Annotated in this window: 88 protein-coding genes, 1 tRNA gene, 2 rRNA genes and 3 pseudogenes (1 of these 94 only partly in view); 28 read left to right on the forward strand and 66 right to left on the reverse strand. The window is 62.3% G+C overall.

The window, feature by feature from the left end:
* A protein-coding gene (locus AC3WVQ_RS13835; protein WP_090298225.1) for an efflux RND transporter permease subunit crosses the window boundary here: on the forward strand, positions 1 to 829 show its 3' end. Its footprint begins 2,489 nt before the window's first position; only the last 829 of its 3,318 coding nucleotides appear in the window; its start codon lies off the left edge, out of view; the stop codon is at positions 827 to 829.
* A gap of 159 nt (positions 830 to 988) precedes the next feature.
* On the forward strand, positions 989 to 1,669 hold the full coding sequence (locus tag AC3WVQ_RS13840; protein WP_034794150.1) for a Crp/Fnr family transcriptional regulator: 681 nt from the start codon (positions 989 to 991) through the stop codon (positions 1,667 to 1,669).
* Between the two features lie 47 nt (positions 1,670 to 1,716).
* On the opposite strand, the gene ureG is transcribed toward AC3WVQ_RS13840, so the two are convergent.
* The 25 genes and pseudogenes from ureG to AC3WVQ_RS13965 form a co-directional block, all read right to left on the reverse strand.
* Positions 1,717 to 2,328: an urease accessory protein UreG gene (ureG, locus tag AC3WVQ_RS13845; RefSeq protein WP_110819510.1), complete on the reverse strand. Its 612-nt coding sequence runs from the start codon at positions 2,326 to 2,328 to the stop codon at positions 1,717 to 1,719.
* Between the two features lie 78 nt (positions 2,329 to 2,406).
* Complete coding sequence (locus AC3WVQ_RS13850) at positions 2,407 to 3,078, reverse strand: urease accessory protein UreF (RefSeq protein WP_060518926.1); 672 nt, start codon at positions 3,076 to 3,078, stop codon at positions 2,407 to 2,409.
* Positions 3,071 to 3,544 carry an urease accessory protein UreE gene (gene ureE, locus AC3WVQ_RS13855; protein ID WP_060582411.1) on the reverse strand — a complete coding sequence of 158 codons (474 nt, stop codon included), beginning with the start codon at positions 3,542 to 3,544 and terminating at the stop codon, positions 3,071 to 3,073. Before ureE ends, AC3WVQ_RS13850 begins: the two co-directional genes overlap by 8 nt.
* A gap of 2 nt (positions 3,545 to 3,546) precedes the next feature.
* Complete coding sequence (locus AC3WVQ_RS13860; protein ID WP_034794161.1) at positions 3,547 to 3,843, reverse strand: putative quinol monooxygenase; 297 nt, start codon at positions 3,841 to 3,843, stop codon at positions 3,547 to 3,549.
* A gap of 166 nt (positions 3,844 to 4,009) precedes the next feature.
* Positions 4,010 to 4,549 carry a peroxiredoxin gene (locus AC3WVQ_RS13865; RefSeq protein ID WP_034794163.1) on the reverse strand — a complete coding sequence of 180 codons (540 nt, stop codon included), beginning with the start codon at positions 4,547 to 4,549 and terminating at the stop codon, positions 4,010 to 4,012.
* Positions 4,550 to 4,840: 291 nt separating this feature from the next.
* On the reverse strand, positions 4,841 to 5,512 hold the full coding sequence (locus AC3WVQ_RS13870) for a TIGR02117 family protein (RefSeq protein WP_060582410.1): 672 nt from the start codon (positions 5,510 to 5,512) through the stop codon (positions 4,841 to 4,843).
* Between the two features lie 17 nt (positions 5,513 to 5,529).
* A complete protein-coding gene (gene ureC, locus AC3WVQ_RS13875; protein WP_492382799.1) occupies positions 5,530 to 7,242 on the reverse strand; it encodes an urease subunit alpha in 1,713 nt (570 codons plus the stop codon).
* Positions 7,243 to 7,245: 3 nt separating this feature from the next.
* Complete coding sequence (locus AC3WVQ_RS13880; RefSeq protein ID WP_083523655.1) at positions 7,246 to 7,890, reverse strand: Urease operon accessory protein; 645 nt, start codon at positions 7,888 to 7,890, stop codon at positions 7,246 to 7,248.
* Between the two features lie 3 nt (positions 7,891 to 7,893).
* Positions 7,894 to 8,304 (reverse strand): lysozyme inhibitor LprI family protein, encoded by a 411-nt coding sequence (locus AC3WVQ_RS13885; protein ID WP_090298228.1) that lies wholly within the window; start codon positions 8,302 to 8,304, stop codon positions 7,894 to 7,896.
* A complete protein-coding gene (locus tag AC3WVQ_RS13890) occupies positions 8,301 to 8,606 on the reverse strand; it encodes an urease subunit beta (protein WP_034794182.1) in 306 nt (101 codons plus the stop codon). Before AC3WVQ_RS13890 ends, AC3WVQ_RS13885 begins: the two co-directional genes overlap by 4 nt.
* A 98-nt stretch (positions 8,607 to 8,704) precedes the next feature.
* Complete coding sequence (locus AC3WVQ_RS13895) at positions 8,705 to 9,007, reverse strand: urease subunit gamma (protein ID WP_034794185.1); 303 nt, start codon at positions 9,005 to 9,007, stop codon at positions 8,705 to 8,707.
* 123 nt (positions 9,008 to 9,130) lie between these two features.
* A complete protein-coding gene (locus AC3WVQ_RS13900) occupies positions 9,131 to 9,964 on the reverse strand; it encodes an urease accessory protein UreD (RefSeq protein WP_492382800.1) in 834 nt (277 codons plus the stop codon).
* Between the two features lie 174 nt (positions 9,965 to 10,138).
* Positions 10,139 to 11,113 carry a 2-hydroxyacid dehydrogenase gene (locus AC3WVQ_RS13905; protein ID WP_090298234.1) on the reverse strand — a complete coding sequence of 325 codons (975 nt, stop codon included), beginning with the start codon at positions 11,111 to 11,113 and terminating at the stop codon, positions 10,139 to 10,141.
* A gap of 140 nt (positions 11,114 to 11,253) precedes the next feature.
* A pseudogene (locus AC3WVQ_RS13910) lies at positions 11,254 to 11,511 on the reverse strand (alpha/beta fold hydrolase); the annotation flags it as partial.
* Between the two features lie 258 nt (positions 11,512 to 11,769).
* A complete protein-coding gene (locus AC3WVQ_RS13915) occupies positions 11,770 to 12,888 on the reverse strand; it encodes a branched-chain amino acid ABC transporter substrate-binding protein (protein WP_034798823.1) in 1,119 nt (372 codons plus the stop codon).
* A 114-nt stretch (positions 12,889 to 13,002) separates the two neighbouring features.
* A complete protein-coding gene (locus tag AC3WVQ_RS13920; RefSeq protein ID WP_034798825.1) occupies positions 13,003 to 13,347 on the reverse strand; it encodes a DUF6867 family protein in 345 nt (114 codons plus the stop codon).
* 24 nt (positions 13,348 to 13,371) lie between these two features.
* Entirely contained in the window at positions 13,372 to 14,097 is a 726-nt protein-coding gene (locus AC3WVQ_RS13925) for an ABC transporter ATP-binding protein (RefSeq protein ID WP_034798827.1), read from the reverse strand.
* The gene (locus AC3WVQ_RS13930) at positions 14,097 to 14,981 is read right to left on the reverse strand and encodes an ABC transporter ATP-binding protein (RefSeq protein WP_090298237.1); all 885 of its coding nucleotides are present in this window, start codon (positions 14,979 to 14,981) and stop codon (positions 14,097 to 14,099) included. The genes AC3WVQ_RS13925 and AC3WVQ_RS13930 overlap by 1 nt, the downstream gene beginning before the upstream one ends.
* Positions 14,981 to 16,366 carry a high-affinity branched-chain amino acid ABC transporter permease LivM gene (gene livM / locus AC3WVQ_RS13935; RefSeq protein WP_060520354.1) on the reverse strand — a complete coding sequence of 462 codons (1,386 nt, stop codon included), beginning with the start codon at positions 16,364 to 16,366 and terminating at the stop codon, positions 14,981 to 14,983. The genes AC3WVQ_RS13930 and livM overlap by 1 nt, the downstream gene beginning before the upstream one ends.
* Positions 16,367 to 16,370: 4 nt before the next feature.
* Positions 16,371 to 17,273 (reverse strand): branched-chain amino acid ABC transporter permease, encoded by a 903-nt coding sequence (locus AC3WVQ_RS13940; RefSeq protein ID WP_034798833.1) that lies wholly within the window; start codon positions 17,271 to 17,273, stop codon positions 16,371 to 16,373.
* Positions 17,274 to 17,560: 287 nt separating this feature from the next.
* A complete protein-coding gene (locus AC3WVQ_RS13945) occupies positions 17,561 to 19,987 on the reverse strand; it encodes a GcvT family protein (RefSeq protein ID WP_090298242.1) in 2,427 nt (808 codons plus the stop codon).
* Between the two features lie 253 nt (positions 19,988 to 20,240).
* Complete coding sequence (locus AC3WVQ_RS13950; protein WP_060605195.1) at positions 20,241 to 20,795, reverse strand: sarcosine oxidase subunit gamma; 555 nt, start codon at positions 20,793 to 20,795, stop codon at positions 20,241 to 20,243.
* 10 nt (positions 20,796 to 20,805) lie between these two features.
* Positions 20,806 to 23,763: a sarcosine oxidase subunit alpha family protein gene (locus AC3WVQ_RS13955; RefSeq protein WP_090298245.1), complete on the reverse strand. Its 2,958-nt coding sequence runs from the start codon at positions 23,761 to 23,763 to the stop codon at positions 20,806 to 20,808.
* Positions 23,760 to 24,038, reverse strand: a complete 279-nt coding sequence (locus tag AC3WVQ_RS13960) for a sarcosine oxidase subunit delta (protein ID WP_090298248.1) — start codon at positions 24,036 to 24,038, stop codon at positions 23,760 to 23,762. The genes AC3WVQ_RS13955 and AC3WVQ_RS13960 overlap by 4 nt, the downstream gene beginning before the upstream one ends.
* A 74-nt stretch (positions 24,039 to 24,112) precedes the next feature.
* Entirely contained in the window at positions 24,113 to 25,363 is a 1,251-nt protein-coding gene (locus AC3WVQ_RS13965) for a sarcosine oxidase subunit beta family protein (protein ID WP_034798844.1), read from the reverse strand.
* A 215-nt stretch (positions 25,364 to 25,578) separates the two neighbouring features.
* Between AC3WVQ_RS13965 and cysQ the strand changes: the two genes are divergently transcribed.
* Entirely contained in the window at positions 25,579 to 26,355 is a 777-nt protein-coding gene (gene cysQ, locus AC3WVQ_RS13970; RefSeq protein ID WP_034798846.1) for a 3'(2'),5'-bisphosphate nucleotidase CysQ, read from the forward strand.
* A gap of 28 nt (positions 26,356 to 26,383) precedes the next feature.
* Here cysQ and AC3WVQ_RS13975 read toward each other — a convergent pair whose 3' ends face one another.
* On the reverse strand, positions 26,384 to 26,770 hold the full coding sequence (locus AC3WVQ_RS13975) for a response regulator (RefSeq protein ID WP_034798951.1): 387 nt from the start codon (positions 26,768 to 26,770) through the stop codon (positions 26,384 to 26,386).
* Between the two features lie 265 nt (positions 26,771 to 27,035).
* Here AC3WVQ_RS13975 and AC3WVQ_RS13980 point away from each other — a divergent pair, with 265 nt between their 5' ends.
* On the forward strand, positions 27,036 to 27,548 hold the full coding sequence (locus tag AC3WVQ_RS13980; RefSeq protein WP_060583003.1) for a Dps family protein: 513 nt from the start codon (positions 27,036 to 27,038) through the stop codon (positions 27,546 to 27,548).
* 62 nt (positions 27,549 to 27,610) lie between these two features.
* Here AC3WVQ_RS13980 and AC3WVQ_RS13985 read toward each other — a convergent pair whose 3' ends face one another.
* Positions 27,611 to 28,366, reverse strand: coding sequence for a Crp/Fnr family transcriptional regulator (locus AC3WVQ_RS13985; RefSeq protein WP_034798848.1), 756 nt, complete (start codon positions 28,364 to 28,366; stop codon positions 27,611 to 27,613).
* Between the two features lie 189 nt (positions 28,367 to 28,555).
* Between AC3WVQ_RS13985 and AC3WVQ_RS13990 the strand changes: the two genes are divergently transcribed.
* Together AC3WVQ_RS13990 and AC3WVQ_RS13995 are read left to right on the forward strand one after the other, a co-directional pair.
* Entirely contained in the window at positions 28,556 to 29,413 is an 858-nt protein-coding gene (locus AC3WVQ_RS13990; RefSeq protein ID WP_090298253.1) for an SDR family NAD(P)-dependent oxidoreductase, read from the forward strand.
* Between the two features lie 92 nt (positions 29,414 to 29,505).
* Positions 29,506 to 31,062, forward strand: a complete 1,557-nt coding sequence (locus AC3WVQ_RS13995) for a VOC family protein (protein WP_060583001.1) — start codon at positions 29,506 to 29,508, stop codon at positions 31,060 to 31,062.
* A gap of 148 nt (positions 31,063 to 31,210) precedes the next feature.
* Here the strand turns inward: AC3WVQ_RS13995 and AC3WVQ_RS14000 are convergent, their stop codons facing one another.
* The 11 genes from AC3WVQ_RS14000 to speB all read right to left on the reverse strand — a co-directional run bounded on the left by AC3WVQ_RS14000 (position 31,211) and on the right by speB (position 41,126).
* Complete coding sequence (locus AC3WVQ_RS14000; protein WP_060520347.1) at positions 31,211 to 31,774, reverse strand: NADPH-dependent FMN reductase; 564 nt, start codon at positions 31,772 to 31,774, stop codon at positions 31,211 to 31,213.
* A 182-nt stretch (positions 31,775 to 31,956) separates the two neighbouring features.
* Entirely contained in the window at positions 31,957 to 32,910 is a 954-nt protein-coding gene (locus AC3WVQ_RS14005; protein WP_060583000.1) for a ring-cleaving dioxygenase, read from the reverse strand.
* A gap of 158 nt (positions 32,911 to 33,068) precedes the next feature.
* Complete coding sequence (locus tag AC3WVQ_RS14010; protein WP_090298259.1) at positions 33,069 to 33,848, reverse strand: carbon-nitrogen hydrolase family protein; 780 nt, start codon at positions 33,846 to 33,848, stop codon at positions 33,069 to 33,071.
* Positions 33,845 to 34,645 carry an ABC transporter permease gene (locus AC3WVQ_RS14015; protein WP_034798857.1) on the reverse strand — a complete coding sequence of 267 codons (801 nt, stop codon included), beginning with the start codon at positions 34,643 to 34,645 and terminating at the stop codon, positions 33,845 to 33,847. The genes AC3WVQ_RS14010 and AC3WVQ_RS14015 overlap by 4 nt, the downstream gene beginning before the upstream one ends.
* On the reverse strand, positions 34,642 to 35,496 hold the full coding sequence (locus AC3WVQ_RS14020) for an ABC transporter permease (protein WP_060605215.1): 855 nt from the start codon (positions 35,494 to 35,496) through the stop codon (positions 34,642 to 34,644). The genes AC3WVQ_RS14015 and AC3WVQ_RS14020 overlap by 4 nt, the downstream gene beginning before the upstream one ends.
* A complete protein-coding gene (locus tag AC3WVQ_RS14025; protein WP_492382801.1) occupies positions 35,493 to 36,530 on the reverse strand; it encodes an ABC transporter ATP-binding protein in 1,038 nt (345 codons plus the stop codon). Before AC3WVQ_RS14025 ends, AC3WVQ_RS14020 begins: the two co-directional genes overlap by 4 nt.
* 121 nt (positions 36,531 to 36,651) lie before the next feature.
* A complete protein-coding gene (locus tag AC3WVQ_RS14030) occupies positions 36,652 to 37,731 on the reverse strand; it encodes an ABC transporter substrate-binding protein (RefSeq protein WP_034798862.1) in 1,080 nt (359 codons plus the stop codon).
* Positions 37,732 to 37,804: 73 nt separating this feature from the next.
* Positions 37,805 to 38,452: an amino acid ABC transporter permease gene (locus AC3WVQ_RS14035; RefSeq protein ID WP_034798864.1), complete on the reverse strand. Its 648-nt coding sequence runs from the start codon at positions 38,450 to 38,452 to the stop codon at positions 37,805 to 37,807.
* On the reverse strand, positions 38,449 to 39,117 hold the full coding sequence (locus tag AC3WVQ_RS14040; protein WP_034798866.1) for an amino acid ABC transporter permease: 669 nt from the start codon (positions 39,115 to 39,117) through the stop codon (positions 38,449 to 38,451). The genes AC3WVQ_RS14035 and AC3WVQ_RS14040 overlap by 4 nt, the downstream gene beginning before the upstream one ends.
* A gap of 60 nt (positions 39,118 to 39,177) precedes the next feature.
* Positions 39,178 to 39,972 (reverse strand): transporter substrate-binding domain-containing protein, encoded by a 795-nt coding sequence (locus AC3WVQ_RS14045; RefSeq protein ID WP_492382802.1) that lies wholly within the window; start codon positions 39,970 to 39,972, stop codon positions 39,178 to 39,180.
* Positions 39,973 to 40,064: 92 nt separating this feature from the next.
* Positions 40,065 to 41,126, reverse strand: coding sequence for an agmatinase (gene speB / locus AC3WVQ_RS14050; RefSeq protein ID WP_034798870.1), 1,062 nt, complete (start codon positions 41,124 to 41,126; stop codon positions 40,065 to 40,067).
* 224 nt (positions 41,127 to 41,350) lie between these two features.
* Here speB and AC3WVQ_RS14055 point away from each other — a divergent pair, with 224 nt between their 5' ends.
* Positions 41,351 to 42,397 (forward strand): LysR substrate-binding domain-containing protein, encoded by a 1,047-nt coding sequence (locus AC3WVQ_RS14055; protein ID WP_034798872.1) that lies wholly within the window; start codon positions 41,351 to 41,353, stop codon positions 42,395 to 42,397.
* A gap of 18 nt (positions 42,398 to 42,415) precedes the next feature.
* Complete coding sequence (locus tag AC3WVQ_RS14060) at positions 42,416 to 43,594, forward strand: aminotransferase (protein WP_090298268.1); 1,179 nt, start codon at positions 42,416 to 42,418, stop codon at positions 43,592 to 43,594.
* Positions 43,595 to 43,672: 78 nt separating this feature from the next.
* Here AC3WVQ_RS14060 and AC3WVQ_RS14065 read toward each other — a convergent pair whose 3' ends face one another.
* The 7 genes from AC3WVQ_RS14065 to AC3WVQ_RS14095 all read right to left on the reverse strand — a co-directional run bounded on the left by AC3WVQ_RS14065 (position 43,673) and on the right by AC3WVQ_RS14095 (position 50,867).
* Entirely contained in the window at positions 43,673 to 44,518 is an 846-nt protein-coding gene (locus tag AC3WVQ_RS14065; RefSeq protein ID WP_090298271.1) for a DMT family transporter, read from the reverse strand.
* 218 nt (positions 44,519 to 44,736) lie between these two features.
* A complete protein-coding gene (locus tag AC3WVQ_RS14070) occupies positions 44,737 to 46,170 on the reverse strand; it encodes an aldehyde dehydrogenase family protein (protein ID WP_090298273.1) in 1,434 nt (477 codons plus the stop codon).
* A 16-nt stretch (positions 46,171 to 46,186) separates the two neighbouring features.
* On the reverse strand, positions 46,187 to 46,921 hold the full coding sequence (locus AC3WVQ_RS14075; protein WP_090298276.1) for an MBL fold metallo-hydrolase: 735 nt from the start codon (positions 46,919 to 46,921) through the stop codon (positions 46,187 to 46,189).
* Positions 46,922 to 46,925: 4 nt separating this feature from the next.
* A complete protein-coding gene (locus tag AC3WVQ_RS14080; protein WP_090298282.1) occupies positions 46,926 to 48,026 on the reverse strand; it encodes an ABC transporter ATP-binding protein in 1,101 nt (366 codons plus the stop codon).
* Positions 48,023 to 48,814 (reverse strand): ABC transporter permease, encoded by a 792-nt coding sequence (locus tag AC3WVQ_RS14085; RefSeq protein WP_034798882.1) that lies wholly within the window; start codon positions 48,812 to 48,814, stop codon positions 48,023 to 48,025. Before AC3WVQ_RS14085 ends, AC3WVQ_RS14080 begins: the two co-directional genes overlap by 4 nt.
* Before the next feature lie 2 nt (positions 48,815 to 48,816).
* Positions 48,817 to 49,698 (reverse strand): ABC transporter permease, encoded by an 882-nt coding sequence (locus tag AC3WVQ_RS14090; RefSeq protein ID WP_110819504.1) that lies wholly within the window; start codon positions 49,696 to 49,698, stop codon positions 48,817 to 48,819.
* A gap of 74 nt (positions 49,699 to 49,772) precedes the next feature.
* On the reverse strand, positions 49,773 to 50,867 hold the full coding sequence (locus AC3WVQ_RS14095) for an ABC transporter substrate-binding protein (protein ID WP_110819531.1): 1,095 nt from the start codon (positions 50,865 to 50,867) through the stop codon (positions 49,773 to 49,775).
* Between the two features lie 119 nt (positions 50,868 to 50,986).
* On the opposite strand from AC3WVQ_RS14095, the gene AC3WVQ_RS14100 reads away from it, so the two are divergent.
* Together AC3WVQ_RS14100 and AC3WVQ_RS14105 are read left to right on the forward strand one after the other, a co-directional pair.
* Positions 50,987 to 51,604 carry a TetR/AcrR family transcriptional regulator gene (locus tag AC3WVQ_RS14100; protein WP_089045837.1) on the forward strand — a complete coding sequence of 206 codons (618 nt, stop codon included), beginning with the start codon at positions 50,987 to 50,989 and terminating at the stop codon, positions 51,602 to 51,604.
* A 51-nt stretch (positions 51,605 to 51,655) separates the two neighbouring features.
* Positions 51,656 to 52,048: a YybH family protein gene (locus tag AC3WVQ_RS14105; protein WP_090298288.1), complete on the forward strand. Its 393-nt coding sequence runs from the start codon at positions 51,656 to 51,658 to the stop codon at positions 52,046 to 52,048.
* A gap of 8 nt (positions 52,049 to 52,056) precedes the next feature.
* Here AC3WVQ_RS14105 and AC3WVQ_RS14110 read toward each other — a convergent pair whose 3' ends face one another.
* The 4 genes from AC3WVQ_RS14110 to AC3WVQ_RS14125 all read right to left on the reverse strand — a co-directional run bounded on the left by AC3WVQ_RS14110 (position 52,057) and on the right by AC3WVQ_RS14125 (position 56,217).
* On the reverse strand, positions 52,057 to 52,206 hold the full coding sequence (locus AC3WVQ_RS14110; protein WP_034798890.1) for a hypothetical protein: 150 nt from the start codon (positions 52,204 to 52,206) through the stop codon (positions 52,057 to 52,059).
* Positions 52,207 to 52,340: 134 nt separating this feature from the next.
* The gene (locus AC3WVQ_RS14115; protein WP_034798891.1) at positions 52,341 to 53,255 is read right to left on the reverse strand and encodes a transglutaminase-like domain-containing protein; all 915 of its coding nucleotides are present in this window, start codon (positions 53,253 to 53,255) and stop codon (positions 52,341 to 52,343) included.
* A gap of 284 nt (positions 53,256 to 53,539) precedes the next feature.
* Positions 53,540 to 54,853: an NAD(P)/FAD-dependent oxidoreductase gene (locus AC3WVQ_RS14120; protein WP_162731807.1), complete on the reverse strand. Its 1,314-nt coding sequence runs from the start codon at positions 54,851 to 54,853 to the stop codon at positions 53,540 to 53,542.
* Positions 54,850 to 56,217, reverse strand: a complete 1,368-nt coding sequence (locus tag AC3WVQ_RS14125; protein WP_034798892.1) for a glutamine synthetase family protein — start codon at positions 56,215 to 56,217, stop codon at positions 54,850 to 54,852. The genes AC3WVQ_RS14120 and AC3WVQ_RS14125 overlap by 4 nt, the downstream gene beginning before the upstream one ends.
* A gap of 189 nt (positions 56,218 to 56,406) precedes the next feature.
* On the opposite strand from AC3WVQ_RS14125, the gene AC3WVQ_RS14130 reads away from it, so the two are divergent.
* Both AC3WVQ_RS14130 and AC3WVQ_RS14135 read left to right on the forward strand, forming a co-directional pair.
* Positions 56,407 to 57,099 carry a GntR family transcriptional regulator gene (locus tag AC3WVQ_RS14130; protein ID WP_034798895.1) on the forward strand — a complete coding sequence of 231 codons (693 nt, stop codon included), beginning with the start codon at positions 56,407 to 56,409 and terminating at the stop codon, positions 57,097 to 57,099.
* A 317-nt stretch (positions 57,100 to 57,416) separates the two neighbouring features.
* Positions 57,417 to 58,520: a M24 family metallopeptidase gene (locus tag AC3WVQ_RS14135; protein ID WP_090298294.1), complete on the forward strand. Its 1,104-nt coding sequence runs from the start codon at positions 57,417 to 57,419 to the stop codon at positions 58,518 to 58,520.
* A gap of 59 nt (positions 58,521 to 58,579) precedes the next feature.
* Here the strand turns inward: AC3WVQ_RS14135 and AC3WVQ_RS14140 are convergent, their stop codons facing one another.
* Complete coding sequence (locus tag AC3WVQ_RS14140; RefSeq protein ID WP_090298298.1) at positions 58,580 to 58,831, reverse strand: hypothetical protein; 252 nt, start codon at positions 58,829 to 58,831, stop codon at positions 58,580 to 58,582.
* 146 nt (positions 58,832 to 58,977) lie between these two features.
* Between AC3WVQ_RS14140 and AC3WVQ_RS14145 the strand changes: the two genes are divergently transcribed.
* The 12 genes from AC3WVQ_RS14145 to AC3WVQ_RS14200 all read left to right on the forward strand — a co-directional run bounded on the left by AC3WVQ_RS14145 (position 58,978) and on the right by AC3WVQ_RS14200 (position 70,622).
* A complete protein-coding gene (locus tag AC3WVQ_RS14145; protein ID WP_110819503.1) occupies positions 58,978 to 59,694 on the forward strand; it encodes a FadR/GntR family transcriptional regulator in 717 nt (238 codons plus the stop codon).
* The gene (locus tag AC3WVQ_RS14150) at positions 59,691 to 60,863 is read left to right on the forward strand and encodes a PLP-dependent transferase (protein ID WP_034798903.1); all 1,173 of its coding nucleotides are present in this window, start codon (positions 59,691 to 59,693) and stop codon (positions 60,861 to 60,863) included. The genes AC3WVQ_RS14145 and AC3WVQ_RS14150 overlap by 4 nt, the downstream gene beginning before the upstream one ends.
* Positions 60,864 to 60,932: 69 nt before the next feature.
* The gene (locus tag AC3WVQ_RS14155; RefSeq protein WP_034798905.1) at positions 60,933 to 62,195 is read left to right on the forward strand and encodes an ABC transporter substrate-binding protein; all 1,263 of its coding nucleotides are present in this window, start codon (positions 60,933 to 60,935) and stop codon (positions 62,193 to 62,195) included.
* Between the two features lie 146 nt (positions 62,196 to 62,341).
* Positions 62,342 to 63,277, forward strand: a complete 936-nt coding sequence (locus AC3WVQ_RS14160; protein WP_051659467.1) for a carbohydrate ABC transporter permease — start codon at positions 62,342 to 62,344, stop codon at positions 63,275 to 63,277.
* Positions 63,278 to 63,281: 4 nt separating this feature from the next.
* Positions 63,282 to 64,115, forward strand: a complete 834-nt coding sequence (locus AC3WVQ_RS14165; protein WP_060520333.1) for a carbohydrate ABC transporter permease — start codon at positions 63,282 to 63,284, stop codon at positions 64,113 to 64,115.
* A gap of 11 nt (positions 64,116 to 64,126) precedes the next feature.
* The gene (locus AC3WVQ_RS14170; protein ID WP_034798909.1) at positions 64,127 to 65,194 is read left to right on the forward strand and encodes an ABC transporter ATP-binding protein; all 1,068 of its coding nucleotides are present in this window, start codon (positions 64,127 to 64,129) and stop codon (positions 65,192 to 65,194) included.
* 204 nt (positions 65,195 to 65,398) lie between these two features.
* Positions 65,399 to 65,785 (forward strand): c-type cytochrome, encoded by a 387-nt coding sequence (locus AC3WVQ_RS14175; protein ID WP_034798911.1) that lies wholly within the window; start codon positions 65,399 to 65,401, stop codon positions 65,783 to 65,785.
* A 240-nt stretch (positions 65,786 to 66,025) separates the two neighbouring features.
* Positions 66,026 to 66,868: a cytochrome c oxidase subunit II gene (locus AC3WVQ_RS14180; protein ID WP_034798913.1), complete on the forward strand. Its 843-nt coding sequence runs from the start codon at positions 66,026 to 66,028 to the stop codon at positions 66,866 to 66,868.
* A 155-nt stretch (positions 66,869 to 67,023) separates the two neighbouring features.
* Complete coding sequence (gene ctaD, locus AC3WVQ_RS14185) at positions 67,024 to 68,802, forward strand: cytochrome c oxidase subunit I (RefSeq protein ID WP_110819502.1); 1,779 nt, start codon at positions 67,024 to 67,026, stop codon at positions 68,800 to 68,802.
* A complete protein-coding gene (locus tag AC3WVQ_RS14190; RefSeq protein ID WP_090298306.1) occupies positions 68,799 to 69,503 on the forward strand; it encodes a cytochrome c oxidase subunit 3 in 705 nt (234 codons plus the stop codon). Before ctaD ends, AC3WVQ_RS14190 begins: the two co-directional genes overlap by 4 nt.
* Before the next feature lie 12 nt (positions 69,504 to 69,515).
* Positions 69,516 to 70,238, forward strand: coding sequence for a heme-copper oxidase subunit III family protein (locus tag AC3WVQ_RS14195; RefSeq protein WP_034798919.1), 723 nt, complete (start codon positions 69,516 to 69,518; stop codon positions 70,236 to 70,238).
* Between the two features lie 9 nt (positions 70,239 to 70,247).
* On the forward strand, positions 70,248 to 70,622 hold the full coding sequence (locus AC3WVQ_RS14200; protein ID WP_034798923.1) for a cytochrome C oxidase subunit IV family protein: 375 nt from the start codon (positions 70,248 to 70,250) through the stop codon (positions 70,620 to 70,622).
* Between the two features lie 48 nt (positions 70,623 to 70,670).
* Here AC3WVQ_RS14200 and AC3WVQ_RS14205 read toward each other — a convergent pair whose 3' ends face one another.
* From AC3WVQ_RS14205 to AC3WVQ_RS14235, 7 genes are all read right to left on the reverse strand, one after another.
* Entirely contained in the window at positions 70,671 to 71,429 is a 759-nt protein-coding gene (locus tag AC3WVQ_RS14205; RefSeq protein ID WP_034798925.1) for an ATP-binding cassette domain-containing protein, read from the reverse strand.
* Between the two features lie 11 nt (positions 71,430 to 71,440).
* The gene (locus tag AC3WVQ_RS14210) at positions 71,441 to 72,640 is read right to left on the reverse strand and encodes an alanine racemase (RefSeq protein ID WP_090298309.1); all 1,200 of its coding nucleotides are present in this window, start codon (positions 72,638 to 72,640) and stop codon (positions 71,441 to 71,443) included.
* 11 nt (positions 72,641 to 72,651) lie between these two features.
* Positions 72,652 to 73,629, reverse strand: coding sequence for an ABC transporter permease (locus tag AC3WVQ_RS14215; RefSeq protein ID WP_034798931.1), 978 nt, complete (start codon positions 73,627 to 73,629; stop codon positions 72,652 to 72,654).
* 130 nt (positions 73,630 to 73,759) lie between these two features.
* Positions 73,760 to 74,824, reverse strand: a complete 1,065-nt coding sequence (locus AC3WVQ_RS14220) for a substrate-binding domain-containing protein (RefSeq protein ID WP_492382803.1) — start codon at positions 74,822 to 74,824, stop codon at positions 73,760 to 73,762.
* A 61-nt stretch (positions 74,825 to 74,885) separates the two neighbouring features.
* Positions 74,886 to 75,947: a substrate-binding domain-containing protein gene (locus AC3WVQ_RS14225; protein ID WP_034798936.1), complete on the reverse strand. Its 1,062-nt coding sequence runs from the start codon at positions 75,945 to 75,947 to the stop codon at positions 74,886 to 74,888.
* Positions 75,948 to 75,973: 26 nt separating this feature from the next.
* Positions 75,974 to 77,233: a M20 family metallopeptidase gene (locus AC3WVQ_RS14230; protein ID WP_090298316.1), complete on the reverse strand. Its 1,260-nt coding sequence runs from the start codon at positions 77,231 to 77,233 to the stop codon at positions 75,974 to 75,976.
* Entirely contained in the window at positions 77,233 to 78,444 is a 1,212-nt protein-coding gene (locus tag AC3WVQ_RS14235; RefSeq protein WP_492382804.1) for an ROK family transcriptional regulator, read from the reverse strand. The genes AC3WVQ_RS14230 and AC3WVQ_RS14235 overlap by 1 nt, the downstream gene beginning before the upstream one ends.
* Positions 78,445 to 78,801: 357 nt before the next feature.
* On the opposite strand from AC3WVQ_RS14235, the gene AC3WVQ_RS14240 reads away from it, so the two are divergent.
* Entirely contained in the window at positions 78,802 to 81,363 is a 2,562-nt protein-coding gene (locus tag AC3WVQ_RS14240) for a GcvT family protein (RefSeq protein ID WP_090298321.1), read from the forward strand.
* Between the two features lie 82 nt (positions 81,364 to 81,445).
* Here AC3WVQ_RS14240 and AC3WVQ_RS14245 read toward each other — a convergent pair whose 3' ends face one another.
* A complete protein-coding gene (locus AC3WVQ_RS14245; protein ID WP_089045824.1) occupies positions 81,446 to 82,375 on the reverse strand; it encodes an aldo/keto reductase in 930 nt (309 codons plus the stop codon).
* Positions 82,376 to 82,618: 243 nt separating this feature from the next.
* Positions 82,619 to 83,407: an SDR family NAD(P)-dependent oxidoreductase gene (locus AC3WVQ_RS14250; protein ID WP_060520324.1), complete on the reverse strand. Its 789-nt coding sequence runs from the start codon at positions 83,405 to 83,407 to the stop codon at positions 82,619 to 82,621.
* Between the two features lie 97 nt (positions 83,408 to 83,504).
* Between AC3WVQ_RS14250 and AC3WVQ_RS14255 the strand changes: the two genes are divergently transcribed.
* A complete protein-coding gene (locus AC3WVQ_RS14255) occupies positions 83,505 to 84,104 on the forward strand; it encodes a TetR/AcrR family transcriptional regulator (RefSeq protein ID WP_089045823.1) in 600 nt (199 codons plus the stop codon).
* Between the two features lie 306 nt (positions 84,105 to 84,410).
* On the opposite strand, the gene AC3WVQ_RS14260 is transcribed toward AC3WVQ_RS14255, so the two are convergent.
* Positions 84,411 to 85,130 carry a hypothetical protein gene (locus AC3WVQ_RS14260; RefSeq protein ID WP_090298324.1) on the reverse strand — a complete coding sequence of 240 codons (720 nt, stop codon included), beginning with the start codon at positions 85,128 to 85,130 and terminating at the stop codon, positions 84,411 to 84,413.
* A gap of 212 nt (positions 85,131 to 85,342) precedes the next feature.
* Positions 85,343 to 86,301 (reverse strand): annotated as a pseudogene (locus AC3WVQ_RS14265) (IS3 family transposase); the annotation flags it as partial.
* 244 nt (positions 86,302 to 86,545) lie between these two features.
* Between AC3WVQ_RS14265 and istA the strand changes: the two are divergent.
* Positions 86,546 to 88,099, forward strand: a complete 1,554-nt coding sequence (istA, locus tag AC3WVQ_RS14270; protein ID WP_492382697.1) for an IS21 family transposase — start codon at positions 86,546 to 86,548, stop codon at positions 88,097 to 88,099.
* 18 nt (positions 88,100 to 88,117) lie between these two features.
* Positions 88,118 to 88,894, forward strand: coding sequence for an IS21-like element helper ATPase IstB (gene istB, locus AC3WVQ_RS14275; protein WP_060521043.1), 777 nt, complete (start codon positions 88,118 to 88,120; stop codon positions 88,892 to 88,894).
* Between the two features lie 89 nt (positions 88,895 to 88,983).
* Here istB and AC3WVQ_RS14280 read toward each other — a convergent pair.
* From AC3WVQ_RS14280 to AC3WVQ_RS14300, 5 genes and pseudogenes are all read right to left on the reverse strand, one after another.
* A protein-coding gene (locus AC3WVQ_RS14280; protein ID WP_492382805.1) for an IS3 family transposase occupies positions 88,984 to 90,206 on the reverse strand; the annotation gives its coding sequence in 2 pieces (ribosomal slippage) (positions 88,984 to 89,870 and positions 89,870 to 90,206; 1,224 coding nt in all).
* Between the two features lie 72 nt (positions 90,207 to 90,278).
* Positions 90,279 to 90,515, reverse strand: a pseudogene (locus tag AC3WVQ_RS14285) (transposase); the annotation flags it as partial.
* A gap of 194 nt (positions 90,516 to 90,709) precedes the next feature.
* Positions 90,710 to 90,786, reverse strand: a tRNA-Met gene (locus AC3WVQ_RS14290).
* Positions 90,787 to 90,975: 189 nt separating this feature from the next.
* Positions 90,976 to 91,090, reverse strand: a 5S ribosomal RNA gene (gene rrf, locus AC3WVQ_RS14295).
* Positions 91,091 to 91,214: 124 nt separating this feature from the next.
* Positions 91,215 to 94,010, reverse strand: a 23S ribosomal RNA gene (locus AC3WVQ_RS14300).
* Positions 94,011 to 94,461: the final 451 nt, after the last annotated feature.

Here is a 94,461-nt window from a genome sequence, read left to right on the forward strand (position 1 = left end):
CGCGGATCTCCCGGTCGGTGTTGCGCTCAACACCGCCTCGGAGCGCTTCAAGCAGATCGCCGGCCAGGCCGATCTGCCGAAGTCCGTGCAGTTCCTCGAAAGCGGCGACGCCGAGGTGCAGGCGGAAATGCAGCAGAGCTTCGGCAACGCCATGCTGCTCGGCCTGATGCTGGTGCTGGTGGTGCTGATCCTCTTGTTCAAGGACGTGATCCAGCCCTTCACCATCCTGTTCTCGCTGCCGCTCGCAATCGGCGGCGTGGCGGCCGCGCTGATCCTGACACAGAACGCGCTATCCATGCCGGTTCTGATCGGAATCCTGATGCTGATGGGTATCGTCACGAAGAACGCGATCCTGCTCGTCGACTTCGGTATCGAGATGATGCATCACGGCATGGACCGGCAGGTCGCCATGATCGAGGCCGGCCGCAAGCGCGCCCGCCCGATCATCATGACCTCGATCGCCATGTCGGCGGGCATGCTGCCCTCCGCGCTCGGCGTCGGCGAAGGCGGTTCGTTCCGCGCCCCGATGGCGATCGCCGTGATCGGCGGCATCATCGTCTCGACGGTGTTGAGCCTCGTGATCGTGCCGTCGTTCTTCCTGATCATGGACGACCTCTCGCGACTGCTCGCCCGCATCTTCGGCCGCTTCGTCGGCAAGAAGGACGAGGAAAACCTGCCGCTCGACCGCGAGGCCCTCACAGATCTGGTGCATGAGCAAGGCAAGACGATCGAAGGCCTGGAGGACCGGCTGAAGACGCTGGAAACGGACCAGACCAAGGGACGGTCCGGCGGCAAGGTCATCAACCACCCAGCGCTCGCTGCCGAGTAGGTCATCGCCGAAGGGGCTCACCGCCCGGGGCGGCCACAATTCTAAAGCAAGCCCGCGCCCTGCAAGCGCGGGCTTTTTGTGATTTCTATTTGATCGAGGTCAAACCAAGATCTGCAAAGCCCTCTACCCTAGCACTGGATTTTACTCAGGACGGGTACGATGAAGACGTTGCGATTGAACTCGAACGACAGGGCGGTGCTGCTCGGCTCCTGCTTTTTCGAAAAGCTGCCGGCGGCGGCGTCGAGCGCCATTCTCGATGATGTCGTGGTTTCCACACACGAGGAGCACGACATCCTCTTTGGCCAGGGCGAGGCACTGGATCAAGTCTTCTTGGTCCTCTCCGGTCTGGTGCGGCTCTACCGGCTGGGCAAGGACGGGCGCGAGGCGGATATCGCCGTCTTCCCGAAAGGCGAGCTGTTCGGCGAAAGCGCCATGTTCCTTGGCAACCGCGCCACCGCCAACGCCCAGGCGATCGAGACGACGATGCTTGCGCGCATCGACAGCCGCAGGCTTCGCAAGCTGGCCGAACAGACGCCCGAGATCGCCGACGCACTGATGCAGCTTTTGTGCCGGCACGCGCAAATGGCGGAGGATTGCCTGGCCGAAGACCGGCTGCTCACGGCACCGCAGCGGGTCGCGAGCTATATCCTCGGCAATTGCCCCGATGGCATCACCAACTTTTCCTTCCGCCTGCCCTTCCAGAAGAATGTGCTGGCCGGCAAGTTGGGCCTGGCGCCCGAGGCACTGTCTCGCGCCTTCTCGGCCCTTCGCCGCTCCGGCGTCACCGTCAAGGGCCGCGTCATCGAGATCCACGACCGGCAGGCGCTGGAGCGCTTCTGACGCGTTGACGAAGGTTCAGGCGCCAGAAGCAACAAAAGCGGACGGCGTCAGAGGCCGCCGTGCAGCGTCAGGAAATCGACGATCCGGTTGATGCCGTCGCCGCGCTTCATGTCGGTAAAGACGAAGGGCTTTTCCGCCCGCATGCGCGTCGCATCCCGCTGCATCACGTCGAGATCGGCCCCGACATAGGGCGCCAGATCCTTCTTGTTGATGACCAGAAAGTCCGATTTGGTGATGCCCGGCCCGCCCTTGCGCGGGATTTCCTCGCCCTGGCAGACCGAGATGACATAGATCGTCAGGTCAGCGAGATCAGGCGAAAAGGTCGCCGCAAGATTGTCACCGCCGGATTCGATGAAGACGACATCGAGATCGGGGATACGGCGGTTGAGATCAGCGATCGCCTGCAGATTGATCGTGGCGTCCTCGCGGATCGCCGTATGCGGGCAGCCACCGGTCTCCACCCCGACGATGCGATCGGACGGTAGCGCCTGCATGCGCACCAACGCCTCGGCATCTTCCTTGGTGTAGATATCGTTGGTGACGACGGCGACGGAGTACTTCTCCCGCATCGCCTTGCAAAGCTTGTCGGTCAGCGCCGTCTTGCCCGAGCCCACCGGCCCGCCAATGCCGACGCGAAGGGGACCGTTCTTCGATGCCATCTGGATGTCCTTTCAAGGTGGAAGCAATTCCAGGGAAGCGTGAGACAGTTTCCGTCCGAAATTGCGCAGTTCTATGAGTTACGAACGGAAGAGCCGCGAATGCAGGCTCTCGTGTCTGAGCGACGAAATATCCGCTGTCATCGTGGCCGAGCCGAGATCGTCGAGCGAGGCGCCTGCGGCCTTGACGGCTGTCGCCGCGATGACCGGTTCGAGTGCTGCAATGATGCCGACGCCATCGCGCTGGCCGGTCACGCCGCAACGGATCGCCACCGAGACGGCGTTCGAGACCGAGGCGTTGAGATAGGCGGCAAGCGCCGGCTCGAGGCCCGTTTCATGAGCGCCGGCGACGGCACCGACTGCGACCGGATAGGCGACACTCTCAGGCAGCGCATCGAGAACCGGATGCGGCCACGAGCGCGCCGCTGCCAGAAACGCCTGGCCCTGCAGCATCGTTTCCATATGGCGCTCGCGGCCTCCCGCCAGGGCTTCGGCAAGCTCTGCCGCCGCAGCCAGCCGGGCATGGTCGTTCACGGCGCGATAGCTCTCGGCCAGAAGCAGCGCATCGTTCCAGCCGTAGCCCAGAGAGATGACCGCCTCCAGCCAGTTGCGAAGCTCGCCGGCGTCGCTCACCAGACGGTCGTGAACCGCCTGCTCAAGCCCGCTGGAATAGGAAAACGCGCCGACCGGAAAGGCCGGCGACATCCATGTCACGAGGCGAAGCAGCGCTTGCGTGTCGACCCGCTCAGCCATGGTGGTGATGATTATGGCCATGATTGTGGCCGCCGGCATGGTAGGCGCCGCGCAGCGGATGGAAAGGCAGCGAAACCTCGTTCACCGCCGCGCCCAGGCCTTCGAGCATCTGGCGGATCACCGGATCGCGGGCAATCAGGATGCGGCTCTCTTCGAACTGTGCCGGCAAGTGGCGATTGCCGAGATGCCAGGCAAGCTCGATCAGATGCATCGCGTCGCGCGGGCGGATCTCGTAGAGCGCCTCGGGCGCGGCAGCGATGCGGATATGGCCGCCGCCTTCGAGCACCAGGAGGTCGCCATCGGCAAGCATAACCGCTTCCTTGAGATCCAGCATCACCACATCGTCGTTTTCGAGATGCAGCAACTTGCGGCGCAGATGCCGCGCGTCGTGCGTCAATGTCACGCTATGAAGCGGCGCAATATCGGCCGGCCCCGGCGAGAGAACCTCTGTCGAACGATAGGGCATCGTCAGAGAACCTCGACCTTTTCCGGCGTCACGAGCTCGAGGCGCGCCTCGACGAGCAGGTCGGCCATCGCCGCCTGAAAGGCCTTCAGATGTGGTTCCTCGAAATGCGCGTCGACGGCTGCCTTGTCCTTCCAGGTTTCGACAAAAACCAGCGCGTCGGGCTCGGCCGGCTTGCGGTAGAGATCATAGGTGATGCAGCCGGCCTCGCGCCGGGTGGCCTCGATCAGCGGTGCTGCGAGCGACACTACCTCATCCCCCTTGCCGGGGTGTGCGGTCAGGTAGGCGATAATGTAAACCATTGAACCCTCGATATCTTTTCTGCCGGCTACTTTAGCAAGAAAAAGCCCTGGCGCCAGCGGCGGGTGCGGCTTTTCAGGCGCTTGCGGCGGCTGTACCGCGCAAGAAAAAGCCCGAAGACCGGATCCGATCTTCGGGCTCTTTCCAATCAGGAACGATAGGCTGCCATCAGGCGGCGAGCTTCTGGGACTTCAGCGTCTCCAGAATGTTCTGCGGCGAGGAAACGCCATAGGGGTCGCTGTCGCAGTTGTCGGAATAGCCCTCTTCCTCGAACCACTGCTCGACAACGCCGTTGTTGACGACGGCAGCGTAGCGCCAGGAGCGCATGCCGAAGCCGAGATTGTCCTTGGCGACGAGCATGCCCATCTTGCGGGTGAACTCGCCCGAACCGTCCGGGATCAGCTTGACGTTTTCGAGGCTCTGGGACTTGCCCCAGGCGTTCATGACGAAAGCGTCATTGACCGAGATGCAGTAGATTTCGTCAACGCCCTCGGCGCGGAAATCGGCCGTCAGCTTTTCGAAATCGGGCAGCTGGAAGGTCGAGCAGGTCGGCGTAAACGCGCCCGGCAGCGAGAACAGCACGACGCGCTTGCCTGCGAAGTAATCGTCGGAGGACACGTCCTCCCAGCGGAACGGGTTCGAGCCGCCAACGGCCTCGTCGCGAACGCGGGTGCGGAACGTTACAGCGGGTACTTTTCTGCCAAGCATCGTCATCTCCTTTGGACCACGATGATTTGGGATCGGTTCGACCAAAATCATGAACGTGATCGTCTCTTGTAAGTTAGAGCGGGATACATGCGGAGAACCGCAAACCGCTCTGGCGCAGCTCTCGGTCGGCAGGTCTTGGGAGGATTGCTGGCAACCGAGGAAGGTCGGCCGTCTTCCTATCGGATATTGCGCTGCGACGCAGCACGAAAGGCCCCAATTCACATGCGAGCATGGCAGCCATGCGGTGGCCGCATGGCTGCTGCCTGCCAATCACTGCCTGCCAATCCTTGCTCAATTATGGAGCCGCAGCGACAACCCGAGGCTTGGCGGGACCGGGTTCCACAGGCCCGTTCGCAAGCCCGCCTCACGCAACGCCCGCGCCGTCCATGTGTTGCAGCCGAAAAGCGCGTTGAAGCTGCCTCCGGCCTCGAAGAAGCGGTCGTTGCCGTTGTAGGAAAAACCCTCGATCGAAACGACAGCTCCGGCCTCGCGGGTGAAGCTTTCGGCAATAAAGCCGAGCAGCCGATCGTATCCCGCTTCGTCCAGCTCGAAGCCGGTGACGGCAGCCTGCGGCTCGACGATCCGACCGGCGATATCCACATGCATCACCGAGCGATCGACGGTCAGCGCCTTGAACACGGGCCCGGGCTTCAGCTCAGACCAGGTCGGCGTTTCCAGATAGAAGGACCGCCCGCCCCAGCCAAAGATCAGCCATTCAGCCTGCGGATGCGCAAGCGGCACGCCGGCCGCCTCGACAAAGCCGAACCGCGCTCGAATCTCGTCCGTCAGGGGTATGGCGATGTCCGTGTGGATCGGGCCGGAAAGCAGAAGGATGCGCGTGCCCCCTGCTCCCGCCGCAGAGGCGGAAACCGGCAGGAGCGGCCGCGGCAGCAAGGTTCCGGCAACGATGGCAAGTATCGCCGCCAGTAAGCCGAAGAAAGCCCATTTCAGGCCACGCTTCATTCCCTGTCCCTGCTTGTTCAGAACAGGAAATAGCGCTGTGCCATCGGCACGACCGTCGCCGGCTCGCAGGTCAGAAGCTCACCGTCGGCGCGCACCTCATAGGTCTCCGGATCGACCTCGATATGCGGCAGGAGGTTGTTGTGGATCATCGATGCCTTGCCGATGCCGCCACGGGTGTTGCGGACCGCCACAAGCTGCTTGGCAACGCCGAGCCTGGCGGCAAGGCCGGCGTCGAGCGAGGCCTGCGACACGAAGGTTACAGACGAACTCGTGCGGTTCTTGCCGTAGGCGGCAAACATCGGCCGGTAGTGCACCGGCTGCGGCGTCGGGATGGAGGCATTCGGATCGCCCATGGGTGCCATCGCGATCGAGCCGCCGAGAAGCACGAAGTCGGGCTTCACACCGAAGAAGGCTGGGTTCCAGAGGACGAGATCGGCGCGCTTGCCGACCTCGATGGAGCCGATCTCATGGCTGAGGCCGTGGGCGATCGCCGGATTGATCGTGTATTTGGCGATATAGCGCTTCACCCGGAAATTGTCGTTGTCGCCGGTTTCCTGCGGCAGCGGCCCGCGCTGACGCTTCATCTTGTCGGCGGTCTGCCAGGTGCGGATCGCCACTTCGCCGACGCGGCCCATGGCCTGGCTGTCAGACGAGATGATCGAGAAGGCGCCGATATCATGCAGGATGTCCTCGGCGGCGATCGTCTCCTTGCGGATGCGGCTCTCGGCAAAGGCGATGTCCTCGGGGATCGACGGCGACAGGTGATGGCAGACCATCAGCATGTCCAGATGCTCGGCAAGCGTATTCTTGGTGTAGGGCCGCGTCGGGTTGGTCGAGGACGGAATGACGTTCGGCTGGCCGCAGATCTTGATGATGTCGGGCGCGTGGCCGCCGCCGGCCCCTTCCGTGTGGAAGGCATGGATGGTGCGGCCCTTGATCGCCGCGATCGTATCCTCGACGAAGCCGCTCTCGTTCAAGGTGTCCGTATGGATCATCACCTGCACGTCGTATTCGTCGGCGACACCGAGGCAGCAATCGATCGCCGCCGGCGTCGAGCCCCAGTCCTCATGTAGCTTCAGCGAGGTGGCGCCGGCGAGCACCATTTCCACCAGCGCGCCCGGCCGCGACGCATTGCCCTTGCCGGCAAAGGCGATGTTCATCGGGAAGCCATCGGCAGCCTCGATCATGCGGGCGAGATGCCAGGGACCGGAGGTGCAGGTGGTGGCGAGCGTGCCATGGCCCGGCCCGGCGCCGCCACCAAGCATGGTCGTAAGCCCGCTCACCAGCGCTTCCTCGATCTGTTGCGGGCAGATGTAATGAATGTGGCTGTCCATGCCGCCCGCGGTGATGATCTTGCCTTCGCCCGCGATGACCTCCGTGCCGGGACCGACGATGACGGTGACGCCCGGTTGCGTGTCCGGGTTGCCGGCCTTGCCGATGCCGGCGATGCGTCCGTCCTTGAGGCCGATATCCGCTTTGACGATGCCCCAGTGATCGACGATCAGCGCATTGGTGATGACGGTGTCGACGGCGCCCTCGGCGCGTGTCGCCTGGCTCTGCCCCATGCCGTCGCGAATGACCTTGCCGCCACCGAACTTCACCTCCTCGCCATAGGTCGTGAAGTCCTTCTCCACCTCGACGAAAAGTTCGGTATCAGCGAGCCGCACCTTGTCGCCGACCGTCGGGCCGAACATGTTGGCATAGGCCGCGCGCGACATCTTGTAGGGCATGGTTCAGGCTCCTTGGGACGAAGTAGAAATGGGATGGAGGCGGCGAAGACGGCCGCTGGCTGCAAGCGCATCGACATGGCGGCGCTCGGCGGCGAAGGGATGCCATTCCCAGCCGACATGGCCGAAGCCGGCAAGAACGACCTCGTCGTCGGGTGTCGCAAGATGCGCGAGCACATCGGCAATGACGATCATCCCGCTCGATGGAACGACATAAGGGGCCGGCGAAAAGCCGGCGAGATCCTGCTCCACCTGGTCGTGCACATCGACCGGGACGACGCGAAAACCGCGGTTGGTCGAACGGGCGAAGCTCTCGAAACCGACAGTGTAATCGTCGCAGAAATCGTCGAGATCCGGATGCGTTTCCGCAAGCCCGGCCCGCATGGCGGCAAACTTCGCGCCGGAGCGAACGCACCATATCTCCCGCGCCTGGCGCACGGCGGCATTCGTCTTCCAGCGACCACCGCCGAGCATGGAAATCCCCGGGCGTCCGGTATTGCAGACCGCGACGATATCGGTCCTGTGGCCACCGGAGCCGACAGAGCGGCAATCGTTGAAGCGCACGACCAGATCGGCGGCATCGATCGTTGCGCCGGCGCCGTCAGGCACCTCGCCATTGCCCACGATCATGATGACGCGGCGAGCCTGCAACGGTCAGTTCCCTTGAGCTTCGAGAAATTCGTTGAGTTCGGCGGTACGCTTCTGCGTGAGCTGGGCAAGGCAGCCTGAAACCAGCATCGGCTCCGCCTGGCCGCCTCGGGCCTGGAAACCGGCCAGCTCGCATTGTCCGTCGCGATAGCCGATCCAGGCGCGCTGCGCCGTCTTCAGCGCCTCGACCGCGCCGATATCGGCGCCTTCCAGCTCCTTGTCGACCTTCTGCGCCGCCGTCATCGCCTGCCTGTAGACCGCATTCAGTTCCGCGTCCGCCGCTTCGTATTCCCGGTAGGCGCAGTCATTCAGATCCGGCTGAGCCATCGCATTCGCGCAATCCACGTCCGGCTCATCCTCGGCGAGCGCCGGGGTGGCAAGCACCAGAAGCAAACCGAGAACCGGCAGCACTCTCATAGCTTGCCCATCACCTGCTGGCGGAAGCCATAGACCTCGCGCTTGCCGGAAAGCGGTATCAGCGTCACCTGGCGCGTCTGGCCCGGCTCGAACCGCACGGCCGTGCCGGCGGGAATGTCGAGCCGGCAGCCGTAGGCTGCTTTCCTGTCAAACTGCAGCCCCGCATTGGTTTCGGCGAAGTGATAGTGGCTGCCGACCTGGATCGGGCGGTCGCCGGTGTTGGCAACCTCGATCGTCGCCGTGTCGAGACCGGCATTGAGCTCGATCTCTCCGGCCGCAGCAATGATTTCTCCTGGGATCATGGTCTTCTCCTCAAGCCGCCCTCGGCCGGCCGCATGCTTTTATCCCGCGTTCAGGCCTCAGGCACCCTGCGCCAACAAGCCACGTACTCACCTCAAGCTTAGCGGATCGGCTCGTGCACGGTGACGAGCTTGGTCCCGTCAGGAAACGTCGCCTCGATCTGGATGTCGTGGATCATCTCGGGGATTCCCTCCATCACCTGATCGCGCGTCAGCACCTGGGCGCCCGCCTCCATCAGTTCGGCAACCGAGCGCCCGTCGCGCGCGCCCTCGACGACGAAATCGGTGATCAGCGCGATCGCTTCGGGATGGTTGAGTTTCACGCCGCGCTCCAGGCGCCTGCGGGCGACCATGGCCGCCATCGAAATCAGCAGTTTATCTTTCTCGCGCGGGGTAAGATTCATGCGTCGCCACCGGTTGTTCGTGAAGCAATTCCCTGGAAATCTGCGAAGCGATCTTCCGCCAGGAATTACAAAGTTTCAATGCGTTAGATCATTTCACTGTTTCAAATAAAAATGTGAAACGAGCTAGAGAACCCAGACTTTCGGCACAGTCTTCTGCTTGCGCAAGTGCGAAATAACCGGGATGAGGATTTTTCTGAGCGCGAAGCCATCCGGCGCCACGAAGCGGGCAACCAACTTGTCGCGGCCATGGACCTGAAAATGGCTGATGCCGACGCCCGCTGCGCCATCGACGAGCGACCGAAGACGCGGCAGCAGGGGCTCGCAGTCGGGACCGACATAGAGCAGCGTGGCGAAGGCGGCCCCACCATCGAGCACCGCCTTGCGCTGACTGAGGCGCGCGACCTCTCCTGATAGCGCCAGATTGTCCGCATGCAGCAGCTTGCCCTCGACGCGGATACGCCAGCGATCGCGGAAGAGCCCGGTTTCAACCGCCTCGCCCATCGCCTTGCGACCGAGCAGAACCGCTTCCACCGCGAGAAACGTCGCGTCGGCAGCAAGCTCCACCTCCAGCGAGCGCGATAGCGAGGCACGGTCGAAGAGGATCGTCTCCTGTGGCAACCAGTCGACACGCGCGCCGGCGGCAGCCTCGATGCGCGTTTTCATTTCGACGGTATCGGCGCTCGCCTTATAGATCTTCTCGCAGGCCTGCGTCGTCACCGTCACATCGGTTCCAGCCCCCGCCGCGACCTCCCAGACCATGCGGTCGCCGCCGGTGAGGCCGCCGGAGGAATTGATGAGCACTGCCTCCATCGAGGTGTCGAAGGTCTTTGGCAGGCGGATCTTGGCGCAGCCTTCCTGGTAGAGTTCGGCAATGCGGCTGTGGCCGAGCGCCGCCTTGGCGACCAGCCGTCCCTTGCCCCAGGCCCGCTGCGGGGCGATGCGTGCTGCCTTGTCCATGTCAGACCGCTAAGCGGTGTCCTTCATTCTCGACGCGGCGCCCATGGGCGCGATCGCCTTATCTTGGCGCTATCGTCCGCATCGCGGCACGACAAGTCAAGTTATTGTTTTGCAAAGAAAATCGCCAGCATGCCGCATTTCCGTGCAGGCCCTGCGCAGAAAACGGGCAACCGCCTACGCCACCCGATCCGGCGGCTCGCGACCGTCGAAAAACGCCGTGATATTGTCGACCACCTTCATGCCCATGGCGACGCGCGTCTCCTCCGTGGCACTGCCGAGATGTGGAAGCAGCACGACATTTTCGAGCCCGCGCAGACGTTCCGGCACGTTCGGCTCCGCCTCGAAGACATCGAGCCCGGCGCCGCGGATGACGCCGTTTTCGAGCGCCGCAATCAGCGCCGGCTCGTCGATCACATCACCCCGCGCCGTGTTGACGAGGTAGGCGCCCTTTTTCATCAGCGCCAGCCGTTCGGCGTTGATCAGGTGACGGTTTTCGCCGCCGCCGGGGCAATGGAGCGACACGAAGTCTGCAACCTTCAATACGTCCTCGACCGTGTCGAGTTGACGCGCACCGTAGCGGCTTGCCTCGGCCGGGTCGATGCGCGAGCGATTGTAGAAGACGATATCCATGTCGAAGCCGAAATGACAGCGCTTGGCCATGGCCTTGCCGATGCGGCCGAAGCCGATGATGCCGAGCGTCTTGCCGGTGACCTTGCCGCCGATCATGTGGGTCGGCCGCCATCCACTCCATTCGCCGGCCCGTACCTGCCGCTCGCCCTCGCCTGCCCGCCGAGCGACCGCAAGCAGCAACGTCATGGCGATGTCGGCGGTGCAATCTGTGAGAACGCCGGGCGTGTTGGCGACGACGATGCCGGCAGCCTTGGCGGCCGCGACGTCGATGTGATTGTAGCCGACGCCATAGTTGCCGAGGATCTTCGCGCGGAGGCCGCCACCGGCGAAGAGGTCGGCCGGAAGTCGATCAGAAACTGTCGGAAGAACGGCGTCATAGGTCCGGAGTGCTTCAGCCAGTTCTGCAGCCGTCAGAGGCACGTCCCCTTCGTTCAAGGTGACGTCGAAGCGTTCGGCAAGCACCTGCTCCACCGCCGCCGGCCAACGACGGGTGACGAGAATGCGGGGTTTCGAGCTCATGCCTGCCTCCGGATCAGAATCGCTGCGAGATAGTGCACGAAACGGCGCGACGCGACAGCTATCTCAACAAGCGAAACACCTATCACGAAAAGCAAAAAAGAGGCGCCGTTGCGGGCGCCTCTTCTCGGGCTTCGGACATGTCAGGCCTTGGCGAAGGCGAGCAGGTCGGCGTTGAGCTGGTCCTTGTGCGTGTCGGTGATGCCGTGCGGGGCGCCGGCATAGACCTTGAGCTCCGCATGGGGCACCAGCGTCTTCGAGGCCCGTGCAGTCGCATCGATCGGCACGATCTGGTCGTCGTCGCCATGGATGATCAAGGTCGGGACGTCGAACTTCTTCAGGTCCTCGGTAAAGTCGGTCTGCGAGAAGGCGACGATCGAGTCATAGGTGTTCTGGTGTCCCCGGGACGAGCGGCAGGTCCGGGTGCAATTGACCGAGATGGGCAAGGCGCTGCGGCAGAAGGCAATCGACGTGCCCCGCAACCTTGGCGAAGCGACAAAGCTCGGCCCCGGCGATCTCGAGCGACTGCGCGCCGAAGTCTCGTCGCTCAGAGACACGCTATTGAAATAATAGACCGCTGCGCCAAGCGTCACCAAAAGAAAAGCCCGGCGATTGCTCGCCGGGCCCCAACCAGTCGGACACAAGGTCCGAAATCAGAACTACTCGTTCTGGAAGTAGTTGTACTTGCCGTCGTCACCCTTCTTCCAGGTGTACATGACGTAGTCCGGACGCGTGATGTCGCCCTTTTCGTCATAGCCGAGTTCGCCGATTGCGGTCTTGAACGGACCCTTTGCCTTGATGGCTTCGGCCACTGCCTGCGGGTCGTTGCCGCCGGAAGCCTTGGCAGCTTCGGCGATGACCTGGAGAGCGGCGTAGGCGTAGAGCGTGTAGGCTTCCGGTTCGAAGCCGGCAGAGCGGAACTTCTCGACGAGGTCCTTGGCAGCCGGGTTCTTGCGCGGATCCGGAGCGAACGTCATCAGCGTGCCGTCAACGGCGTCGCCGGCGATCGAGGCCAGTTCGTTCGAAACGATACCGTCGCCCGACATCAGGGTAGCCTTGAGGCCCTGGTCCTTCATCTGGCGCATGATCAGGCCGGCTTCGGTGTGCAGACCGCCGTAGTAGACAATCGAAACGCCGGCTTCCTTCATCTTGGCGATCAGCGCCGAGAAGTCCTTGTCGCCGGTGTTGATGCCTTCATAGAGGGCTTCGGTGAGGCCAGCTTCGTTCATCGACTTCTTGGTTTCGTCGGCAAGGCCCTGACCATAGGGGGTCTTGTCGTGAATGACCGCGATCTTCGCGTCCTTGAAGTTGGCAGCGAGGTAGGCACCGGCAACCGCACCCTGCTGGTCGTCACGGCCGCAGGTACGGAACGTGTTCCAGAGACCGCGCTCGGTGAACTGCGGGTTGGTGGAGGCCGGGGTTACCTGCAGGATACCGTTTTCGGCGTAAACTTCAGAAGCCGGGATGGACACGCCCGAGTTGAAGTGACCGACAACGAACTTCACACCGTCAGCAACGAACTTGTTGGCAACCGAAACGCCCTGCTTGGCATCCGAAACGTCGTCGCCGAGCACAACCTTGATCTGTTCCCCATTGATACCGCCAGCGGCATTGATGTCAGCGGCGGCCTGCTCTGCACCTTTCTGGAGCTGTGCACCGAAAGCGGCGTTCGGGCCAGTCAGCGGGCCGGCGACACCAACGAGAATATCAGCCCAGGCGCTGCCGCTGAAGGCAACCATAGCCGTCAGCGCGACCGCCGACAGAAGAGACTTTTTCATCTTGTTACTCCCAATTATTCGAGCGGGTCTCGTTACCAACCTGCGCAATGCCCACCATAGTTGCGCCGGTGTTTCTTTCGCACCGGCCGCGGCGGCCGGCGCGCGCTGTTCCCTTTATTTGGCTTTCCAGGAGAAAGGCGAAGCCTTCTCATAGAGCCAATAGTAGTTATTGGTCATTTGCTTGGTCCGGTAGTACCGGAAACCTGCGGTAGCAAACAACAAAAGTACGATCGTGTCCACGATATAGTATTGCAGGCTGAACATGGTGCCTTCGAACAGCGCATGGTGGACGAAACGGATCCCCAGTCCCAGCAACGCCACGTAGAGGATGAGCCGCGGCATGCCTTCCCAGCTTTCAGCCACGCTCTTGCCCGTGCGCCAAGCGGTCCAGCCGCCGAGCACGCAGCTTATGAAAAGAAACTGCCAGATCGACACTTCTTCGTAGAGAATTCCCTGCATGTCACTTGCTCCAGATGCGGCCGGTCAATGACGGCCGCCTTCGAGATAGGCCGCGCGCACTTCCGGATTGGCGAGCAGTTCCTTGCCGGAACCGCTCATCGTCACCCGGCCGTTCACCATCACGTAGCCGCGGTCCGAAAGCTTGAGCGCGCCGAAGGCGTTCTGCTCGACGAGGAAGACCGTCAGCCCCTCCTCCTTGTTGAGTTTCTTGATCGCTTCAAAGATGCCCTTGACGATCAGCGGTGCGAGACCGAGCGACGGCTCGTCGAGAAGCAAAAGCTTCGGCCGGGCCATCAGCGCGCGGCCGATCGACAGCATCTGCTGCTCACCGCCCGAAAGCGTGCCGCCGCGCTGCGCCTGGCGCTCCTTCAGGCGCGGGAAAAGCGTAAACACCTTTTCCACGTCCTGGTCGAAGTGCTTCAGGTTGTCGAGGCTGGCGCCCATCTGCAGGTTTTCGAACACGGTCATGCGCGGGAAGATGCGCCGACCCTCAGGCGATTGCGCAATACGCAGCCGGGCGATCTCGTGCGTCGGCATACGGGTGATGTCCTGACCTTCGAAGAAGACCGAACCGGTGCGCGCCTGCGGGCTGCCGCAGATGGTCATCATCAGCGTCGACTTGCCGGCACCGTTGGCACCGATCAGGCAGACGATTTCACCACGGTGAACTTCGACATCGACCCCGCTGAGCGCCCGGATGTTGCCGTAGTAGGTCTCGACGGCTTTGACTTGGAGAAGTGGCGCCGTCATCAGTGGGTGCCCCCCTGCCCGCCTTCGATTTCCTCGATTTGTTCGATCACCTCTTCAACCTCTTCATCCTCGACACCCAGATAGGCCGCAATGACCCTCGGATCGTTCTTCACGAAATCCGGTGTGCCGTCGGAAATCTTCTGTCCATATTCCAGGACCACCACGTGGTCGGAGATCTCCATGACCACGGACATGTCGTGTTCGATCAAAAGAATCGACGTGCCGGTATCGGCGCGAATGCTTTTCAGCAATTCGTTGAGCGCCAGAGACTCGCGCGGATTGAGACCGGCGGCCGGCTCGTCCAGGCAGAGAAGCTCGGGCCCGGTGCACATGGCACGCGCGATCTCGAGACGACGCTGGGCGCCATAGGAGAGATCGCCGGCCGGATCGTCGGCACGGTCGATTAGCGACGCCTTTTCCAGCCAGTGCTTGGCAAGTTCGATCGCCTCGCGCGATGCCTGGCGGTAGGCCGGGAAGCCGAGCAGACCGAGGAAGGTGTAGCCGGATGCCTGCATCAGCTTGTTGTGCTGCGCGACGAGCAGGTTTTCGAGCACCGTCAGACCGGAGAACATCCGGATGTTCTGGAAGGTACGCGCTACCTTGGCGAGCTTGGTGATCTCGAAGTCGGGCAGACGCTCCAGCAGGTATTCCTTGCCGGCCTTCTGCTTCATCGTGATCATGCCCATCGTCGGCTTGTAGAAGCCGGTGATGCAGTTGAACACCGTGGTCTTGCCCGCTCCGTTCGGGCCGATCAGCGCGGTGATGTCACCGCGATAGGCTTCGAAGGAGAAGTCGTTGATGGCCATGAGACCGCCGAAGCGCATCGACAGGTGCTCAACCTTGAGAATGGGGTCTTTTGTCATTGTCGTTGTCTCGCGGGCCATCAACCGTGCCCTTCCTTTGTGAAGCTGCCGGAGACTGCCTTGCGTTCGTGCAGGAAGGCTGTCGGTTCGCGTGATCCGACGAAGCCGCGCGGCTTCCAGACCATGACGACGACCATGGCCAGGCCAAAGATCAGCATACGGTAGAGTTCAGGTGTGAAGTCCGGTCCGAAGACCATCTTCAGGAAGGAAAGCTCGCGCAGGATTTCGGTGCCGCCGATCATGACGGCCGCAGCGACCGCGATGCCGGTGAGCGAGCCCATGCCGCCGAGAACCACGATCGCGAGAATGACCGCGGATTCCAGGAAGACGAAGGATTCGGGCGACACGAAGCCCTGGCGCACCGCGAAGAACGAGCCGGCGATGCCGCCGAACATGGCGCCCGTCGCAAAGGCGGTGAGCTTGGTCGTCACCGTGTTGATACCGAGCGAGCGGCAGGCGATCTCGTCCTCGCGCAACGCTTCCCAGGCGCGGCCGATCGGCATGCGGCGCAGCCGGATCGTCACGTAAGCCGTGAGCAGCGCAAGTGCCAGGATCAGATAGAACAGGAAGATCTTGTAATAGGCCGACGACATCGGCAGGCCCATCATTGCTGCAAATCCGTCCTTCGAGGCATCGAACTTGATGCCGAACAGCGTCGCCTTGGCGATACCGGAGACGCCGAAGGTACCCTTCGTCACTTCGGTCCAGTTGATCAACACCAGTCGGATGATTTCACCGAAGGCGAGCGTCACGATCGCCAGATAGTCACCGCGAAGACGCAAGACCGGGAAGCCGAGAATCATGCCCCAGAAGGCGGCGAGAATGCCGGCGACCGGAAGAAGAACCCAGAAGGACAGGCCGAAATAGGTCGACAGCAGGGCGTAGGAGTAGGCACCGACCGCGTAGAAGGCGACGTAACCCAGGTCCAGCAGGCCAGCGAGGCCGACGACGATGTTGAGCCCCCAGGCCAGCATCACGTAGATCAGGATCTGGATGCCGAAATTGTCGACCCACTTCAGCGAGCCCTGGACGCCGAAGATCGCGACGACGAGCGGCGGATAGATGAGCAGGAACGCAATCGCGAGCTTGGAGAAGTTGCGGCTGAAGAAGGTCTCCTCCTTCACCGCATCCTCGGCCTCGGCCTTGGCGGCCTTGCGCCGAGCCATGGCCGGCTGGACATAGGCAACCATCAGGAAGCGGCCGACGGCAGCGACGATCACGAAGATCGCCAGCAGTCCCCAGCGCTGGTTGAGGATCAGCTCGTTGCGGATGTTCTGGTCGGACTTGAGACCGACGAACAGCACGAAAAGGCCGAGCGAAATCAGGCCCGCGAAGACAGCCTCGCGCAGGGCCCGCGCCGTCACGTCAGTGCCGGCGCTTGCAGTCGTAGAAGCAATGTTTGCCATGGAATTATACCTTCTCGACTTCCGGTCGTCCGAGAATGCCAGACGGCTTGAAGATCAGGACGATGGCGAGAATGGAGAAGGTCGCGACGTCCTTGTAGTCGATGGTGAAATAGGCCGACCAGAGGGACTCGATGAGCCCGATCAACAGTCCGCCGAGAACGGCGCCCGGCAGCGATCCGATGCCGCCGAGAACGGCCGCGGTGAACGCTTTGACGCCAGGCACGAAACCGTCGGTGAAGACGACGACGCCATAATACATCAGATACATCGTGCCGGCGACGGCAGCGAGTGCTGCACCCATGATGAAGGTCACCGAGATGGTGCGGTCGACGTCAACACCCAGCAGCGCCGCCATCTTGCGGTCCTGTTCGGTCGCGCGCTGGGCACGGCCGAGCGGCGTCTTGTTGACGATGTACCAGAAGATCGAAAGCAGAGCCGCCGTGATGACGATGATGATGATCTGCTTCAGCGAGATGGTGATGCCGAAGACTTCGTAGACCGAAGAGACGAGCGGCGGGATCGGCTTGTTGCGCGGGCCCTGCGTCACCTGGATGAAGTTCGACAACGCAATCGACATGCCGATCGCGGTGATCAGCGGCGCAAGCCGGAACGAACCGCGCAGCGGCCGATAGGCCACTTTCTCGATCGTCCAGTTCCAGAGACCTGCGGTCAGCATGCCGACGATCATCATCAGCAGGAGAGCAAGTACAACCGGGACGCCCCCGATGAATGTTGTGAGAATAAGAAAGACAATCAAAGCAGCAAAGCCGCCGAGCATGAAGATATCGCCGTGGGCGAAGTTGATCATGCCAATGATGCCGTAGACCATGGTATAACCGATTGCGATCATACCATAAATAGACCCAAGAGTCAGCCCGTTGACGAGCTGCTGGACGAAATACTCCATCAATCTTCCCCTGGACCAGATCCATAACGGTCCGGTCTCTTGTTTTTTGAGCTCATTGTTGAGCGCTGTGTTTGCTCGATTCCATACCTCTTTCAAACGAAAAGGAAAGCTAAAAAACGCGACTTCGCCAAAAACTTCCTCGATAAAATCGATTTGACGCTTTTACAGCCAGAAAAATCAAATCTTTCGCAGCTTTCGCCCGCGAAAGCATCAACTTTAGTCGTAAAAGCGTCGGGTATTCTATGAAGCTTCGACAGCCACTTCGGTCTGCATTACACCTCGAATGCTTAGGCGCGCATGCGCTGACCGTTCGAATCGAACAGCGGATGCGGCTGAAGACGGGCCGGCAGGATCTCACCCAAGAGTTCGATCGACCAGCCATCGCTTCGGTCGGCGATCTCCTTGGGCACGTAGCCCATGGCGACCGAAACCCCACTTGCATGCGCATAGCCGCCCGATGTCACCCAGCCGCGCACGACACCGTCGAGATAGATGGGCTCGTCGCCGATGACGTCCGCATCCCTCGCATCGAGCACGAAGGTCCGCAGCCGCATCGCGCCGCCATCCGCCTTCTCCTTCACGGCCGCCGCCTTGCCAATGAAATCCGCATCCTTGCCGGTCGCGACGAAACGGCCGAGCCCAGCCTCGACCGGGCCATAGAGCGGACGATATTCGCGCGCCCAGCTGCCGAAGGATTTTTCGACGCGCAATGCATTCAGCGCCCTCAGGCCGAACAAACGGATCCCGGAAGCCGCCCCCTTCTCCATCAGCAGTTCGAAGAGATAACGCTGGTGCTCCGGTTTCATCCAGATCTCGTAGCCGAGATCGCCGGTGTAGCTGACGCGGCCGACGAGCGCGGGCGCCATGCCGAGATCCATCCGGCGGATGTCCATGAACGGGAAATCGGCGTCGGAGACATCGAGATGGGTCAGGCTTTCAAGCACATCGCGCGCCTTCGGCCCGGCGATCGACAGGCCCACCAGCTCCAGCTTCAACGCCTTCAGCGTCACCGAGCCGTCCGCAGGCAGATGCGCCTCGAACCAGCGCATGTGGTAGTCCTCGGCTATGCCGGATCCAACAAGCAGGAAATCCCCCTCGCCGAGCTTGGCAAGGGTGAAGTCGCCGATCAGCTTGCCGTCCTCCTTCAGCATCGGTGCCAATGCCATGCGCCCGACCTCAGGGATGCGGCAGGCAAGCATGCGGTCGAGCCAGGCTTCAGCGCCCTTGCCGGTGATCGCATATTTGGCAAAGCCCGATGTCTCCATCAGGCCGACGCCTTCGCGCACGGCCCGGGCCTCCGCGCCCACCGTCTCGAAGTCGGTCGAACGGCGCCAGGAGAAGGCGTCCTTCACGCCTTCGGGTGCAAACCACAGCGGCGTTTCAAGCCCGTAGGACGCGCCGAAGACGGCGCCCGCAGCCTTCAGCCGGTCGTAGATCGGCGTCGTCAACAGAGGCCTTGCCGCCGGCAGCTCCTCGTTCGGATAACGGATCGAGAAGCGACGCGAGTAGTTCTCGCGCACCTTGGCATTGGTATAGGCAAGCGTGGCGAAATCGCCGTAGCGCGAAACGTCCATGGCAAAGACGTCGAAGCCGGGGTCGCCATGGATCATCCAGTTGGCAAGCGCCAGGCCGACGCCGCCACCCTGGCTGAATCCGGCCATGACGGCGCAGGCCGACCAGAAATTCCTCAAGCCCCGCACCGGGCCGACCAGCGGGTTACCGTCCGGCGAGAAGGTGAAAGGACCGTTGATGATCTTCTTGATGCCGGCCTTGTTGAAGGCCGGGAAGTGCCGGAAGCCGACCTCGAGTTCGGGCGAGATACGGTCGATGTCCTCGGCGAGAAGTTCATGGCCGAAGTCCCAGGGCGTCGTGACGGGCGACCACGGACGACACGCCTTCTCATAGGTGCCCATCAGCATGCCGTTCCGCTCCTGGCGGAGATAAATCTCGCCGTCGAAATCGACACAGTGCATCAGCTCCTTGCCGCGCGTCTGGTTGAACTCGATGACCTCGGGCATGTCCTCGGTGATGAGATACATGTGCTCCATAGCGAGCACAGGCAGCTCCAGCCCCACCATGCGCCCCACCTCGCGGGCCCAGAGGCCGGCGGCGTTGACGACATGCTCGGCGACAATCTCGCCCTGGTTGGTGATCACCCGCCAGCAACCGTCTTCCCGCTGCACCAGATCCTCGACCTTGGTGTGCAGATAGATCTCCGCACCGTTCTTCTTCGCCGATTTGGCATAGGCATGCGTCGTGCCATAGGGATCGAGATGCCCCTCGACCGGATCGAACACCGCACCGACGAACTGGTCGGGATCGAGCAGCGGCATCAGGTCATGCGCTTCCCTGGGCGTCAAAAGCTCGGCTTCGAGCCCCATGTAGCGGCCCTTGGCAAGGATCGACTTCATCCAGTCGAAACGTTCCTTGGTGGCGGCGAGCATCATGCCGGAGGTCATGTGCAGGCCGACATCCTGGCCGGAATACGCCTCGATCTCCTTGTAGAGCTCGACCGTATATTTCTGCAGCTTGGCGACGTTCGGGTCACCGTTGATCGTGTGCATGCCGCCGGCCGCGTGCCAGGTGGAGCCGGAGGTGAGTTCCGATCGTTCAAGCAGCACGGCATCGGTCCAGCCGAATTTCGTCAGGTGATAGAGCACCGAACAACCGACGACACCGCCTCCGATAACGACGACCTTGGCATGGCTTTTCATGCGTACACTCCGTCTCCCCATGCTCCTGTCGGAGGCATGGCCAAATTGTCAGGAAGAAACTCAGGCACGGCCACCACTTGCTTCAGAGACAGAAGTGCAAGCGGCGAATGATGAAAGCCTAGTCAGAAAGACGGCGCCGATAAAGACACGGCTGCGAAGGACGCTTGTCCATTTCCGCCGTTTGCTGGCGGATGGGCGACCTGTTTGCGGCATTTCATGCCGCATTTGATTTCGACCTCTTGAAGGGGCCGTTTCAATCCGAGAAGGCGGCGGTGAGATCGAAGGCCCGCCCCATCTTCATCAGGTCGTCGAAGAGCGATTCCGCATAGCTCCGCGGCACGATCAGCTCGAACGTGTCCTCGTCCGTCCGGGCGAGATTGACCGGGATGTGACCGCACAGCGCATTGGTGCTGCCGCCAACCGTGAAGGCTGAGGGATGAAGATCAAGGCCGATGCCCTTGGCGAGGATGCTGCGCACGTTCGGGCCGGCGATCCGGAAGACGACGCGCCCATCGCTTTGGTCGACAACATAGGCACCGCCGTCGCAAAGCTCTTCGAGCCAACGCACGAGCCCGCTCGGCGCTTCCACCTCGGAGACGACAATCCATTCCCCCGGTGCCGAAAACCGCATGGACAAGTCGGACTGTGCGGCGATCGCCTCACGCACGGTCTCCTCCCGGCCGGCGCGCGCAAGAACCGTCGCCATCGTGCGCCAATGCCCGACCATCAGGTGGTCGGCCGCCGGCGACATGGGTGCCGATCGCAGTTTCTGCTCCAGTGCGTGGCGGTTGTTGTAGTCGCGAACCATCACCGCCTCCTCAGGCCTTCAGCTTTGCATTTTGCGGATCGACCAAGACCGGGTCGCAGACCTCGGCGACGATCTCCTGATCGCGCAGCTTGTCGAACACCACGACCTTCTCGCCATAGCGTTCGCGCCCGGATTTCAGGAAGGCAAGCGCGATGGCGTGGCCCAGGACCGGCGAGAAACCGGCCGAGCTGACCCAACCCTGATCGTTCAGCGTCGAGGGCTTGGTCCCCTCCTTCAGAAGATGCGCTCCGGCCCGCATGTCCTTGTCGGCATCGACGGGCTTCAGACCAACAAGCTGCATGCGATCCGCCGCCGTCAGGCCGTAGCGCGTCGACAGGCGCTTGCCGATGAAGTCGGTCTTCTGCATCGAGAGCATTCGGCCGAGCCCGGCATCGTCTGGCGTCACGCGACCGTCGAATTCCGCATGCGTCAGCAGACCCTTCTCCAGCCGCAGCACGTTCAAGGCTTCGACGCCATAGGCACAGATTTCATGCGGCCGGCCGGCCTCCATGATCTGGTCGGCCACCGCCTCGCCATAACCTGCCGGCACCGCCAGTTCGAAAGCCAGCTCCCCGGAGAAGGAAATGCGGAAGAGCCGCGCCGACACGCCGCTTTTCAGGACGATCTTGCGGGCGGACAGGAACGGAAACGCGCCATCGGAAATATCGCCATCGACGATCTGCTGCAGCACCGCGCGCGCTTTCGGACCAGCGATCGCCATCTGCGCCCATTGGTCGGTCGACGAGGTGAAGCGGACTTCGAGTTCAGGCCAGAGCGTCTGGGCGCAATATTCCAGGTGCGCCATGACGGGACCGGCCATCGCCGTCGTCGTGGTGACGAAGAAATGTTCCTCGTCGAAGCGGCTGACCGTACCGTCGTCGAAGACGAAACCGTCTTCGCGCAGCATCAGACCGTAACGCGCCTTGCCGATCGGCAGCTTCAGGACCGGGTTGCAATAGAGACGGTTGAGGAACTCCGCAGCGTCGGGGCCGAAGACCTCGATCTTGCCGAGGGTCGAGACGTCACAGAGGCCGACATTGGCCCGCACGTTCAAGACTTCGCGATCGACGCTGTCGCGCCAGGTCTTTTCGCCGGCGCGCGGGAACCAGGCGGAACGATGCCAGAGCCCGGCCTCGACGAAGGTCGCGCCATTTTTCATCGCCCAGCCATGCAGCGGCGACTTGCGCGCCGGTGCTGCATGCTCATCGCGCGCCGTGCCGGCAAGTGCACCGAAGGAGACCGGGGTGTAGAACGGCCTGAAGGTGGTGGTGCCGACCTCTGCCGGGCTGACGCCGCGCATGCCGGCAAGAATGCCGACGGCATTGATGTTGGAAAGCTTGCCCTGATCGGTCGCCATGCCGCTGGTCGTGTAGCGCTTGGCGTGCTCGACATGGCCGAAACCTTCGCGCAGCGCCAGGCCGAGATCCTTCGCATGCACGTCGTTCTGGAAGTCGACAAAGGCCTTCGATTTGGCGCCCGGTACATACCAGAGCGCTGAAAAGGACGTGGCCTCTTCGCCATCGACGACCGGTGCTGCGGCCGAGCTGGCGCTGAAACCGAGGTCGGCCGCAATCGCTGCGGCCTTCTCCGCACCATCGGACAGGCAGCCCGAGAGCGTGTAGACACCGTTTGCAGCGCCCACGGGACGCAGGCCGCCACCGACATCAGGTGCGACGAAGGCCTTCAATTCCTCCGACCAGCCCGGTCTTGCGCCGCGCTGGCAGGCAAGATGCACGACAGGGCTCCAGCCACCGGACATCCCCAGCGCATCGCAGGCGATCAGTTCCTCGAAGCCGGAGCGTTCGACGACGATGCCCTTGAGGCGCTGCCTGCCCTTCGTGTCGACGATCGAGGCCGAGCGGATCACCCTGACACCCTCGGGCGCCTGATCGGTCGCCTCAGCGCGGGCGTCGACGATCGCCGCGATGGCGACGCCCTTGGACGCAAGGGCCCGCGCTGTGCGGTACCCGGCGCTGCCGCTGGTAGAGATCGTGACCTGCTTGCCGGCGGCCACACCATAGCGCTCGGCATAGGTGGTCATGGCGCCCGCCATCATCACGCCGGGCCTATCATTGCCGCCGAACACCAGCGGGCGTTCCTCGGCACCGGTTGCCATCAGCGCGCGCTTGGCAACGATGCGCCAGACACGCTCGCTCACGAGCTTCGAAGACGGTTCAGCGACGTGTTTCTGCACGCGTTCAACCGCGCCGAAGACGTTGTCGTCATACCAGCCGAAGACCGTGGTGCGCGAAAGCAGCGTGACATTGGGCAGCGCTTGCAGTTCGGCGACGGTGCGGTCGGCAAAGACCGATGCCGGCGCGCCGTCGACGGTCTCGCCGGTCGCAAGCAGGGAGCCGCCGAGCCGGAAATCCTCGTCGGCGACGATGACCCGAAGGCCGGCGCGGCCGGCCGTCAGTGCTGCCATCAGGCCGGCGGGACCGGCACCGACGACGAGCAGGTCGCAGAACGCCCAGGACTTCTCGTAGCTCTCGGGGTCGCGCTCCAGCACCGCCCGGCCGAGGCCGGCGGCGCGGCGGATGAAGGGTTCGTAGACGCGCTCCCAGAACTGCTTCGGCCACATGAAGGTCTTGTAGTAGAAGCCGGCGCCGAGGAACGGCGAAAGGACGCCGTTGACCGCCCCGACATCGAAGCCGAGAGACGGCCAGCGGTTCTGGCTTTTGGCAGTCAGCCCGCCATAGAGTTCGGCGACGGTCGCCTTGGTGTTGGCATCGGTGCGGGCACCAGAGCCGAGGGTGACGAGCGCGTTGGGCTCGGAGGGCCCGGCGCTGACGATGCCGCGCGGCCGGTGGTATTTGAAGCTGCGGCCGACGAGCAGCTGGTCATTGGCAAGAAGTGCGGAGGCGAGCGTATCGCCGGAAAATCCGCGCAGCGGCCGGCCGTCGAAGGTGAAGCTCAACGTTTTGCTGCGATCGACGAGGCCGCCGGAGGAAAGACGATAGCCGGTCATCGCGCAGCCCTCCGCGCAAACTCGGCCGCATCGACGACGGAATAGACCTCGTGGGTGGCCGTGTCGCGCTCGACCACCAGGAAGCGGCGACAGCCGGCGATGTGATGCCAATGCTCCAACGTGCGCCCACGCGGGTTGGCGCGCACATAGACGTAATCATGCCAGGCCTCGTCCGAATCCATGGGCTCGGGACGGCCGCGCGAGGCGTCGCCGCGGATCGCGAATTCTTCCTTCGGTCGGACCCCGCAATGCGGGCAGGTAATCAGGCTTGCCATCGTCTTCCGTGTCCTGAAGCCGCACTCCGGCTTCCTGTTCATTCCATACGAGCCGGCGGGCCGGCCGTGTCCTGTCAGTGAAGGTTGGGCTGCGGGCCGGCGCCGGCCTCGTCGACGGCATAGCCGCGGGCGAAGCGATCGAGCCTCAAGGCGCGCGCCACCGGATGGGTGTCGTTCTTGGCGATCAGGTGGGCGAAGCAGTAGCCGGAGGCCGGCGTCGCCTTGAAACCGCCGTAGCACCAGCCGCAGTTCAAGTAGAGATTGTCGATCGAGGTGCGGTCGATGATCGGCGAGCCGTCCATGCTCATGTCCATGACGCCCCCCCAGGCGCGCAGCACCCGAACGCGCGACAGGCCGGGGATCATCGTCACCCCCTCCTCCATCACGTGCTCGGCGGTCGCCAGATTGCCGCGCTGGGCATAGGACGAATAGCCGTCGATCTCGGCGCCGAAGACGAGGCCGCCCTTGTCCGATTGCGAGATGTAGAAGTGGCCGCCACCATAGACGATCACGTGATCGATGCAGGGCTTCAGCCCCTCGGTCACGAAGGCCTGCAGCACATGGCTTTCCAGCGGCAGCTTCAGATCCGCCATTTCGCCGACGCGCGAGGTGTTGCCGGCCGCCGCCAGCGCCAGCTTGCCGCAGCCGATGAACCCCTTGGTCGTTTCGACGCCGGTGACGACACCGTTTTCGCGGCGAATGCCGGTCACTTCGCAATGCTCGATGATGTCGACACCATGCTGGTCGGCGCCGCGGGCATAGCCCCAAGCGACCGCATCATGCCGCGCGGTACCGGCGCGGCGCTGCAGCAGGCCACCGAGGATCGGATAGCGGGCGTGATCGTAGTTGAGGAAGGGGATCATCTTCTTCAACTGCTCACGCTCGATGAGCTCCGCTGCCACGCCTTCCATCCACATGGCATTGCCGCGGCGCACATAGGCATCGCGCTGGCCGTCGCTGTGGTAGAGCATGATGACGCCGCGCTGCGACAGCATTACATTGTAGTTGAGATCCTGCTCCAGCCCCTCCCAGAGCTTCATCGAGAACTCGTAGAAGGGTTCGTTGCCGGGCAGCATGTAGTTGGAGCGCACGATCGTCGTGTTGCGACCGACATTACCCGAGCCGAGATAGCCCTTTTCCAGGACCGCGACGTTCTTCACGCCGAATTCCTTGGCGAGATAATAGGCGGTCGAGAGCCCATGGCCGCCGCCGCCGACGATGATCACGTCATAGTGGGATTTCGGCTGTGGCTGGCGCCAATGCGGTTTCCAGTTCAGGTTTCCGGAAAGGGCGTTCCTGACAAGCGAGAAGGCGGAATAACGCATGAAGGCATCCAGTTCAGTTGCGCCGGCACATTTGCACAGCCGGAACGCGGAAGCAAAGACGCAAAGCCTCTCGCAATTGCAAAAAAGCTTGAGATGCTCCGCCCCGCAGATCAGTTGCGACCACGCGTAAAGAGCCGCCTGCCATGTCAAAAGCATGGCTATAATCTTCCTCTCAATATGCTATGGGCCTGATGACGGACCGAAAGACAGGGCGAATGCTGGAGATACTGCAACAATCGGCAATAACGGCGGGTCGGGCCATTCTCGACATCTACAATGCCGGGCCGGAGGTCACGCACAAGCCTGACTGCTCGCCGGTCACCGATGCCGACACGACGGCCGAACGCATCATCCTGGCAGACCTCGCCTCCGCCTTTCCGGACATCCCCGTGGTCGCCGAGGAAGCGGTGTCCGCCGGCTTCGTGCCGGAGATTTCCGGCAAGTCGTTTTTCCTTGTCGATCCGCTCGACGGCACCAAGGAATTCATCAGCCGCAACGACGACTTCACCGTCAACATCGCGCTGATCGAAAACGGCGCGCCCGTCGCGGGCGTCGTCTACGCCCCGGCGCTTGGAATCCTCTATGCGGCACACCATGGCAAGGCGGTAAAGTCGGTTATTGATGGCAGCTTTCGCCTGACCGAAGAAACGATCATCGGCTGCCGCAGCTGCGGGGATCGCATGGTGGGGCTCGCCAGCCGCTGGCACAACAGCGCCGAGACGATCGACTACCTCGAAAAACACGGCATCGCCGATTACCGGACGGTCGGCTCGTCCTTGAAATTCTGCCTGCTCGCCGAAGGCGTGGCCGACGTCTATCCCCGCTTCAGCCGGACGATGGAATGGGACACCGCCGCTGGCGACGCGATCCTGAGGGCCGCCGGTGGCGAAACGCTGACGATGGATGGCACGCCGCTTACCTACGGCAAGCGCAACCAGAAGGACGACAGCGACTTCGCCAATCCCTGGTTCGTATCGCGCGGCAAGCCCTGAGCAGGTCGCGCAAGGGCTGAGCCGGTTCCTAAGCCTCTCTCGTCTGGATCCCAGCGGCGATCAGCTGGCCGATCGATTTCTCGTTAAAGGGTTTGTCGATCCGCGGAACGTGCCTGAGATAGGTCGGGAAGTGCTCGGCATCGCCGTAGCCGCTGGTGAAGCCGAACGGCATTCCGCGGGCAAGCATGGCATCGGCAACCACGAAACTCGTGTGATCGCCGAGATTGACGTCGAGGATCGCAAAATCGAAGGCCTGGAGCGCCAGCAGCTCCAATGCCTGGTTCGCATTTCCGGCGATCGTAACCTGCAATATTCCGAGAGAAGCGAGGATTTCCTCGACGTCCATGGCGATGATGAAGTTGTCCTCGAGAACGAGGACCGTCCGGACGGACGGTGAAAGCTCGGCCATGTCAATGCACTCCATTTTTCACGCACAGCGACGGCAGTCATCGTCGCTGCAGGCGCATTTCCAGGCGGAATGCCGTCCAGAGTCCCGGAACCTCCACTGAGGCAACGGCAACGACTGAGCTTAGGCTCCAATGGCCTGACCTGGCATTTAAAAAAGACATGTGAGCGTCATGACGGGATCGGGAACAACCCTTTCGTCGCGGCGTTCAGTTCATGCGGCGTGGCCTCGGCCGCCTCCGCTCGACATTCCAAGACAGAACTGGAGCAGAAGAATGAAACAGACTGCCGCCGTGCTGAAGCCCAAGGTCAGGGACGAAGAATTCGACATCGGCCTGACGAAGGCCTATCGCCAGCAGATGGCAACCGCGCTTTCCGATATCCTTGCCGATACCTACAAGCTGGTGATCAAGAGCCACATCTACCACTGGAACGTGGTCGGGCCCCTGTTCAAGCCGCTGCACGAACTGACCGAAGAGCACTACAACGCGCTGTTCAAGGCAACCGACATCATTGCCGAGCGCATTCGCGCCCTTGGCCACCTGGCGCCGGCGAAGCTCGCCGAAGCAAAAACCTTCGCCCCCAGCGCCGCCTCGGTCAACCACACGACGGCGGCCGAGATGGTGGCAGACCTGATCACCGATCACGAAGCGGCGGCGCGGCGCATACGCGAGGCCGGCACCAAGGCCGATGAAAACGGCGACCTGGTCACGACGGACATGCTGACCGATCGCCTCAACTTCCATGAAAAGGCTCTGTGGATGCTGCGGGCGATCGTTGCCGCCTGATCTCCCCCACCTTGACATCGATGCGGCCCTGGCGCCGCATCGATCGGCTTCGACTGGGCACGTCAGATGAACGGCCGCTTGGGTTCGCGGAGCCCTTCCCAGCCTGAAACCGCGAGCAGGCCGTCGATGTCGCGGACATTGCAGCCCTTCTCCGCCCAGCGGATCAGGCCCCGTTCGGCAAGTTTCTTCAAAGTCTTGTTGGTGTGAACGATCGAAAGACCCAGCGTGTCGGCCACATGCTGCTGGCTGATCGGAATGGCGACGCGGCTGTTGCTGAAGAGGTCGAGTACCTCCGCCCGCTGATAGAGGAAGGCGATGAGATAGGCCGCCCGCTCCAGCGCGGATCGGCGGCCGATGCTCAAGAGGTTTTCATCCAGAATGCGCTCCTCGCGTGCAGCGATCCAGGTGAGATCATAGGCAAGCTCAGGGTAGTTCTCGAACAGGCGGTTGAGCTTGCCGCGCTCGAAGACGCACAGAGTGACGGGCGACAGCGCTTCGATCGAATGCTGCATCTCCCCCATCAGGCTGCCCTGCAGTCCGATCAGATCGCCGGGCATCACATAGTTGAGGATCTGGCGGCGGCCGTCATCGAGCATTTTGTAGCGGAAGCCCCAGCCGGAAAGCACGGTGAAAAGGTGCGCACTGTGCGCGCCTTCGACGAGTATGGTCGCGCCACCATCGACCGCCAGTTCGCCAGTCTTGAACTGCGAAACGAAGGCAAGTTCTTCGCCGGTAAAGGCACGAAAATGATCGAGCTTGCGCAAGGGACAGCTTTCGCAAGGGGTGCGCTTTTCGTTGCGGGCTGTCATTTCGTTCATCGTTCCATCCACCGCATGCGTTCGTTCAGGCATTTGCGTCCAAAACTGCAAGTAGCGCCGGCATCGCAGGTGACAAGATACAACCCTGAAAACACTTGGTTTTCCGAAGCGCCATCGTTGCCATGATCATGGACAGCCAGCCCTTCGCGCCCTATCTCTTGCACTCGACCCCGCCACAGGAGCTTCACCATGTCCCACCCTGCCTTCGCCCCCGGCAATGTCGCTGTCGTTACCGGTGCTGCTTCCGGCATCGGCATTGCGGCCGCCAGACACTTCGCGACGCTCGGCATGTACGTCGTGCTCACCGACCTCGCGGGCGACAAGCTGGAGAAGGCGGCCGCCGAAGTCGCAGCCGCCTCGCCCGGCGGGGCGCGGCACGTCACGGCCATCGCGACAGACGTCTCGCGGCTCGACACGCTGGAAGCGCTCGAGCGGGAGGTGCATCAGCGGCTCGGCGACGTGCATGTGCTCATGAACAATGCCGGCATTCAGCCCGGTAGCGCGATCCTCGGCCCCTTGGCCGCCTGGGAGGCGACGCTCGGGGTCAATCTCTGGGGCGTCATCAACGGTTCGCGCGTCTTTGCATCCCGGATGATCGCCCACGGCAAACCGGCCGTCATCATCAACACCGGCTCGAAACAGGGCATCACCACGCCGCCCGGCGACCCGGCCTACAACGTCTCCAAGGCGGCCGTGAAGGTCTTTACCGAGGCGCTGGAGCACGAGCTGCGCAACACCGCCGGAAGCCAGGTCCACGCGCACCTGCTGATCCCCGGTTTCGTCTACACCGGGCTGACGGCTGGCGGCCGCACGGAAAAGCCCGCCGGCGCCTGGACGTCGGAACAGACGGTAGACTTCATGATGGAGAGCCTGGCGCGCGGGGATTTCTACATCCTCTGCCCTGATAACGACGTGCCACGCGCGACCGACGAACGGCGTATCCTGTGGGCCGCCGGCGACATCGTCGCGAACCGGCCGCCGCTGTCGCGCTGGCATCCGAAATATGCGGATGCCTTCAAGGCATTCCTCGACAAGGATGGCGATTGATCCTCCTACGTTGACACTGCGTTCTCGGCGACCCTTCTGGTGCTGGCGGGACACATCGTGTTTTGTGGGACGACGATAATGAGGGACTAAGAATGACGAGCGGCATCCATCACATCACCCTGATTGCCCGGAAGGTCCAGGCAAACGTCGACTTCTATGTCGGCTTTCTTGGCTTGCGCCTCGTCAAGCGGACGGGCGGCTATGAGGACGCCAACCAGCTGCACCTTTTTTACGGCGACGCCGAGGGTTCGCCGGGTTCGCTCGTGACCTTCCTGATGTGGGAAGACGGCGGCCGCGGCCGCGTGGGCCATGGCCAGCCGAGCGAAATCGCGTTTGCCATCCGGCCGGAGAGTATCGGCTTCTGGCTGACCCGCGCGCTGCAGTTCAACATCGCCACGTCAGGGCCAGCGCAGGAGTTCGGTGAGCCGGTGCTGCGGCTCAAGGATCCGGACGGTGTCATCGTCAAGCTCGTCGGCACCGAGTTGGTTTCGGGTGCGGCCCCCTGGAGCCCGCGCGATATCCCGGCGGAAGACGCCATCCGCCGCCTGCGTGGCGCCACGATCCTCACGGAAAAGCCGGAGGATTCCGTTCGCTTCCTGACGTCCCATTTCGGTTATACGGAAACCGGCGCAACCGACGCGATCCGGCGGCTCACCTCCGCCTCCGGCGACACCATCGACGTGCGCAATGCAAGCGGCTTCTGGACGTCTGCCCCCGGAACCGGAACGATCGATCACATCGCCTTCCGCGCGCCCGACCGAGCCGCCGTGGAACGGGTGCACGAGGACCTGCAACGGGATGGCGCGGGCGCGATCAATGCGCATGACCGCAAATACTTCTATTCGCTCTACGTCCGCGAACCCGGTGGGTCGCTCTACGAACTGGCCAGCGACGTGCCCGGCTTCACCGTCGACGAACCGAAGGAAACACTCGGCACCGAACTCTTCGTGCCGGCGCATTTCAGCGCCGCGCGCGAAGAAATGCTGCTGGCCATGCCGCAGTTCGCCCTGCCGGGAGAACCGCGGCTGACCGAGCGCGACCTGCCCTTCGTGCACCGCTTCTATCACCCTGGCGTGCTGGATGACCGCACCTTCATGCTCTTGCACGGCAGCGGCGCCAACGAAACGCAGCTTCTCCACCTCGCCCATCAGGTCGACAGGCAGGCGACGCTTGTCGGCATTCGCGGCCGGTCGAACGAGGAGGGAACGCCGCGCTGGTTCCGGCGCTATTCGCCGACGACCTTCGACCAGAAGGACGTGCGGTCGGAAGCCGAGGCCTTTGCTGCCTTCGTCGAGGGTGCCCGCGACGGCTACCGCATCGATCTGGAGAAGACGGTTTTCATCGGCTACTCCAACGGCGCCAATCTTCTGGTGGCCCTGATGCTGTTGTATCCGGGGCTCGTGCGCAATGTCGTACTGATGCGCTCAATGCTCGTCCTCGACGACGTGCCGCCGCCGGATCTCTCGGGTACGAAGGTGCTGCTCCTGACCGGCAAGCACGACAGCTACGGCGACTTCGCTCCACGCCTCAGGGAAGAGCTCGTCCGCACGCGCGCGGATCTGACCGCGGTCGACCTCGACATGGGCCACGAGATCGGCGCGCCAGATATCGCGGCTATCCAGCAATGGCTGCAGGATAAGGGCCTCTAAGCGTTTCTGAGGTCGTTTCGGCGAATGCTTTCGAGAAATCCAACAGCGCTCGCTCCCTCACCCTCATGCTTGGGCTTTGCCCGAGCATCCATACCCAGTCCTGTCCGCGATGTCCGGGGCAGCCTTAGCGCCTCACTGTGTCGGCAGACTACCGCGCTCCCTCAGCGCCGGCAAAATCCGCAAATGCCTTGACGAAGGCGGCGAGCCGGTCGCGGGCGTCCGTGTCCGTCAGCGTCCCCGCCTCATCGAAAAGCGTATCCGCCTTGGGCAGCATCAGGCGCTTGCCGGACCAGAGCTCGGCGCCGAGCGTGCGCATGACGGGCAGCCAGGCGTTCTGGCTGAGAATGGTGCCGAAATTGCCGGGCGAGCTGCCGGCAAGCGCAAAGGGCCGACCGCGAAACACCTTGGCGATATCGGCGGAAGGCCGGCTCATCCAGTCGATCGCGTTCTTGAACACGCCGGGGATGGAGTTGTTGTATTCCGGCGTGAACAGGATGACGCCGTCGGCAGCCATCACCTTTTGCTTCAGCGCCGTCACGGCGTCCGGAATGCCGCTCTCCTTTTCGACATCGCCGTCATAGAGCGGAATTCCGTGCAGCGTCGCGGTGTCGAATTCGACGCCACCAGGCGGGTTTTCCGCGGCCGCCCGCATCAGGCCGGTGTTGAACGACGCCTTGCGCAGGCTCCCGGAAATGCCGAGGATTTTTGTCATGAGGTCTGGTCCTTTTCCAAGTCCTTGCGGGCGCGCCTCGAAGCGCGAGGCGGGATGCCATCGACATAGGCAACGCAACAGCTGTCATGATGGGTCCGCGCGGAACCGATGTCCAACGGGATCAGAGGGATAGAGACAAAAAAGCCGGGGACGAGCCCCGGCTTTTCGTTGGGATCAGACCGTTAGACGAGCGGCTTCAGCCGGGCCTCGATCTGCGCGCGCTTCGGCTCCAGGAACGGCGGCAGAGACAGGCTCTCACCGAGCGTTTCCATCGGCTCGTCGACGGCAAAACCGGGACCATCGGTCGCGATCTCGAAGAGGACGCCGTTCGGCTCGCGGAAATAGAGCGAGCGGAAATAATAGCGCTCGACCTCGCCGCTCGACGGCAGACGGAAGCCGTTAAGCCGTTCCGTCCACTCCGTCAGCGCCGCATTATCAGGCGCCCGGAAGGCGACGTGGTGCACGGCACCGGCGCCCTGACGCGCGATCGGCAATCCCGGTTGGACGGCCACGTGCAGTTCGGCCGCAGGACCGCCCTCGCCCATGGTGAAGACGTTGACTTCCCCCTCGCCGTCCGGCGACGGATAGGTGCGGGCCTTGCTCATGTTCATCACATGCGTCAGGACGAGTTCGGTGTTCGTGATGTCAGGCACGCTGATGGTGATCGGTCCGAGGCCCTTGATCTGGCGCTCGGCCGGCACCGGGCTCTTTTCCCAGGGGTGTGAGGGCGCAAGCCCGCCGTCGTCGACCAGCCGGAAACGTTGGCCTTCGCCATCCTCGAAATCAAGCGCGGTGCGGCCATCGATCTCCGTGACCTCTCCACTCGTGACCTTGAGTTCGTCGAAGCGGTCCTTCCACCAGCGAACGGTTTCGGCGCTGCCGACCCTCAGACCCGTGCGCGAAATGCTGTGCGTGCCGCGCCCTTCCGGCCCGACCGGCCAGTCGAAGAAGGTCAAGTCCGTGCCGGGCGTGGCGCGCCCGTCGGCATAGAAGAGGTGATAGGCGGTGGTGTCGTCCTGGTTGACGGTTTTCTTGACCAGCCGCAGCCCGAGCGTCTCGGTGTAGAAGCGCAGGTTTTCCGGTGCGTTGGCGGTGATCGCCGTCAGGTGATGGATCCCAGTCAGTTGCAAGCTCATGATTGCCTCCAATGCGTTGGCATTGCTGTTGAGCCCAATATGGGATGCCGCATCGTTTCCGACAGTAGACCAATAGAGAACAGAACGTTCTCCTCAGGTGACAACAAACGGCCCGTCCGCGCTGCCATCGCTGAGGCGCAACGGCGATCGAGGCGCGCTCAGCGGCGATTGAGATCGCCGAGATAGGTGTTTTCAAGGCGGGAGATTGCGTAGGCCTTGGGGTCGATGTCGACGAGGAGCACGGCTTCCTGCCCAGACCCCGCCTTGGCGAGCAACTGCCCGTCGGGTGCTGCAATGCGCGACAGCCCGGCGAAGGAGAACAGCGAGTCCGAACCACAATGGTTGATGTAGGCGACGAACACCTGGTTCTCGAAGGCGCGCGTCTGGATCATGTGCTCGGCGATGAAATCGCCGGACCAGCCCGCCGGCAGCGCCGTCGGCACCAGCACGGCCTCGGCGCCGGCGAGCGCCAGCCGCCGCACATTCTCCGGAAACTCGACGTCGTAGCAGATCAGCATGCCGCAGGTGACGCCACGATGTGTGAAGAGCCGCGTCGACGGCTCCGGCGCGCGGAAGATCGAACGCTCATAGTCGCCGTAGAGATGGGACTTGCGGTAGACGACCGGCGCGGCATCGCCATCGACATAGACGGCGCTGTTATAGACGTCGTCGCCGTCGCGCTCGGCAAAGCCGGCGATGAGCGCAATGCCCGTCTCAGCGGAAATCGCCTTGAGGCGCTGAACGATCGCGCCATCCGGCGCCTCGGCGAGCGCTGTCAACGCCTCGCCGGCGCCATAGCCGGTGACGCCGAGTTCGGGCGTCAAAAGCAGCGTCGCCCCTTGTCCTGCAGCTTCCGCCGCGGCACGGGCAATGCGGTCAAGATTGGCGGCGACGTCACCCGCCGCCGATTGCATCTGGAGGGCGGCGAGTTTCATCATTTTCCATCCGACGACATGGCGCCAAGCAGCTTCGGCAGGTCGCCGAAACGGGCGACGAGGCTGAAGATCACCGCGGCGGTCGTGACGAAGAGTACCGTCACCGACGCCATGGTCGGCGTATAGCCGTAGCGCAGCGCATTGAAGATCTTGATCGGCAGCGTTTCCACCGTGAAGCCAACCGTCATGTAGGCAACGATGTATTCGTTGAGCGACAGCACGAAGGCGAAGGCGTAGCCCGACACGATATAGGGCAGAATCAGCGGCAGCACGACGGTGCGGAAGATCGTGCGCTCATCCGCCCCCATGGTCGAGGCGGCCTCGACCAGCGAGCGGTCGATCGAGGTGAAACCGAGCGACAACGTCACCAGCGGCAGCGTCACGAAGAAGATTGCGTGGCTGACGACGGCCGTCCACGGCTGGCCGTAGAAACCGACCGTCGCCCAAAAGGTGAGCATGCCGAGCGCGGTGATGACGGGCGGCAGCGTGAACGGCGCGACACCGAGAAGCTGAAAAATGTTCGCCCACGGCGCGATCCGCCGCCACAGGAACCAGGAGAGCGGCAGCGCGATCGCCACCGCAAGCGCCGCCGAAAGCACCGCCAGCGTCACCGAGGCAAAGAGCGCGTTGCGCCATTCCGGATTGAGGAAGATCTCGCCATACCAGGAGAGCGAAAAGCCCTGCGGCGGAAAGGCGAGCGTCTGCTTCTGGTTGACCGAGACGCCGGCAACGACGATCAGCGGCAGCGACAGGAACAGGCCGATCAGGAAGAAGTAGGCCTTGCGGAAGATCGAGGTCATGCCGCTTCTCCCTTGCGTCCGGCAATCACGGTGAGCGCCACGAGCCCGAGCGTGACCAGCACGAGGAACACGGCCATGGCGGCGGCAAACGGCATGTTCGACTGGTAGATCGCCTGGTCGGTGATCAGCACCGACAGCGTCCAGTGCTGCGGCCGGCCGAGAAGCTGCGGCAACAGATAGGAGCCGAGCGCGAAGATGAAGACCATGATCAAGGTGGCGGTGATGGTGTTGCGCAGCGCCGGCACGACCACGGTGAAGAAGGCTTTGAGCGGCGAGGCGCCGAGCGTGCGCGCGGCTTCCGTCAGGGTCGGATCGAGACGCACGAGCGCCGGGAAGAGTACGAGCACCGTATAGGGGAAGGCCTGATAGACCATGCCGGTCAAGACCGCGCCGAAGCTCGGCGTCAAGGCCTTGGCCTGCTCCATGATGCCGAGCGCAACGAGGATGTTGGTGATCCCTGCGGTGCGCGAAAACAGCGTCGACCAGGCAAAGCCGATGATGACTTCCGAGAGCGACAGGATCGACAGGAGCGCCACCAGCCACACGACCTGTACCTTCCGCGCCATGCGCGTCAGCATGTAGGTGAAGGGCAAGGCGAGCACGACGCAGCAGATCGCCACGATGACGGCGAGCATCAGCGAAAAGCCGAGCACACCGCCGAAAAAGACCGAGAGGAAGCGGGCGTAATTGTCGAAGACGAAGGCCGGCGTGTAGAAGCCGCCCTGCTGGCGCTGGAAGAAGCTGACGGCGATCATCGTGCCGAAGGGCACGACGAAGAAGATCGTCAGCATGGCCGCCGGAAAGAGGAGCGGCAGGTAGTCACCAAAGGTTTGGGGCGGTTCGCGTCTCATTTCTTCAGCACCACGCAGACATCGGGTGTGAGCGCGATGCCGACCTCCTGGCCGACGGAAACGTCGGGCCGGGCGCGCGGCGTCGAGACGGCGACAATCTGGTGTCCCGCGATATCGACGAAGGTTTCGATCGTGCCGCCAAGATCGCGCACGAAGGTGACCTTGCCGGTGAGCGCCCCGGCGCCGGGCGCCGTCAGGTGCACGTCTTCCGGGCGGACCGACAGCGTGCCCTTGTTGGCGCCCGCAGGCAGGGCGAGGCCGGGGACGACATGACCGAGCACTTCCGCGCGGCCGGCCCTGTCGGCCTTTACCTCGAGCAGGTTGGTCTGGCCGATGAAGTCGGCGACAAAGCTGTCGGCCGGGCGGCGATAGATTTCGATCGGCGACGCAGCCTGGCGGATCTCGCCGCCGCTCATGACGACGACGGTGTCGGCCATGGTCATCGCTTCGCGCTGGTCGTGGGTAACGACGATGGTGGTGATGCCCAGCTTCTGCTGCAGCTGGCGCAGTTCCACCTGCATCGCCTCGCGCAGCTTCGCGTCGAGCGCCGAAAGCGGTTCGTCGAGCAGGAACAGTTTCGGCGAGATCGACAGGGCGCGGGCGATCGCCACGCGCTGGCGCTGGCCGCCGGACAGCTTGGCGACCGGCCGGTCGGCATAGCCCGAAAGATGGATCATCGACAGAAGCTCGTCGACGCGCTTCTTCTGGTCTTCTTTTGCCGCACCGCGGATGCGCAGGGGGTAGGCGATGTTTTCGCCGACGGTAAGGTGCGGAAACAGCGCCAACGACTGGAACACCATGCCGAGGTTGCGCTTGTGCGTCGGAACCCGGGTGATGTCCTCGCCGTCGAGCCGGATCGCGCCGCCGGTCGGCAGATCAAGCCCGGCGATCATGCGCAGCAGCGTGGTCTTGCCGCAGCCAGATGGTCCGAGCATGCAGACGAAGGTGCCGTGCGGCACCGTCAGATCGACATTGTTGACGGCCCTAAAGGCTCCGAATTCCTTGACGACGTTTTGAAGGGCAAGTCCGGACATTGTTTCTCCGCGAGGATGGTTCCCTCCGCCTCATGGGAGGGTTTCAGGCGGGGAGCGGCTGCAAGGCCCCTCCCCGTCGTTATGCTTGTGGCTCTCCCCGGAGGCCGGGGAGCAGGCCGGATCAGCCGACGATCAGCTCGGTCCACTTCTGGTTCAGCCAATCCGACTTGGTCTGGTAGAGATCGTAGCGCGGAATGATCGGCTCGATATCCGACGAGACGGCTGCGAATTCCTTGTCGGTCAGATCCGTAACCTCGCGCTTGACGGTCGGCGACGTTCCGACCTTGCGCGACAGCGTCGCCTGGATCGAGGGTTGGCACATGTAGTCGATGAAGATATGGGCTTCCTCGGACTTCTGCGAGGCACGCGACAGTGCCCAGCAACCGGAATCCTGAATGCCGCCTTCCTTCGGGAAGGTGGAGCGGACCGGGTGACCGTCGGCAGCAGCAAGGCCGGTGACGTCGTGATAGTACTGGCCCATCGGGATTTCGCCCGACTTCAGCGACTGCTCGAACTGCGCCTCGTCGCGGTACCACAGGCGAACGTTGGGCTTCACTTCGGCAAGCTTGTCGAACGCCTTGAGAAGGCCTTCTTCGGTGTCGAGCGCATTGGTGCCGCCGAAGAACGTCTTGGCCGTCACTTCGAGCAGGAACGAGTTGGAGACGAGCGCGAGCAGGCCGAGCTTGTCGGCGTTCGCCGGATCCCAGAAGGCGGTCCAGGAGGTCGGCGCTTCCTTGTAGACGTCGGTGTTGGTCACCAGCGTGATGTACCAGGAAACCGCGCCGATGCCGGCAATGCGTCCGTCCGGATACTTGTTGACGAAGCGATCAAGCAGGTTCGAGGCATTCTTGATCTTGGCGGTATCGAGCGGCGTCCAGAGATCGGTCGACTGGCCCTTCAGCATCGCGACCTGCGACATCATCGAAACGTCGGCTGGGGCCTGGCCGGCGCGGGCGGCCTGTTCGAGCTGGACGAGCCAGGCTTCACCGGTCGGTTCCGCGATCGACTCGACGGCAATGCCGGTCGCTTTGGTGAATTCCGGGAAGATGTTCTTGTCGAACGAATCCTTGAAGTAGCCGCCATAGACGCCGACCTTCAGCGACTTGTCCTGCGCGCGCAGGATCGACGGCATCGCCAGCATGGAGGCACCGGCAAGGCCGGCGCCGAGCAGCGTGCGGCGCTTGATGGAAGTGGTGATCATTCGCGTTCTCCTTTGTTTCGGCGGTGATCCGCCTTGTTCCCTGTTCTGTTTGATTTCTTGCACATTTTCAGTCTCAGTGCGCGGCTGTTTTGCGCTCCAGCATGCGCGAATATTGTGTCAGCGGATAACACAGCACGAAGAAGATCACCGCGACCAGCCCATAGACCGTGAAAGGTTCGAAGGTTGCATTATTGATCGCATTCGCGGTTCTGAGAAGCTCTTCGAAGCCGATGATCGAGGTCAGCGCCGTGCTCTTGATGAGCTGCACGAGGAAGCCGACGGCGGCCGGCCGGGTGATGGCGAAGGCCTGCGGCAGGATGACGAGCCGCAGTTCCTGCAACCGGTGCAGCCCGAGGCTCGCGCCGGCATCCCACTGCCCGCGCGGCAGTGCCTCGACCCCGCCACGCCAGATCTCGGCGAGATAGGCACTGGCATAGAAGGTCAATCCGAGGGCTGCCGCCGTCCACGGCTCGATGCGGAAACCGAGCATCGGCAGGCCGAAGAACATCAGGAACAGCTGCATCAGGAGCGGTGTTCCCTGGAAGAGCGCGATGTAGCCGGAGCCGAAGCGCCGCGCCCAACGGCGCTCGGAAATGCGCGCTGCAAGGACGGCAAGCCCCACTGCTGCGCCGCCGGCAAAAGCGACGATCGACAGCAGGATCGTCCACCGCGTAGCGAAGATCAGGTTGCGCAGGATGTCCCAGAAGGTGAACTCGATCATGACACGCCCGCTCCAAGCACGCGGCGCCCGCCGGCGACGAACAGCCGCCGAAGCGCCATCGACAGGCCGAGATAGATCAGCGTGACGACGAAATAGGTCTCGAATGAGCGGAAAGTGCGCGCCTGCAGCAGGTCCGCCTCATGCGCCAACTCCCGCACCGCGATCTGCGAGACGACCGCCGATTCCAGCATCATGATGATCACCTGGCTGGTGAGCGCCGGGAAAATCACCTTCAGCGCCTGCGGCAGGATGATCTTGACGAAGACCTGGCGGGGCTTAAGCCCGAGCGCAAACGCCGCCTCGCTCTGCCCCTTCGGCACAGCATCGAGACCCGCACCAACGATCTCGGTCGTATAGGCCGCCATATTCAGCGTCATGGCGACGATAGCCGCGACGATCGGGTCGAGCCGGATGCCGAGGCTCGGCAGGCCGAAATAGATGAAGAACAGCTGCACCAGGAACGGCGTGTTCCTGACGACTTCGACGTAGACGGCCACCGCCTTGCGCAAGACGCCATAGCGGCTGCGACGGGCGGCGGCGAAGAGAATGCTGATCAGGATGCCGAGCACCGTGGTGCAGGCGATCAGGAACACGGTCATGGCCGCGCCATGGGCGATTGCGCCCGCGGCGTCCTTGAGCCAACCGAAGCTGAGGCCGTAGCCCATCGTCGCAACCTTTCCTCAAGCGGGCCGCGAGGGGATTGCCCCCCGCGGCCACCGAGCTTGTTAGTCCTTGAGGTTGTCGGGGTTGAGCGGCGTCTTCAGCCAGGCCTCCGAGCTCGCGTTCAACTTGCCGTCCGAGAGCATTTTGGCAACGGAGTCGTTGACCGCCTTCTTCAGGCCTTCCTCGCTCTTGTTGAGGCCGATATGCGACGGCGAGGTCAGAAGCTGGAACTTCTGCTCCGGTTTCAACGCTTCCTGGCGGGCCAGAACCTGGGCGCCGACGTCGTTGCCGACGACCATCAGTTGTGTCTGACCGGAGATGAAGGCCTGGATCACAGCATTGTAGTTGTCGAAGCGCTGGATGTCGGCATTGGCCGGGGCCGCCTCGGTAAGCGAGGTGTCTTCCAGCGTGCCGCGATTGACGGCGATGGTCTTCTCGGCAAGGTCTTCCTTGCCGGCAACCTTCAGTTCCGCCGGGCCGATGACGGCGATGTAGTAAGGCGCGTAAGCCGCGGCAAAATCGATCACCTCGGCGCGCTCCTTGGAGAAGCCGACGCTCATCAGGATGTCGACGCGCTTGTCGTTGAGATAGGGAATGCGGTTCTGCCCTGTGACGCTGACGAGGTTGAGCTTGACGCCGAGATCATCGGCGATCTGCTGGGCGACATCGACGTCATAGCCCTTGATGCTCATGTCGGCGCTGGCCGAGGAGAACGGCGGGAAGTCGGAGAAGATGCCGACATTGATCTGGCCGGCGGACTTGATATCGGCGAGCGCGTCGGCCCTGGCGATGCCTGCGGCGGCCCCGAGCATCAGGGCGGCGGCGAAGGCTGTCTTCAGTTTTGCATGGACCATCATGGTAATTCCCCTACCCGGAAGCTTTGAGATTGTGCAGTCTGGTGGCCGGCCGCCGTTTCCGGTCCGGCAGCCGACGAACCCTTAGTCAGGTCTCAGGCGGACTTGCCCGTGATCGCCGGGCTGAAGACCATGAGGCTCAGGATTTCGAAGAGCACCTGCGCGCCCGCATGGGCCGTGTTGGTGGTCGAGTCATATTGCGGCGCCACTTCGACGACGTCGCCGCCGACGAGGTTGATGCCCTTGAGGCCACGGATCAATTCCAGCACTTCGCGGGTCGTCAGACCGCCGACTTCCGGCGTGCCGGTACCCGGCGCGAAGGATGGATCGAGGCTGTCGATGTCGAAGGACAGATAGGTCGGGCCGTCGCCGACGATCTTCTTCGCTTTCTCGATGATCGCGGGAATGCCGAGACCGGTCACTTCCTCCGCATGGATGACGGTCATGCCGGACTCGTAGGAGAACTCCCAAAGATATTCGGCCGAACCGCGGATGCCGATCTGCACGACGCGGGTCGGGTCGAGCACGCCGTCGAGCACCGCGTTACGGAACGGACCGCCATGGTGGAACTTGGTGAGGTCGTAGGCGCCGCCGGTGTCGCAATGCGCGTCGATGTGGATCATACCGACCGGGCGCTTCTTGCCGACCGCTTTCAGGATCGGGTGGGTGATCGAGTGGTCGCCGCCGACCGACAGCGGCAGCACGCCGGCATCGACGATCTGGTTGATGCGCTTCTCGATGTCCTCATGGCTGAGTTCCAGCCGGTAGCGGCTCTGGAACGGCACGTCGCCGATATCCGCGACGCGGAGTTCCTGAACCGGCGTGCAGCCGAGCACGTGGTTATAAGGGCCGATACGCTCGATCGAGCGCAGCGCCCGCGGTCCAAAGCGCGAGCCCGGACGGTTGGTGACGCCGAGATCCATGGGAATGCCGACGATCGCCACCTGCAGATTGCCGAAATCCGGGTTCTCCGCGTCGACAGGCATGTGCGGCGCCGTCAGGAAGGTCGGGATGCCGGAATAGGGCGCGAGACGTGTGCCGCTCTTGTTGAAGATCTTGTCGGCGACCTTGCGGAAGGTCGGGTCGAACAGCTCGCCGCCATGGCTTTCGCCATACTTTGCCTTCAGTTCGGCAAGCTTGTTGTCGTTCCAGGCCATCGATTCAATCCTCCGTCTTCCATAGCCTGAGGCATGCGCGCGAAGGCGCCACAGATATCTGTCTGCGGAAGGTGCCGGCTCGTCCGGCGCGTTCATGTTCCCCAGGCGTTTTCGCCTTTGTTGATGAATATTAGGCGGCAATTCCCCTAGAAAATCAATTGACATTGTTATAGCGTTTCGTGTGAGAAAAATTCACATCACAGCAACCGCCGGAACACCCCGATTTGTCCAGCCGCCTGCCTCCCCTCAACCCCTTGCGCGCCTTCGAAGCGACGGCGCGGCGGGGCTCCGTTTCGGCCGCGGCGCGTGAACTCAACGTCACCCACGGTGCGATCAGCCACCAGATCCGCGCGCTCGAACTTTCGGTCAAGGCGGCGCTGTTTGAGCGCGGCGGCAAGCGGCTGAAATTGACGCCGCAGGGCGCATTGCTGCTGCCGGCCGTCACCCACGCCTTTGCCGAAATCGCGGCGGCGACCGCAGCGATGACGCGGCCGACGACGAGCGGCGAACTGCGCATCACCTGCGTCCCGGCGCTGCTTTCCTTCTGGCTGATCCCGCGGCTGCACCTTTTCACCGAGCAATATCCGGACGTGCGTCTGACGCTGATCGCCTCTAACGACGAGGCGTATCTCCACTCGCCCGACGTCGACGTCTGCCTGATCTATGGCGACGGCAACTGGTCCGGCGCCTGGGCCAAGCTCTGGAGCCGTCTCGAACTTTTCCCTGTCGTCAGCCCGACCCTGCTCAACATGCGGCCACTGCGCTCGGTTCGCGACCTGCGCGACCACGTCATGCTGCATGGCGACGATGGCCGCGAATGGAACACCTGGCTTGCGGCGGCGGATGCCAGCGACCTGCAGCGCGGCCAGCAGCATTTCATGAGTGACGCACGGCTTTCGACCGAGGCCGCCCTGCACAACCAGGGCGTCGCGCTCGGCGATACGATTACCGCCGGCAGCCTGATCGCGCGCGGCGAACTGATCGCTCCTTTCGACCTGACGGTGCCCGCCAACGACGCCTTCTTCGTCGCCTGCCGCAACGAGGTGCTGGCGGCACCGATCGTGCGCATCTTCATCGACTGGATGTTCGAAACACTCGAAAGCGACCCGATGCCGGAACTGCAGACATCGGCGCGCACGATTATTCGCAGCCGCACCTCGAAATCCGAGCCGACAGATCGTAAATCGGAGAAGAACGGTTTTCAGCCGGTTTCGGCGCCGAGTCGTGCTCGCCGCACCGATCGTCCGCAGAAACGCAAAGCCAAGGCCTAACCCACAGGAACACCCGTCATGCCGCATTTCAACCCGCTCGTCGAAAAGCTCTCGCCGCCGCCCGTGCCCTCGGTGCTGGCCTGGGCGAAGTCCTACGATGGCTCCCGTGGCCCGCTGATCGACCTGTCGCAGGCAGTGCCCGGCTATCCCGCCCATCCGGACATGCTGGCCTGGCTCGGTGAGGCTGCAGCCTCAACCGCTTACACCGGCTATGGCGCGATCGAAGGCGAAGCGGAGCTGCGTGAGGCCTATGCGGCGCATGTCGCCGGCCTCTATGGTGCCGCGGTCGCCGCCGACAACATCCACATCACCTCGGGCTGCAACCAGGCCTTCATCTGCACGGCAATGGCCATTGCCGGCGCGGGCGATACGATCCTGATGACCAACCCCTATTACTTCAACCAGGAAACGACGCTGTCGATGCTCGGCATCAATGTCGAGCTCGTACCTTGCGATGCCGGCGCCGGCTTCCTGCCGGAGGTCGATGCAATTGCCGCGGCACTTCACCCCGGCATCCGGGCGCTCGCGCTGGTCTCGCCCAACAATCCGACCGGCGCCGTCTACCCGCCGGAGCTGCTCGCCCGCATCCACGAAGCCTGCCGTGCCAAGGGCGTCTGGCTAATCCTCGACGAGACCTATCGCGACTTCCTGCCCGATGCCTCCGCAGCACCCCACGGCCTTCTGGCAACCGAAGGCTGGCAGGATAGCTTCATCGGCCTCTACAGCTTCTCCAAGTCCTTCTGCATTCCCGGCCATCGCCTCGGTGCGATCACCGCCGGCCCTGCCGTCATCGAGCAGGTGACGAAGATCATGGACAACCTGCAGATCTGCGCACCGCGTTCCGCGCAAGCCGCCGTCGCCAAGGCCATACCGGCGCTTGCCGAATGGCGCCAGGCCAACCGCGCCGAGATCTCCGCACGCGCCGATGCGCTTAGGGATGTGATGAGCCGCCTGCCGAAGTGGAAGCTGCAGGCGGTCGGCGCCTATTTCGCCTATGTCCGCCACCCCTTCCCCGACATCGACTCGCAGTTCATCGCCGAGAAGCTGGCCAAACTCGCCGGAGTCGTCTGCCTGCCGGGCGATTACTTCGGTGAGGGCCAGGAGAACTACCTGCGCTTCGCCTTTGCCAACGCGGATGCCGATACGATCCGCAAGCTCGAGGAGCGTCTGGCGAACTTCACGCCGCCGGGTCTCTAAGACTTTGAAATGACGCAATTCCGGACGGAAAACCGTTTCACACTTTTCCTGGAATTGCTCTGAGGAAAGCGCGCGGCGTCATCCGCGCCGCGCGATCAGGATGCCGACAAGGACGATCGCGCCGCCGATCGCCTGCATCAGGCCGACGGGTTCGGCAAGCAGGATCCAGGCGAGGATCGCCGCGACCACTGGCTGCAACAAGAGGGTGAGCGACGAGAAGGCGGGCGGCAGATAGGCGAGTGCATAGGTGATCGCCACCTGCCCGCCGGCATGGCTGACGAAGGCGAGACCGAACAGCATCGCCCAGCCGAACGCGGTCGGCGGCAACAGCGTCGGCTCCGACAGAAGCACGATCGGCAGCATGCAGATGGCAGCCGAGGCCGTACTCCAGACCATGATCCTGATCGTGCTGAACAGGCTGCGCAGCCGGCCGATCGCCAGGATATAGCCGGCATAGAACATCGCGGCGACAACGGCGACGCCATCGCCCAGCAGATTGCCGTCACCAAGCGCCATCGGCCCGCCCTTGAGGGTGACCACACCGACGACTGCCGTCACCAGCCCGATGGCAAAGACAGCGCTGATCCGCGCTCGGAACAACAGCCAACTGGCAAGCGTCACGAAGACGGGCGCGAGATTGGCAAGCAGCGTGGCATTGGCGACTGACGTCTTCGTCAGCGCGTAGTGCCAGGCCGCAAGATCGATGGCGAGAAACACGCCGGGCAGAACCAGCAGCGCGTACTCGGAGAGCTTTTGCGGGCGCCGGTCGTTGGCGCCCTCACCGCGAAACCACGACCAGGCGAGAAGCGGGATCAGCGCCAGTGCCACCCGCCAGAAGGCCGTCGCCATCGGCCCCACCTCGGACAGCCGCACGAAGATCGGCGAACCGCCAATCGCAGCACCGCCGATGAGGAGGGCAGCCATGGCAAGGCGATTTTGGGAGGAAGCGGTGGCGGGTACTGGGGTCAAGGCAATGTCGCTATTCTGCTGGCGGGCGATCTTCGCGCCCTCGACAAGGCAGCTAACAGAAGACCGGCATCGGCGACAGTCGCAATAAATCGCCCACCCGAACAATGGCGGCCGCCCTGCGCAGACAGGGCGGCCGCCGATTTCTCCGTCTGGCAGACGCGATAACTCGTTTGTCAGGCCGCGTCGGGAACGTGCACGGTCTTCACTTCGAGGAAGTCCTCAAGGCCGAACATGCCACCTTCGCGACCGTTGCCGGACTGCTTGTAGCCGCCGAACGGGCTGCCGTAGCGGTGCGGCCCGCCATTGATGTGCACCATGCCGGCGCGCAGGCGTCCGGCGACGCGCTCGGCCCGTTTCGGGTCACCTGTCTGCACATAGGCTGCGAGACCGTAGTTGGTGTCGTTGGCAACAGCGATCGCCTCCTCCTCGGTGTCGAAGGGGATGATCGCGAGCACCGGTCCGAAGACCTCCTCGCGGGCGATGCGCATGTCGTTGTTGACGTCGGCAAAGATCGTCGGCTTGACGAAGTAGCCGGTCTCGAAGCCCTCAGGCTTGCCGGCACCGCCCACAAGCAGGCGCGCGCCTTCGGCAATGCCTGCTTCGATCAGCGCCTGCACCCGGCCGAACTGGATGTGACTGACGAGCGGGCCGATATGGCCGCCCTCTTGCGTCGGGTCTCCGACTTTCGCCTCGCGGCCGACGCGCTTGGCGATCTCAACCACCTGGTCATAGACGCTGCGCTCCACCAGCATGCGGGTCGGCGCGTCGCAGGACTGGCCGGAATTGTTGAAGCATTCGAGCACGCTGCCGGTGACGCGGTCTTCGAGATCGGCGTCGGCAAAGACGATGTTCGGCGACTTGCCACCGAGCTCCAGCGTCACGCGCTTGACGGTCTCGGCGGCATCCTTGCTGACGGCGATGCCGGCGCGGGTCGAGCCGGTGAACGACATCATGTCGATATCGGGATGCTTCGACAGCGCCGCACCGGCATTGATGCCGTCGCCGTTGACGAGGTTGAAGACGCCGGCCGGGAAGCCCGCCTCATGCACCATTTCAGCGTAAAGCATGGCGTTGAGCGGCGTGAACTCGCTCGGCTTCAAGACGCAGGTCGAGCCGGTCGCAAGTGCGGGCACCACCTTCAGCGCGATCTGGTTGATCGGCCAGTTCCAGGGTGTGATCAGACCGCACACACCGATCGGCTCGCGCAGGATCACGTCACCGTTCGGCAACCGGTCGCGGGTCTTCAAGCGCTTCAGTGCATCGATGAAGCCCTGCAGGTGACCAACGCCGACATCGGCCTGCTGTTCGCGGGTCATGGTCTTCGGCGCTCCGAGTTCCATGGTGATGGTGTCGACCATCTCGTCATAGCGGCGCTTGTAGACGGCAAGCAGCTTTTCGAGCAGCGCCAGGCGCTCCTCGACGCTCGTCTGGCTATAATTGGCAAAGGCCTTCTTGGCGGCGGCAACCGCTTGGTCGATATCCGCGGCCGTGCCCATGGAGATCACCGCAACCGGCTTTTCCGTCGCCGGGTTCAGCACCTCGAGATCGTTGGCGACGATGGGATCCACCCAGGCGCCGTTGATGTAGAACTTGCGTTTGTCGAGCATTCGCTCCTCCTTCCCGTCAGTTTGTCTTTTGTTTTTCGGCAAGCCATTCAAGGATTAGCGCTCGGTAACGCTCACCCGAAAAGCTCGGAAAATGTCCGCCGTGAACGATACGCACGGGTATCTTCAGCAGCCGTTCCATCGACGCCAGATAGTCGTCGGCATTGGAATGATAGGTGTCCTCGATCAGCGGGCCATCGTAGAGGATGTCGCCGGAGAACAGGATGCCGGTCTTCGCCTCGAAGAGCGCAATGCCGCCGGGCGAATGGCCGGGCGTGTGGATCACCTCGAAGACCCGGTCGCCGAGATCGATACGGTCGCCATCCTCCAGAAGCCGCGTCGCCGGCGCCGCCTTCACCGCATAGGTGGTGGAGGCGTAGGGCTCGGGCGGCAGCGCGTCGAAGATCTCGTCGGCGACGTAGGGGTCGGCGAGCGTGTTCTTGCGCGTCGGATGCGCCAGCAGTTCCGCCTCGGCCGAATGCACGCAGCGGCACTCGAACTCGTGATGGCAGCCGATATGGTCGAAGTGGGTGTGGCTGGCGACGGCGTCCAAGGCGCGTTCGGTGACGAGGGGCACCCATTGCCGGAGCGACACGACACCCATGCCGCTATCGACGAGCATATCGCGGTCGCGGCCGCGCACATGCCAGATGTTGCAGCGGTAGAATTCCTGGATATAGGGCTCATCGATAGCGGTGACGCCGTCGTCGAGCCGCCTCACCCGGTACCAGTCCTGAGGTGCAATTCTCTGCATCGTGCTACGCATGTCCACCCGTGGCGGGCAAGGCTACGACGTCGGCGGCGCGCACGGCAAGCGGCACAATCTCGCCCTCGCGCACGCTTGCCGATTGCGGCAGGTGCGCGACCAGCGCCCTCGTGTCCGCCGCACAGGGCTGCAGGTGGCAGCGGTAATGCGTGCCGAAGAAAGCGCTGCCGGCAACCCGCGCCTCACCAAGCGCCACTGTCGGACCCTCTGCCTTGTCGTCAGCGCGGAAGTGTTCCGGCCGGATGGTGAGCGTAATCCGGTCGCCGGTCTTCGGCGACGATGCGGTAAAGTTGCCGGTCGGCAGCGCCAGGCTGCCGAGCGGGGTTTCGACACGGGCGGAGCTGGCGTCCGCCGCCGCCACACGGCCGGAAACGAAATTGACCTCACCCATGAAGCCCGCCGAAAACAGCGAGCGCGGGCGCATATAGATCTCCGATGGCGGGCCAAAATCCTCGATACGGCCCTGGTTCATCACCACGATCCGGTCGGCGATCGCCATCGCCTCTTCCTGGTCGTGGGTGACGTGCACGAAGGTCGTGCCGACGCGCTTTTGGATCGCCTTCAGCTCGTCCTGCATCTGGCGGCGCAGTTTCAGGTCGAGCGCGCCGAGCGGTTCGTCGAGAAGCAGCACATCCGGGTCGACGGCAAGCGCGCGGGCGAGCGCCACGCGCTGGCGCTGGCCGCCCGAGAGCTCGTGCGGCCGCTTGCCGGCGGAAGCCTTCAGACCGACGAGATCGAGGAAACCGAGCGCCTTTTCGTCCCGCTCGGCCTTGGCAAGGCCGCGCATCCTGAGGCCAAAACCGACATTGTCGACAAGGCGCATGTGCGGAAACAGCGCATAGTCCTGGAACATCGTCGTCGTCGGACGCTTGGCCGGCGCCACATAGGTCATGTCCTGCCCCGCGATCGTCACGCGTCCCGCGCTTGGCGACTGAAAGCCGCCAAGGATCGACAGAAGCGTGGTCTTGCCGCAGCCGGACGGCCCGAGCAGCACGATGAACTCGCCAGCCCGGATATCGAGGGAAACGTTATCCAGGGCCGTGAAGGTACCGAAGATCTTGCTGACGTTTTCGATCGAGACAGGAGCGGTCATTGTTTCTTCGTCCTTCCGAACAGGGAAAGCTCAAGGATGAGGAGCACGGCGACAGAGGCTAAGAACACCAGCGAGCCGATGGCATTGGTCTTGGGGTTGAGGCCGGAGCGCAGCATGCTCCAGATCTCGACGGGCAGCGTCACGTCGAAGCGCGACAGCAGGAAGGCGATGATGAACTCGTCCCAGCTGAAGGTGACGGAAAGGAAGAAGGCAGCAAGGATCGACGGCATCAGCATCGGCGCCGTCACCAGCGCCATCACTTTGAAATCGTTGGCGCCGAGATCGCGCGCCGCCCGCTCGATGTTGATGTGATGATCCCCCATCGAGGCATAGATGATGGCAAAGCAGAGCGGCAGGTTGATCACCACATGGCCGATGCCGACCGTCATCAGCGACAGCGGGATATGCAGCGCGTTCATGAGCGACAAAAGGCCAAGCGCGATGATCAGGTAGCTGACCGTCATCGGCGCGATCAGCAGTCCCCTTTGCAGCGCCGAGCCGGGCAGCTTGTAGCGCGCGAGCGCATAGGCTGCGAGAAAGCCGAGCAGCACGGAGATGACCGAGGAGACGAGCGCCACGACCATCGAGTTACCAAGCGCTGCCATCAGCTTGCGGTCGGCGAAAACCGCCTCGTACCATTGCAGCGAAAAGCCGTTGAACGGCGGCACCGGCAGGCGACCATCCTGGAACGAGAACAGCACCAATACGGCAACCGGCAGGAAGATGAAGGCATAGACGAGGACGAGATAGGTCCAGGAGAGCACGCTTGCGGAGATCTGGCGCAGCATCGTCAGGCCCTCTCGATCTTCAGCCAGCGAGCGCAGGCGAGATAGGCGACGGTGACGGCGAGCATCAGCACGATCGACAGCGCCGCTGCCATCGGGAAATCCGCCCGGCGCCCGAGCTGCAGCATGATGATCTGCGGCAGCACCAGCTCGTTGTTGCCGCCGAGGATCTGCGGCGTGACATAGTCGCCGATGCAAAGCACGAAGGTAAGGAAGGCGCCGGTCATGATACCGGGCAGCGTCAAGGGCAGCACCACATGCCAGAAGGTCTGGAAGGCATTGGCGCCGAGGTCTGCGGCCGCGCGGCGGTAGTTTGGCGAAAGCTGGATCAGGTTGGAATAGATCGTCAGCGTCAAAAGCATGACGAAGAAGTGCACGAAGCCAATGACCGTGGCCGTGCGCGTGCTCGCCAGCTCCAGCGGCTCGGAGATAAGGCCGATGCTCATGAAGACCTGATTGATTACACCGTTCTTCGATAACACCAGCAGCCAGGAATAGGAGCGCACCACATAGGAGGTCCAGAACGGCAGGATCGCCAGGATCAGCGCCATGCGCTGCAGCCGCTTCGGCACGCGCTCGGCGATGATCCAGGCGAGCGGATAGGCGAGCAGCACCGAGATCACCGTGACGATAACGGTGATTTCGAGCGAGTTGACGAGCCCCCGGAACAGCGCGTTTTCGGAGAAGAAGCGGACGTAGTTGTCGAAGGTCCAGGCATGGACGATGTCCCGCCCTTCCCGCTTCCAGAGGCTCATCGCCGCCATGAAGGCGAAGGGCACGACGAAGAAGGCGACGGTCCACAGAAGCGCTGGAGCAACGAAGCCCCAGGCCTTGCGCCGGTCGGCGTCTTCAAGCGCTGTCGCTGATGTCAAAGCGGTGTCTGCCATTACCGTTCCAGATCAAAGGATTTCGGCGAGCGAAGAAGAAGGGCGAGCGCGACACATCGCGCCCGCTGCTTTCATTACTGCTGCAGCATTTCCGTCCAGGCGTCCTGGAACTGCTGGTCGAGCTCGGCCGACGGGATCGGATAGAGCTGCGTCTTCTTCAGATATTCGGCCTGCTGGTCGAAGCGCAGGGCCGCCTTCTGCTGGTCGGTCAGGTGTTCACCCGCCTTGGCATTGGCCGGCATCGCCCAATAGCAGGATGAGGTCGCAAGCCGCGCCTGGCCCTCGGGGCTCACGATGTACTGTACGAACTTCAGCGCCAGATCCTGCTTGGTCGAATCCTTCATCACGCCGATCGACTGCGCCCAGCGCACAGCGCCCTGCTCGGGGATGGTCCAGTCGAGGCTGGGCTTGTCGGCCGAGAGAACAGCGGTGATCCATTCGCCGCCGCCGACGAGAATGTCGACTTCGCCGGTCGCAAGCGCGGTCTGCGATGAGACGACGTCGCTCACCTGCTTGGAAACGGCCCGCATTGCCGCGAGCTTTTCCTTGATCGCCGGCATGTCCGCGTCGCTCAGATCGGCGGTCTTCTTGCCGAGGCCAAGCCCGACGAGACCGATCATCGGCAGATAGTAGTCGTAGAGCGCTATGCGGCCCTTGTATTTATCCGACCAGATAACCGAAAGGTCCTGCATGTCCTTTGGGTCGACCTTCGTCTTGTCGTAGGAAATCGTGTTGTAGCCGAACTTCTCGGTGACGGCGTAGGTCTTGCCGTCCTTGGTGTTGTTGGCCTCCATGCGCACTTCCGGGAAAATGTCGGCGGTCGGCAACGCATGGGCCGGCATTTCGGCAAGCAGATCAAGGTCGATGGCCCGGTGCACGTCGACGCCGTCGATCACGAGCACGTCCCAGTCGCCCGGTTGCGACTGGTCGAGGATCGAGAGCCCTGCCCCGGTACCCTCATAAACCTTGACGTTGACCTTCACGTCATTGGCCTTCTCGAACGGCTCAAGAAGCGCCGGATCGGTGTGGTCGCACCAGACGAGCGCATTGAGCTCTTCCTGGGCAAAGACCGGCGCGGGGGCCGCGACCGTCGACAGAGCGGCGATCGCGATTGCGGCCGTGGAGGAGAAAAAACGGCGCAGGCGCGCACCGTCACGAACTGACTGCATCATGCTGTTGCCCTCTTGTTTTGACGCTCGTTTCGGCGTCTTCAAAAAAAGATTGAATGAATTCATTTTTTAAGTCAATCTCAATTTTGAACCAATTCATAATTCGGGGAAACACTGGAATGACAGGGCTGCGCGCACGGCAAAAGGCGGATCGCAACAGGCGAATTCTCGACGCCGCCGCCGTGCTTTTTCGCGAAGTCGGCTACGACAGCGCACGCATCGAGGACATTGCCGAGCGCGCCGAAATTTCGGTCGGAACCTTCTACAACTACTATGAAAACAAGGGCGACATCCTGCTTGCGACCGTGTCGATGGAAGTCGAGGAAGTGCTCGCCGGCGGCGGATCGATCGTCGACAACCCGCCCGCCTCCGTCATGGGCGCCTTGGACGCGCTGATCGGCGAATACTACGATCACTCGCTCTACTATCTCAGCAAGGAGATGTGGCGCACCGCGATGGCGATCGCCATCCAGCAGCCGGAGAGCCCGTTCAGCAAGCGCTACACCGAACTCGATCGTCGGCTATGCGAGCAGGTTTCGACGCTGATCCGCAAACTTCAGGCCAAGGGCGTCGTCGCACTTGATGTCGATGCCGAGGCGGTCGGCGAGATGTTCTTCAACAATCTCAACATGATGTTCACCGAGTTCGCGAAGCGCGAAACCATGTCGCTCGACGATCTCAAAGCGCGCGTCTCACGCCAGAACCGCCCGCTGGCGACGCTCATTGCAGTGCGCTGACCATCACGAAGACCACCGGAGCAGTCTGCTTCCGGATAAAGAGGGAACCCCATGAAAGATCTCGAACAGTCGGTGCTTCAGGCCGCCGACCAGCTGGTTGCCGCTTTCGCCAGGCATGACCGGACAGCCTATTTCTCCGCGTTCGCGCCGGATGCGACCTTCATCTTCCACACGCTCGACCGACCGCTGAAAAGCAGGGCGGAGTACGAGGCCGAGTGGTCGCTTTGGGAGGAACGGGACGGTTTTCGCGTGCGCGCCTGCCGGTCGAGCGAGCGAAATGTGCAGACGGTGGGCAATGTCGCGGTCTTCACCCACCGGGTCGAGACCGAACTGGAATTCAATGGAGAGCCCGCAACCGCGGACGAACGGGAAACGATCGTGTTCGAGCGGAAATCGTCAGGAGAGTGGCTTGCCGTGCACGAGCATCTGTCACGGCAAAGCTGAGGCAGCCGTCAGAAGGCGCCGACGACGACGGCGCTGACGAAAGAGAAGGCGGCAACGATGGCAATTGCGTGCGGAACGAGATGAACATGTGAGCGGCGTTGCGGTGTGGTCCCGTAGAGTGCGTAGCGGGACTGGATCATCGGTTTCGCTGCGTTCATCGCGTCTCTCCGTTCCTGCGAGGGCCACGGCCCATCGACTGTCTTGTTCTCCTATATTTTCCATTGAGTTTGTAGATATTAAATTCCGCAAATCGCATAAATCGTAAAAAATCGGTTCGCCGCCATCGCGCTCATCAATGGCGGTTGCGGTCGCGGTCCTGAAGATGCTTCGCCCAGGTTTCGCTGAACCATGGGGTGAGCAGCGAAACGTCGGAGGCACGATGCGAGCCTTTGAGCGCGCTATCCGTTTCGACGCAGGTCCAGACGGTGAAAGCGGTGAGCTCATGTTTGCCGAAGGTCTGGATCAGCGGAATGTCGGCGGCATCACGGCCGCGGGCAACCGCGATGCGCCCCGCCCGCCGCTGGTTGTTCTTGGCGTCGAACGTATGCCAGCGATCGCCGAGATAGACCTCGAACCAGGCATTGAAATCCATCGGCGCAGGATGTTCGCTCGCGGGGATATCGGCCATATAGCCGTTCACGTAGCGCGCCGGCATGTTCATGCAGCGACAGAGGGTGATCGCCAGATGGGCGTAGTCGCGGCTGACACCGACGCGATCCTCATGCGCCTCGAGTGCCGTGCGCATCGCCTGCGCATAGCCGTAGCTGAAAACGAGGCGTTCATGGACATAATCGCAAATCGCCTGGACGCGCTCCCAGCCGGCTGGCACATCGCCGAACAGACGCCAGGCAAGCGCGCCAAGCCGGTCCGTTTCGCAGTAGCGGCTGGCTGCAAGATAAGGCAGCCACTCGGCGGGCAGGTTCTCGACCGGCACCGCATCCGCCAATGGGTCCGTGGCGTCGAGCCTGCCGTCATCCTCTATCACCGCATCATAGCAGAGCTTGAAATCGCCCTCGGGCACAGTCATCCGGAAGCAGGTGTTGCCATGCGGATCAGTGATCTGCTCCATCTTCACGATCGGCGAAGAGACTGGACCATGCTCGCGCCGCAGGCATGAGCGCCGTTCCGGCACGACGGAAAGATAGGTCATCATCGGGGTCGGCTGCGGGCAACGAATGCCGATTTCATAGCCAAAGCGCACGAACATCGCGAGGTCTCCCAGGAAATCAATCGGGAGCGACAGGCTCCCCGTTTGCTTGCCCGCAGCGACAGGCGGGCGATCCTTGGTGACCGATTCAGCAAGCGCCAGATGCGGGCGGTCACAGGGCAGAGACGCAAAGGCCCACTTTGAGACGGCGGACCCCTGCCGCAGAAGGTCGATACTATCGCATCGCCAATCAGGACGGAAACACATTCGACGCGAGATCGACCGCGGACCGCCGCCGAGACGGCGGTCCGCCCGGCCAAAACGCCGCTGCGCGCGGATTGTTCCTAGAGCCCGGCCGCGTCCTTGAACTGGTACCACCAGGAACCGATGGTGGAATACTGCGCCCGGAACATGCGCCCGCCCGGGAACGGATACCAGGGCAGCTTCTCGAAGACATCATAACGCGTGGTGTCGCCGTCGATCGCCTCGGCGAGCGTGCGGCCGAAGAGGTGCGAACCGGTAACGCCGTGGCCGCTATAGCCATGGGCGAAATAGGTGTTGGAGCCGATGCGCCCCATCTGCGGCACGCGGGTGAAGGAGAGCGCGAAATTGCCGCTCCAGGCATACTCGATCTTCACGCCCTTGAGCGCGGGGAACACCTTTTCGAGATTGGGCTTCAGCTTGGCGACCACGTCGGCCGGATCGGTTCCACCATAGACGGTACCGCCACCGAAGATCATGCGCTTGTCGGCCGAGAGCCTGAAATAGTCGAGGATATAGCGCACGTCCTCGACGCACATGTCGCTCGGGATCAGCGAATGGGCAAGCTCTTCGCCGAGCGGCGCCGTGGTGATCATCTGCGTCGAAACCGGCATGACGCGCGAGACGAGCTTCGGCACGGCATCGCCGAGATAGGCATTGCCGCAGAGAACGACGATGCGCGCCGAAACCTCGCCGCCTTCAGTATAGACGGTCGGCCGCGCCGCCTCGTGGTCGACACGTGTCACCGGCGACTGTTCGTAGATCGTGCCGCCAATGCTTTCGAAGGCACGGGCCTCGCCGAGTACCAAATTGAGCGGATGCATGTGGCCGCCGGTCGTGTCCAGCATGCCGCCGCAATAGGCATCCGACTTGACGAGCTTGGCGAGCGCGTCACGGTCGAGCAACTGGTGATCGTCCATGCCGTATTTGCGCCAGAGCGCCTGCTTGGCTTCGAGCTCCTTCATATGCGCCGGCGTATAGGCGGCGTAGATATTGCCCGGCTTCAGGTCGCATTCGATCTGGTACTGGCTGACGAGGCGGCGGATGATCTTGCCGCCCTCCTGCACCAGCCCGCCGATGAAGCGCGCCGCATCCTCGCCGTAGCGGCGCTGGATGGTCGCGAGACTGGCATTGAGGCCGTTGACCACCTGACCGCCGTTGCGGCCCGAAGCGCCCCAGCCGACCTGCGCGCCCTCGATGACGACGACCTTGTAGCCTTTTTCGGCAAGGTGGATCGCCGTCGACATACCGGAATAGCCGGCGCCGACGACGCAGACATCGGCCTCGACCCGGCCCTGCAGCCGGACCGGCGTGCGGATGATGTTGCGGGAGGCGGCGTAGTAGCTGGTCGGGTAGCTGCCGTCACCGGCATAGGATTTCTGTTTGGTAAGCATCAGACGATTTCCAGATAGGCGCTGAATTCGTAGTCCGTGACCTGCTCGGCAAAGCCCGCGATTTCCTGGCGTTTGCAGGCGATCAGCATCGAGCGCAGCACGGGATCGAAGATTTCGGCGGCAATCGGTCCTGCCTCGAAGCTGTCGACCGCTTGCCCCCATTCCGAGGGAATTTTGGGCAGTTTCTCCGCTGCATAGGCCCGACCCGAAACCGGCGCCGGCGGCTTCCACTTGTTGCGGATGCCGACCAGGGCAGCACCGAGGATCGCGGCGATGACGAGATAAGGATTGGAGTCGGCACCGGCGACGCGGTGCTCGATACGCCGCGCGGCAGGATTGCCGCCGGGAATACGGATGGCCGAGGTACGGTTCTCGTAACCCCAGCAGACGGCGGTTGGCGCGTGCGTATCCGGCCGAAGTCGCCGGTAGGAATTGAAATGCGGCGCAAACAGCAGCGTCGTCTCGGCCATGCCGCGCAGTAGACCGGCGACGGCGTTCTTCAGCATCGGCGAGCCCTCGTCGCTGCCGTCGTTGAAGACGTTGTTGCCCTCCTCGTCGAGCAGGCTGAAATGGATATGCATGCCATTGCCGGAACGGGTGCCATAGGGCTTGGCCATGAAGGTCGCGGCGAGCCCATGCTTGCGCGCCACGCCCTTGACAATGCGCTTGAAGAAGATCGCGTCGTCGGCCGCCTTCAGCGGGTCGTCGGTGTGGAGCAGGTTGATTTCGAACTGGCCGATGCCGTTCTCGGCGATCGCCGCATCCGCCGGCACGTTCTGCCGGGCGCATTCCTTGTAGACGTCGGAAAAGAACTCGCCGAAATCGTCGAGTTCGTCGATCGAGAGGATCGCATCGGAATCGAGACGTTTGCCGGTATAGGGCGAGATCGGCGGCACTGCGCTGTCCGGCTCCGGGTCGATCAGGTAAAACTCCAACTCGGTCGCGACGACGGGGCGAAGGCCGAGCTCCTTGTACTCACGCACGACCGCCGCAAGGGCCTGGCGCGGATCGGCGAGAAACGGCTTGCCGTCCTCAAGCTGCAGCCAGAGCGGCACCAGCGCGCTCGGCCGCGAGGTCCAGTTGACCGGCAGCGCGCCGCGGCCGGTGACACCGCAGATGCCGTCGCGGTCGCCGCTCGCAAACACCTGCTCGCTGTTGATGATGTCCTCGCCCCAGACGTCCACACCGACGATCGAGAGCGGCATGCGGATGCCGCCGCCGAGCACCTTGCCCGCCTGCTCCACTGGCACGCGTTTGCCCCGCATGATGCCGTTGAGGTCGCAGACGACGGCCTGGATGCTTTCGATCGGCCCGTTCTGCTCGAGCCATGCCTTGAATGCGCTGGGATCTTCCGCGTCGAGCGACATATCGCAAATCTCTTTTTGTGATCACATTTTCCGAAAGTTGACATAATTCTGGAATTGGAGTCAAGCAGCGGCAGTGCTATCAGGCGTTTGACGTAGAGCGGCGCGCGGAAAAGTGTATGCAGGCGTTTGCCAAACACCGCTCTCGCTGATGAGAAAGCCATCGCAATTCGGGCAAAAGGACATGCGCACTTGAAACCCCTTGTCTTACCGCCACTTGCGCGCCCCGACGGCATGACCACGCATGACTATGCCTTTCACCGGCTGCGCCAGGCGATCATGGTCGGCGCGTTCCGACCCGGCACCTCCGTCACCATCCGCGGTCTGGCCGAGGCGCTTGAAAGCAGCCCGACCCCGGTGCGCGAGGCGCTTAGACAGCTGACCTCGATCGGCGCGCTGCAGTTCCTCGAAAACCGCCGCATCGTGGTGCCGCACATCACGCCCGCCCGCTTCGAAGAACTGATCTCGTTGCGCATCGCGCTCGAAAGCCATGCGGCTCGCCGGGCCGTCGCTCATCTTTCCGAACGTCAGATCGAGAAGATCACGGCGATCGACGACAGCATCGAGACGGAGATCCGTCGGGGTGACAAGGTGGCGGCGCTGATCGCCAACCAGGCGTTTCACCGAATGATCTATACGGCCAATCCCGATGCGGTCGCCGTGCCGCTGATCGAGAGCGTCTGGCTGCAGCTCGGCCCGATCCTCGGCATCGCCATGGAACACGTGACCGAACTTTACGTGGTCGACCGCCACCGCGAGGCAATCGAGGCGCTGAGGCGCCGGGATGAGAACGCTGCTGCCGACGCGGTCGCTGCCGACATCCGTGAGGGTATCGGCGGCTTCGACCAACAGGCGGTTGCACGGTTGCTGCGATTGGCTGCCTGAGGCGATGCCGTCATAAATTTTAGTGTGACTAAAATTCCATATTGACAACGCTCAGCCACAGCACCAAAGTCGTGCAAATACAGACGCATAGCGACGGGAAGCGACCAGCCTCCCGGCCTCATGTTCGTGCATTCGAGGGGGAGGTGTCCGCTTGAAGAGCCAGAGATCCAAGTCCCGCCGCAAGACAGGCGCGGGCCTCAGGCATTCCCCGTAGCCGACGACGCGCCGATCTCCGGTGCTCCTTTCCCCCTCACCTTCGGCCACGGCCGCATGACCGGCTGTGGCATCTGATTTCTCAAGCCAGAATTGGAAACACCATGAAGGAACTCACCAAGAGCCGTTTTGCAGCACTCCGCCGCACGATGGCCGAAAGCAATGTCGGCCTCGTCGCGTTGGCGCCGGGATCGCATATGGATTGGCTGATCGGCTACCATCCGCATCCCGACGAACGCCCGTGCCTGCTGCTCATCGGCCCGGAGAAGGAAGCGTTCCTGATGCCGGCGCTCAACGCCGAAGGCACGCGCGAGCACACCGATATCGCCTTCCACAACTGGGCCGATGACGTTGGCCCGAGCGACGCCCTGACCGCAGCGCTTGCCGATGTCGGCGCCGCAAAGCCCGGTCGCGTCGTGCTCGACGAAACCATGCGCGCCGATTTTGCGCTGCTGCTGATCGATGCGCTGCCCGCCGATACCGCGCGCGAATTCACCCCGGCGACGCTCGGCGCGCTCCGCATGCGCAAGGACAAGAGCGAGTACGCGCTTCTGAAGATGAATGCCGGCATCGCCGATCGCGCCATGCAGGCGGCATTCTCCAAGATCCGCCCGGGCATGACCGAGAAGGAACTGGCCGCCGACATCCGCGCGCACTTCGCCTCGGAAGGTGCGGCACCGGCCTTCTGGATCGTCGGCGCCGGCGGCAACGGCGCCTTCCCGCATCACTCCGCCAGCGAGCGGGTGATCGAGGAAGGCGATGCCGTCGTTATCGACATCGGCGGCCGCAAGCAGGGCTTCCCGAGCGACATTACGCGCATGGCGATCGTCGGCCGCGCGCCCGAAGGCTACGGGCAGATCCACACGATCGTCGAAAGGGCCGTCCAGGCGGCACTGAAGGCGGCTCGCCCGGGCGTGCTCGCCAAGGAGGTTGATGCTGCTGCCCGCAGGGTGATTTCGGACGCCGGTTATGGCGAGTACTTCGTCCACCGCACCGGCCACGGCATGGGCATCGACGGCCACGAGCCGCCCTATATCACCGCGACCTCGGAAACCGTGCTCGAAGAAGGCATGGTCTTCTCGATCGAGCCCGGCATCTATCTCCCCGGCCGCTTCGGCATCCGGCTCGAGGATATCGTTATCCTCCGGGAGGATGGGCCGGAGGTTCTCTCCTCACTCCCCCGCGACGTTCACGTCGCGAAGGTCTGATCAAAGTTGCGGCGCCCCAGGGCGCCGCTTCTCTTTGCGCTCTTCGTCGAGCCCTGCGGCTATTGAACCGGCCGCTTGCGCGGCTTCGCGAGCTCGCTCCCCTTCTTGCCGGGTTGCTTCTTGTAGACGGGCTGCTGCTGCTCGACCGGTGGCCAGATCCAGTAATAGCCATAGGGCTTGCGCTGGATCCCCTCGTAATACTCGCCCTTCCGCGTCCGCATCTGAGCCTCGGCATCCCCCGTAGCCGCCACCATGACGAAGAACGCGCCGAGCACGGCTGCGACCACGAACTGATATTCCGATTTCATCATCACCAGAGCTCCTTGCCTCCCTTGTCTACGCCTGAGGCGAGCGGGGTCAACAGTTGTGCGTCTATCAGTTCTTGCTTGACGACCCCAACTGGCTTGATCATATTGGTGAGATGTCAGACCAATTTGGCCTCTGGGGAGGGAGCCGAATGAATGAACCGGCAAGAGCGGCACTAATGCCCCTGCCCCCGGCCGACCGGGCTCAGCAGGTGATTGCCGCGTTGGCTGACTACATAGAACAATCGGGCCTGAAACCCGGCGAACGCCTGCCGGCCGAGCGCGAGCTGATGACGGCGCTGGCCGTCGGCCGCTCCACGGTCCGTGAGGTCATTCGCCACTTCCAGGCACTCGGCGTCGTCGAGGCGCGCAAGGGCAGCGGCACCTATCTCTTGCGCACGATCTCCGGCGCGACCGTCCATATGCCGCTCACGCTCGACGCGGCGCATCTGCGCGACGTGCTGTTGATGACGCTCGAAGTGCGCCGCGGCATCGAGGTCGAGGCCAACATGGTCGCCGCCCGCCGGCGAACCGATGAAGACCTGAAGATCATCGAAATCAGGCTCAACGAAATGGAGCGCGTGCATATCGCCAAGGGCACGTCGGGGCCGGAAGACCTGGCCTTTCATCTGGCGATCTACGACGCCACCCACAATCCGCTCTTTCGCCAGCTGCTCGAGCAAATGCGCGAGGCCTTCGAGCGCTTTTGGGACCATCCTTTCGACCGAACGGATTTCGCCCGTCGCTCCTTCCCGTTCCACCGCACCCTCTTCAACGCAATCGCTGCTCAGGACCCTGAGACCGCGCGCGAAGAAACGCTGAAAATCCTCGCGATCGTCGAGGAAGACATCAAGGAAATGTCCAAATGACCAACGGCCTCGATCCGTTCGACCATGCCTCGCTGATCGTCGCGCATGACGAAGGCCACGCCTTCGACGCCGTCGTGCCGCCGATCGTGCAGACCTCGCTCTTCACCTTCAAGGACTATGACGATATGGTCGCCTCCTACCGGGGCGAGCGCGTGCGGCCGATCTATACCCGCGGCCTCAACCCGACTGTGCGCATGTTCGAGGAGATGCTGGCGAAACTCGAAGGCGGCGAGGACGCGATCGGTTTTGCGAGCGGCATGTCGGCGATCTCCTCTACCGTGCTCTCCTTCGTCGAGCCGGGCGACCGGATCGTTGCCGTCAACCATGTCTATCCCGATGCCTTCCGCCTGTTCGGCACGCATCTGAAGCGCATGAAGATCGAAGTGACCTATGTCGACGGCCGCGACGAGGAAGCAGTCGCCAAGGCGCTGCCCGGCGCCAAGCTCTTCTACATGGAAAGCCCGACGAGTTGGGTAATGGACACCCACGACGTCGCTTCCCTTGCCCGCCTGGCGAAGGACCAGGGCATCATCACCGCGATCGACAACAGCTGGGCGAGCCCGATCTTCCAGCAGCCGATCTCGCTTGGCGTCGATCTCGTCATCCATTCGGCCTCGAAATATCTCGGCGGCCACTCGGACGTCGTCGCCGGCGTCGTCACCGGATCGAAGGAACTGATCGGCCGCATCCGTTCCGAAGCCTATCCCTATCTCGGCGGCAAGCTTTCGCCCTTCGACGCCTGGCTCTTGATCCGCGGTCTGCGTACCTTGCCGATCCGGATGAAGTCGCACGAGCGCTCGGCGCTTGAAGTCGCGCGCCGCCTGCAGGCTCACCCGCTGGTCGAGACCGTCTGCCACCCCGGCCTTGGCAACACGTTGCCGCCGGGCCTTTCCGGCACCTCCGGCCTCTTCTCCTTCATCTTCCGCGAGGGCGTCGACGTCAGGCGCTTCGCGGACCATCTCGAACTCTTCAAGCTCGGCGTGTCCTGGGGCGGGCATGAAAGCCTCATCGTGCCGGGCGAAGTCGTGCTGTCGCAGAAAGCCCAGCCCAATTCCGCGGCCGCCTTCGGCATCTCGCCGCGATCGGTACGGCTCCATGTCGGTCTGGAGGGAACGGAGGCCCTCTGGAGCGATCTCGAAGCGGCGCTCGCCGTCGCTTCGACTGACTGACTGGAGCGGGATGAGGATCCCGGTCCGCCCACTTTGAACCAAAACCAACGAAGAAAAGAGGGAACAGAAATGAAGAAACTGATCACTGCCACGCTTCTCGCCAGCCTCATGGCTGGAAGCGCGCTCGCCGACACCAAACTGAAGCTCGTCGAGGTCATCACCAGCCCCGAGCGCACCGAGACGCTGAAGTCGATCGTCGCCAAGTTCGAGGCCGCCAACCCCGGCACGACGGTCGAGATCATCTCGCTGCCCTGGGGCGAAGCCTTCCAGAAGTTCGCGACCATGGTTTCAGCCGGCGAACTGCCTGACGTCATGGAAATGCCCGACACCTGGCTGTCGCTCTATGCCAACAACGGCATGCTCGAAAGCCTCGAGCCCTACCTCGCCAAGTGGGAACACACCGGCGGCCTGACGGAACGCGCGCTCGAACTCGGCCGCGACGTCAACGACACCGCCTACATGCTGCCCTACGGCTTCTATCTGCGCGCCATGTTCTACAACAAGAAGCTCTTGTCGGAAGCCGGCGTCAACGAGCCGCCAAAGACCATGGACGATTTCGTCAAGGCGTCGGAAGCCGTCTCGAAGCTTCCGGGTAAGTCCGGCTACTGCCTGCGCGGCGGTCCGGGCGGCCTCAACGGCTGGGTGATGTTCGGCGCCACCATGGCCGGCAGCAACACCTTCTTCAATGAGGACGGCACCTCGACCATGAACAGCGAAGGCTGGGTCAAGGGCCTCACCTGGGTGATCGATCTCTACAAGAAGGGGCTGGCGCCGAAGGACAGCGTCAACTGGGGCTTCAATGAAATCGTCGCCGGTTTCTACAGCGGCACCTGCGCCTTCCTCGACCAGGACCCGGATGCTCTGATCGCGATTGCCGAGCGCATGAAATCGGAAGACTTCGGCGTCACCACCATGCCGAAGGGCCCGAGCGGCAAGGCTTTCACAACCATCGGCTTTGCCGGCTGGTCGATGCTGTCGGCAAGCCAGAACAAGGACCTCTCCTGGAAGCTGATCGAGACGCTCGAAGGGCCGGAAGGCAACATCGAGTGGAACAAGCGCACCGGGGCGCTTCCGGTACACAAGTCGGCCGAGAAGGATCCCTTCTATGCCAGCGCGCAGTTCAAGGGCTGGTTCGACGAACTTGCCGACAAGGACGTCGTCCTGACTGTGATGCCGACCTACCTCGAGGAATTCGCCTTCTTCAAGGACTCGCTTGCCATCAAGACGACCCAGGAAGCCTTGCTCGGCGATATCACGCCGCAGCAACTCGCCGACCAGTGGGCCGACTACCTCACCAAGGCACAGCAGAAGTTCCTCGCCAGCAAGAAGTAAGCTTTTGGCCGGCGGCGGTTCGCCGCCGCCGGCCCTCATAACTCTTTGAGCGGAATGAAGTGTGCGCGGTCTCCGCCCTTCCCGCTCCGACCTAGAATCGAGGCACGCCCGAAAAACCGGCGGCCGCACAGGGGAAATTTCGATCGATGGCCTATGTCGCCCGCCAAAGCGGCCTGCCGGCAAGCAGGACGCCGCTGAAGAAGCGCATCGCCGATGGCGCCGCACCCTATCTCTATAGCGCGCCGGCGCTGATCCTGATCGTCACCGTGATGCTGGTGCCGCTGGTGCTCGGCGTCTCCTACGCCTTCCGCGATATCCAGCTCCTGAACCCGTTCTCCGGCGCCTATATCGGTCTTGATCATTTCCGGGCGCTGTCCGAGGACCAGGCCTTCTATCGGGCGTTGCGCAATACGCTCTGGTGGACCGGTGCCTCGGTCTTCTTCCAGTTCGTTTTCGGTCTGATCCTCGCATTGCTGCTCGACAAGCCCTTCTACGGCCGCGGCCTCGCCCAGGCGCTCGTCTTCCTCCCGTGGGCGGTGCCGAGTTTCCTCGCCGGCCTCAACTGGGCCTGGCTGTTCAATCCGGTCGTCGGCCCCCTGCCGCACTGGCTCTTCGGCCTCGGCATCATGAGCGAACCGAACAACATCCTGTCCGACCCGCAGCTTGCCATGTGGGGACCGATCATCGCCAATGTCTGGTGGGGCATACCCTTCTTCGCCATCACGCTGCTAGCAGCCCTTCAGGCGATCCCCCGCGACCTCTACGAGGCCGCCAGCATTGACGGCGCCGGCCCAGTGCAACGTTTCCTGTCGATCACCCTCCCCTTCCTTGCGCCGACGATCGCCATCACCATCCTCTTGCGCACCGTCTGGATCTCCAACTTCGCCGATCTCATCATCGTCATGACCAATGGCGGACCGGCCGACCGCACCCAGATCGTCGCCAGCTACATCTTCACCCAGGCCTTCAAGCGGCTGGATTTCGGTTACGCCTCGGCGATCGCGCTCGTGCTCCTGGCGCTGCTGCTCGCCTATTCGATGCTGATCGTCATCCTGCGGCAATGGCTCCTGAGCAAGGATTGAACCGATGCGCGCCAAACCTCTTTTCCTCATGATCGCGCACCGGCTGGCAATCCTTGCCTACATCGCGTTTGCGCTCTTCCCGCTCTACTGGCTGCTGAAGGTCGCCGTCACGCCCAACGATCTGCTCTACTCCGAAGGCATTCGAATGTGGCCGTCGCGCGCCAGCCTTGAGCACTTCGATTTCGTGCTCCGCCACAGCGCCTTTCCGGTGTTCTTCAAGAACAGCCTGATCGTCTCGGGTTCCACCGCCGTCATCGTCACCATCCTCGCCTCGCTCTCGGGCTACGCCCTGTCGCGCTTCAATTTCCGCGGCAAGTATTGGCTGGTGGCGCTGATGCTCCTGACGCAGATGTTCCCGCTGGTCATGCTGGTGGCGCCTATCTTCAAGATCCTCTCGCCGCTCGGGCTGACCAACAGCCTCACCGGTCTTGTCATCGTCTACACCGCCTTCAACGTACCGTTTGCCACTTTCCTGATGCAGTCGTTCTTCGACGGCATCCCGAAGGATCTGGAGGAGGCCGCGATGATCGACGGCGCCACCCAATTCGTCGCCTTCCGCCAGATCATCCTGCCGCTGACGCTGCCCGGCATTGCCGCAACGCTCGGCTTCGTCTTCACCGCAGCGTGGAGCGAGCTACTGTTCTCGCTGATGCTGATCTCCGGCAACGATCAGGCGACGTTCCCCGTCGGGCTTCTGTCCTTCGTGTCGAAGTTCTCCGTCGACTTCGGGCAGATGATGGCCGCCGGCGTGCTCGCGCTCATCCCCGCCTGCCTCTTCTTCCTGCTCATTCAACGCTATCTCGTCCAGGGCCTCACGGCCGGCGCGGTCAAAGGCTGAGGATTGTTCTCATGGCTTCCATCGATATCGCCAATATCCAGAAATCCTACGGCATCCACCCGGTCCTGCACGATGTCGACCTGAAGATCGGCGACGGCGAATTCGTCGTGCTCGTCGGCCCGTCAGGCTGCGGCAAGTCCACGCTTCTGCGCATGATCGCCGGGCTCGAAAGCGTGACCTCGGGTGAAATCCGAATCGCCGGAAAACGCGTCAACGAACTGGCCCCGAAGGACCGCGACATCGCCATGGTGTTTCAGTCCTACGCGCTCTATCCGCACATGTCGGTCGCCAAGAACATGAGCTACAGCCTGAGGCTGAGGAAGGTCGCCAAGGAAAAGATCGCAAGCGTCGTCTCGGGCGCTGCCGCCAAGCTCGGTCTCGACCCGCTGCTCGAACGCCGCCCCCGTGCACTTTCGGGCGGACAGCGCCAGCGCGTCGCCATGGGCCGGGCCATCGTGCGCGAACCCAAGGCGTTTCTCTTCGATGAGCCGCTCTCCAACCTCGACGCGCGCCTCCGCGAGCAGATGCGCGCCGAGATCAAGAAGCTGCACAAGGACTTGGGCGCCACCTCGATCTACGTCACCCACGACCAGATCGAGGCTATGACGCTCGCCGATCGCATCGTCGCCATGAACGGCGGCTTCGTCCAGCAGGTCGGAAGCCCTCTTGATCTCTATGACCGCCCGGCCAATCTCTTCGTGGCCGGCTTCATTGGGTCGCCAGGGATGAACTTCTTCGAGGGAACCTATCGCAACGGTACCGCCCCGCGCTTCGAAACCGAAGGCGGCATCATCGTTCCGGCCCAGCCGCATCCTGCCTTGACGGACGGCGCCAGGGCGACGCTCGGCATCCGGCCGGAGCATGTCGAGATCGGCGTCGAAGGCCCGGATGCGCTGAAAGCCAATGTCGACCTGGTCGAACCGACGGGCTTCGGCATCATCCTGCACCTCTCCTTCGGCCGTGCCGGCTTCAAGGCGTTTACCAACGACCGCCGGTTCCTCAACGTTTCCGGCTCGCTGCCCGTACGCCTGCCGGTCGAGCGGCTGCACTTCTTCAACGCCGACGGCAATCGCGTCTGAGCGACGGCAGCGACATGGCGAAAATTTAGGCGCATCCGGCAAGCCGGCCGGCTGCGCCGGTTGACTTCCACAAAGCGAGGCGTACCGTCGTCGTGTCGCAAGTATCAACCGCCGTGGCGCCAACTTAAGAGAAGCAAGCACCGCCAAAACGACAGATTGACGATAGCCTTCCTTGCCTGCGCCCGGCGATATTGAGGAAGTGTCATGCGAATTCTTGTTGTTGCCCTTGCCTTTTCGACAACGATGCTCTGTCCGTTCGCTGCCCTTTCGCAAGAGGGCGATGCGGCCGCCGGAGCCACCGTCTTCAAGAAATGCGCCGTCTGTCATGTGGCCGACAGCGACACCAACAAGGTTGGGCCATCGCTCAACCATCTGTTCGGACGAACGGCAGGCACTCATGCCGACTTCAGCTACTCACCGGCGATGATCGATGCCGGCAAGGGTGGACTCGTCTGGGATGAGGCGCATCTGCGCGACTATCTGCACAATCCAAGGACCAAGGTGAAAGGCACGAAAATGGCCTTTGCCGGTTTGAAAGATGATACGGATATCTCCAACCTCATCGCCTATCTCAAGCAGTATTCGCAGTAACCTGCGGAGACTAAACGCAACCGCTGCTCGCACGGAGGCGGCGAATTGCGACTGTTCGAGGTTCGTGTAATAATTGCAGCTACAGCACCGCGTGTCTGACCAGACGCGCAAAGGTCGCTGTAGAACTTTGAATTCCTGCATGTTTTGCCGTTTGATCGGCGACGATTAACGGAAACATGCAGAAGGCTCTACGGATTGCGTATTCATGCCCACAGCCGCCAGCGGCGAGGAGGGACAGAAATGGCCGTGGTAGTTGTTCTGGTTTTGGTGGCCGTCGGTTCGGTGTTGTTCCATCTGTTGAGCCCATGGTGGTGGACGCCGATCGCGTCCAACTGGAATTACATAGACAATACGCTCATCATCACCTTCTGGATTACCGGCGTCGTCTTCGTCGCCGTCGTGCTTTTCATGGCCTATTGCGTCCTGCGTTTTCGGCATCGCCCGGGAAACCGGGCCGCCTATGAACCGGAAAACAGGAAGCTCGAAGGGTGGCTTGCCGGCGGCACCACGCTCGGCGTCGCCGCCATGCTCACCCCCGGTCTTTTCGTCTGGCACCAGTTCGTGACCGTGCCGGACGGTGCGGCGGAGGTAGAAGTCGTCGGCCAGCAATGGTTGTGGAGCTTCCGGCTGCCCGGCGCCGACGGCAAGCTCGGTACGTCGGAGACCCGCGACATCACCCCGGAAAATTCGCTCGGCCTCAACCGCAACGATGCGGCCGCCCTCGACGACGTCGTCATCGAAGGCGGCGAGCTGCATTTGGAGGTCGGCAAGCCGGTCAAGATCCTGCTGCGATCGGTTGACGTGCTGCATGATTTCTACGTGCCGGAGTTCCGCGCCAAGATGGACATGGTGCCGGGCATGGTCACCTATTTCTGGCTGACGCCGACGCGCACCGGCACGTTCGAGGTGCTGTGCGCCGAACTCTGCGGCACCGGTCACCCACAGATGCGCGGCACCGTCGTCGTCGACAGTGCCGCCGATTATCAAGCCTGGCTCTCGCAACAGACGACATTCTCGCAATTGCAGGCAAAGGCAGGAACGAAAGAAACGGCGCAGGCAGTGAATGCCGCCCCGGCGCAATAACAGGCGCCCCGACGGCCAAAGCGGGATGAGGAAAAGTGCTCGCGATATCCGCCCGCATCCCGCTCGTGAGGAGACGCAATTCCATTGTTGGACGTGCGGAATTGCAGGTTCAAGGCGTTGGATCGAGATGATCCGGTGTTGGGAGGTTCTCGCAGATGGTCGATATCCGGTCAGGCACGGGCGAACAGATTGGCCCCGCGGAAGTGGAGGACGTGGAGCTCTATCATCCCCATAGCTGGTGGACGCGTTATGTCTTCAGCCAGGATGCGAAGATCATCGCCGTGCAATATGCCTCGACCGCGATCGCCATCGGCATGGTCGCCCTCGTGCTCTCCTGGCTGATGCGTCTGCAGCTCGGCTTTCCCGGCGCCTTCGCCTTCATCGATGCGGAACGCTACTACCAGTTCATCACCATGCACGGCATGATCATGGTGATCTATCTGTTGACTGCGCTCTTCCTCGGCGGCTTCGGCAACTACCTGATCCCGCTGATGCTCGGCGCGCGCGACATGGTCTTCCCCTATGCCAACATGCTGAGCTACTGGCTGTATCTGCTGGCCGTCCTCGTGCTCGTCGCGAGCTTCTTTGCACCGGGCGGGCCGACCGGCGCCGGCTGGACGCTCTATCCGCCACAGGCAGTACTTTCCGGCACGCCCGGCGGCAAGGACTGGGGCATCATCTTGATGCTCTCCTCCCTCATCCTATTCGTCATCGGCTTTACCATGGGTGGCCTCAACTATGTCGTCACCGTGTTGCAGGGGCGCACGCGCGGCATGACCTTGATGCGCATGCCGCTCACCGTCTGGGGCATCTTCACGGCGACGGTGATGGCGCTTCTCGCCTTCCCCGCCCTCTTCGTCGCCTGTGTCATGATGCTGTTCGACCGGGTGCTCGGCACCAGCTTCTTCATGCCGGCGATCGTCGAGATGGGCGAGCAGCTGCAGCATGGCGGCGGCAGCCCGATCATGTTCCAGCACCTCTTCTGGTTCTTCGGCCATCCGGAGGTCTACATCGTCGCCCTGCCCGCCTTCGGCATCGTCTCCGATCTCATCAGCACCCACGCCCGCAAGAACATCTTCGGCTACCGCATGATGGTCTGGGCGATCGTCATCATCGGCGCGCTCTCCTTCATCGTCTGGGCGCACCACATGTATGTCAGCGGCATGAACCCCTATTTCGGCTTCTTCTTCGCCACCACCACCCTGATCATTGCCGTGCCGACGGCGATCAAGGTCTACAACTGGGTGCTGACGCTCTGGCGCGGCGATATCCATTTGACGCTGCCGATGCTGTTCGCGCTCGCCTTCATCGTCACCTTCGTCAATGGCGGGCTGACCGGTCTGTTCCTCGGCAATGTCGTCGTCGATGTGCCGCTCTCCGACACGATGTTTGTCGTCGCCCATTTCCACATGGTCATGGGCGTTGCGCCGATCATGGTGATTTTCGGGGCAATCTATCACTGGTATCCGAAGATCACCGGCCGCATGCTCAATCAGGCGATGGGGCAGATCCACTTCTGGGTCACCTTCGTCGGCGCCTATCTGATCTTCTTCCCGATGCACTATCTCGGGCTGATCGGCATGCCGCGCCGCTACTATGAGATGGGCGAGACCGCCTTCGTGCCGGCATCCGCCCACACGCTCAACGAGTTCATCACCATCATGGCGCTGATCGTCGGCGCCGCCCAGATCGTCTTCCTCTTCAATCTCATCTGGAGCATCCGCCACGGCCGCGAGGCCGGCGGCAACCCCTGGCGGGCAACGACGCTCGAATGGCAGACGCCGGAAACGCCACCGCGGCATGGCAATTGGGGTAAGGAGCTGCCGGTCGTCTACCGCTGGCCCTATGACTACAGCGTGCCGGGTGCAGCGGAAGATTTCATTCCGCAGACTGAGCCGGGTTCAGTAGGCCACGCGCCGGAGGGTGCCTCATGAACGTCACCCTCGTCTTCCTGGCGGTGATCTTCGCGATCGCCGCCTGGTGGCTCAGCCGGCAGCGGCTGTTCTCGAAACCCTGGCTGGAGGTCGGCCACGCCCACGATCCCCGTCCGCGCGGTAGGCCTTCGATCCCGCCTGCAAAAATCGGCCTTGGCGTCTTCCTTGCTGTCGTCGCCGCGCTCTTCTCTCTCTTCATCAGCGCCTACTTCATGCGCATGGCCTCCACCGACTGGTGGTCGACGCCGATGCCGAAGATCCTCTGGCTGAACACCGCCATCCTTGCGCTTGGCAGCCTGCTTCTGCATGCGGCCCGCGTCACTGCCGAACAGCATCGTAACGAGGCGAGCCGCACGGCGATGATCGCAGCCCTTGCCGCCGGTCTCGCCTTCCTCGCCGGCCAGGTCTTTGCCTGGCGGGAGTTGACCGACGCTGGCTTCCTGCTCGCCGACAATCCGGCCAACAGCTTCTTCTACATGATCTCGGGCATGCATGGCCTGCACATCCTCGGCGGCCTGTTCGCGCTTACCCGGGTCATCGTCAAGACGCGCACCGGCCCGATGGGCGAAAGGGCCGTGCTGTCGATCACGCTCTGCGCCACCTACTGGCATTTCATGCTGGCCGTATGGCTGGTGCTTTACGCGCTCTTTTCCGGCTGGGCCAACGACTTCGTCGAGCTCTGCCGGTCCCTCTTGACTTGAAGGAGGCAAGGCATGTCCGCCGAGACACATTCGCCTGTCCGAGAACCGCTCCATCGCCCCGCGGGACTTGCCGGCTTTGCCGCCGACTGGGCCTCCGACCAGCGGACGTTCAAGAACGTCTCCTGGGGCAAGGCGATGATGTGGATCTTCCTCCTGAGCGACACCTTCGTCTTCGGCTGTTTCCTCATCGCCTACATGTCGGCGCGCATGTCGACCGCCGTTCCCTGGCCCAATCCGAGCGAGGTCTTCGCGCTGCACATCGGCGGCTCGGACGTGCCGCTGATCCTGATCGCCATCATGACCTTCGTGCTGATCACCTCGAGCGGCACCATGGCCATGGCCGTCAATTTCGGTTACCGGCGCGATCGCAAGAAGACCGCTCTGCTGATGCTGCTGACCGCCCTTTTCGGCGCCACCTTTGTCGGCATGCAAGCCTTCGAATGGACGAAGCTGATCACCGAGGGCGTGCGTCCCTGGGGCAACCCTTGGGGTGCTGCGCAATTCGGCTCGACCTTCTTCATGATCACCGGCTTCCACGGCACCCACGTCACGATCGGCGTCATCTTCCTGCTGATCATCGCGCGAAAAGTCTGGCGCGGCGATTTCGACACTGAACGGCGTGGCTTTTTCACGAGCCGAAGAGGACAATACGAGATCGTCGAGATCACCGGCCTCTACTGGCACTTCGTCGACCTCGTCTGGGTCTTCATCTTCGCATTCTTCTATCTGTGGTGAGGCATGGCCATGACGGAAACGACTGTTCACACCCACGCGGCACCGGCAGCAAAAGTAGAAGGCCACGCACAAACGCACCAGCAACACCCGATCGGCCTCTACTTGGTCGTCTGGCTGCTGCTCTTCGTGCTCAGCACCTTTTCCTACCTCGTCGACTATGTCGGGCTGCAGGGTTATCTCAGGTGGTCGCTGATCCTGATCTTCATGGTACTGAAGGCAGGGCTGATCGTCGCGATCTTCATGCACATGGCCTGGGAACGGCTGGCGCTGATCTACGCGATCCTGCTGCCGCCGCTGCTGGTGCTGGTCTTCGTGGCGCTGATGGTCTCGGAATCGCACTACGTGCTGTTCACCCGCCTCACCTTCTTCGGCGCCGCACCATGATTGCCAACCGGCGCCGCCCCAATGGCGGCACCGCTGGACTCATCCGCCTCAGTGTTGCTGAAGCCCGGTGATCATCGCGATGATCTCGTTTTTGTCGGTCTTGGCCGTCTCACGGATGCCGATCTGCTTGCCGCGGCGCAGAACGCAGATGCGGTCGGCGAGCTTGAACACCTGATCGAGGCTATGGCTGATGATCAGTACGCCGATGTTGCGGCTTTTCAGCGATTCGACGATCTCCTCGACCTTGGCGGTTTCGGCAACGCCAAGTGCTGCCGTCGGCTCATCGAGCAAGATCAGCTTGCTCGCCCAATGGGTGGCGCGGGCAATCGCGACGCCCTGGCGCTGGCCGCCCGAGAGGTCGCGGATCGTCGCATGGGCCGAGGGGATGCGGACATCCAGTTCCTTCACCAGAGTTTCCGTCTCGGAAATCATCCGGCGACGGTCGAGCAGGCCGAAACGGTTTACCGGCTCGCGGCCAAGAAACATGTTCATATAGACCGTCTGCTGGTCGGCAAGCGCCAGATCCTGATAGACGACCTCGATGCCATGGGCGCGCGCCATCGTGGCGTTCGACATCGCCACGGTCTGGTTTTCGATGGTGATCGTTCCCGAGGTCGGCGTGTAAACGCCGGAGATGATCTTGATCAGCGTCGACTTGCCGGCGCCGTTGTCGCCGACGAGCGCCACGATCTCGCCCGGACGGACGTCCAGCGAGAAGTTCTCGATCGCGGTGACGCCGCCAAAGGTCTTGCGGATGTCCTTCAGCTTGAGGACCGGCTCGCGTGCAGAATTCGTGTTCACGTTCATGACGTCACCCCTCAAACCGGCCAGGCCGCGGTTTCGCCGAAACCGTTTTCGATCGTTTCCACCTTCGGCGCGCCCTTGGAGATGCCCGACACGCCGACGACATAGGCCCGCGTGACGAAGGCCTGCCCGCGGAAGCCGAACACCGCCGTATCGCCAGGCTTCGGGGCCGCCGCACCGCTGGCGTCGATCATCGCGTAATAGTCGATCGCCGAGGGGGGCGGTACTTCGACGCTTCGAAGCGCCGACGCCGAAGTCGTCGGGTCGGCAGAGACGATCGCCTTGACGTCGTAATCCGGAAAGATCGGGTCGATGTAGAAGCCGCCGCCGAAGCAATAGGCCTTGCCGCCCGAGAGATGGGAAACTTCGGTGAGGTAGAGTACCGCCGGCAGTTCCGGCAGATCTTCCATCACGTGCAGTGCGGTGGTGCCGTGCAGACCGTTGCCCGGCTCGCACTGCGTCGCGCCCGCTTCGGCAAGGGCCGGGAGCATGACGCTGGAGGTCGTACCCGGCGCATTCACCTCGATCCCGTTGCGGCCGGCCTTGGCCAGCGCCTCGGCAGCTTTCGAGAGCGTCGCGAGATTGTGTGTCGGCTTCACCTTGCGGCTTTCATGGTCGAAGAGCAGCGCCGGAAAGGTGGTGATGCCGGCAAAGCGGCCACCGTCGAGCGCATCGAGACGGTCCGCCACCGCGGCAACGTCGCTGGCATCGAACCCGCCTTCATGGCCGCGGTAGAAGGTATCACCTTCCGCCCGGATACGGGCGAGCAGATCCTGCCGATAGCCGGCTGCATGTGCGCCAGCCGCCGCTTCTGCAGCCTTTTCGCCGTTGAAGACCGTCCAATAGTCCGGCCGGAAGGTTTTCGCTGCGGCAGCCGCCTCGTGGCGCGCGACCTGCTGCAGGTGGCCGAGATGGCCGACCTTCAGGCCCGCCTTGTGGGTGGCGCGGGCACAGGCCATGTCGACGGCAACCGAACGGTCAATGCCACCACGCTTGACCGCTTCGCAGAAGGAACTGGAGCGGCCCACCTGCTTGGTCATCGCAAAGGTCTTCAGGCCGAGGCGACGAGCCTCGTTGCTCATAATCGCCGCATTGGCCTCGACCGTGTCGAGATCGAGCACATAGGCGTTGGCCGGAAGCTTGCCCTGCTGGTGCAGGCTCATCGCCGCTTCGATGAATGCCGGGTTGCGGCGGCGCAGAACGTCGAGAAACATGAAATCCTCCTTCAGCGGGACTTTTCGCGCAGCGACACGGCGACCGCAGCGAGGATGATGAGACCGCGAACGATCATCTGGTCGGATACGGAAAGGCCCATCAGGATCAGGCCATTGTTGAGCATGCCCATCATCAGCGAGCCGACGAGCGCGCCGATGATCGTGCCCTTGCCGCCGTTGAGCAACGTGCCGCCGACGATGACGGCGGCGATCACCGTCATCAGGTCGGTCTCGCCAAGCGTATACTTCGCCGCCTGCAGGCGACCGGCGTAAAGCAGGCCCGCAAGGCCGGCGAGACCGCCGCTGATCATCAGAACGGCCAGCCGAATGCGCGGCACGCTGATGCCGGAGACGCTCGCTGCCCGGCTGTTGTCGCCGGTCGCCAGCACATGGGCGCCGAAGCGGGTTTCGCGGTAGATGACATGGCCGCAGACGACGGCAACGAGGGTCCACCAGATCAGCGAAGGCACGCCGAGGAACGAGCCGGAGCCGAAAAAGCCGGTAAAGGTGCTGTCGGTCACCGGGATCGAGCGCAGGTTCGTCATCGAGCGGGAGACGCCGGCAAAAAGCCCGAGCGTCGCCAGCGTCACCAGGAAGGACGGCAGTTTGACATAGGCGACCAGCGCGCCGTTCAGGAGCCCGATCAGCACGCCGGCGCCGATACCGGCGACGACGCCAGCCACCAGGCCGTACTCGTTGATCGTCACCGCCGCCGCCAGCGCCGAGACGGCAACCGTCGAGCCGATCGACAGGTCAATCTCGCCGGCCGACATGACGAAGACGAGGCCGATCGCCATGATCGTCACCGGTGCTGTCTGCAGCATGATGTTCGACAGGTTGCGAACCGTCAGAAACCCGCTGTCGCGAAGCACGATGGCGAAGAACAGAAAGATCGCCAGGAAGCCGAGATAGACGACGTATTGCTGCAGGTTGAGGCGACTGACGAGGCTCGCCGGCTGGCCGCTCGCGCTGGAATGGGCACTGGACATTATTCTTCCTCCGAAGGCAGGGGGAAAGCTCCCCCTGCACTACGGCGCCGCGGGTCTGGTCAGACGCGCAAAGGTCGCCGCAGCACTATGAAAAGCTGCATGTTTTACTCATGCAGCGGGCATCATTTCATCACTTCATCGCATCCGCGATCGACGCGGGCACATCCTTGTTCAGAGACTTCTTCCAGCCGTCGGCGACCGTCGCCTTGGTCACGGCAAGCGAGTCGACCACCAGGAAAGGCTCGGCCTTCTTGCCGACCAGCGCCCCTGCCGCGGCGCGCGCTGCGGTGACACCGATATTGTAGGCTTCGTCGGCGACCAGAGCTGCGATGTTGCCGCCCTTGACCATGTCGAGTGCTGCCGGTTCGTTGAGGTCGAGCGTCACGATCTTGGTGTGGCTGTTGCCGGCGCCGCGCAGCGTCGAAAGCACGCTCAGTGCCGGCTCCGCCCAGGTCACATAGATCCCGTCGAGATCCGGGTTCTGGGTGATCATGCCTTGCGCGATTTCCTCGCTGCGGGCCGGATCGGCCATGCCGGCCTCGGCAACGATCTTCATGTCGGGATAGTCCTGCTCGATCGTCGACTTGAAGGCGCCATCGCGCTGGTTGGTCACGTAGAAGTCGGCGTCATGATAGATATAGCCGAGCTTGCCCTTGCCACCGAGCGCATCCGCCATGGCAACGGCCGCCTTGTTGCCCATCTGGAAAAGGTCGTCCGAGACGATCGTCACATAGTCCTTGCCGTGTTCGTAACCGGCCGGCGAATTGTCGACGAAGGCGAGCTTCACACCGGCGGTGCGTGCCGGATCGTAAACCACGGCGGCGCTTGCCGGGTCGACCGGCAGCGACAGGATGATCGAGGGCTTCTTGGCAAGCACCGTCTCGACATCCGCCTTCTGGCGGGCGGCATCAAAGCCGGCATCGGTCTGTGCGACCACCTCGACGCCAAGGCGCTTGAACTCGTCCTGGGCGCCGCTGTTGACCGCGTTGGTGTATTCGCTCATCTCGTGCCAGACGAGCGCTGCGGTAAACTTGCCGTCCTTGATCTGCTGTTCCTGCTCCGCCGTCAGCGTCAGGCTGCCCGCCGGCGTCGGCGTCTCGCCATGCGGACCCGTGGTCTTGCCGTCAGCGGCAAAGCCGGATGTCGCGGCAAAGACCGTTGCCAGCAACGCGAAGTGTTTCACTGCCCTGTGCATATCTGCCTCCCTTTTAGGAATGACGCCGCCGGAAGCGTCCTCTCTCCCGGCGGCCACCTGATTACTTGGCCGCGTCGAGCACCGACTGCGGCGCATCGCGGTTGAGCGACTGCTTCCAGCCGTCCGCGACGTTTTCCTTGGTGACGGTCAAAGCCGGGGCAACGACGAAGGCCGGCGTCTGCTGTCCGAGAAGCGACTTCAGGCCGGTCGCAGCCATGGCGCGTCCAAGCTCATAGGCCTTGTCGGCAACAAGCGCGGTGACGTTGCCGCCCTTGACCATGTCGAGCGCGACCGGTTCGGCAAGATCGAGCGTGACGATCTTGGTCTTGGTATTTCCGCTCGAGCGCAGGGCAGAGAGCACGCCGTCGGCAGGCTCGGCCCAGGTCACGTAGATACCGTCGAGATCAGGGTTCTGCAGCAGCATGGCGCTTGCCAGCTCCTCGGCACGTGCCGGGTCTGAGATGCCCTGCTCGGCAACGATCTTGATATCCGGATAGTCCTTCTCGATCGTCGACTTGAAGGCCTGGTCGCGCTGGTTCGTCACATAGTAGCTGGCATCGTGGAAGATGTAGCCAACCTTGCCCTTGCCGCCGATCGCCTTGGCCAGCGCATCCGCCGCCTGCTTGCCCATCTGGAAGAGATCGTCGGTAACGATCGAGGCATAGTCCGTGCCCTGCTTATAGCCGCTCGGCAGGTTGGAGAGGAACACGAGCTTGCTGCCATCGGTCACTGCCTGGCGGAATGCTTCGGCCGAGGTCACCGGATCGAGCGGCAGCGCCAGGATGACGTTCGGCTTGGCGGCAAGCGCGGTTTCGATATCGCTGCGCTGGCGGGCAGCGTCGAAGCCGGCATCCGTCGTCACCGCGATCTCGACGCCGGCGCGGGCAAACTCATCCTTGGCACCGGCCGAAACGGCGTTGGTGAAGTCGGACGAGGTATGCCACAGCAGCGCCGCCTTGTAGCCCTTGCCCTTGAGCGCGCCGATATCGGCATCGGTCAGGGCGACATCGGCGCTCGGCGTCGCGCTCTCGCCGGACGGACCCACCGTCTGGGCAGAGGCGGCGTTTGCGGCAAGCACGAAACCGCTGACGAGTGCGGCAGCCATCAATTTCTTCAGAAGCATTGTCGTTCTCCCTCTTGTTTGGCAGTTCAGTCCATGACGCCGCAGTAGCGCGCCATGAAGGCGGCAAATCCGACGATCCCGGCGAGGTATTCCTCCACCTCGACCCGTTCCTCGTAGGTATGGCAATTGCGGATGTCGCCGGGCGCGCAATAGACGGCAGGCACACCCAAGCGGTTGACGAAGAATGGCGATTCCGACCAGAAGGGCGCGCCTTCGATGACGCCGCGCCCAGCCATCGCTTCGGCCATGGCGGCTGATAGCGCACCGACTTCGCCCGCCGTTTCGTCGATTTCAGCCGCCGTGCCGCCAAGCGCATGGTCGCGGCCGGCCGGATAGGAAAACTCGACCGTGATTTCCGGATCGGTGATCGCCGAGCGCACCGCAACCTCGATCTCGGCCGCCGCCGTGTCCAGCGATTCCCCTGGCAACAGTTTGCGGATCAGCGACAGCGTGCAACGCTCGGGCACGGCGATGTAGCCGCCGCCGGCAAGGCCGGTGATCAGCAGGAAACTGCGACCGATCAGCTTGTGCTCGGCCCGCGCGGCGATCTCGTCGGAGTGTTTCCAGAGAGCCGACATCGCCGCGTGGCTGGCGCGCAATGCATCCTTGCCGAGTTCGGGTACGCCGAAATAGGCGGACTTGCCTGTAATCGTGATGTCGGCGATGAAAAATCCGATCTGCGCCGGATAAACCGAAAGCCGTGTCGGCTCGACATAGACGACGAAGTCCGGACGGACGATGTCACCGGTCTCGATGCGTTCGACCAGATCCTTGATACCGGCGGAGACACCGGTCCCCGGCTGACCGCTTTCCTCGTCGCCGACGAAGGCAAAGGCCACGTCCCCGGCCAACGCAACGCCGGACTTGTCGAGCAGCGACAGCGCCGCCAGCGATGCGCAAATGCCTGCCTTCAGATCGCCCGAGCCGCGCCCCCAGACCGCCCCATCGATGATCGGTGCAGCGAAGGGATCCTCGCGCTCGGTACCGGCCCAATGCTCGCGCCAGCCGTCGACATGCACCGTATCCGTATGGCCAATGAACAGCAGGCGTGGCCCCTTGCCGCGCCCCTTGCGCTCCGCCCAGACGTTCGGCCGACCCGGCAGGAACTCCGCCGTTTTCAAGCCTTCCAGGCCAAGGCGCTGCATCGTTTCGGCCAGAAAGGCGACGAAATTCGCCTCGTTGCCGGTAATGCTCTCACGCCCGATCGCGCCACGAAAAAGATCAATCGCCGTCTCGCGATCAAGCGCCGCTCGCAAACGTTCGACCAAGCCGTCATTCATCGTCATCACATCGCCTCCCGAAGCGCGTTGACGTTTGCCCGCGGCAGCGAAATCCGGCCATCGGGCGCATCGACCCCGAACAGGGTGTTGTGCAACTGACCGAGCCCGATCGCCGCCGCCCCGATGATCGCGGCGCGCGCGCCGAGTTCACCGGTCTCCACATTGACCGGATAGGGGAAGCACTGCGGCAGGAAGGCTTTTACCCGCTCAAGCATTTCCGGCCGGAGTCCGATGGATCCGCCCAGGATGACCTTCTGCGGGTTGGCGATCGCGGCAATCGCGGCAACGCCGGCTGCCAGATACCGCGCAGTGTCATCCAGCACCGTCAGCGCTGCCGCATCGCCCGCTTCTGCCTTGGCAAAGATGGTGGGCACGGCAACGGTCTTGCCCGAAAGCGCCGCGTAACGTTCCGCCATGCCATGCGAGGCAACCGCGCGCTCGAAGGCGCCGGTGCGCAGCGATTCCGCCTCGAACGGGTCGGCGCCGAGCGGCAGGAAACCCATTTCGCCGGCCGCATTGCTGACGCCGCGCACCAGATGGCCGCCGACCATCAGGCCGCTGCCGACGCCGGTGCCCAGCGCCACATAGGCGAGGTTGTCGATCCCCTGCCCCTGGCCCAGCCAGTTTTCGCCAAGGACGGCAAGATTGACGTCGTTTTCGAGCATGGCTCCAAAACCGAGCACCTCTTCGAAGGCGCCGACGACATCCATCGTGTCGAAGCCGGCAATGTTCGGTGCAAGCAGCACACGGCCGGTCTCGCTGCAGGGCGCGCCGGGAACGCCTACCACCGCAAGCTGGATCTTCTCGCGAGCGATCTTCTGTCGGTCTGCCGCATCAAAGGCCATGGCAGCGATCTGCTCTACGACGAAGCGGCCGCCCCGCGGATCGGTCGGCGCCGTGTCTTCGGCAAAGATCTGGCAGGCGAGATCGGTGATCGCCACGCGCACCTTCGTGCCACCGAGGTCGACGGCGATGATGAAGGCGGCATCGCACACCAGTTCGTAGGTGACGGCAGTGCGCCCGACATGGCCGCTGGTGCGCCCCGTCTCCTGCACCCAACCCTCTTCTTCGAGGCCGCGGACGATCTCCGAAATGGTCTGCTTGGAAAGGCCGGTCTGCTTCGAGATCGACGCACGCGAAATCGGACCGCCCTGGACGATCGCCTCCATGACGGAGCGCTGGGAGAACTTCCGGGAGATGCGCAAGCTGTCGTTCACGGGGACCTCTTTTAATTCGTTCTGTTACCGAACTTATTAACATCATGCATCGCTGTCAATCTTACCCGATGGGATTATCTTTCGTGGCCAACGCCGCGATCACTGGAAAGCAGGTAGATCGCAATGACGCATTCGGATGCGTCGCCATTTGCGATATGCTAGATGAAATCAGATTGGCGCTGAGAGGCGCTTTTTCTCACGAAATCAGTGGCATGACCGTCTCGACAGCTCTCGTTCGGCGAACCGCAAAATGCTCGGCTCTGGTCGTGCAGTTTGATGAGAATGTCGTAGACAGGCTCTGGTCGGGGCGGATCAGGCCCTAAAATCCGGCATCCAATCCAACTAGGGTCGCAATCAATGGCAGAGTTTCCGCAAAAGGCGAAAGTCGTAATCATCGGGCTGGGTGGCATCGTCGGTGCTTCGATCGCGCACCACCTGATCGAGCGCGGCTGGGACGATATCGTCGGCATCGACAAGTCGGGCGTACCGACCGATATCGGCTCGACCGCACACGCCTCGGACTTCTGCTACACCACCAGCCACGACTATCTCTCGGTCTGGACGACGCAGTATTCGATCGATTTCTTCGAGAAAATGGGCCACTACGCCCGCATCGGCGGCCTGGAAGTGGCGCGCACCGGCGACGATGTCTGGATGGAAGAGATCAAGCGCAAGCTGTCCTCCGCCAAGGCCTTCGGCACCCGCGCCCACTATGTCTCGCCGGCTGAAATCAAGACGATGTTCCCGCTGATCGAAGAAGATCAGGTCATGGGCGGCATGTTCGACCCGGATGCCGGCCTCGTCATCCCGCGCTCGCAGACGGTTGCCGGCAAGCTCGTCGACGCCGCGGAAAAGTCCGGCAAGCTGCAGGTCTTCGGCAACACGCCGGCAAAGTCGCTGATCGTCGAGAACGGCCGCATCAAGGGCGTCGTCACCCATCGCGGCACGATCATGGCGGACCACGTCATCGTCTGCGCCGGCATCTGGGGTCGCCTGATCGCTGAATTGGTCGGTGAGGACCTGCCGGTCATGCCGGTCGACCATCCGCTCACCTTCTTCGGCCCGTACAACGAATTCGAAGGCACCGGCAAGGAGATCGGCTTCCCGCTTTTGCGTGACCAGGGCAACTCGGCCTACATGCGCGACACCGGCGACCCGAAGACTACCGAGGGCGGCCAGATCGAGTGGGGCTATTACGAGACCACCAATCCGCGCCTCTGCCATCCACGCAACATTCTTGAAAAGCACGAGGCGCGCCTGTCGCCTTCACAGCGCGACCTGGAGATGGAACAGATCATCGAGCCGCTCGAGCGCGCCATGGAACTGACGCCGATCCTCGGCGAACTCGGCTACAACGAGAGCCATTCCTTCAACGGCCTGCTGCAGGTCTCGGCCGCCGGCGGCCCCTCCTGCGGCGAGAGCCAAAAGGTGCGCGGCTTGTGGTACTGCGTCGCCATCTGGGTGAAGGACGGCCCCGGTTATGGCAAGCTGATCGCCGACTGGATGACAGACGGCCGCACCGAGATCGACCACGCCTCGATCGACTATTCCCGCTTCTATCCGCACCAGCTGGAAGAAAAGTTCATCGAGGGCCGCTGCTTCGAGGCGGCGCAGAAGATCTATTACCCCGCCGTGCACACCCGCGAACCCTATGCCACCGGCCGCAACGTCAAGCGCTCGCCCTTCTACGAGCGCGAAAAGGAACTCGGCGGCTATTTCATGGAACTCGGCGGCTGGGAGCGCGCCCACGGCTACGCTGCCAACGAGCACCTTTTGGAGAAGTATGGCGACCGCGTTCCGGTACGTGAAAACGAGTGGGACAGCCGCCATTTCTGGCGCGTCTCCAACGCCGAGCATCTGGCGATGAGCGAGGACTGCGGCATCGTCAACCTCTCTCACTTCCATATGGTCGACATCGAAGGTACTGACCATGTCGAGCTGCTCGAATGGCTGTGCGCCGCCAAGGTCGGCGGCGACGGCAACATCGGCAAGGGCATCTACACCCACTTCCTCGACGACGAGGGCATGGTACGGGCCGACTTCACCGTCTTCCGCATGGCCGACCGCTGCCGCCTGGTGAACGGCGCCGACGCCGGCCCGCGCGACTTCCAGTACATGCGCCGCGTCGCCGAAGATCGCGGCCTTGACGTCACCATCACCGACGTCTCGGAGAAGTTCATCACCATCGGCATCTGGGGTCCCAATGCCCGTGAGACGCTGAAGAAGGTGGTTGCCGATCCCTCGGGCCTCGACATCGAGAACTTCGCCTTCGCCGCGATCAAGCCGATCGAGATCGCCGGCAAAAAGGTCACCGCCTTCCGCATCTCCTATGTCGGCGAGCAGGGCTGGGAACTGCACATGAAGTACGAGGACGGCCTCGCCGTCTGGGACGCGCTGCGCTCGACCGGCGTCATGGCCTTCGGCGTCGAAACCTATGCGAACTCGCGCCGCATGGAAAAGAGCCTGCGCCTGCAGAACGCCGACCTGCTTACCCAGTACAACCTCATCGAAGCCGACCTTGCCCGCCCGAAGGTCAAGGACGTGGACTTCCGCGGCAAGGCCAAGCATCTCGAATACAAGGCGCGCGAACATCAGCCGGCCATGCTCTGCACGCTCGTCATGACGGAGAATACCGACAAGAACGGCGTGAAGCGCTATCCGGTCGGAACCCTGCCGGTGATGGATCCTGAAACCGGCAAGGTGCTGGTCGATGAACTGGGCCGCCGTTCCTACACCACCTCGATCGCCTTCGGCCCGACGATCGGCAAGAACATCGCGCTTGCCTATCTGCCGTGGTCCCATTGCCAGGTCGGCCGCAAACTCAACGTCGAATACTTCGCCGAGACCTATCCGGTCGAGGTCGTCGGCGTCGGCTACAAGCCGCTCTACGATCCGGAAAACCTGAAGCCGCGCAGCTAAGCCATCCGCATCAGCCCCCAATACATAAAAGGCCCGCTCGGATCCGAGCGGACCTTTTCAATGGTCTGCAGACCTAACGAGGTCAGGGCAGCACGTGTCCTGCCGCCGTGAAGAGACGATACCAATCCTCGCGCGACAGCGTGATGTCGGCGCCGGGCGCGATATCGCCCAAACGCTCGGGACTTGTCGTTCCAAGCACCACCTGAATGTTGGCCGGATGGCGGGCGATCCAGGCATAGGCGATCGCGGAAGCCGATACCCCGTACTTGCCCGCGAGTTCGTCCAGCAACCGGTTGAGTTCCGGAAAGTTCTTCTCGTCGCCGACGAAGACGCCGCCGAAGAAACCCTGCTGGAACGGTGACCAGGCCTGCAACGTCATGCGGTTGATGCGCGAATAGACGACCACTTCCCCGTCGCGATCGATCGATTGCTCGAGACCTGCCATATTGGCGGCGATTCCGAAGGCGACCGAAGGCGCATGCGCAATGCTGAGCTGGATCTGGTTGGCGACGAGCGGTTGGCGGACGGCGGTCTTCAGAAGATCGATCTGCCGCGGGGTGTGGTTCGAGACGCCGAAATGCCGGACCTTGCCAGCCGCCTGCAATTTGTCGAAGGCGTCCGCCACCTCCTCCGGTTCCACCAGCGCATCCGGGCGATGCAGCAAGAGAAGATCGAGATAGTCGGTCTTCAGCGCCGCAAGCGATCGATCGACCGACTGCAGAATATGATCTTTGGAGAAATCGAAATAGCCGCGACGGATTCCGCACTTGCTCTGGATGACGATCTGTTCGCGCTCAGTCGGCTTCAGCCGCAACGCATCGCCGAAACGGCGCTCGCAGGCATGCAGTTCGCCGCCATAGATATCGGCATGGTCGAAGACGTTGATGCCGACGTCCCGTGCCTTCCCATAGAGCCGGCTTATGGCGTCGTCGCTGAGATCGGCAATCCGCATCAGGCCGAGAACGGCAGAGGAAACGGAAAGGTCGGTTGGTCCCAGATTGAATCTTTTCATCGGCTCGCACCATCAACATCGTTTCGAGGGAGGATTTTCGCACAGGGACGGAGTGGTCGGCCTTGCGAAATCTTTGATCCTCAATTTCTAAGCAGCCTGAGGGCGCTTGGCAAACGCCTTTGAGGCAAACCGTGGAAACGCTGTGGCTTGCTGTGCCCAAGCGGAAAGGCCCGAGCATCGACCGTCTCAGCAGGTGCAGGCGTTCGGAGCGGACGCCAAACGCCCGCTCCGTGCGTGGACCGGTCAGGCAGCGGACCGATAGCGCTCGGCCGGCAACGACTGTGCAAAATTCGGCAGCATTGCCTGCCGTGCCGTATCGAGGGTGTTCCACTGGCCGGCATCGGGAAGCGGCGGGATGGTTACCAACTCGCGTCGATCGTAGCCGATCAGCGCCGCATCGACGAGATCGCCGACCTCCATCACACCGGGGAGCGTCTCGACATCGACGCCGGCATGATCCCAGATCTCGGTGCGCGTCGCTGCGGGCAGAACCGCCTGAACGTAGACGCCCTTGGTGGCGAGTTCGACATTCAAGCCTTGAGAAAGGAACAGCACGAAGGCCTTGGTCGCGCCGTAGACGGTTGCGCCCATCTCCGGTGCAAGCCCGACGACCGACGCGATGTTGATGATCGCCCCCTCGCCTCTCTCCGCAAACCCCGGAGCTGCCGCATGCGCGAGCCTGGTGACTGCCGTTACGTTGAGCGCGATCAGCTTCGAGATGTCCTCGCTCTGCTGCTGAAGAAAGCCTCGGGGGATAGACGTCCCGGCATTGTTGACCAGCACGCCGATGCTCCGGTCTTCGCGCAGCCGCTGCTCGACCTTGGCGAGGTCCTGTGCGTCGGTCAGGTCCGCCGGGACCACATCCACCGCCACGCCGGTTTCGTTCTTGAGGCGCTCAGCGAGCGCGTCGAGCCGCGCCGCATTGCGCGCGACCAGAACGAGATCATGACCGCGACGGGCAAATCGCTCCGCATAGACGGCGCCAATGCCGGTCGAGGCACCGGTTACAAGGACTACTGGCTTCCTGCTCATCGATTGGGCTCCTTCAGTTTATTCATGATAACTATCATGTATTTGGATATATGATGACTATCATGTATATTGTCAATCGAAATTTCAGGAGACGATGATGCGCGTGAGCCGGAAGCAGGTCGAAGAGAACAAGAAGACAATTCTGGAGGCGGCGGGACAGCTGTTCCGGGAGCGCGGCTTCGAATCCGTCACCGTTACTGATGTCATGAAGGCGGCAGGCCTCACCCATGGCGGCTTCTACGGCTACTTCAAGTCGAAGGAGGATCTGATCGCGCAGACATTGGCCGGTCTGCAGGGAGAAACCGAGCCGCTAACGGTGGATCTTGCATCCGTCGCCCGACGTTATCTTTCGCCGGAGCATCGGGACGATTTCGGCCACGGCTGCCCGCTTGCAGCCCTTGCGTCGGAGGTAAGCCGCCAGCCCGGTTCCGCACGGTCGGAGATGACGGACGTCCTCAAGCGCCAGTTCGCCCGGTTCGGCAAGGTCGCGCCGGGCACGGATGAGCATGAGAAGCGTCGCGCGGCAATCGGCAGTTCTGCGGCCATGATCGGCGCGCTTATCCTGGCGCGGATGACTGACGATCCCGACCTGTCGACGGAAATCCTCGATGAGACGCGGGTGTGGCTTTCCGACCGCGATCACGGAAAGCTGAGAAGCCAAGGTCCTTCCGACGGCAAGAGCGACGCCGGAAGCTGAACCATGTCGCGGAAAAATGCGCAGCGGTTTGCGATCACGGCGCACGGCAATTCAAGATATTGGAGCGCAAGCGGCAGAGCGGAACGGCGGCCACGTGCTTGGCATATCCTCTAATGCACCGAATTCGTTCGCAGATCACTGCGCCGGAACGATACCAGGCGAAACACGGGAATCGTTGATGCGGGGCGTGAAGCGCCCAAAGACAAACCGTTAAAGCGCGTCTCGGGTCGAGCTCGGAGCAACCTGTCCAACGATCCGCCCATCGCGTCTTATCCCGTCACCGGGCGGCGATCCCTTATCGCACCGTCACCGGGCCTCCGGCCAGCCGAATTTCTTCGTCCAATAGCCGTTCCAGTCACTCACCGACTGCTGCGTTCGCCGGTAGATCCGCTCGGCTTCCTCCTCCGCCTTCAGAGCCGCCGCGAGCGCCGCATCGTCCTTCGCATTGGCGCGCGCCTTTTGTGCGATGTCGAGACCGATACGCGCTTCGTTCTGGGCATCCGCCAGGAACTGACCGGAGCTATAGCCTTCGGCATCGGCAACATAATGCAACTGGTCGCCGGCGGTTTTCAGCTTATAACCGAGCACGATCTCGGTTTCGGCAAAACGGCTGCGATTGCCGCGCACCGTCGCGGTCAGCGCATTGGCGATGGCCTCTTCGTGTCTGAGACCGGGATTGTTGAGCAGTTCAGCCTCGACCCGGCCGGCGAAAATCTCACCCTGCTCGTTGAGGATTTCCTTCAGCACTGCCTTCACATTGGGGTCGTTGGATCTGAAACGGTCGGAGTTCAGCAATTCCAGCGCCGTGCCGACAAAAGCGTCGGCCCTCGCCTTCAGCTCCAGTATGCTGTTGTTGATTGCACCCTGCGCCTGCGTCGTTGCTCTGCCAGGCTCCGCTGAAACGCCGTTCGCGGCCTTGAGGATGTTGTTCGCGCTGTCGGCAGAACCGGCTTTCTCCTCGGCCTCGGCCGTTGTCCGCCTGAGGATTTCCAAGGCAACGTTGCTCGTCGGCGATATGGTGGTCACGCGTGGGTCTCCGCGGCAAAGGCGGCGCTCCTGCACCTGCCTGCCGAATGGGTGCGCACAGCCTCATGCCATCGCGAGAATCAAGAATGAAAGCAACTATCGATTGTATGTCTTAATAAACGGGTAACGCCGGTCATAGAAGCAGACGACGCCGCCACCTCCCCCGCCCCTCTCCACCCGATGAGGATTGAAGGTGACCTTGCCCCCAAGTTTTATCCAGTTTTGAGTTTGCTCCAGCGGTTTTGGGTTGCTGTATTGGGGGCGGTAGCGGCGGGTTGCGGTGCGGAGCCATTCCGGCTGCGCAGCACCGCATCACGTCGCGGGTTGATTGTCTGAGCGAACTCGGCAGGTGTCATCCAGCCGAGTCCAGAGTGTGGTCGATGATCGTTGTAATCGCTGCGCCAGTTTGAAAGCGCCGATCGAGCATGGGCCAGTGACGAGAAGAGCGTCTCATTCAAGAGCTCGTCGCGCAGCCGCCCATTGAAGCTTTCGATGAAGGCGTTCTGGATCGGCTTGCCCGGCGCGATGTAGTGCCAATCCACCTTGCTCCGATCCGTCCATTGCAGGATCGCGTTACTGGTGAACTCACTGCCATTGTCGCTGACGATCATCTTCGGCTTGCCTCGTCCCTCGATGATCCGATCCAGCTCACGGGCGACCCGCAGGCCGGAGAGCGACGTGTCGGCGACGAGAGCCAGGCATTCCCTGGTGCAATCGTCGACGACCGTCAGAATCCGGAACCTGCGGCCATCGGTGAGTTGATCCGACACGAAGTCCAGTGACCAGCGATCATTGGCGGCAAGCGGGATCAGCATCGGTGCTCGTGTGCCTATCGCTCGTTTCCGACCGCCGCGCTTGCGCACCGTCAGCTTCTCTTCCCGATAGAGCCGGAAGAGCCGCTTGTGGTTCACAAGGTGACCCTCACGCCTGAGCAGCACATGAAGGCGTCGATATCCAAAGCGGCGGCGTTCATGCGCCAGCGCCTTCATCCGCTCGCGAAGGTCATGGTCATCGCTGCGCCTGGTTTCGTAACGGATCATCATCCGGCAAAAGCCGATGGCTTTACACGCCCGCCGTTCGCTCATCTGGTGGTGATCCATCAGATGAGCGACAGCTTTCCGCCTTGCTGCGGGCGTCACCACTTCTTTCCCAAAAGGTCTTTCAAGGCCGCTGGAGTGCCCCCCATTTCGCCAGACAAGTCAGCTATTGAGACAATGCTTGCGGGTTTCGGTAATTCGCGGACAGGGTTTCCATTAAATCCCGGACAGCGATTTCACTAAATCCGGGACAGCATTTCCGCTAATTCCCGGACAGCGATTCCGGTAAATCCCGGACAGTCTTTCGGCGATTAAAACATCGACTTTCGCACGCGCCGTTTTGCCATTCTGGACCCCGATTTGAGAGGGGTGCGGGGAATGGCGAAACGGAAGCAGGCGAGACTTACTGACGTGAAGGACATTCGATCGATATTGCGACTGACGCACGAACAGGGGCTTTCGGTTCGTGCGATATCGGAACGGCTGAAGATCAGCAAAACGACCATTTCGACCTACCTGCTGCGGGCGCGTGAGGCCGGGCTGACGGGCTGGCCGTTGCCGCCTGGCCTTGACGAGGACGCTGTGTTGCAGCGTCGCCTGTTCCATCGTCGCGGCCGCCCGCCCCAGGATATGCACGCGCCTGACTGGAGCCAGATCGCCAGTGAACTGAAGCGAAAGGGCGTGACGCTGACGCTGTTGTGGCAGGAATATCGCGAGCGGCACCCGAACGGTTATGGATACACTTGGTTCTGTGAGCGCTTCGCCGCTTTCGAACAGCGCGCCAGCGCCACTTTCCGCAATCGCCACACCGCCGGCGCGGCGATGCAGACCGACTATGCTGGTCACACCGTCCCCGTCATTGATCCGGCGACGGGCGAGATCCGGCCGGCGCAGATCTTCGTCGCGGTTCTGCCGGCCTCTTTGTACACCTTCGCCTATGCGAGCTTCACTCAACGGCTGCCAGACTGGATCGAGGGTCAGCAACGGGCTTTGAGCTTCTTCGGTGGCGTAACAAAAGCGATCGTCTGCGACAACCTCAAGGCCGGCGTTGCCAAGCCCTTGTGGTTCGAGCCGACCATCAACGCCACTTTTGCAGCATTCGCCGAACATTACGACACGACGATCCTGCCGACCCGCCCAAAACGGCCGAAGGACAAAGCCAAGGTCGAAGGCAGCGTTCTGATCGTTGAGCGCTGGATCCTGGCGCGACTGAGGAATGAGCGCTTCTTCAGCCTCGTTGATCTCAATGTGCGGATCAGCCAGCTCCTCGACGATCTCAATAACCGGCCGATGCGGCGTGTTGGCAAATCCCGACATCAACTCTTCGAAGCGATCGAACGCGACGCGCTCGCCCCCTTGCCAGCAACGCCATTCGAATATTCCGAATGGAAATCGGCAAAGGTTCATCCCGACTATCATGTCGAGGTCGATAAGGCCTTCTACTCCGTGCCGCACCGCCTGATTGGCCGCCAGGTCGATGTCCGGCTCACAAGCCGGATCGTCGAGGTCTTCCATGATCACCAACGCGTCGCCAGTCACCGCCGGACGTCGCAGCGGGCTGGTCACGTCACCGTCAACGAACACATGCCCAAGACGCATCAGCACTATGCCAACACCACCCCGGCGAGCCTGATCAAGCAGGCCGCAAAGATTGGCCGCAACGCTGCGATCCTGATCGAACGGCTGATGCGCGACAGGCCCCATCCCCAGCAGGGATACCGCGCCGCTCAAGGCGTTCTATCACTCGCGCGCCGGTACGGACCTGAGCGTCTTGAAGCCGCGTGCGATCGGGCGCTGACGATCAATGCGACCAGCTATTCCTCCGTCAGCACCATCCTCAAATCCGGCCTCGATCAAGCTCCACCAGCCGCCGAGCCGGTCAAGCCAGCCCCGCCGCATGGCAACATCCGCGGCAGTTCCTATTACCAGTGAAGAAAGGAAGACACTTGAATGCTCACACATCCAACCCTCGACCAGATGCACGCACTCGGTCTATCCGGCATGGCAGCAGCTTATCGTGAACTGGCCAATCAGCCCGAGGGCAGCGATCTCAACCGCGACGAATGGCTGGGTCTGATGCTCGACCGGGAGATGGCCGTGCGCGGTGACAAGCGCCTGACCAACCGGCTTGCAATCGCCAAATTGCGCTTCCCCGACGCTTGCATCGAGAACATCGACTTCGCCGCCCATCGCGGCCTTGACCGCAGACAGCTTCTCTCCCTGGCACAAGGCGAATGGCTCAAAGCCCATGAGCACTTGATCCTGACCGGACAAACGGGAACCGGCAAAACCTGGCTTGCCTGTGCCATCGGACGGCAAGCAGCCCGCCTCGATTATTCCGTTCTCTATGTCCGAATGCCTCGTCTCTTCGAGGATTTGGCACTGGCGCGCCTCGACGGTCGGTTCCCTCGATTGGTCGACAAGCTCGCACGTGTTCAACTGCTCATCTTGGATGACTGGGGAACCCATGCGCTCAGCGATCAGCAGCGGCTGGATCTCCTGGAAATCTTCGAAGAGCGCTACCGCAGGAAATCAACTCTGATCACCGCCCAACTCCCCGTGGCGCAGTGGCACGAGATGATCGGCGAACCAACCATCGCTGACGCCATCCTCGATCGCATCGTTCACAACTCTCACCGAATTGCGCTCGAAGGCGATAGCATGAGGAAGCAAAAGCAAACCTCGCTCTTGACCGAAACGCGAAACGCCGAAATCAATAACAAATGACATCAACCAGGCGAACGAAAGTCGATCCCGCGAGACTGTCCGCGATTTAGTGAAACGACTGTCCGGGATTTACCGGAATCGCTGTCCCGTTAATCCGAAATCCGCAACAATGCTTTGATGAATTCCCTTGGGGATGCCATTTTCAGCGCTGAATGCGGATGGATTTCGTTGTAATCCTCGATCCATCCATCGATGTTCCGGAGCGCTGTGTCGGCGTCGGGAATGGGTGAGATGCGTATGTAGTCGCGTTTCAGGGTTTTGACGAAAGCCTCCGACATACCGTTTGATTGAGGGCTGGCGACCGGCGTGAAGCACGGGACCAGATTGAGGGCCTGAGCAAACAGCCTGGTTTCCCTTGCTGTGTAGGCGCTGCCGTTATCGGACAGATGTTCGATGGCATGTGGGGCACGCGTGCCACCGAAGCGTTTCTCGACTGCTTCCAACATCATATCGCGGACGTCAGAACCGGAGATCCCGGCATTGGCGACCGCCGCCCACGAGATGATCTCTCGATCAAACGCGTCGATGATAAAAGCAAGGCGGACCACCTCGCCATTCCAGCAGGTGAACTCCAGGCCATCGGAGCACCAACGAAGGTTCGACCGCATCACCATGACCTTGCCGTCGTGGACGCGGCCCTTGCGCACGGCGGTGTGCTTCTCAAGGATCATGGCGTGGTTGGCCATGATGCGGTGGACCCGCTTGCGGTTGACGACCGGCTGATCGGCGGCCCGCCGCTGCCTGTTGAGAAGGGCAGCGATCCGCCGATAGCCATAAGTTGGCCTGGCATCCACCAGCTTGCGAATGGCAGGCAGCAGCTCGGCATCGTCCGCTTTGAGGTAGGGTCCGCGAGGCTTGGACTTGCCCTTCAGACGTTCGGAGAGATTAGAACGCGACACGTGTAAGGCCTCCGCCACCGCCTTCATCGGGAACCGCCCTTCGGCAACAATATCGGCCGCGATATCGGTTTTTTTGACTGGGCTTTGGAAAGGGCTTCGCGAAGAATCTCGTTCTCCAGCGTCTTGCGTCCGAGAATGCGCTCAAGCTCGCGCACTCGATCTTCCAGCTTCTTCACCTCAGAATTGCCGATTACCGGCTCGTCGGAGTCCACCGCCACCGCACCTCCCTCGCTCAAGAGCCGACGCCAGCGATAGAGAAGGTTTGGCGCAACTCCATGCCGCCGAGCCGCAGAGGAAACCGTCTCCCCTGGGGCATAGCTCTCCTCGATGATCTGCAGTTTGCGTTCCGTTGTCCAGCGCCGCCGCCGGACGTCACCGATCATCAGGTCAACCTGTCGAAACTCGTTAGACATAAGCCTATCCTCAAGCCTGTGCTTGAGCCTTCCTGCTTATGCTGAGTGTCCGGTCGAAAGTGGGGGCAGTTCAGCCGCATTGTCGAGCATCGCATCTGCCAGGAGCCGTTTCAGCTTCGTGTTCTCGTCTTCCAGCGTCTTCAGCCGCTTGGCTTCGGATACGTCCATGCCGCCGAATTTGGCCTTCCATTTATAGATGCTGGCATCGCTGACGCCGTGCTTGCGGCAAAGCTCCGAGACGGGCGTGCCAGCCTCGTGCTCCTTCAAAATGACGATGATCTGTTCGTCTGTGAAACGGTTGCGCTTCATTCCCTGGTCCTCTCAATGGGCCAGAGCTTACTTCAAAATGGATTATTTCAACGGGGCAAGGTCAAAGGACGCTCGCTCACCGCGTTGCGGCGCCCGCCCCTTACATCTGTCCGCTTAGCTTTGTTTGCGCTTGTTCCCTGCGGTTCAAACGTCAAAAAGCCCGCTGGATTTCTCCATGCGGGCTTTTTTTGATTTGGTTGCGGGGGCAGGATTTGAACCTGCGGCCTTCAGGTTATGAGCCTGACGAGCTACCGGGCTGCTCCACCCCGCGCCATCGCGGTAAACCGCTTTGCGGTTTATCCGCTTATTCCGGGTTTTGCCGGAGGCAAAATCCCGTTGTTTGTCTGTTCCGAGCTTAGCAAAACAAAAGGGCCGCTTGAGGGCGGCCCGTGTTTCGGCTGGGCCGAGGGATGAAGAGAAGGTGATCTTTGTTTTCCGGATTTTATCTTGCGCTTTGCAGACCTGGCAGCGACCTACTCTCCCGCGTCTTAAGACGAAGTACCATCGGCGCTGGGGCGTTTCACGGCCGTGTTCGGAATGGGAACGGGTGCAGCCACCCCGCCAGAACCACCAGGTCGGCAAAGCGCAAGATTTGCGTCTAGCGGACGCAAACCGGATTGAGAAGCTGGTGAGTTGGTCGAGCCAACTCGTTTTGTTTTGAACACGTCGCTCATCTGAAGATGAGCATGAGCAATGGGAACGATCAAGCCAATCGAACGATTAGTACTGGTAAGCTTCATGCGTTGCCGCACTTCCACACCCAGCCTATCAACGTGGTCGTCTTCCACGGTTCTCAAGGGAATACTCGTTTTCAGGTTGGTTTCCCGCTTAGATGCCTTCAGCGGTTATCCATTCCATATATAGCTACCCTGCTATGCCCTTGGCAGGACAACAGGTCCACCAGAGATATGTCCATCCCGGTCCTCTCGTACTAGGGACAGATCCTGTCAATATTCCTACACCCACGGCAGATAGGGACCGAACTGTCTCACGACGTTCTGAACCCAGCTCACGTACCGCTTTAATTGGCGAACAGCCAAACCCTTGGGACCTGCTCCAGCCCCAGGATGCGATGAGCCGACATCGAGGTGCCAAACAACCCCGTCGATATGGACTCTTGGGGGTCATCAGCCTGTTATCCCCGGCGTACCTTTTATCCGTTGAGCGATGGCCCTTCCACGCGGGACCACCGGATCACTATGACCGACTTTCGTCTCTGCTCGACTTGTCAGTCTCGCAGTCAGGCGGGCTTATGCCATTGCACTCGACGACCGATTTCCGACCGGTCTGAGCCCACCATCGCGCGCCTCCGTTACTCTTTCGGAGGCGACCGCCCCAGTCAAACTACCCACCATACACTGTCCCGGATCCGGATAACGGACCGCGGTTAGACATCCATGACGATAAGGGTGGTATTTCAAGGATGGCTCCACAAGAACTGGCGTCCCTGCTTCAAAGCCTACCACCTATCCTACACATGCCGACACGAATGCCAGTGTAAAGCTATAGTAAAGGTGCACGGGGTCTTTCCGTCTGACCGCAGGAACCCCGCATCTTCACGGGGAATTCAATTTCACTGAGTCTATGCTGGAGACAGCGGGGAAGTCGTTACGCCATTCGTGCAGGTCGGAACTTACCCGACAAGGAATTTCGCTACCTTAGGACCGTTATAGTTACGGCCGCCGTTTACTGGGGCTTCGATTCAGAGCTTGCACCCCTCCTCTTAACCTTCCAGCACCGGGCAGGCGTCAGACCCTATACGTCGTCTTGCGACTTCGCAGAGCCCTGTGTTTTTGATAAACAGTCGCTACCCCCTGGTCTGTGCCACCCCAACAGACTTGCGTCCCTTGGGGTCACGCTTCTTCCGAAGTTACGCGTGCAATTTGCCGAGTTCCTTCAGCATAGTTCTCTCAAGCGCCTTGGTATACTCTACCTGACCACCTGTGTCGGTTTCGGGTACGGTCTATACGGTGGAGCTATTTCCTGGAACCGCGTCCCCGCCCACACAATCCAATAAGTGTGAACAAGTTAAGCGATCCGTCACTACCACCAGGCCCACGAATATTAACGTGGTTCCCATCGACTACGCGTGTCCGCCTCGTCTTAGGGGCCGGCTAACCCTGCTCAGATTAACTTTAAGCAGGAACCCTTGGTCTTTCGGCGAGAGGGTCTCTCACCCTCTTTATCGTTACTCATGTCAACATTCGCACTTCCGATACCTCCAGGACCCCTCACGGGTATCCCTTCACAGGCTTACGGAACGCTCCGCTACCACACGTCTTGCGACGTATCCTCAGCTTCGGTGCATGGCTTTAGCCCCGTTACATTTTCGGCGCAAAGACCCTTATTTAGACCAGTGAGCTGTTACGCTTTCTTTAAATGATGGCTGCTTCTAAGCCAACATCCTGGTTGTTTTGGGATCCTCACATCCTTTCCCACTTAGCCATGACTTGGGGACCTTAGCTGGAGGTCAGGGTTGTTGCCCTTTTCACGACGGACGTTAGCACCCGCCGTGTGTCTGCCGACTAGTACTCCTCGGTATTCGGAGTTTGGTTAGGATCAGTAAGACGGTGAGTCCCCATAGCCCATCCAGTGCTCTACCCCCGAGGGTATTCGGTCGACGCACTACCTAAATAGTTTTCGCGGAGAACCAGCTATTTCCGAGTTTGATTGGCCTTTCACCCCTAACCACAAGTCATCCCAATCTATTGCAACAGATGCGGGTTCGGTCCTCCAGTTGGTGTTACCCAACCTTCAACCTGCTCATGGCTAGATCACTCGGTTTCGGGTCTAATGCGACGAACTGAACGCCCTGTTCAGACTCGCTTTCGCTGCGCCTTCACCTATCGGCTTAAGCTTGCTCGTCACACTAAGTCGTTGACCCATTATACAAAAGGTACGCTGTCACCCTTGCGGGCTCCAACTGTTTGTAGGCATCCGGTTTCAGGTTCTATTTCACTCCCCTTGTCGGGGTGCTTTTCACCTTTCCCTCACGGTACTTGTTCGCTATCGGTCATGCACGAGTACTTAGGCTTGGAGAGTGGTCTCCCCATGTTCAGACAGGATTTCACGTGTCCCGCCTTACTCAAGGACAATGAGTGTTCTACGTGTAAGGGGCTATCACCCTCTACGGCCGACCTTTCCATGTCGTTCCACTTTATTCCTCATTGCCACTGGCCTGGTCCGCGTTCGCTCGCCACTACTTGCGGAGTCTCGGTTGATGTCCTTTCCTGCAGGTACTTAGATGTTTCAGTTCCCTGCGTTCGCTTCTTACCCCTATGTATTCAGGATAAGATACCTTTAAACAATGCTTGGAAACCTAAGCCGTACTTGCGCACGACTTAAATTTTCCAAGCATTTAAGGTGGGTTCCCCCATTCGGAGATCCATGGATCAAAGCTTATTCGCAGCTCCCCACGGCTTATCGCAGCGTATCACGTCCTTCATCGCCTGTGCATGCCAAGGCATCCACCAAATGCCCTTTTGACACTTGATCGTTCTCATTGCCAATGCTCATCCTTAGTTGGGTTTGGCTAAGCTTGTCCCGCTCTCGCGGGGCAGCCAAACCTGGCTATCCGGGCACAACTGAATGTGCCTCAAGCCGCCCAACGACCCGGTTACCTTTTACAACCGAGCCAATCAGATGCCATCGACGTGTTCGATACGGTCGCTTTATTGGAACCACGCCGAGCGGTTCACTTGCGCCATATCTTAAGACCAGCTTCTCGAGATCTGTCCGGTGATGCGCGGTCAGGCAACACCAATCCAGCATGAACACCAGAAGGGCACTCTTGCGAGCACCCAAACAATGATCATGCCTCAAGGACAAGGCTTCCTTCCTACCTCCAGACCCTCCACCACATCCGGTCGGCTAGACCATCCATGGGTTCATCGGATCTGGGCTCGGACGTCTCCAACAACCTTTCGGCCGTCTTCAACACCTGGAA

Source organism: Ensifer sp. EB106-05-01-XG146, assembly GCF_058791875.1.

Coding starts and splice junctions, on each gene's coding strand:
- AC3WVQ_RS13840 (WP_034794150.1), top strand. CDS start 989: ATGAAGACGTTGCGATTGAACTCGAACGACAGGGCGGTGCTGCTCGGC.
- ureG (WP_110819510.1), bottom strand. CDS start 2,328: ATGGCATCGAAGAACGGTCCCCTTCGCGTCGGCATTGGCGGGCCGGTG.
- AC3WVQ_RS13850 (WP_060518926.1), bottom strand. CDS start 3,078: ATGGCTGAGCGGGTCGACACGCAAGCGCTGCTTCGCCTCGTGACATGG.
- ureE (WP_060582411.1), bottom strand. CDS start 3,544: ATGCCCTATCGTTCGACAGAGGTTCTCTCGCCGGGGCCGGCCGATATT.
- AC3WVQ_RS13860 (WP_034794161.1), bottom strand. CDS start 3,843: ATGGTTTACATTATCGCCTACCTGACCGCACACCCCGGCAAGGGGGAT.
- AC3WVQ_RS13865 (WP_034794163.1), bottom strand. CDS start 4,549: ATGCTTGGCAGAAAAGTACCCGCTGTAACGTTCCGCACCCGCGTTCGC.
- AC3WVQ_RS13870 (WP_060582410.1), bottom strand. CDS start 5,512: ATGAAGCGTGGCCTGAAATGGGCTTTCTTCGGCTTACTGGCGGCGATA.
- ureC (WP_492382799.1), bottom strand. CDS start 7,242: ATGCCCTACAAGATGTCGCGCGCGGCCTATGCCAACATGTTCGGCCCG.
- AC3WVQ_RS13885 (WP_090298228.1), bottom strand. CDS start 8,304: ATGAGAGTGCTGCCGGTTCTCGGTTTGCTTCTGGTGCTTGCCACCCCG.
- AC3WVQ_RS13890 (WP_034794182.1), bottom strand. CDS start 8,606: ATGATCCCAGGAGAAATCATTGCTGCGGCCGGAGAGATCGAGCTCAAT.
- AC3WVQ_RS13895 (WP_034794185.1), bottom strand. CDS start 9,007: ATGAATCTTACCCCGCGCGAGAAAGATAAACTGCTGATTTCGATGGCG.
- AC3WVQ_RS13900 (WP_492382800.1), bottom strand. CDS start 9,964: ATGGACAAGGCAGCACGCATCGCCCCGCAGCGGGCCTGGGGCAAGGGA.
- AC3WVQ_RS13905 (WP_090298234.1), bottom strand. CDS start 11,113: ATGAGCTCGAAACCCCGCATTCTCGTCACCCGTCGTTGGCCGGCGGCG.
- AC3WVQ_RS13915 (WP_034798823.1), bottom strand. CDS start 12,888: ATGAAAAAGTCTCTTCTGTCGGCGGTCGCGCTGACGGCTATGGTTGCC.
- AC3WVQ_RS13920 (WP_034798825.1), bottom strand. CDS start 13,347: ATGCAGGGAATTCTCTACGAAGAAGTGTCGATCTGGCAGTTTCTTTTC.
- AC3WVQ_RS13925 (WP_034798827.1), bottom strand. CDS start 14,097: ATGACGGCGCCACTTCTCCAAGTCAAAGCCGTCGAGACCTACTACGGC.
- AC3WVQ_RS13930 (WP_090298237.1), bottom strand. CDS start 14,981: ATGGCCCGCGAGACAACGACAATGACAAAAGACCCCATTCTCAAGGTT.
- livM (WP_060520354.1), bottom strand. CDS start 16,366: ATGGCAAACATTGCTTCTACGACTGCAAGCGCCGGCACTGACGTGACG.
- AC3WVQ_RS13940 (WP_034798833.1), bottom strand. CDS start 17,273: ATGGAGTATTTCGTCCAGCAGCTCGTCAACGGGCTGACTCTTGGGTCT.
- AC3WVQ_RS13945 (WP_090298242.1), bottom strand. CDS start 19,987: ATGAAAAGCCATGCCAAGGTCGTCGTTATCGGAGGCGGTGTCGTCGGT.
- AC3WVQ_RS13950 (WP_060605195.1), bottom strand. CDS start 20,795: ATGGTTCGCGACTACAACAACCGCCACGCACTGGAGCAGAAACTGCGA.
- AC3WVQ_RS13955 (WP_090298245.1), bottom strand. CDS start 23,763: ATGACCGGCTATCGTCTTTCCTCCGGCGGCCTCGTCGATCGCAGCAAA.
- AC3WVQ_RS13960 (WP_090298248.1), bottom strand. CDS start 24,038: ATGGCAAGCCTGATTACCTGCCCGCATTGCGGGGTCCGACCGAAGGAA.
- AC3WVQ_RS13965 (WP_034798844.1), bottom strand. CDS start 25,363: ATGCGTTATTCCGCCTTCTCGCTTGTCAGGAACGCCCTTTCCGGAAAC.
- cysQ (WP_034798846.1), top strand. CDS start 25,579: ATGCTGGAGATACTGCAACAATCGGCAATAACGGCGGGTCGGGCCATT.
- AC3WVQ_RS13980 (WP_060583003.1), top strand. CDS start 27,036: ATGAAACAGACTGCCGCCGTGCTGAAGCCCAAGGTCAGGGACGAAGAA.
- AC3WVQ_RS13985 (WP_034798848.1), bottom strand. CDS start 28,366: ATGAACGAAATGACAGCCCGCAACGAAAAGCGCACCCCTTGCGAAAGC.
- AC3WVQ_RS13990 (WP_090298253.1), top strand. CDS start 28,556: ATGTCCCACCCTGCCTTCGCCCCCGGCAATGTCGCTGTCGTTACCGGT.
- AC3WVQ_RS13995 (WP_060583001.1), top strand. CDS start 29,506: ATGACGAGCGGCATCCATCACATCACCCTGATTGCCCGGAAGGTCCAG.
- AC3WVQ_RS14000 (WP_060520347.1), bottom strand. CDS start 31,774: ATGACAAAAATCCTCGGCATTTCCGGGAGCCTGCGCAAGGCGTCGTTC.
- AC3WVQ_RS14005 (WP_060583000.1), bottom strand. CDS start 32,910: ATGAGCTTGCAACTGACTGGGATCCATCACCTGACGGCGATCACCGCC.
- AC3WVQ_RS14010 (WP_090298259.1), bottom strand. CDS start 33,848: ATGATGAAACTCGCCGCCCTCCAGATGCAATCGGCGGCGGGTGACGTC.
- AC3WVQ_RS14015 (WP_034798857.1), bottom strand. CDS start 34,645: ATGACCTCGATCTTCCGCAAGGCCTACTTCTTCCTGATCGGCCTGTTC.
- AC3WVQ_RS14020 (WP_060605215.1), bottom strand. CDS start 35,496: ATGAGACGCGAACCGCCCCAAACCTTTGGTGACTACCTGCCGCTCCTC.
- AC3WVQ_RS14025 (WP_492382801.1), bottom strand. CDS start 36,530: ATGTCCGGACTTGCCCTTCAAAACGTCGTCAAGGAATTCGGAGCCTTT.
- AC3WVQ_RS14030 (WP_034798862.1), bottom strand. CDS start 37,731: ATGATCACCACTTCCATCAAGCGCCGCACGCTGCTCGGCGCCGGCCTT.
- AC3WVQ_RS14035 (WP_034798864.1), bottom strand. CDS start 38,452: ATGATCGAGTTCACCTTCTGGGACATCCTGCGCAACCTGATCTTCGCT.
- AC3WVQ_RS14040 (WP_034798866.1), bottom strand. CDS start 39,117: ATGGGCTACGGCCTCAGCTTCGGTTGGCTCAAGGACGCCGCGGGCGCA.
- AC3WVQ_RS14045 (WP_492382802.1), bottom strand. CDS start 39,972: ATGATGGTCCATGCAAAACTGAAGACAGCCTTCGCCGCCGCCCTGATG.
- speB (WP_034798870.1), bottom strand. CDS start 41,126: ATGGCCTGGAACGACAACAAGCTTGCCGAACTGAAGGCAAAGTATGGC.
- AC3WVQ_RS14060 (WP_090298268.1), top strand. CDS start 42,416: ATGCCGCATTTCAACCCGCTCGTCGAAAAGCTCTCGCCGCCGCCCGTG.
- AC3WVQ_RS14065 (WP_090298271.1), bottom strand. CDS start 44,518: ATGGCTGCCCTCCTCATCGGCGGTGCTGCGATTGGCGGTTCGCCGATC.
- AC3WVQ_RS14070 (WP_090298273.1), bottom strand. CDS start 46,170: ATGCTCGACAAACGCAAGTTCTACATCAACGGCGCCTGGGTGGATCCC.
- AC3WVQ_RS14075 (WP_090298276.1), bottom strand. CDS start 46,921: ATGCAGAGAATTGCACCTCAGGACTGGTACCGGGTGAGGCGGCTCGAC.
- AC3WVQ_RS14080 (WP_090298282.1), bottom strand. CDS start 48,026: ATGACCGCTCCTGTCTCGATCGAAAACGTCAGCAAGATCTTCGGTACC.
- AC3WVQ_RS14085 (WP_034798882.1), bottom strand. CDS start 48,814: ATGCTGCGCCAGATCTCCGCAAGCGTGCTCTCCTGGACCTATCTCGTC.
- AC3WVQ_RS14090 (WP_110819504.1), bottom strand. CDS start 49,698: ATGGCAGACACCGCTTTGACATCAGCGACAGCGCTTGAAGACGCCGAC.
- AC3WVQ_RS14095 (WP_110819531.1), bottom strand. CDS start 50,867: ATGCAGTCAGTTCGTGACGGTGCGCGCCTGCGCCGTTTTTTCTCCTCC.
- AC3WVQ_RS14100 (WP_089045837.1), top strand. CDS start 50,987: ATGACAGGGCTGCGCGCACGGCAAAAGGCGGATCGCAACAGGCGAATT.
- AC3WVQ_RS14105 (WP_090298288.1), top strand. CDS start 51,656: ATGAAAGATCTCGAACAGTCGGTGCTTCAGGCCGCCGACCAGCTGGTT.
- AC3WVQ_RS14110 (WP_034798890.1), bottom strand. CDS start 52,206: ATGAACGCAGCGAAACCGATGATCCAGTCCCGCTACGCACTCTACGGG.
- AC3WVQ_RS14115 (WP_034798891.1), bottom strand. CDS start 53,255: ATGTTCGTGCGCTTTGGCTATGAAATCGGCATTCGTTGCCCGCAGCCG.
- AC3WVQ_RS14125 (WP_034798892.1), bottom strand. CDS start 56,217: ATGTCGCTCGACGCGGAAGATCCCAGCGCATTCAAGGCATGGCTCGAG.
- AC3WVQ_RS14135 (WP_090298294.1), top strand. CDS start 57,417: ATGAAGGAACTCACCAAGAGCCGTTTTGCAGCACTCCGCCGCACGATG.
- AC3WVQ_RS14140 (WP_090298298.1), bottom strand. CDS start 58,831: ATGATGAAATCGGAATATCAGTTCGTGGTCGCAGCCGTGCTCGGCGCG.
- AC3WVQ_RS14145 (WP_110819503.1), top strand. CDS start 58,978: ATGAATGAACCGGCAAGAGCGGCACTAATGCCCCTGCCCCCGGCCGAC.
- AC3WVQ_RS14150 (WP_034798903.1), top strand. CDS start 59,691: ATGACCAACGGCCTCGATCCGTTCGACCATGCCTCGCTGATCGTCGCG.
- AC3WVQ_RS14155 (WP_034798905.1), top strand. CDS start 60,933: ATGAAGAAACTGATCACTGCCACGCTTCTCGCCAGCCTCATGGCTGGA.
- AC3WVQ_RS14160 (WP_051659467.1), top strand. CDS start 62,342: ATGGCCTATGTCGCCCGCCAAAGCGGCCTGCCGGCAAGCAGGACGCCG.
- AC3WVQ_RS14165 (WP_060520333.1), top strand. CDS start 63,282: ATGCGCGCCAAACCTCTTTTCCTCATGATCGCGCACCGGCTGGCAATC.
- AC3WVQ_RS14170 (WP_034798909.1), top strand. CDS start 64,127: ATGGCTTCCATCGATATCGCCAATATCCAGAAATCCTACGGCATCCAC.
- AC3WVQ_RS14175 (WP_034798911.1), top strand. CDS start 65,399: ATGCGAATTCTTGTTGTTGCCCTTGCCTTTTCGACAACGATGCTCTGT.
- AC3WVQ_RS14180 (WP_034798913.1), top strand. CDS start 66,026: ATGGCCGTGGTAGTTGTTCTGGTTTTGGTGGCCGTCGGTTCGGTGTTG.
- ctaD (WP_110819502.1), top strand. CDS start 67,024: ATGGTCGATATCCGGTCAGGCACGGGCGAACAGATTGGCCCCGCGGAA.
- AC3WVQ_RS14190 (WP_090298306.1), top strand. CDS start 68,799: ATGAACGTCACCCTCGTCTTCCTGGCGGTGATCTTCGCGATCGCCGCC.
- AC3WVQ_RS14195 (WP_034798919.1), top strand. CDS start 69,516: ATGTCCGCCGAGACACATTCGCCTGTCCGAGAACCGCTCCATCGCCCC.
- AC3WVQ_RS14200 (WP_034798923.1), top strand. CDS start 70,248: ATGACGGAAACGACTGTTCACACCCACGCGGCACCGGCAGCAAAAGTA.
- AC3WVQ_RS14205 (WP_034798925.1), bottom strand. CDS start 71,429: ATGAACGTGAACACGAATTCTGCACGCGAGCCGGTCCTCAAGCTGAAG.
- AC3WVQ_RS14210 (WP_090298309.1), bottom strand. CDS start 72,640: ATGTTTCTCGACGTTCTGCGCCGCCGCAACCCGGCATTCATCGAAGCG.
- AC3WVQ_RS14215 (WP_034798931.1), bottom strand. CDS start 73,629: ATGTCCAGTGCCCATTCCAGCGCGAGCGGCCAGCCGGCGAGCCTCGTC.
- AC3WVQ_RS14220 (WP_492382803.1), bottom strand. CDS start 74,824: ATGCACAGGGCAGTGAAACACTTCGCGTTGCTGGCAACGGTCTTTGCC.
- AC3WVQ_RS14225 (WP_034798936.1), bottom strand. CDS start 75,947: ATGCTTCTGAAGAAATTGATGGCTGCCGCACTCGTCAGCGGTTTCGTG.
- AC3WVQ_RS14230 (WP_090298316.1), bottom strand. CDS start 77,233: ATGACGATGAATGACGGCTTGGTCGAACGTTTGCGAGCGGCGCTTGAT.
- AC3WVQ_RS14240 (WP_090298321.1), top strand. CDS start 78,802: ATGGCAGAGTTTCCGCAAAAGGCGAAAGTCGTAATCATCGGGCTGGGT.
- AC3WVQ_RS14245 (WP_089045824.1), bottom strand. CDS start 82,375: ATGAAAAGATTCAATCTGGGACCAACCGACCTTTCCGTTTCCTCTGCC.
- AC3WVQ_RS14250 (WP_060520324.1), bottom strand. CDS start 83,407: ATGAGCAGGAAGCCAGTAGTCCTTGTAACCGGTGCCTCGACCGGCATT.
- AC3WVQ_RS14255 (WP_089045823.1), top strand. CDS start 83,505: ATGCGCGTGAGCCGGAAGCAGGTCGAAGAGAACAAGAAGACAATTCTG.
- istA (WP_492382697.1), top strand. CDS start 86,546: ATGGCGAAACGGAAGCAGGCGAGACTTACTGACGTGAAGGACATTCGA.
- istB (WP_060521043.1), top strand. CDS start 88,118: ATGCTCACACATCCAACCCTCGACCAGATGCACGCACTCGGTCTATCC.